Here is a 115,343-nt window from a genome sequence, read left to right on the forward strand (position 1 = left end):
ACGCCCGGTTACATTCCGAACCCGGAAGCTAAGCCTCACAGCGCCGATGGTACTGCAGGGGGGACCCTGTGGGAGAGTAGGACGCCGCCGAACTCATCTTATGAAGAGCTGGTCCCTGAACTTCGGTTCAGGGACCAGCTCTTTTTTGTTTTGTGTCACTTGCTGTTCACGTTGCGCAGCCAACATCCGCAGACATGGGGACAGTTGGAATGTTGCGCGCCGCGGATGTCGGTACCGGTGACGAGGTCGTCGTGCCGGCCTTCGGGAGCACCGAGGTCGCCGAGGCAGTGGTCCTCGCCGGAGCGGTGCCCGTCTTCGCCGACATCGATCCGGCGACGTACTGCCTCGATCCCGAGGCCGTCGCCGCCGTCATGACACCTCGAACGGCCGCCGTCGTCGCCGTACACCGCTTCGGCCACCAGGCCGACGTGCGTCGGCTGCGGGAGCTGGGGACCCGGCACGGGCTTCTCGTCCTGGAACAGGGCGAGTCGGCGGCTCCGTACGAAGGTCTGGAGCGCCGGCGGGCGCATGCCGCGTATCTCACCGGTCGGCTCACCGGCGTCGTCACGCCCGAGGGCGGCGAGGGGCACACCTACCAGCAGTACGTCGTGCGGGTGCCGGGGAACGGGCGGCCCGACCGGGACGCGTTCGCACGTGCCGTACGCGCCAAGGGAGTTGACTGCCGGGTGCCCGTGAAGACTCCCGTGCATCGCGTGCCGGACTTCTGGCGGGACGTGCACCTGCCGGAGACCGAGCGGGCCGCGGACGAGACGCTGGCGCTGCCCGCGGGCGCGTCGATGTCGCGGCGCGACCTGCAGCGCGTCGTCTCCGCCTGCAACGCGCTCGGCGGTCTCCTTCAGCCTGCTTTCTAGGACGCTTCTAACCCTCGTCGCCGGTCTGCCGGCTGTGGGACGCGAAGAAGTCCCATATGAGGTCTGTCGCGTTGACGCCGGCGGTCGGGTCGGACATGCCGCCGCCGGCGCCGTTCGGCCAGGAGTGGCCCATGTCGGGCAGCCGGTAGACGACGACGTCCGAGCCGTCACGGCACGTGGCCCGCGTCCTCTTGATCTCGTTCTTCAGGGTGCTGGGCTTGCCCTGCTTGCAGGACAGGCGCTTCTGCCAGGACGTGATGCCCGCGTTCATCCCGGCGTAGTGATCGTCGAGTCCGCCGAGGAAGGTGATCACTGAGACCGGGGTCTTCGGTACGTACGAGGTCTTTTCCGCATCGGTGCCGAGATAGCCGCCGCTGACCGGGGCGATGGCCGCGAAGGTGTCGGGGAGTTCGACGGCGAGCCTGTACGACATGTCGCCGCCGTTGGAGATGCCCGTCGCGTAGACGCGGTCGGGATCGGCGTTCCAGGTGCCGGTCAGCCGTTTCGTGATCGTACGAATGAAGCCGACGTCGTCCTCGGTGCCGCAGCAGATCAGGGCGTTGAATCCGCGGTTGAGGCCGTCGGGGTAGGCGACGAGGAAGTTCTCCTCGTCCGCCTTGGCGCTGAGGCCGCTGATGGCTGCCGCGGCCCGGCCGTCGGCCGGATAGGGGTGCAGGGCGATGACGAGCGGGAGCTTCTTGGTGCGGGTGTAACCGGGTGGGGCGTGGACGGTGTAGACGCGCTGGTCGCCCTTCCAGGAGAGCGTGACCTTCTGGTCGCCGGGGCGTGGGGTTTCCGTCGGCTTCTTCGTGGGCTTCGTGTTCGAGGCGTCCCCGTCGTCGCCGGATCCGCAGGCCGTGAGCGGCAGAAGGAGTGCGATGAGTGCCGCGGGCAGGGCCTTTCGCAGGGGCGTGCCACGTCGCGTGGTCATGGGCGCAGCGTGGCAGCGGCGGTGCGGGCGGTCCAGAGGAAGGGGCGGTTCGAGGCCGCTTCGATTTCAGGTATGATCTATTTCGTTGCCGCGGGGAAAACCGCGAAGACAAAGCAGGCCCCTATAGCTCAGTCGGTAGAGCGTCTCCATGGTAAGGAGAAGGTCAGCGGTTCGATTCCGCTTGGGGGCTCAAGTGACAAAGGCCTCCGCCCAGTTGGGCGGGGGCCTTTGTGCTGTGTGGGGCGCTTGTGGAGTGACTCCGGCGGGGGTGTCTCAGGGGCGGACTTCGGCGGGGGCATCTCTGGGGAGATGCCCCCGGGGTGGTCATTCCTTGTGCAGGCCGGGGACGCGCATCGCGAGGATCGCCATGTCGTCGGACGGGGCGTCCGTGGCGAAGCGCTCCACGGCGCGCATGATCCGGGCCGCGACCGCGCCGGCCGTCAGGCCCGTACAGGTCGTGAGGACGTCCGCGAGGCCGTCGTCGCCCAGCATGCGGGTGCCCTCGCGGCGCTCGGTGACGCCGTCCGTCACGCAGAGCAGGACGTCGCCGGGGTCGAGCGTCATCGTCTGCTCGTACAGCTCCAGGTCGTCCATGACGCCGAGCAGCGGCTGCGGTTCGGCGTAGGGCTCGACCGTGCCGTCCTGGCGCAGGCGGAGCGGGAGCGGGTGGCCGGCACACACGATCTTCAGGACGGCCGAGCCGTCCTCCTGGGGCCACAGCTCGCCGTAGAGAAGGGTGAGGAAGCGGCTGCGGGCGCCCTCGTCCAGGATCGCGGCGTTCAGGCGCTCCAGGACGGCGGGGCCGCCGAAGCCCTCGCGGGCAAGCAGGCGCAGCGCGTGGCGGGCGAGGCCGGTGACGGCCGCGGCCTCCGGGCCCGTGCCGCAGACGTCGCCGATCGCGAAGCCGTAGGCGCCGTCGCGGATGGGGAAGAGGTCGTAGAAGTCGCCGCCGACTTCGTTGCCCTCGCCGGCCGCGCGGTAGATGACCTCGACCTCGACGCCCGGGATCTGGGGGAGCTCCGGGGGCAGCAGGCTGCGCTGGAGGGACTGGCTGATGGCCATGCGCTCGGAGTAGAGGCGGGCGTTGTCGAGGGCGAGAGCCGCTCGGCGGGAGAGATCTTCGGCCAATTCCAGGATCTCTTGGCGGAAGTGCTCTTCGGAGGGCTTGCCGAGCGTGAGCATGCCGATGACGCGGTTGCGGGCGACCAGCGGGAGGACGACGGTCTCGCCGCCGACGGCCGAGGCGGTGGAGAGGGTCGTGCCGATGCCGGAGGCCACGCTCATCGGTTCGCCCAGGCCCAGGCTGCGCATGGAGGTGCGCAGGGCCGCCTGGTGGGCGGCTTCGGAGGGGGCGGTCCAGACGCGGGCGCCCGGGGTGGGGACCGGGTCGGGCGGGGCGATCTTGGCGAGGAGGGCCTTGAGGCCGTCGATGCGCTCCTCGTCCTCGTGCAGGACGTACGAGAGGTAGGGCTCGGCCGACTGGTCGGCGATGGTGTAGACGGCGCACCAGGTGGCGAGCGTGGGGACCGTCATCTGGGCCATGAGGGCCAGGGTCTGGTCGCGGTCGAGGGTGCCGGCGAGCAGGTCGGAGGCCTCGACGAGGAAGGAGAGGGAGCCGCGGCGGAGTCTTTCCAGCTCGCCCAGGCGCGCGGATTCCACGGCGAGGGCGATGCGGTCGGCGGCGAACTGCAGGCGCAGGGCCTCTTCGTTCGAGTACCGGCCCGCGGCCTCGGCGGCGACGCCCAGGGAGCCGGTGAGGCGGCCCTCTACCTTCAGCGGGACGGTGACGACGGAGCGCATGCCCGTGCCGGTGAGCAGGGGGACGGCGCCCGGTACGACGGTGAGGTCCTCGTGGACGGCCGGCATGCGGGCGGAGCCGTAGCGTCCGGGGGAGGCCTCGACCTGGACGCGGGCGAAGCGCTGGCGGGCGGAGGGCAGGCCCGTGGAGGCGCGGACCTCCAGTTCGGTCTCGTCGTCGGTGGCCAGGAGCAGGAAGGCCGCGTCGCCGTCGAGCATGTCCCGGGCGCGCTCGACGGTGCGCTGGAGCAGGCCGTCGAGGTCGTCGGGGGCGGGGGAGCCGATGAAGACCTCGAAGGGGTCCGCGGCGTTGGGCTCGCTGAGGGTGGCCTGCTCCGGGGAGCCGCGGCGCAGCGGGGTCTGGAGTACGGCGCGCTCGTCGTCGCGTACGAGGAGGCAGACCGTCGAGGGTTCGCCGTTGGTGTCGCGGACGCGCAGGTGGGAGGCGTAGACGGGGATGACGCGGCCGTGCGCGCCGCGGACGCCGTAGCTGCCCTCCCAGCGGGAGAGCTGGAGCGCCTCGGCGATGCCGGTGCTGGTGCCCGGGGTGTGCGGCCAGGCCGCGAGGTCGTTGAGCGGCTTGCCGATGACCTGCTCGGCGGCGTATCCGAAGAGCTCTTCCGCGTCTTCGTTCCAGGCGGCGATGGCGCCGAGGCGGTCGATCTGGACGACGGCGACGCGGACTCTGCCGTCGGCGATGGGGAGGAGTTCGGCCGGGAGCGAGGGGCCCGCCGCGCGGGTGCCGACGGGGCGGTCGGGCAGGTCGAGCTGGAACCAGACCTGCTTGTGCGTGGAGGTGTACTCGACGCCCCAGCGGTTGGCGAGGGCCGCGCAGAGCTGGAGGCCGCGGCCGCCCTCGCGGTCGGGGCTGCCCATGTTGACGGGGGACTGCTGGAGCGGGATCTCGCGCTCCGGATAGTGGTCGGAGACCTCGATGCGTACGGCGCTCTCGCTGCGCAGGCACTCGACGTCGGCGGCCGTGCCGGCGTGTACGACGGCGTTGGTGACCAGCTCGCTGGTGAGGACGACCGCGTCGTCGACGACGTCCGTGAAGCCCCAGCCCTGGAGGGTGTCGCGCACGAAGGAGCGGGCCGTCGCGACGGAACGCCCGACGGGGTCGAAGGTGGCAGCCGCACGCGCGGTGATCACAGCACTCCTCGTACGAGTATCGGCAGTGTCGACTGTATCGACGCCCAGTTCTCCCCAACCCATGGTGCGGCCGCCCCTCCGATGCCCGTTTGTTCGTGTACCAACGCCCTGGCCGGGCAGGACCGGGGTGGTTGGACAGCCGGATGCAAGGTTACTTACCTTCGCCGTCCATGCTGATGCCGGTCGTCAGTGTTTCCGCCCGGAGGGTGTGCGGACGGTGTGCGAAGCTGCCGAACTGTTATGGCCTGGTTCAGCCATGGTGAAACACTGGGCAAGCTTCTTGGAGAGCCCAGAACAACCCGAGCAGTACCGGTCGACCCTTGCGGGAGGGACACAGTGGAGTCTGGCGCAGCGACGCGGGGCACTAAGACGCGCGCGAAAGACGGACAGTCCCTGAACAAACAGCGCAAACCGCGCAACGGGACGACCGCCTCGGTGGACGCCGCGGCACTGAACCGGCTGCTCGTGGCCCTGGTGGCCATGCGCGACGGCAACTTTCGCAAGCGGCTCACGGTCTCCGGCGACGACGTCATGTCGGAGATCGCGGCGGTCTTCAACGAGGTCGCCGACCGTAATCTGCATCTCACCGGCGAGCTGTCGCGGGTGCGGCGCACGGTCGGACGTGAGGGAAAACTCACGGAACGGCTGGAGACCGGAGCGAGCGAAGGCTCGTGGGCGGCGGCGATCGACGCGTCGAACGCGCTCGTCGATGATCTTGTACGTCCGGTCAGCGAGGTCGGCCGGGTGCTGTCCGCGGTGGCGGACGGAGACCTGGAACAGCGCATGGAGCTGCGCGCGCCGGGAACGGACGGCAGCGGTCACCCGCTGCGCGGCGAGTTCCTGAAGGTCGGGCGGACGGTCAACAACCTCGTCGACCAGCTCTCCACCTTCACCGACGAGGTCACGCGCGTGGCCAGCGAGGTCGGCACCGAGGGCAAGCTCGGCGGGCAGGCCAGGGTGCGCGGGATGTCCGGGTCGTGGAAGGACCTCACGGACTCCGTGAACACCATGGCGTATCGGCTGACCGCGCAGGTGCGCGACATCGCGCTGGTGACGACGGCGGTGGCCAAGGGCGACCTGTCGCGGAAGGTCACCGTCCATGTCGCGGGCGAGATGCTGGAGTTGAAGAACACCGTCAACACGATGGTGGACCAGCTTTCGTCGTTCTCCTCCGAAGTGACGCGGGTGGCGCGCGAGGTCGGCACGGAGGGCGAGCTCGGCGGCCAGGCGCAGGTGCCCGGCGTCGCGGGCGTGTGGAAGGACCTCACCGACTCGGTGAACCTCATGGCCGGCAACCTCACCGCTCAGGTGCGGGGGATCGCTCAGGTCACGACGGCCGTCGCCAACGGCGACCTGTCGCAGAAGGTCACGGTGAGCGCGCGCGGCGAGGTCGCCCAGCTCGCCGAGACGATCAATCAGATGACCGAGACGCTGCGTACGTTCGCGGACGAGGTCACGCGCGTGGCGAACGAGGTCGGCGCCGAGGGCCAGCTGGGCGGTCAGGCCAATGTGCCGGGCGCGGCGGGCACGTGGAAGGACCTGACGGACTCGGTCAACACGGTCTTCCGCAACCTCACCACGCAGGTGCGGGACATCGCCCAGGTGACCACGGCGGTCGCGAGCGGCGACCTGTCGCAGAAGGTCACGGTCGACGTCGCGGGCGAGATGCTCGAACTGAAGAACACCGTGAACACGATGGTCGACCAGCTCTCGGCCTTCGGTTCCGAAGTGACGCGGGTGGCGCGGGAGATCGGCGTCGAGGGTGAGCTGGGCGGCCAGGCGCAGGTGCAGGGCGCGGCCGGTACGTGGAAGGACCTGACGGACTCCGTCAACACCGCCTTCCGCAACCTCACGGGACAGGTCCGCAACATCGCCCAGGTGACGACGGCGGTGGCCAACGGCGACCTCTCCCAGAAGGTCGCCGTCGACGTGTCCGGCGAGATGCTCCAGCTGAAGAACACCGTGAACACGATGGTGGACCAGCTGTCCTCGTTCGCCGACCAGGTCACGCGCATGGCCCGCGACGTGGGCACCGAGGGGCGCCTGGGCGGGCAGGCGCGCGTGGACGGCGTGAGCGGCACGTGGAAGGACCTGACGGACTCCGTCAACTTCATGGCCGGGAACCTGACGTCGCAGGTGCGTCAGATCGCGCAGGTGACCACCGCCGTGGCCCGCGGTGACCTGTCCCAGAAGATCGAGGTCGACGCGCGCGGCGAGATCCTGGAGCTGAAGAACACCATCAACACGATGGTCGACCAGCTCTCCGCCTTCGCCGACCAGGTGACCCGGGTGGCCCGTGAGGTGGGCACCGAGGGGCGCCTGGGCGGGCAGGCGCAGGTGCCGGGTGTGGCCGGTGTGTGGCGCGACCTGACGGACTCCGTGAACGGCATGGCCGGCAACCTCACCGCGCAGGTGCGCAACATCGCGCAGGTCGCCACGGCGGTGGCGCGCGGTGACCTGTCCCAGAAGATCGACGTGGACGCGCGCGGCGAGATCCTGGAGCTGAAGAACACCCTGAACACGATGGTGGACCAGCTGTCCGCCTTCGCCGAGCAGGTCACGCGGGTCTCCCGCGAGGTGGGCACGGACGGCATCCTCGGCGGGCAGGCCGAGGTCCAGGGCGTCTCCGGCACCTGGAAGGACCTCACGCAGTCCGTGAACGGCATGGCGAACAACCTCACCCTGCAGGTGCGGAACATCGCCGAGGTCACCACGGCCGTCGCCATGGGCGACCTGTCCAAGAAGATCACCGTCGACGCGAAGGGCGAGATCCTCGAACTCGTCACGACCGTCAACACCATGGTCGACCAGCTGTCGTCGTTCGCCGAGCAGGTCACGCGCGTGGCCCGTGAGGTGGGTACGGAGGGCCAGCTGGGCGGCCAGGCGCGGGTGCCGGGCGTCACCGGCATCTGGAAGGACCTGAGCGACAACGTCAACCTGATGGCCAACAACCTGACCAGCCAGGTGCGGAACATCTCCCAGGTCTCGGCGGCGGTCGCCAACGGCGACCTCACCAAGAAGGTCACGGTCGAGGCGCGCGGCGAGGTCGCGCAGCTCGCCGACACGGTCAACACGATGGTGACGACGCTGAGTTCGTTCGCCGACGAGGTCACGCGCGTGGCCCGTGAGGTGGGTACGGACGGCATCCTGGGCGGCCAGGCGCGCGTGCCGGGCGTCTCCGGTACGTGGAAGGACCTCACCGAGTCCGTGAACTCGATGGCGTCCAACCTGACCGGTCAGGTCCGCAACATCGCGATGGTGACCACCGCGATCGCCAAGGGTGATCTGACGAAGAAGATCGACATCGACGCCCGGGGCGAGATCCTGGAGCTCAAGACGACGATCAACACGATGGTCGACCAGCTGTCGTCCTTCGCCGAGCAGGTCACCCGCGTCGCCCGCGAGGTGGGCACCGAGGGGCAGTTGGGCGGCCAGGCGCGCGTGCGCGACGTCGACGGCACCTGGCGCGACCTGACCGAGTCCGTGAACGAGATGGCCGGGAACCTCACCCGTCAGGTGCGCGCCATCGCGAAGGTCGCCACGGCGGTGACCCGCGGTGACCTCAACCTGAAGATCGAGGTCGACGCGGCGGGCGAGATCCAGGTCCTCCAGGACAACATCAACACGATGATCGCGAACCTCCGCGACACCACCCTGGCCAACAAGGAACAGGACTGGCTCAAGGGCAACCTCGCGCGGATCTCCGGCCTGATGCAGGGCCGCCGCGACCTTGAGGACGTCGCCTCGCTGATCATGAGCGAGCTGACGCCGGTCGTCTCCGCGCAGCACGGCGCGTTCTTCCTGGCGATGCCCACGGACGACGGCAAGGATCTCGGGGGCGACCACGAGGACGCGTACGAGCTGCGGATGCTGGGCAGTTACGGCTACTCCATGGGGTCCATGCCGACGTCGTTCCGGCCCGGCGAGACCCTCATCGGCACGGCGGCCAAGGAGCGGCGCACGATCCTCGTGGAGAACGCGCCGTCCGGCTATCTGCGCATCGCCTCCGGCCTCGGGGAGGCGCCGCCCGCGCAGGTCATCGTGTTGCCGGTGCTCTTCGAGGGGACCGTTCTCGGGGTGATCGAGCTGGCGGCCTTCCAGCCCTTCACGCAGATCCAGAAGGACTTCCTCAGCCAGATCGCCGAGATGATCGCGACGAGCGTCAACACCATCAGCGTCAACACGAAGACCGAGGTGCTGCTCAAGCAGTCGCAGGAGCTGACCGAGCAACTGCGGGAGCGTTCGGCCGAGTTGGAGAACCGGCAGAAGGCGCTTCAGGACTCGAACGCGGAGCTGGAGGAGAAGGCCGAGCTGCTGGCCCAGCAGAACCGCGACATCGAGGTCAAGAACACCGAGATCGAAGAGGCCAGGCAGGTCCTGGAGGAGCGTGCCGAGCAGCTCGCGGTCTCGATGCGCTACAAGTCCGAGTTCCTGGCGAACATGTCGCACGAGCTGCGTACGCCGCTCAACTCCCTGCTGATCCTGGCCAAGTTGCTCGCCGACAACGCCGACGCGAACCTCACCCCCAAGCAGGTCGAGTTCGCCGAGACGATCCACGGCGCGGGATCGGACCTGTTGCAGCTGATCAACGACATCCTCGACCTGTCGAAGGTCGAGGCGGGCAAGATGGACGTCTCCCCGACGCGCATCGCCCTGGTCCAACTCGTCGACTACGTAGAGGCCACTTTCCGCCCGCTGACCGCGGAGAAGGGACTCGACTTCTCCGTACGAGTCTCCCCGGAGCTGCCCGCGACGCTGCACACGGACGAGCAGCGCCTGTTGCAGGTGCTGCGCAACCTCCTGTCGAACGCGGTGAAGTTCACCGACTCCGGAGCGGTCGAGTTGGTCATCCGGCACGCCAGCAACGACGTGCCCGACGCGATCCGCGAGCAGCTCCTGGAGGCGGGCTCGCTGCGCGACGCGGACGCCGACCTGATCGCCTTCTCGGTGACGGACACCGGCATCGGCATCGCGGCCAGCAAGATGCGGGTCATCTTCGAGGCGTTCAAGCAGGCCGACGGCACGACCAGCAGGAAGTACGGCGGCACGGGCCTCGGTCTCTCCATCAGCCGGGAGATCGCGCGCCTGCTGGGCGGCGAGATCCACGCGCAGAGCGAACCGGGCCGCGGCTCGACCTTCACGCTCTATTTGCCGCTGCACCCGAGCGAACTGCCGCCCCAGGGGTACGCGCAGCTCGCCCCGGCGGCCGCCGCCCCGGAGCTGCCTCCCCTGGAGGAGGGGCCCGCGACCGAGGAGTCGGCCGAGGGCGCCCCGGCGCGCGCGGAGGCGCCGAGCGGGCCCGCCGCGCTGTTCCGGCGCCGGCGCCGGGCCGTGGCGCCCGCCCCGGAGCAGCCGCCCGCGCTGCCGGTGCAGCCGGCCTCCGGGGCCCAGGAGCAGCGGCCGCAGGAGCAGTGGCCGACCCCGTCCCAGGACGCGCCGGCCGCGCGGCGCGGCATCCACTTCGGCGGCGAGAAGGTCCTGATCGTCGACGACGACATTCGCAACGTCTTCGCGCTCACCAGCGTCCTGGAGCAGCACGGCCTGGCGGTGCTGTACGCGGAGAACGGCCGGGAAGGCATCGAGGTGCTCGAACAGCACGACGACGTGACGGTCGTTCTGATGGACATCATGATGCCGGAGATGGACGGGTACGCGACGACGACGGCGATCCGCAGGATGCCGCAGTTCGCCGGGCTCCCGATCATCGCGCTGACCGCGAAGGCGATGAAGGGCGACCGGGAGAAGGCCATCGACTCCGGGGCTTCCGATTACGTGACGAAGCCGGTCGACCCGGATCACCTGTTGTCGGTGATGGAGCAGTGGATGCGCGCACAGTGACCGAGAACCGGCTTCGTCACACGGAGTTGCTGACAGAGTGTGGCGGAGGCCGTGTAGAACGGCGGTATTCGGGGAACCTTCTGGTCTCCCACCGCGTTTCTGCTACGTGCACAGTGACATCGCGGTGACAGGGTGTGGCGACAGGCGGGGTGCGGCTACCATGACCGGCACAAGGACGGGCGGCGCAAGGGAGTCGTCCCCTGGGGCGGCGCCCGGTGTACCGCCGGGGCGAGGAGGGCGGGCCATGGTGCAGAAGGCCAAGATCCTCCTGGTCGATGACCGGCCGGAGAATCTGCTGGCGCTGGAGGCCATCCTCTCTGCGCTCGATCAGACACTGGTGCGGGCATCGTCCGGGGAGGAAGCGCTCAAAGCACTACTCACGGACGACTTCGCGGTCATTCTGCTGGACGTCCAGATGCCGGGAATGGACGGTTTCGAAACCGCCGCGCACATCAAGCGGCGGGAGCGGACCCGGGACATCCCGATCATCTTCCTCACCGCCATCAATCACGGGCCGCATCACACCTTCCGCGGCTACGCGGCGGGCGCGGTGGACTACATCTCGAAGCCGTTCGACCCGTGGGTGCTGCGCGCGAAGGTCTCGGTGTTCGTCGAGCTGTACATGAAGAACTGCCAACTGCGGGAGCAGGCAGCTCTGCTGCGCCTCCAGCTGGAGGGCGGCGGCAAGGCCGCCGCGGGCGACGCGAAGGAGCCCGCGGGGCTGCTCGCCGAGCTCTCGGCGCGGCTCGCGGCCGTCGAGGAGCAGGCCGAGGCGCTCTCCAAGCAGCTCGACGACGAGTCGGCCGATGCCGCCGCGGTCGCCACCGCGGCCCATCTCGAACGCAAACTCACCGGGCTGCGGCGGGCTCTTGACGCCCTGGAGCCGGGCACCGGAAGCGGCGCTCCCTCGGTGCCCTCGCAGAACTGACGAGGTGCCGGCCGTCACCGAGGGCGCGCCGGGGTCCGGCGGTGCGGTGAATTCCCGTCAGTTCACCGTCTCCGCAAGGGCGACACAAACGGGTGAAGCAGTGGGCACACGTGTCCGCAGTGGTCCGCACCGGTAACCTCACACCCATGGCCTCACGTCAGTCCGCAGCCAAGAAGACGCCCGCGAAGAAGGCGGCCGCGCCGACCAAGGCTCCGGCGAAGAAGGCCGCCGCCAAGCCGCCCGCGAAGAAGACCGCGGCAAAGAAGGCGCCCGCGAAGAAGGCTCCGGCCAAGAAGGCCGCGGCGAAGAAGCCCGCGCCCAAACCGGCGCCCAGTCCCACCGGGGGCGTGTACCGCCTCGTGCGCGCCGTCTGGCTCGGCATCGCGCACACCGTCGGCGCGATGTTCCGCGGCATAGGGCGTGGCGCGAAGGGCCTCGACCCGGCGCACCGCAAGGACGGCCTCGCGCTGCTGCTGCTCGGCATCGCGCTGATCGTCGCCGCGGGCACCTGGTCGAATCTGCGCGGACCGGTCGGCGACCTCGTCGAGGTCCTGGTGACGGGCGCGTTCGGCCGGCTCGACCTGCTTGTGCCGCTCCTGCTCGGTGCCATCGGCGTACGCCTCATCCGGCACCCGGAGAAGCCCGAGGCGAACGGCCGCATCGTGATCGGGCTGTCCGCCCTGGTCATCGGCATCCTCGGGCAGGTCCACGTGGCGTGCGGCTCGCCCGCCCGCAGTGACGGCATGCAGGCGATAAGAGACGCCGGCGGCCTCATCGGCTGGGGCGCCTCCACGCCGCTGATCTTCACCATGGGCGAGATCCTCGCGGTGCCGCTCCTGGTGCTGCTCACCGTCTTCGGGCTGCTCGTCGTCACGGCGACACCCGTCAACGCCATCCCGCAGCGGCTGCGGCTGCTCGGCACCAAGCTCGGCGTGGTCCAGGCCGAGCCCGAGGCCGACGCGTACACGGACGACGACGAGCGCTACGACGAGCAGTGGCGCGAGGCGCTGCCCGCGCGGTCCTCGCGCCGGCGCACGGCCGCCCCCACCGAGTACGCCCCCGACCTGGCCGAGGAGGAGGCGCTCTCCAAGCGCCGCAGGCCGCGCAGGGCCTCCGTGCAGCCGGACATGGACCGGCCGATGGACGCCGTGGACGTGGCCGCCGCAGCGGCCGCCGCGCTGGACGGCGCCGTGCTGCACGGCATGCCGCCCTCGCCGCTGGTCGCCGATCTGACGCAGGGCGTCGCGGGGGAGCGGGAGGAGCGCGAACGGCGCGAGGAGCAGGAGCGTGCGGCCCCTGTACCGACCGCGCGCGCCACGGACGCGCCGGTGCCCGGCAAGCTCAAGAAGAAGCCGGAGACGCCCTCTGACGGCCTCGTGCCGGACCTCACCAAGGCCGCGCCCGACGCCACCCGCGATCTGCCGCCGCGCGCCGAGCAGCTCCAGCTCGCCGGGGACATCACGTACGCGCTGCCCTCGCTCGACCTCCTGGAGCGCGGCGGCCCCGGCAAGTCCCGCAGCGCCGCCAACGACGCGGTCGTGGACTCGCTGTCGAACGTGTTTACGGAATTCAAGGTCGACGCCGTCGTCACCGGCTTCACGCGCGGCCCGACGGTCACGCGGTACGAGATCGAGCTCGGCCCCGCCGTGAAGGTCGAGAAGATCACCGCGCTGGCCAAGAACATCGCGTACGCGGTCGCGTCCCCGGACGTGCGGATCATCTCGCCGATCCCCGGCAAGTCCGCGGTCGGCATCGAGATCCCGAACACCGACCGCGAGATGGTCAACGTGGGTGACGTGCTCCGCCTGGCGGACGCGGCCGAGGACGACCACCCCATGCTGGTCGCGCTCGGCAAGGACGTCGAGGGCGGCTACGTCATGGCCAACATGGCCAAGATGCCGCACATCCTGGTCGCCGGAGCCACCGGCTCCGGCAAGTCGTCCTGCATCAACTGCCTGATCACCTCGATCATGATAAGAGCGACGCCCGAGGACGTGCGGATGGTCCTCGTCGACCCCAAGCGCGTCGAGCTCACCGCCTACGAGGGCATCCCGCACCTGATCACGCCGATCATCACCAACCCCAAGAAGGCCGCCGAGGCCCTCCAGTGGGTCGTACGCGAGATGGACCTGCGCTACGACGACCTCGCGGCGTTCGGCTACCGCCACATCGACGACTTCAACCAGGCCGTGCGCGACGGCAAGCTCAAGACGCCCGAGGGCAGCGAGCGCGAGCTGCAGCCCTATCCGTATCTGCTGGTGATCGTCGACGAGCTCGCCGACCTGATGATGGTCGCGCCGCGCGACGTCGAGGACTCGATCGTGCGCATCACGCAGCTCGCGCGCGCCGCCGGCATCCACCTGGTGCTCGCCACGCAGCGGCCCTCCGTCGACGTCGTGACCGGCCTGATCAAGGCGAACGTGCCGTCCCGCCTCGCCTTCGCGACCTCCTCGCTCGCCGACAGCCGCGTCATCCTCGACCAGCCGGGCGCCGAGAAGCTCATCGGAAAGGGTGACGGTCTGTTCCTGCCGATGGGCGCGAACAAGCCCACCCGTATGCAGGGCGCCTTCGTCACCGAGGACGAGATCCACGCGGTGGTCCAGCACTGCAAGGACCAGATGGCCCCCGTCTTCCGCGACGACGTCACCGTCGGCACCAAGCAGAAGAAGGAGATCGACGAGGACATCGGCGACGACCTCGACCTGCTGTGCCAGGCCGCTGAGCTGGTCGTTTCCACCCAGTTCGGGTCGACGTCCATGCTCCAGCGCAAGCTGCGCGTCGGCTTCGCCAAGGCCGGGCGGCTGATGGACCTGATGGAGTCGCGCTCCATCGTCGGGCCCAGCGAAGGCTCAAAGGCTCGTGACGTTCTTGTGAAACCTGACGAGCTGGACGGCGTGCTCGCCGTGATCCGCGGGGAGGCTCACCCCTGAGGGCGGGGCAGGCTCACCCGTAAGGGATCGCCGGGCAACCGTTTCCCTTCGGCGTACGTCAAGTTGAGGGGGACGACAGCGCGATGTCCCACCATCGGGATGTCCGGCCATTCTGATGGCGTACAAAGTCCGTCCGCCCGGTTGCCCCACCCTTTCAGGACCCCCCTAAACTGAACCTCCGGCAGGTGGCTACACGCTCGAAAGGCGCCCCCGTGTCCATCGGCAACTCCCCTGAAGACGACCGACCTTCAGACGACCGCCTCGACCGCCTCGCGGACGACAGCCCGGCAGGCGAACGCCGGGCCGACGACCGCCCCTCGATCGGCCGTGTCCTGCAGCAGGCGCGCATCGACGCCGACCTGACCGTAGACGAAGTCAGCACGTCCACCCGGGTGCGCATCCCCATCGTGCACGCGATCGAACAGGACGACTTCTCGCGGTGCGGCGGCGACGTGTACGCCCGCGGCCACATCAGGACGCTGGCCCGCGCGGTGGGGATCGATCCCGCCCCGCTCCTCGCGCAGTACGACGAGGGCCATGGCGGGCACCCGCCCCAGCCCACGCCGGCGGCGCCCCTCTTCGAGGCCGAACGCATCCGCTCCGAACCGCGCAGGCCGAACTGGACCGCGGCCATGGTCGCCGCGATCGTCGCGGTGATCGGCTTCGTCGGCTTCACCGCGTTCGGCGGCGGGGACGACGACGACAGCTCCAAGTCGGTCGCCGAGGGCTCCACGCCCGCGAGCACCAAGCCCGCCGACAAGCCCAAGCCGCACAAGCCCGCCGATCCCAAGCCCGACCCGTCGGACAGCGCCATCGCCGGGGTTCCGCGCGACAAGGTCACCGTGAAGGTCGACGCCGCGGACGGCCGCAGCTGGATCTCCGCCAAGGACCACAGCGGACGCACCCTCTTCGACGGCGTCCTGGAACAGGGACAGGCCAAGACGTTCCAGGACAAGCAGAAGATCGACCTCGTGCTCGGGGACGCCGGCGCGATCGAGCTGTACGTGAACGGCAAGCAGGTCGAGAACGAATTCGAACCCGGTCAGGTCGAGCGTCTCTCGTACACGAAGGGCGACCCCGAGGTCGGCTGACGGGGCCCCTCGCAGGGCGACGACCTGCGGTGCCGTACCGAGGGCGGTGACGCCCGGGTGACGGGACGGCGGCGGGCGGCCGACCGCCGGGCAACCCTGGCGGCGGGGGCCGAGGCGGGGACAAAGTAGTCTTGAGAGCATGCCCGAACGCCGCACCGTCGCCCTTGTCACTCTTGGCTGCGCCCGTAACGAGGTGGACTCGGAGGAGCTCGCAGGCCGCTTGGAGGCGGACGGCTGGCAGCTCGTCGAGGACGCCGAGGACGCGGACGTCGCCGTCGTCAACACCTGTGGCTTCGTCGAAGCCGCCAAGAAGGACTCCGTCGACGCCCTCCTCGAAGCCAATGACCTGAAGGGTCACGGCAAGACCCAGGCCGTCGTCGCGGTCGGCTGCATGGCCGAGCGGTACGGCAAGGAGCTCGCCGACGCGCTGCCCGAGGCCGACGGCGTGCTCGGGTTCGACGACTACGCGGACATCTCCACCCGCCTGCAGACCATCCTCAGCGGCGGCAGCGTGGAGGCCCACACCCCGCGCGACCGGCGCCAGCTGCTGCCGATCAGCCCGGCCGAGCGCCAGGACGCCGGCTCCGGGATCGCCCTGCCGGGCCACGCCCCCGTGGCCGAGGCCCCCGCGGACCTGCCCGACGGCGTCGCGCCCGCGTCCGGGCCGCGCGCCCCGCTGCGCAGGCGGCTCGGCACCAACCCCGTCGCCTCGGTGAAGCTGGCCTCCGGCTGCGACCGGCGCTGCTCCTTCTGCGCCATCCCCTCCTTCCGCGGCTCGTTCATCTCGCGCCGCCCCTCCGACGTCCTCGGCGAGACCCGCTGGCTCGCCGAGCAGGGCGTCAAGGAGGTCATGCTCGTCTCCGAGAACAACACCTCGTACGGCAAGGACCTCGGCGACATCCGGCTCCTGGAGACGCTGCTGCCCGAGCTGGCCGCCGTCGACGGGATCGAACGGGTGCGCGTCAGCTATCTGCAGCCCGCCGAGATGCGGCCCGGACTCATCGACGTCCTCACGTCGACGGAGAAGGTCGCGCCCTACTTCGACCTGTCCTTCCAGCACTCCGCGCCCGGCGTGCTGCGCGCCATGCGGCGCTTCGGCGACACCGACCGCTTCCTGGAGCTCCTCGAGACCATCCGCTCCAAGGCGCCGCAGGCCGGTGTCCGGTCCAACTTCATCGTGGGCTTCCCCGGCGAGAGCGAGGCGGACCTCGCCGAGCTCGAGCGGTTCCTGACCGGCGCCCGGCTGGATGCCATCGGCGTGTTCGGCTACTCCGACGAGGAGGGCACCGAAGCGGCGACGTACGACCAGAAGCTCGACCAGGACGTCGTCGACGAGCGGCTCGCGCACATCGCGCGCCTGGCCGAGGAGCTCACCTCGCAGCGCGCCGAGGAGCGCGTCGGCGAGACCGTCGAGGTCCTCGTCGAGTCCCTCGACGAGGAGGAGGGGCCGATCGGCAGAGCCGCGCACCAGGCGCCCGAGACGGACGGCCAGATCCGCTTGACGGGTGCCACCGGTGGGGACTTCCTTCAGGTCGGCCGTATCGTCGAGGCGAAGGTGGTCGGCGCGGAGGGCGTGGACCTGGTGGCCGAGTGTCCAGAGGAGGCCGGCAGATGACCGGAGTCCCGGCATCCGCGTCAGGCGGCTCCGGCGCGCACGGCGCTCAGCCGGTGCGCGGCGGAAAGCTGGGTGCTGCGGCCGTCAATCAGGCCAGCCTGTGGAACGTGGCCAACCTGCTGACCATGGTCCGGCTGCTGCTCGTACCCGGTTTCGTGGCGCTGCTGCTGGCCGACGGCGGGTACGACCCGGCCTGGCGCTCGCTGGCCTGGGCGGCCTTCGCGATCGCCATGATCACGGACCTCTTCGACGGTCACCTGGCCCGCACGTACAACCTGGTCACGGACTTCGGCAAGATCGCCGACCCGATCGCCGACAAGGCGATCATGGGGGCCGCGCTGATCTGTCTGTCCTGGCTCGGTGACCTGCCCTGGTGGGTGACCTGCGTGATTCTCGGCCGCGAGCTCGGCATCACGCTGCTGCGGTTCTGGGTGATCCGCTACGGCGTGATTCCGGCCAGCCGCGGCGGCAAGATGAAGACGCTCGCGCAGGGCACGGCCGTCGGGATGTACGTTCTGGCGCTGACGGGGCCGCTCGCGACCCTGCGGTTCTGGGTGATGGCGGTCGCCGTCGTGCTGACCGTGGTGACCGGCCTCGACTACGTGAGACAGGCCGTCGTGCTGCGCAGGCAGGGCATGGCCGAGGAGCGTGCGGCGGCCGAGGAGTCCGCCCGGGAGGCCGCGAAGTGACGTCCGCCGGAGTCTCGGCATCCGCCGTGTCCGCGAGCAGGCTGCTGAGCCTGCTCGCCGCGCGCGGTGAGACGCTGGCCGCCGCGGAGTCGCTGACCGGCGGACTGGTGGCCGCCGAGATCACGGCGGTGTCCGGGGCCTCGAAGGTCTTCCGGGGGTCCGTGACCGCGTACGCCACCGATCTCAAGCGGAGCGTGCTGGGCGTCGACGGCACTCTGCTGGACGAGCGCGGGGCCGTGGATCCCGAGGTCGCCCGGCAGATGGCGGTCGGCGTGCGCAAGGCGCTCGGTGCGGACTGGGGGATCGCGACCACCGGGGTCGCCGGGCCCGATCCGCAGGACGGCCGGGCCGTCGGGACCGTGTACGTGGCGGTCGCGGGGCCGGATGTCGAAAGCATGCACGGTTACGCCGACGGCGGAGCCGACGGGAAAGTGTCCGCCCTGCGGTTGAACGGTGACCGTTCGGAAATCCGTATGGAGAGTGTACGGAGCGTGCTCACGCTGCTGCTCGAGCAGCTCTCCGGAGAACGTGCCGAGAATGGGCGGGCACAGGATACGGAACAGAACGGGGGGAATTGATGTTTGCAGCCCTGAGTGAACACGACATCGCTCCCCGCACGGCCGCCGCGCGAGGCGGTACGGTGGGGCGTGAAGGATGCGGCTACGCGGTCCGAGGAGGGAGCCACCGATGATTCTGCTCCGTCGCCTGCTGGGTGACGTGCTGCGTCGGCAGCGCCAGCGCCAGGGCCGTACTCTGCGCGAAGTCTCCTCGTCCGCCCGAGTCTCGCTCGGCTATCTCTCCGAGGTGGAGCGGGGGCAGAAGGAGGCTTCCTCCGAACTGCTTTCCGCGATCTGCGACGCGCTTGACGTACGGATGTCCGAGCTCATGCGGGAAGTGAGCGACGAGCTGTCGCTCGCCGAGCTGGCTGAGTCTGCAGCGGTCACGGAACCGGTGCGCGCACCGGTTCGCCCGATGCTCAATTCCGTCTCCGTGGCCGGCGTGCCACCGGAACGGGTCACGATCAAGGCACCTGCGGAGGCGGTCGACGTCGTCGCGGCGTGACGCCGTGCCGTGCCCGCTGAGGCGGGCCGTGCGGTACTGAGCTGCGCTCCGCTGGAGCGCTCAGGTGTGTGGAAGCCCCTGCCGGGTACCCGGCAGGGGCTTCCGTTTTGTCCGGGGCGACCGTCGTCCGAGCCGACGGCGATGGCGTCCGGGGTGATCCGGTATCCACGAATCGACCTAATTGGTTCATATGTGCCATGGTTGATGGGGATTTCTCGCATTCGTTCGTGAGTTGGAGGAGACATATGTACGTCGTGAAGAGCCCGCTGTCCGACGCGGATCTGAAGACGGTCTCGGAGGCGCTGCAGGGTGCCCTGGTCGACCTGGTCGACCTGTCCTTGGTGGCCAAGCAGATCCACTGGAACGTGGTCGGTCCGCGCTTCCGCTCCGTACACCTCCAGCTCGACGAGGTCGTGGACACGGCCAGGCAGCACTCCGACACCGTGGCGGAGCGCGCCTCGACGCTCGGTGTCTCGCCCGACGGGCGTGCGGCGACCGTGGCGCAGAGCAGCGGCATCGGGTCGGTCCCCGAGGGCTGGGTCAAGGACGCGGACGCGGTGGGGACGCTCGTGGACGCGCTCGGCGCGGTGATCACGCGGATGCGTGAGCGGGTCGAGGCGACCGGCGAGGCGGACCCGGTCAGCCAGGACATCTTCATCGGCATCACGGCCGACCTGGAGAAGCACCACTGGATGTTCCAGGCGGAGAACAGCTGAGCGGCGGCTGAGCTGTCGCCGAGTCCTTGGGGTGAGCCCCGGGCCCCAGGGCCGGCCGGAAGCGGCCGAGGGGCGTGTGGAGCCGCGTGAGGGCGCTGTCGGCGCGGTGGTGTCACGGCGTGTGCGCCGTGGTGCCTCCGGTGCCGGCGGTGCGCCCTCCCGTGGAGTGAACCCCGGCGTTTAGCGTCGGCCTCGCGTCGGGCGGGAGGTGGCAGCTGGTGGCAGCCGTGAACGGGACAGCCGTGGCGGGGCGGGCCGTGCGCTGGGTGCCCGCCCTCGTCTTCGGCGCGCTGTGGTGGTGGGGCGTGCTGCGGCTCGCCTTCGCGCCCGACGCGGGCGCCTTGGAGGGCGCGGTCGCGGCCGGCGGCTGGGGGCTGAGTGTGCTTCCGGTCCACTGCGTGTCGAAGGCGCGGGCGGCCGGTGTGGCAGGGGCGGCTGAGGCGGACGGTGCCGTGGGTGCGGCCGGTGGCAGGCGTCACGCCCGGCGGCCCGACGGCTCGCTGCGGTGGCCCGGGGAGCGGACCGCGCAGCTGTGGTGGGGGCGGGGGAGGGTGGTCGCGGCCCGGGTGCGCGCACGGGGCCCCGCGGCCGGTGCGCGGATACGGAGTGCCGGGGCGCGGGTCACCACGGCATGGCGACGCCGCCGTTCGGGCGGAGGATCTGGCCCGTCGTGAAGGACGCGGCATCGGACGCCAGGTGCAGCACGGCGTGCGCGATGTCGTCCGGTTCCCCGACACGGCCCAGGGGCGCCATACGCACCATGACCCCCTCGGTGTGGGCCTGCGCCTCTTTGTCGTGGCGGTCCGTCATCGGCGTACGGATCCAGCCCGGTGCCACCGCGTTGACGCGGATGCCGTGCGCGCCGACCTCGGTGGCCAGGGTCTTGGTGAGTTGGACGACGGCGGCCTTGGCCGCGCCGTAGCAGAGCAGACCGGGGCCGCCGGTGTCGACGGCGCCCGAGGCCATCGTGACGATGCTGCCCCCGGACTCCGTGTCGATCATGGTGCGGGCCGCGGCCTGGCAGGCGTACAGGACGCCCTTGAAATTGATGCCGAGCACGCGGTCGAGGTCCTCGTCGCGGGTCTCCAGGACCGGGCTGCTGTGCATGACGCCCGCGATGGCGGCCATGACGTCCAGACGGCCGTCGGATGCCGCGGCCGCCGTGACGGCCTGCTCGACCTGGGTCCTGTCGCTGACGTCCAGGGTGTGGGGGCGGGCGGTGCCGCCGGCGGTCTTGATGAGCGTGGCGGTCTCGTGGAGCCCCTGCTCGTCGCGGTCGGCGCAGTGGACGGCGGCGCCCGCCTCGGCGAGGAGCAGGGCCGTCGCGCGGCCGATCCCGCTGGCGGCGCCCGTGACGAATGCGGTGCGTCCGGTGAGGTCGTACGCCTTGATGGGCATGGCGGGACGGTACGACTGGATCTGACGGGTCGTCAACTAGCGGGTGGGGTTGCGCTTTGGGGTGTGTGCCGGGGCGCGTGGGGGCGAGCCGTGTGCGTGCGCGGCGGCGTCAGGGGGTCGGGCCCTGCTGGCAGGTGGGGCACCAGTAGGTGGGGCGGCTGCGGGAGCCGTCGCCCTGCTCGGCGGTGCGGATCGCGGTGCCGCAGCGCAGGCAGGGGCGGGGAGCGCGGCCGTAGACGTAGAGACGCTGGTCGGGGCGGGCGAGGCCGGTGGTGCTGCGGGCGGGCCGGTCGCGGTTGGCCACCAGGAGCTTGTGCGCGAGGTGAGGGAGGCGGGTGGCCGTCTCCTCGGGGAGCTCGCCGACGGGGAGCCAGGGGGTGGCGCGCAGCACGAAGCAGAGCTCGCTCTTGTAGATGTTGCCGATGCCCGCGAGATTGCGCTGGTCCAGGAGCGCCTCGCCGAGGGGACGCTCCGGGGAGGCCAGGAGATTGCGCAGCGCGGTGTCGGGGTCCCAGCCGGGGCCGAGCAGGTCGGGGCCGAGGTGACCCACCGCTCTGTCCTCGTCGGAGGTGCGCAGCAGTTCGAGTACGGGCAGGCGGTAGCCGACGGCGGTGCGGTCGGCGGTGCCGAGGATCGCCCGGATCTGGTGCCCCGGGCCGCCGCGCCAGCGCTCGCCGGGGGCGTACACCCGCCAGGAGCCGTCCATGCGGAGGTGGGAGTGCAGGGTGAGGCCGCCCTCGATGCGGGTGAGCAGGTGCTTTCCGCGCGGGGTCACGTCGAGCACGGTGCGTCCGGTGAGGTCGGCCGTCGCGAGTTTGGGCACGCGGAGATCCGAGCGCGTGAGGACGCTCCCGGCGAGGGCGGTGTGCAGGCGCCGGGCTGCCTGGTGGACGGTGTCTCCTTCGGGCATGGGATCCAGGGTGGCACGGGGGCGCGGTGCGGAGGTGGACGTCGGCGGGCGCCGGGCTCGGGGGCGGGCGAGGGCGGGGTGTGGGGCGGGGCAGGTGGGTGGGGTGGGAGCGGGGCCCTTGGGTGGGCGGGTGCCGTGAGGACGGGTGCCCGGGCGGGGGCGGGGTGCGGGGCCAGGCGGGGGCGCGGGGCAGGGCGGGCAAGACGAGGTGGGCGGGCGCGAAGGTGGGGCGCTCGTGCGAGGTGCCGTGCTCTCACGGAGGGGCGCCGTGAGCGTGGGGCGCCGTCACGCCCGCAGGCGCAGGCCGCGGGGCGTGGCGTGGAAGCCGGCTCCTTCCAGGAGAGGGGCGAAGGGTGAGGTCAGCGCGGCGGCGCCGTTGATCCGCTCCACCGTGACCGTGCCGAGCGAGCCCGCGCGGGCCGCCCCGGCGAGGGCCTCGGCGGCGGCGCCCAGCCGGGGATCCTCGGTGACCGGGGCGTCCGGCGCGGCGGGCCAGGCCAGGAGGGTCTTGCCGCCGCGCTCCATGTAGAGCGTCAGTTCGCCGTCGACCAGGACGACGAGGGAACCGGCCTTGCGGCCCGGCTTGTGGCTCGCGCCGGCCGGGGGCTCGGGCCACGGCAGCGCGGCCCCGTACGCGTTGGCGGGGTCGGCGGCGGCCAGGACCACGGCGGCCTGGTGATCGGCGGGGCGTGAGCCGCCCGCCCGCTCCTGCGAGTTCGCCGTGGCGCGCAGGCGGTCCACCGCGCCGTCCATCGCGAACTGGGCGGCGCCCAGGCCTTCGACGACATAGCCGCGGCGCGCCTGGCCGCTGTCCTCGAACGCCGACAGGACGCGGTACGTCGCCGAGAAGCCGCCCTCGACGCCCTCGGCCGCCACCGCGCCGCGGGTGACCACGCCGTGCCGGTCGAGGAGGGTGCGGGCCAGGGCGTGCGCGCGCAGGGTCGGGTCGGGCTCGCGGAGGGGGAGCAGTGACCAGCGGCCCGCGACCGTCGGAGGACCGGTGCGGGAGGTGGGGCGGGCGGCAGCGGTCAGGCTGCCGTAGCGCCCGCGCGGGATGCTGCGCTTGGCGCGGTGGGCTGTCGCGCCGGCGGTGCGGCCCGAGCCCAGGAGTGAGCGCATCGGGGCGAGCGTGTCGTTCGTCAGCCTCCCCGACCAGGCCAGCTCCCAGATGGCGTCCGCCAGCTGGGGATCCTGGACCTCCGGGTGCGTGGTGGCGCGGACCTGGTCGGCGATCTGCCGGAAGAACAGGCCGTACCCCCCGGAGAGGGTGTCCAGGACCGACTGGTGCAGGGCGGTGAGCTCCAGGGGGTGCGGTGGCGGCAGGAGCAGCGGGGCTGCGTCGGCGAGGTAGAGGGAGACCCAGCCGTCCTTGCCCGGCAGGGAACCCGCGCCGGCCCAGATCACCTCACCTGCCGAGGTCAGCTCGTCGAGCATGGCCGGGTGGTAGCCCGCGACGCGAGAGGGCAGGACGAGCTTCTCCAGCGCGGACGCGGGGACCGTGGCGCCCTGCAACTGCTCGACGGCGCGCACCAGGCCGTCGATGCCTCGCAGGCCGTGTCCGCTCAAGTGCTGCCACTGGGGCAGGAACTGGGCGAGCGCGGCCGGCGGCACCGGCTCCAGTTCGTGCCGCAGGGCCGCGAGCGAGCGGCGGCGCAGGCGGCGGAGGACCGCGGCGTCGCACCACTCCTGGCCGATGCCCGCCGGGTGGAACTCGCCCTGCACGACTCGGCCGTTCGCCGCGAGGCGCTGCAGCGCGCCCTCGGTGACCGCGACCCCGAGACCGAAGCGGGCGGCGGCCGTGGCCGAGGTGAACGGGCCGTGGGTGCGCGCGAAGCGCGCGAGGAGGTCGCCGAGCGGATCCTTGACCGGTTCGGTGAACGCCTCGGGAACGCCCACAGGAAGAGCCGTGCCGAGGGCGTCGCGCAGGCGGCCCGCGTCCTCGATCGCCGCCCAGTGGTCGGCGCCGGCGATACGGACCCGGATGACGCGGCGGGCGCCCGCGAGTTCCTCGGCCCACCCGGTCTCGGCGCCCCGCTCGGCCAGCTCCGCCCCGGTCAGCGGTCCCAGGAGCCGCAGTAGGTCGGCGACGCCTTCGGCGTCCTTGACGCGGCGGTCCTCCGTGCGCCACTGGAGCTCCCGCTCCAGCTCGGTGAGGACGTCCGTGTCGAGCAGCTCTCGCAACTCCGCCTGGCCGAGCAGCTCCGCGAGCAGCCGCGAGTCCAGGGAGAGCGCCGCCGCGCGCCGTTCGGCGAGGGGGGAGTCGCCCTCGTACAGGAACTGCGCCACGTACCCGAACAGGAGCGAGCGGGCGAAGGGCGAGGGCTCGGGGGTGGTGACCTCCACGAGGCGGACGCGGCGGGACTCGATGTCGCCCATCAGTTCCGTGAGGCCCGGTACGTCGAAGACGTCCTGGAGACACTCCCTGACCGCTTCCAGGACGATCGGGAACGAGCCGAACTCGCTCGCGACCTCCAGCAGTTGCGCCGCGCGCTGGCGCTGCTGCCACAGCGGGGTGCGCTTGCCGGGGCTGCGGCGCGGCAGCAGCAGCGCGCGGGCGGCGCACTCGCGAAAGCGCGAGGCGAACAGCGCCGATCCGCCCACCTGGTCGGTGACGATCTGGTTGACCTCGCCCTTGTCGAAGGCGACATCGGCGGCGCCGACCGGGGCCTTCTCGGAGTCGTACTCCATGGAGGGCGCCGTGGGCTCCTGGTCGAGCAGGTCCAGGCCCATCAGGTCGGCGTCGGGCAGCCGCAGCACGATGCCGTCGTCGGCGTGCATGACCTGCGCGTCCATGCCGTACCGCTCGGTGAGGCGGGCGCCGAGGGCGAGGGCCCACGGCGCGTGCACCTGGGCCCCGAAGGGGGAGTGCACGACGACCCGCCAGTCGCCCAGCTCGTCGCGGAACCGCTCGACCACGATCGTGCGGTCGTCGGGGATGTGGCCGCAGGCCTCGCGCTGCTCGGTGAGGTACGCCAGGACGTTGTCGGCGGCCCAGGGGTCCAGTCCCGCCGCGAGGAGCCGTACGCGCGCGTCCTCCTGCGTCAGCGCGCCGACCTCCCGGAGGAACGCGCCGAGCGCGCGGCCCAGTTCGAGCGGGCGGCCCAGCTGGTCGCCCTTCCAGAAGGGCAGCCGCCCGGGGACGCCCGGGGCGGGGGAGACGAGGACGCGGTCGCGCGTGATGTCCTCGATGCGCCAGGAGCTCGTGCCGAGCGTGAAGACGTCGCCCACGCGCGACTCGTAGACCATCTCCTCGTCGAGCTCACCGACGCGACCGCCGCCCTTCTTGGGGTCGGCGCCCGCGAGGAAGACTCCGAAGAGGCCTCGGTCGGGGATCGTGCCCCCCGAAGTGACCGCCAGGCGCTGTGCCCCGGGCCGCCCGGTGACCGTGCCCGCGACGCGGTCCCAGACCACGCGGGGGCGCAGCTCCGCGAAGGCGTCCGAGGGATAGCGGCCCGCGAGCATGTCCAGGACGGCCGTGAACGCCGACTCCGGGAGCGAGGAGAAGGACGCCGACCTGCGCACCACCGCCAGCAGGTCGTCGACCTGCCAGCTGTCGAGCGCGACCATCGCCACCAGCTGCTGGGCCAGCACGTCCAGGGGGTTGGCCGGGACGCGCAGGGACTCGATGGCGCCGGTCCGCATCCGCTCGGTGACGACGGCGGCCTGGACGAGGTCCCCTCGGTACTTGGGGAAGACGACTCCGGTGGAGACGGCGCCCACTTGGTGGCCCGCCCGGCCCACACGCTGGAGTCCGGAGGCGACGGACGGCGGCGACTCGACCTGCACGACCAGGTCGACCGCCCCCATGTCGATGCCCAGCTCCAGGCTGGACGTGGCGACCACGGCAGGCAGCCTGCCCGCCTTCAGGTCCTCCTCGACCTGTGCGCGCTGCTCCTTGGAGACCGAGCCGTGGTGGGCGCGGGCCAGGACGGGCGGCGCGCCCTTGGCGGCGCCCGACTCGGCCATCAGCTCCGCGGGCGAGTGGTCCTCGGGGAGCGCCTCTCCGGTCGCCCTTTCGTACGCGATCTCGTTCAGGCGGTTGCACAGGCGCTCGGCCAGGCGGCGGGAGTTGGCGAACACGATCGTGGAGCGATGGGACTGGACGAGGTCGGTGATGCGCTCCTCGACGTGCGGCCAGATCGACGGGCGCTCGGCCGCAGGCCCCGCGCCGTCGCCGGAGTCGGTCACCGGGGAGCCGCCCAGCTCCCCGAGGTCCTCCACCGGGACCACTACGGAGAGGTCGAACTCCTTGCCGGACGGCGGCTGGACGATCTCCACCTTGCGCTGCGGTGAGAGGTACCGCGCGACCTCGTCCACCGGGCGCACCGTGGCCGACAGGCCGATGCGGCGCGCGGGCTGCGGCAGCAGTTCGTCGAGCCGCTCCAGGGACAGGGCCAGATGGGCGCCGCGCTTGGTGCCCGCGACCGCGTGCACCTCGTCCAGGATCACCGTCTCGATGCCGGTCAGGGCGTCCCGAGTGGCGGAGGTGAGCATCAGGAACAGCGACTCGGGCGTGGTGATGAGGATGTCCGGCGGGCGCGTCGACAGGGCCCGTCGCTCGGCCGCCGGGGTGTCGCCCGAGCGGATGCCGACCCGCACCTCAGGTTCGGGCAGCCCGAGGCGCACCGACTCCTGGCGGATGCCGGTCAGCGGGCTGCGCAGATTGCGCTCCACGTCGACCGCGAGGGCCTTCAGGGGGGACACGTACAGCACCCGGCAGCGCTTCTTGGCGTCGGCCGGCGGTGGCGTCGACGCCAGCTGGTCGAGCGCGGCGAGGAAGGCGGCCAGGGTCTTGCCCGAGCCGGTGGGCGCGACGACCAGCACGTCGGAGCCCTCGGCGATCGCCTGCCACGCGCCGGCCTGGGCGGAGGTCGGTGCGGAGAAGGCACCGGTGAACCAGCCGCGGGTCGCGGGCGAGAACCCGTCAAGGGCGCGGTGGGCGCGAGGGGCGCTGGACGCGGAGCTGACCATGCCCCCATCCTGCACCTCGCCACTGACAACGGCGTCGACCTGCGGAAAGGGGGTCGCGTGGCGGTCGCGGAGGTGGGGAGGAGGGGCAGCGCAGGTGCGGCGGAGCGGGCGGGGTGGAACGGACGGGGCGGACGGGGTGGAGCGGGCGCGGCACGGGCGGTACGCGGAGCTGCCCGGGGCTCCGGCACCGACCGACCTGCCGTGGGCCCTTGACGGGCTGACGCGGCGGACGCGAGTCCACGTCCGCCGGTCCCGCTGCGCGTGCGGGCCTCGTACGGGTCTCTCCCGGGATCGGGTCTCTCGCAGGCTCGGGTTCCTCCCGGCTCGTGGGCGCCTCCGCTCAGTCGATGGTCCGCCCGTACGCCCGAAGGGTGCGCAGCGCCTCGATGGTGACGATCGGGCGCGCCTCCAGGGCCGTGCCCGGCGCCCACTGCCGCCAGCGGACGGGCCAGCCGCCGTCTTCCTGCTGCTCGCGGGTCAGGAAGTCCAGCGAGCCGCGCATCTCGTCGTCGGTGAACCACGCGCGCGCGAGCGACTCGGGCGTCTTCGCGTAGTCGTGCGGGAAGTGGTGCTCGCCCGCCGCGTAGCCGGGCGCCACCGGGTACGCGTCCAGGTTCTCCGGGTCGAGGGCCGCCAGACGCTGCTCGCGTACCAGGCGGCCCAGGCGGTCGGCGGCGGCCTGCGCGCGCGGGCGGTCGGGTGCGCCGTCGAGGAAGGCGACGGCGGCCTGGACCTCGTACGGATGGGTCTTCTCCAGCGCCTCGACGGCCGCCCAGCAGAAGTCCGTGGCCCGGAAGAGCCAGGCGTGCCACACCTCGTTGCGGTGCAGCAGGCCCACCACGGGGCCGGTGGCCAGCAGCTCGCTGGGCGGGTCGTCGACGATCGGCACGAACGGCGCCGAGGGGTAGCCGCGCTGGCTGGGATGGATCGCGGGAAGGGCGCCCTCGGCCGTCGACACCGAGGTCAGATAGCGGCATACGCGCTCCACCCGCTGTCCGCCGCAGCGCCGGATCGAGTCCAGCACACGCAGTGCGTGCCCGGTGTGCAGCGGCTGGCTGACGGGGCCGCGCAGATCGGGTTCGAGCGCGTAGCCGTACCCGCCGTCCGGGGTGGCGTACGAGGTCAGGGCGGTCTCGACGGCATCGGCTGCCGGGGCGCCACCGGCGCCGTCGAGGAAGTGGTACGCGAACCGTCGCTGCTCGAGGACGCGCGCGGTGAGCCAGACGAAGTGCTCGGCGCGGGCGAGCGGGGAGAGCGCCGCGTCGGGGGAGTGCACTGGGTCGGGGGATGCTCCGGTTTCGGCCATGTTCCGACCGTAGGACGGAAAGCGTTCCCGGCAAGCCCCCTGGGCCGGGCTGCACTCTCAGGGGCGCGATACTGGAGTCATGCGGTTGACGGTCTTCTGGCAGCGGATGGCGGAGCACTTCGGAGCGGGGTACGCCGATTCCTTCGCGCGCGATCACGTGATGACGGAGCTGGGCGGGCGTACGGTCCACGAGGCGCTGGACGCGGGCTGGGAGGCCAAGGACGTCTGGCGCGCGGTGTGCGCGGCGATGGACGTACCGGCCGAAAAGCGCTGACCCGGGACAGCGCTCGTCGCGGCCGGAGTGCGCCACGCGCGCGTGGCCGCCTCACGAGTTCCTCTATGAGACCGTCCCAAGTTCTTCTATAGGACCGTCCCAAGACGCGGGGGCGGCGGCCGATTGTCGGCGGCGTGGGCGACACTTGCCCCGTGGCACCGACAGATGAGACCGCGCAGGTCACCCAGGACACCGCAGCGCCCGGCACGACGCCGCCCGCGCAGCCCCCCGCCGGGGCCGAGGCAGGGCGTGGCGCCCGCATGCCGCGCTGGCTGCCGCGTGCCATGGTGCTCGCCCTCGCGCTCATCGCCTGTTTCCAGCTGGGCAGTTGGGCGTTCCACCAGCTCACCGGGCTGCTGATCAATGTCCTGATCGCCTTCTTCCTGGCGCTCGCCGTCGAGCCCGCGGTGAGCTGGATGGCGGCGCGCGGGCTGCGCAGGGGCTTCGCCACGTTCCTGGTCTTCCTGAGCGTCGTGATCGCGGGCGCGGGCTTCGTCACGCTGATGGGCTCGATGCTCGCGGGCCAGATCGTGGACATGGTCGAGGACTTCCCCGACTACCTCGACAAGGTCATCAGCTGGATCAACCAGACGTTCCACACGGACCTCTCCCGCGTCGAGGTCCAGGACAGCCTGGTCCACTCCGACTGGCTGCAGAAGTACGTGCAGAACAGCGCCAGCGGCGTCCTGGACGTCTCCGCGCAGGTCCTCGGCGGTCTCTTCCAGCTCCTGACCATCCTGCTGTTCTCGTTCTACTTCGCGGCCGACGGGCCGCGGCTGCGGCGGGCGCTGTGCTCGGTGCTGCCGCCGGCCAGGCAGGCCGAGGTGCTGCGCGCCTGGGAGATCGCGGTCGACAAGACCGGCGGCTATCTCTACTCGCGCGGTCTGATGGCGCTGATCTCCGGGATCGCGCACTACATCCTGCTCCAGGCCCTGGACGTGCCCTACGCGCCCGTGCTCGCCGTGTGGGTGGGCCTCGTCTCCCAGTTCATCCCCACCATCGGCACGTACCTGGCGGGCGCCCTGCCGATGCTGATCGCCTTCACGGTCGATCCCTGGTACGCGCTCTGGGTGCTGACGTTCGTCGTCATCTATCAGCAGTTCGAGAACTATGTGCTGCAGCCCAAGCTGACCGCCAAGAGCGTGGACATCCATCCCGCGGTCGCCTTCGGTTCGGTCATCGCGGGCACGGCGCTTCTCGGCGCGGTCGGGGCGCTCATCGCGATCCCCGCCGTCGCGACGCTGCAGGCCTTCCTCGGGGCGTACGTGAAGAGGTACGACGTCACGGACGACCCCCGGGTGCACGGCCACCGGCGCCGGAGCGGGGCCACCCTCCTCGCGCGCGTGCGGGGCGCGCTGCGGGGGCCGAACCATCCGGGAGCGGCGCCGCAGTCCGAGGCGGAGCCGAAGCGGGACGGCGGCCAGTAGGGCGGACAGAGGGAGTCGCCGGGGCCAGTCAGGAGGCGAGGGCGCCCCACACCCCGGCGCCGAGAACAGCCACTCCGTAGAGACCGACCGCCGCCGTCAGCACGCGCCCCCGCGTCCGCTCGCTCCAGGAGGTGCGGGACAGCAGCCAGGCGAGGGTCGGCAGGACGAGGACGGCGTGCAGGCTCACTCCGTGCAGCGGCTTGAGCGGTGCCGTGGAGGCGTACGCGTCTTCCTGGTGACCGGTTCTGGTGAGGTACACGCCACGCGCGATCATCGCCGCCCCCGAGGCCAGCGCGACGAGCAGCACGGCGAAGCCGGACCGCAGCGCGAGCGGCATGCCCGCAGGACCGTCGGGCCGTCTCCTGAAGGAGATGACCGCGAACACCGAGAGCAGGACGACGAGGATCCCGCCGCCGACCGCGAGGGACATGGACACCGCGGAGTCGAAGCCGGTCTCCATGTTGAGATGCGAGGGCACACGGCGCCACGCCTGCAGGGTGATCCCGCCGACCTCCAGCACGCAGTCGGCGGCGAACAGGACGAGCAGCGCGGTCCGCACGCGTCGGCTCATCCTCAGATACGACGTCACCCAGGTGATCGCGATCAGCGTCAGGCCGAAGGACAGCCCGAACGTCACGGGCTTGCGCCAGGAGACGGGACCTTCCCAGGAACCGCCGTCGACCGAGAAGACCACGAGATGCGCCAGGCCCGAGAGGACCAGGACGGCACCGATCACGTGGCAGAGGCGTTCGGCGGGGCGCGGGGACGGCTGGGGCGCGCCGCGCACGGCCTCTCTGCCCTCGGGGCGGGTTTCCATGGGACGGTTTTCCATGAGGACAGCCTGGCGAGGACGCCGCCGAGGGGCGTCCCCCGGCCGAAGACACCGCCCGTACGCCTGGGGGAGTAGCCCCGGAGCGACCCGGTCGTGGAGGTCGTGCGGCCGCGCCGCCCCGCGGGTGCCCAGGGTGTGGCCCGCGGCGTGCCGCGCTTGACACCAAAATCGAACATCCATTCTCATGAGGTGTCCGACGGCGATTTTCCGGGGGTCCGAGAGGGATCCCTGGGACGCTCCGGAGGATTTCGGGGGAGGGATTGCCTCGAGTTATCCACAGGCTGGACGGGCGTCGGGGCGGATTGTCAGTGGCAGGCGTTAGCGTCTTTGACGTGAAGCGATCGACTCAAGCAAACCGGGTGGAACCCATGGCAGGAACCGACCGCGAGAAGGCGCTCGACGCCGCGCTCGCACAGATTGAACGGCAATTCGGCAAGGGCGCAGTGATGCGCATGGGCGAGCGGCCGAACGAGCCCATCGAGGTCATCCCCACCGGGTCGACCGCGCTCGACGTGGCCCTCGGCGTCGGCGGCCTGCCGCGCGGCCGTGTGGTGGAGGTCTACGGCCCGGAGTCCTCCGGTAAGACGACCCTGACCCTGCACGCGGTGGCCAACGCCCAGCGCGCGGGCGGCGCGGTGGCCTTCGTGGACGCCGAGCACGCCCTCGACCCCGAGTACGCGAAGAAGCTCGGCGTCGACATCGACAACCTCATCCTGTCCCAGCCGGACAACGGCGAGCAGGCCCTCGAGATCGTCGACATGCTCGTCCGCTCCGGCGCCCTCGACCTGATCGTCATCGACTCCGTCGCCGCCCTGGTGCCGCGCGCGGAGATCGAGGGCGAGATGGGCGACTCGCACGTGGGTCTGCAGGCCCGCCTGATGAGCCAGGCGCTGCGAAAGATCACCAGTGCGCTCAACCAGTCCAAGACCACCGCGATCTTCATCAACCAGCTGCGCGAGAAGATCGGTGTGATGTTCGGCTCCCCGGAGACCACGACCGGTGGCCGGGCCCTGAAGTTCTACGCCTCGGTGCGCATCGACATCCGCCGCATCGAGACCCTGAAGGACGGCACGGACGCGGTCGGCAACCGCACCCGCTGCAAGGTCGTCAAGAACAAGGTCGCGCCGCCCTTCAAGCAGGCCGAGTTCGACATCCTCTACGGCCAGGGCATCAGCCGCGAGGGCGGCCTGATCGACATGGGCGTCGAGCACGGCTTCGTCCGCAAGGCGGGCGCCTGGTACACGTACGAGGGCGACCAGCTCGGCCAGGGCAAGGAGAACGCCCGCAACTTCCTGAAGGACAACCCCGACCTCGCCAACGAGATCGAGAAGAAGATCAAGGAGAAGCTGGGCGTCGGTGTGAAGCCCGAGACTCCTGCGGAGCCCGGCGCGGACGCGGCGAGCACCACTCCGGCCGACGACGCCAAGACGGTTCCCGCGCCGGCGGCCAAGGCCACCAAGTCCAAGGCCGCGGCGGCCAAGAGCTAGTCCGTGACGCGACGAACCGACTGGGCGGAGTACACCGCCCCCGAAAGCCGCACCGGCCCCGCCGGGCGGGAGTACGGGGACGGTGCTGATCAGGACGGCATCGGCCGGGACGGCGGGCGCGACGGGTTCGGGGACGGCGACGGCACCGACTCCCGGGACGACGGGCCGCGGGGGCGCGGCGGCCGGAGCCCCGGGCGCCGACGGCGGCGCGGCGGCTTCGGCGGCCACCAGGACAGCGGCTCCCCTTCCTCGTCGAGGGCCGAGAAGGGGGAGTCGCCGACGGGGGATCCGGCCGAGCGGGCGCGGGCGATCTGTCTGCGCCTGCTCACCGGCACGCCCCGCACGCGCAAGCAGCTCGCGGACGCGTTGCGCAAGCGGGAGATCCCCGACGACGTGGCGGAGGAGGTGCTCTCCCGCTTCGAAGAGGTCGGCCTGATCAACGACAGCGCCTTCGCGGACGCCTGGGTGGAGTCCCGCCACCACGGCCGGGGCCTGGCCCGGCGCGCCCTCGCGCGGGAGCTGCGCACCAAGGGCGTGGAGTCCACGCTGATCGACGAAGCCGTCGGGCAGCTCGACTCGGAGCAGGAGGAGACGACCGCGCGGGAGCTCGTCGCCCGCAAGCTCCGCTCCACGCGGGGCCTCGATCGCGACAAACGCCTGCGCCGCCTCGCGGGCATGCTCGCCCGCAAGGGCTATCCGGAGGGCATGGCGCTCAGGGTGGTCCGGCAGGCCCTGGAGGAAGAGGGCGAGGACACCGAGGACTTGGGGTACGAGGCGTTCTGAGCGGGCCGCTCCCACGGGGGTGGGGCGGCCACCGGAGCGATCCTCGTGTCCCGAGCCGCGCTCCGCGGGGTGGGATCGCCCCTCCCGCGGGCACTGCGCAAGATCCATCCGCAAGCACGGATGCCGATGCCGGACACCGACGGGCGCCTCTCACCAAGCCGTACCGAAGCCCGGTGAGAGGCGGTCACGCGCGCGTGCTCACCCCTGGCCGGGCCCCGCGACCGGAAGCCCGGCCGCGCGCCACGCCTGGAAACCGCCGACGAGATCGGTCGCGTGCCGCAGCCCCAACTGCCGCAAGGAGGCCGCCGCGAGGCTGGACGCGTACCCCTCGTTGCAGACCACGACGACACGCAGGTCGTGGCCGGTGGCTTCCGGGGCGCGATGACTGCCCTGGGGGTCCAGACGCCACTCCAGTTCGTTGCGCTCCACGACCAGGGCGCCGGGGATCAGCCCGTCGCGCTCCCGCAGTGCCGCGTACCGGATGTCGACCAGCAGGCCGCCGTCCCGCGCGGTGTCGTACGCCTCCTGGGGAGTGACGCGGTCCAGATCGAGCCGGACGCGCTCCAGCAACTCGTCGATGCCGAGCGGGCGTTCGCCTATCGGGTCGTTGTTCTTCTCGCTCACTGCCAGTCCTCCGGGCGCTCCACGGCCTCCAGGCGGAGGACCTCGCCGGTGCGGCTGTAGCGGCGGATCCGCGGCAGCGGCGGGTAGTAGGCGTGCACCGAAACGGCGTGCTCGGTCGGGGACGCGTTCAGCACCTCGTGCACGTGGTTCCGGCCGAAGGCGCGGCCCTCGCCGGCGGTCAACTCCCTTTCGCGGTCGACGTCTTCGGAGAGCTCCAGCGTCTTCCAGCCGTCGGTGGGCAGGCGTACGGCGAGGGAGTTCTCCTTGAGGGTGCCCGTGGCGGTGAGGAAGGCGCCGATCGACTCGGCGTGGTCGTGCCAGCCGGTGCCGGTGCCGGGCGGCCAGCCGATCAGCCAGGCCTCACTGCCGCCGGGGCCCTCCAGGCGCACCCAGGTGCGGCCCTCGGGATCGAGCGGCAGGGAGGCGATGAGCGCGGCGTCGGCCGCGCTGCGGCGGACGAAGTCGAGGAGTTCGGCGGCGGTGGGCGCCGCGGCGCGCCCGGACGAGGGCGCGGCGGAGGAAGGGGCGGAAGCAGACACGGATACCGTCCTGGAGGTTCGCGGAAGCGCACGCGAGACGTCCGGGAAGCCGGGCTCAGCGCGCGAGAGGGAAAGGCGAAATCAACAGGACGGGTGACACACGCAGCCCGCGTACCGGACGAGGTCCATGTGGACCCTCCGCCACAGGCGCACATCGGTGTCGGTCACGATCCGGAGTAGACCACGGAGGCCGAGGCCGGTCAACTCCGGTTCAGCATGCGGTCGGCGAACGGGCCCCTCGCGGGGCCGTCGCGTCGGCTACTTCGTCTTCGCCGGGCTCTCCTGCGCGCCGGACCGCTCCGGCCGCCCCGCACCCTCGCCGCGCTCCGCCCGCGCCGCGCCGCCCAGCGCCGCCTCGGCCGCCGCGTACAGCTCGGCCGGGCGCACCCCGGACAGCGCGGTGACCAGATGGCCGTCGGGGCGTACGAGCAGGACGGAGTGGGCGGCGGCCCCCGGGTAGCTCTCCGCCACGAGCAGTTCGGCATCGTGCGGCAGCGCCGAGACGGCGGCGGCGAGCCGGGGCATGATCCCGGCCGAGACCCAGTGCCGTCGCTCCCACACCACCGTGCCGGGCGCGACGAGGACCACGAGCAACTGCCCGAGCCCGAGTCGGTCCCGCAGCTGGACGAAGGACCCGTCGGGCGCCGTCACCTGCACATCGGCGACCGGCGCCCCCGGCGGCGTGCCCACCGCCACCTCGGACTCGGTCGGCTCGGGCGACAGGGGCGAGTCGGCGTACGACGACGGCGCGCCGAGCGGCCCGCGCCCCACATGGCCGTCCGTGAGGAGCGTGTCGTGCCCGCGCGCCGCCCCCGGCACGTAGGAGCGCAGCCCCTTGCCGCCGCGCAGCGCGGGCAGCGACTGGTCGGCGGCGCGCAGGCGTGCGGCCACACCGGCCCGCCGCTCGGCCTGATAGCTGTCGAGCAGCGAGTCGCGGGCGCCGTGGTGCCAGGCGAGCGCCAGCTTCCAGGAGAGGTTGTCGGCGTCCCGCAGCCCCTCGTCGAGCCCCTGGGTGCCGAGCGCGCCGAGCAGATGCGCGGCGTCCCCGGCGAGGAAGGCGCGGCCGATCCGCCACCGCCGGGCGAGGCGGTGATGGACGGTGTGCACGCCCGTGTCCAGCAGTTCGTACGGCGGAGTGGCGCCCTCGCACCAGCCCGCGAGGGTCTCCCGGATGCGCACGACGAGGGCGTCGGGCGTCACCAGCTCGCCGCGTGGCGGCAGCAGCCAGTCGAGCCGCCACACGCCGTCGGCCATCGGACGGCCCGTCACCTCGGCGCCTCCGCCGCGCCACGGAGGCATCCGGTGCAACAACGCTTCGCCCTGCCAGGGAAGTTCCGTGCGCAGTGCCGCCACGGCGTGTCGCTCGACGGCCGTGCGCCCGGGGAAGCGGATGTCGAGCAGCTTGCGCACCGTGGAGCGCGGGCCGTCGCAGCCCACCAGATAGCTGCCCCGCCACCAGGTGTCCTTCGGACCGCGGGTGTGCGCGGTCAGCCCGGAGGCGTCCTGCTCCAGGGAGTCGAGCTTGCTCTCCACCGCGATCTTGACCAGCCGCTCGTCGGCGATGGCGTCGCGCAGCGCGCCGGTCAGCACGTGCTGGGGCAGATGCAGCGGGGCGGGGGACCCGTCCCCGAAGGAGAGCTCCCGCATCAGCTGTTTGCGCCGCAAGGAGCGCCAGCTGGTCCACCGCGCGCCCGACTCCGCGTCCCCGAACGAGTGACCCACCAGCCGCTCCACGAACGCCGCCGTGTCCTCGCGGAGCACGACGGTCCGCGCGGGGCGCTGCTCTTCCTTGCCCGGTCCTTCGTCGAGGACGACGGTGGGCACCGAGTGGCGGGCGAGGGAGAGGGCGAGCGCGAGTCCGACGGGGCCCGCGCCGACGACGATCACCGGGTCCACGGCGCACACCCTCCGGCCCGCTGGGCCCTGAGGGTCCGGACTGCCCGGAAGCGCTGGACGTACGTACAGGAACTGGCAGTTGGAGCCCGGTGCACGATCACAGAACGTATGCAACCCATTGCCGGTGCTTGCGTCAAGTGACGATGGCAGTGGCGGGCACGAGAGAACGCACGTGGGGGACAGCAACAGGGCTGTCCCCCACGTCAGCGACGGGGATTCGTCAGTTGGATTTTCCAACCCCGTCGTCGGGGTCGTCCTTCGGGCGATCGGTGCCGGCGTCGGGGGCGTCGGCCGCCTCCGGGGCGTCGGTGCCCTCGGGAGAGTCGGCGGGCGTGCCCGGCGCGTCCTCCGCGGTGGCCGTCGGGCCGAGCGGCGCGGCCGTGTCGAGCACGCCCGGGGCCTCCGCGGGCTCGGCGGCGGCCGCCACGGCGATGCCGGTCTTGGCGCGGCGCCCGCGCTTCTCGATCCATGTGGCGAGCGAGGAGAGGGCGAGGCAGAGCGCGATGTAGATGACACCGAAGACGGTGACCGTCTGGACGAACGGGTACGTGCCGTTCACCGGCGTGTTGTTGGCGATGAGCCGCGCCGAGTACAGGAGCTCGGGGTAGAGGATCATGAAGCCGAGCGAGGTGTCCTTGAGGGTCACCACGAGCTGGCTGATGATCGTCGGCAGCATCGACCGCACGGCCTGCGGGAACAGGATGGTGGTCATGACCTGGGTCTTGCTCAGGCCCAGGGCGTAGGCGGCCTCCCGCTGGCCCTTCGGCACCGCGTTGATGCCGGCGCGCAGGACCTCGGCCTGGACGCAGCCGTTGTAGATGGTCAGACCCAGGACCAGCGCCCACAGCGGGGTCATGTCGCCGAGGATGCCCACCCACAGGGCGAAGATCGTGATCAGCAGCGGGATCGACCGGAAGAGGTCGATGAAGGCGACCGCGACCCAGCGGATGGGCCGGTGGTCGGAGAGCCTGCCGACGCACAGCACGACCGCGAAGATCAGTGAGAAGAAACCGGCGAGGACGAAGGCCTTCAGCGTCGACTGGAGCGCGTCGAAGATGTTCTCGCGGATGCCCGCATAGTTGAAGATGTCCCACAGGGCGCTGTCGAACTCGCCCTTCTCGTTGAGCCTCAGTGCGACCCAGACGAGCAGACCGAGCAGCGCGGCCGAGCCGATCACCGAGTAGATGACGTTGCGGACCTTGGCCTTGGGGCCGGGTGCGTCGAAGAGAACGCTGGCACTCATCGGGCGACCTCCATTCGGTGCTCGAGCAGCCGGAAGAGGCCGTTGATGGCGTACGTGATGATCAGGTACGCGACCGTGATCCAGACGAAGATCATCACGATGTCGTAGCCCTCGTTGCTGAGCGTCTTGGTGATGTTGAACAGCTCGACGTTGTCGAAGCCGCCCGCGATCGCCGAGTTCTTGGTCAGCGCGATGAAGATCGAGCCCATCGGGGCGATGACCGCGCGGGTCGCCTGCGGGAGCACCACGATGCGCATGACCTGCGTGAAGCTCATGCCGATGGCGCGGGCCGCCTCGGCCTGCCCCATCGACACGGTGTTGATGCCCGACCGGAGGGCCTCGGCTATGAAGGACGACGTGTAGAAGCCCAGCGCCGTGACGGCGAGCACGAAGGAGTCCATGTCCGGGAACAGGATCTTCGGCAGGATGAAGAAGGCCACCAGGAACAGCAGGGTGAGCGGGGTGTTCCGGAGGATGTTCACCCACAGGGTGCCGAAGATGCGCAGCGGCGGCACCGGGGAGACCCGGAAGGCGGCGATGATCACGCCGAGCACCATGGCGATGATCCCGCTGACCACGGTCAGCTCCACGGTGCCGATGAACCCCTCGCGGAACAGCGACAGGTTGTCGGTCAGTACGTTCATGAATTCTCCGCGAGAGGGCGGTCGGACGGCGATGTGCTCACAAGACGCCCCGCCCCGCACGGACGTTCAGGCCGTACGAAGCGGGGCGCAGGGTGTCACTTGGGGTCGGTGAAGGCCGGCGGCTCCTGGTAGTCCGAGCCGGACTTGCCGATGGTGGCGTCGAACGCCTTCTTGTAGTCGCCGTTCTCCTGGTGCGCCTTGATGGCGTCCGCGACGGCCTTCTGCAGCGCGGCGTCGCCCTTCTTGAGGCCGACACCGTACGGCTCGTCCGAGAAGGGCTTGCCGACGACCTTGAGCTTCTTCGGGTTCTGCGCCGCGTAGCCCATCAGGATGGCGTCGTCGGTGGTGACGGCGTCGACCTGGTTGTTGAGCATCTGGGCCACGCACTCGGAGTACTTGGACAGCTCGGTCACCTTGGCGCCGTACTTCGGCTTCTTGATGTTCTGCAGCGGCGTCGAGCCGACGATGGAACAGACCTTCTTGCCGCGGACGGTCTCCGGGCCCTTGATGTCCTTCTCGTCCTTGCGGACCAGGAGGGAGGCGCCGGCGTGGTAGTACGGGCCGGCGAAGTCGATCTGCTTCTTGCGCTCGTCGTTGATCGTGTACGTGCCGATCATCAGGTCGACGTCGCCCTTGGAGACCGCGGTCTCGCGGGCGCCGGAGTCGACCGTCTTCCACTCGATCTGCTTCGCCGAGAAGCCGAGGTCGGCCGCGATCATCTTGGCGATCTCGATGTCGAAGCCGGAGTACTCCTTGGTCGACTGGTCCTGGAAGCCCAGGTACGGCTGGTCGGCCTTGGCGCCGATGACCAGCTTGCCGCGCTTCTGGGCGGCCTTGAACACGGAGGAGTCGACCGAGACGTCCTTCTTGACCGTGTAGCTGAGGGACTTGCTGTCCTTGGTGTCCGGGCCCTCCGGCTTGTCGCCGGCCGAGCCCTCCTTGCCGCCGCAGGCGGTGGCGGTCAGCGACAGCGCGGCGACGGTCGCCGCGACGGCGACGGACTTGCGGAGCTTCATGGTGAACATCCTTTGTTTCGACTGGTGTTGAGACGGCGTGGGAGCCTCAGTGTTTAAGGATCTTCGACAGGAAGTCCTTGGCCCGGTCGCTGCGCGGGTTGTTGAAGAACTGCTCCGGCGTGGCCTCTTCGACGATCCGGCCGTCCGCCATGAACACGACGCGGTTGGCCGCGGAGCGGGCGAAGCCCATCTCGTGGGTGACCACGACCATCGTCATGCCGTCCCGGGCGAGCTGCTGCATCACCTCGAGGACCTCGTTGATCATCTCCGGGTCGAGCGCCGACGTGGGCTCGTCGAAGAGCATGACCTTGGGGTCCATCGCCAACGCGCGGGCGATCGCGACGCGTTGCTGCTGACCGCCGGAGAGCTGCGCGGGGTACTTGTCGGCCTGCGTGGCGACACCCACGCGGTCCAGGAGCTCGCGTGCCTTGCGCTCCGCCTCGGCCTTGCCGATCTTGCGGACCTTGATCTGCCCCAGCGTCACGTTCTCGAGCACGGTCTTGTGCGCGAAAAGGTTGAACGACTGGAAGACCATGCCCACGTCCGCACGGAGCCGGGCGAGTTCCTTGCCCTCCTGGGGCAGCGGCTTGCCGTCGATCGAGATGTCTCCCGAATCGATCGTCTCCAGGCGGTTGATGGCGCGGCACAGGGTGGACTTGCCGGACCCGGAGGGGCCGATCACGACGACGACCTCACCACGGGCGATGGTCAGGTCGATGTCCTGGAGGACGTGCAGAGCGCCGAAGTGCTTGTTGACGTTCTTCAGCACGACCAGGTCGTCCGCCCCGGGCGGTATGGCGTCCTTGGTCACCGATACTTCGGTCACGGCTTGTTGCTCCATCCTCCTCGGTTGGGAGGACAGTAATAACCCAGTGCGACCAGCGTCATTACATCTGAGAGGAAATTGAGCATAACGATCCGGCCGCAACCGGACACTCCGTGTGAAGAGGGCCCACGGAGTGCGTACCGGCTGGGTAACGGAACGTGCAGGGGACCCGAACCCTCTTGACGCGGTCCTTATCCATCGGCGTGGATGCCTTGTGCGCATGCGCGACTACCGGACACGACGGAACAACGGATGAAGAGGAGGGGGCCCGCATGAGACTGCTGCTCGTCGAGGACGACGATCATGTGGCCGCCGCTCTGTCCGCCGTCCTGGCCCGGCACGGCTTCGATGTCGTGCACGCCCGCAGCGGCGAGGAGGCCCTGCAGGCACTCCTGCCCACGCAAACGCCTCCCTTCGGAGTGGTGCTCCTCGACCTGGGGCTGCCCGACCAGGACGGCTACGAGGTGTGCGGCAAGATCCGCAAGCGCGGCTCGGTGCCGGTGATCATGGTGACGGCCCGCGCGGACGTACGCTCGCGCATCCACGGGCTCAACCTCGGAGCCGATGACTACGTAGTGAAGCCGTACGACACCGGTGAACTGATCGCCCGTATCCACGCGGTCATCCGGCGCCCCACCTCCGGCGGCGACGCGACGCCTGTCGACAAGGAACTGCGGCTCGGCCCGGTCCACATCGAACTCCCCACCCGGCAGGTCAGCGTGGACGGTTCGATTGTCCAACTGACCCGCAAGGAGTTCGACCTGCTCGCGCTCCTCGCCCAGCGCCCCGGAGTGGTCTTCCGCCGGGAGCAGATCATCAGCGAAGTGTGGCGCACCAGTTGGGAAGGCACGGGGCGCACGCTGGAAGTGCACGTGGCGTCCCTGCGCTCCAAGCTCCACATGCCGGCCCTGATCGAGACCGTGCGCGGCGTCGGCTACCGCCTCGTCGCCCCGGCGGCGTAGGCCGGAGCGAGGACAGGTGCGCTCTCGCCTCCTCCCGCTGCTGATCATCCTGATGGCGGGCGTGCTGCTCGCGCTCGGATTCCCGCTCGCCGTCAGCGTCGCGGCGGCACAGCAGCAGAAGGTGGTCGTCGACCGGATCGACGACACGGCACGCTTCGCGTCACTCGCCCAGTTCGTCACCGAACGTCCCACCGGATCGCGGGTGGAAGGCGGCAGCGACGAGCGCCGCGACACCCTCCAGAAGGAACTCGACGACTACTACGACGTCTACGGCATCCGGGCGGGCGTCTTCTACCGCGACGACGGCCCCATGGCCCACGCCCCGAGCAACTGGCTGCTGCCCAAGGAGGGAGACGTACGGGCCGCCTTCGACGAGGCGCTCCGCTCGCGCGGCAGCCACGACCCCGAACAGGTGTGGCCCTGGCAGCGCGGGAGGCTGGCCGTCGCGTCCCCGGTGATCAGGGACGGCGACGTCATCGCCGTCGTCGTCACCGACTCACCGACTGGGCGCATGCGGTCGAAGACCCTGCAGGGCTGGCTGCTCATCGCCGCGGGTGAATCGGCGGCCATGCTCCTGGCGGTCGGCGCGGCGCTGCGGCTCACCGGCTGGGTGCTGCGCCCGGTGCGTGTCCTGGACGCCACGACGCACGACATCGCGACCGGACGCCTCAAGTCCCGTGTCGCCGCCGCGGGCGGGCCGCCGGAACTCCGGCGCCTGGCCCGCTCGTTCAACGAGATGGCCGACAACGTCCAGGACGTCCTGGAGCAGCAGCGCGCCTTCGTCGCCGACGCCTCGCACCAGCTGCGCAACCCGCTCTCCGCCCTGCTCCTGCGCATCGAGCTCCTCGCCCTCGAACTGCCCGAGGGCAACGAGGAGATCGCCTCGGTCCGCACCGAGGGCAAGCGCCTGGCCCAGGTACTCGACGACCTGCTCGACCTGGCGCTCGCCGAGCACGCCGAGGCCGACCTGAGCCTCACCGACATCGGCGAGCTGGCCGCCGAGCGCGTCGCCGCCTGGCGGCCTCTTGCCGACGAGCGGGGCGTGCGGCTGACGGGCGAGTGCCCGGCGACCACCGGCTGGGCCGACCCGGTCGCCCTCTCCAGCGCGCTGGACGCGGTGATCGACAACGCCCTGAAGTTCACGCCCGAGGGCGGGCCGGTCCGGGTGACGGTCGCCTCCAGCGACGCGACGACGACCGTCGTGGTCACCGACGGCGGCCCCGGCCTCACCGAGGACGAGCTGACCCGCGTGGGCGACCGGTTCTGGCGCAGCACCCGCCACCAGAACGTGAAGGGGTCGGGTCTCGGCCTGTCCATCTCGCGGGCGCTGCTCGCGGCCGGCGGCGGCGCCATCACGTACGCCCGTCATGAACCGGAAGGACTGAAGGTGACGGTCAGCGTGCCCCGCAGCGAGCCGGCCGCGACGCCCTGAGGGCACGAACGCCCGGGACGGCATCGCTCGAGACGGCATCGCCCGGGACGGGCCTCGCCCAGGACGTCACCCCTCAGGGCTTGACCGACCGGTAGTAGTCGCGCGCGCCCTCGTGCAGGGGCAGCGGGTCCGTGAACAGGGCGGTGCGCAGATCCACCAGCTGGGCCGCGTGCACCTCGTCGCCGATGTGGTCGCGGCTGTCGATGACGGTGCGCGTCAGCCGCGACGTCAGGTCGGCGCGGGTGCGGTCGGTGGTCACCAGGAGGTTCGCCACCGCCAGCGTCGGCACGGCGGAACCCCGCTGGGCCGCCGGATAGGCGTCCGCCGGCATCGTCGCGGCCCGGTAGTAGCGCGAGGCGCCGCCCTGCTTGTGCAGCGCGTCGACGAGGTAGCCGAGCTTCACGAGGCGGACGTCCATCTTCTCCGAGAGCACCCGCACGGAGGTCGTCGGCAGCCCGCCCGACCAGAAGAAGGCCTGGATGTCACCGCGCTTCAGGAGGTCCGGCATGGTGTCGATGCCGGCCGCCACCGGCTCGATGTCCGTGGCCGGGTCCAGCCCCGCCGCGTCGAGCACACGGTCCGCTATCAGCCGCACGCCCGAGCGATCCTGCCCCACCGCCACGCGCTTGCCCCGCAGGTCCGCTACGGAGTCGATGTCCGAGTTCCGGGGCACCACGAGCTGTACGTAGTCGTCGTAGAGCCGCACGCACCCGCGCAGCCGCTCCCACCCCGGTGCGCCTTCGAGGCGGTACTTCTCGACCGCGTCGGCGGCCGCGATGGTGAAGTCGGACTTCCCGGTGGCCACCCGCTCGACGTTCTGCTGCGAGCCCTCGCTGTTGAGGAGGTTCACGTCGACCTTCGGCATGTCCCGCGAGATCTCCGTCTCCAAGAGCTTGCCGTACCGCTCGTAGACGCCGTTCTGCACACCCGTGCTGAACGTCATCGGGCCCTTCGGAGAGTCCTCGCCCATGGGCAGCAGCCACCACAGCAGCAGCCCGAACACCACGAGCGCCGCGGTCGAGCCCTGCAGGGCGCGGCGCCTGCTGATGCGGGGGAGTGCCTGGAACATGCGCGCGATCCTGCCAGCCCACTCACCGTGCTGACCAGGGGCGCGGTCACACTGTGTGTTCCCGGTGCCCGGCCCTTGGGCGCCCACAGGGAATCCGCGGGCACGCGCGCGTGGCGACCCCGTACCCTGGAGGGCGAGATGAGCGCGAAGACTTACGAGGTGCGCACCTACGGGTGCCAGATGAACGTCCATGACTCCGAGCGGCTCTCCGGGCTGCTGGAGGACGCCGGTTACGTACGTGCGCCCGAAGGGGCGGACGGCGACGCCGACGTCGTCGTCTTCAACACGTGCGCCGTGCGCGAGAACGCCGACAACCGTCTGTACGGCAATCTCGGCCGCCTGGCGCCGATGAAGACCAAGCGTCCGGGGATGCAGATCGCCGTCGGTGGCTGCCTGGCCCAGAAGGACCGCGACACCATCGTCAAGAAGGCGCCCTGGGTCGACGTCGTCTTCGGCACGCACAACATCGGCAAGCTGCCGGTCCTCCTGGAGCGCGCCCGCGTCCAGGAAGAGGCGCAGGTCGAGATCGCCGAGTCCCTCGAGGCCTTCCCGTCGACGCTGCCGACCCGCCGCGAGAGCGCGTACGCGGCCTGGGTCTCCATCTCCGTCGGCTGCAACAACACCTGCACCTTCTGCATCGTCCCCGCGCTGCGCGGCAAGGAGAAGGACCGCAGGACCGGCGACATCCTCGCGGAGATCGAGGCGCTCGTCGGCGAGGGCGTCTCCGAGATCACCCTCCTCGGGCAGAACGTGAACGCGTACGGCTCGGACATCGGCGACCGCGAGGCCTTCAGCAAGCTGCTGCGCGCCTGCGGACAGATCGAGGGCCTGGAGCGCGTGCGCTTCACCTCCCCGCACCCGCGCGACTTCACCGACGACGTGATCGCCGCCATGGCCGAGACGCCGAACGTGATGCCGCAGCTCCACATGCCGCTGCAGTCCGGCTCGGACCCCGTCCTCAAGGCGATGCGCCGCTCGTACCGCCAGGAGCGCTTCCTGGCGATCATCGAGAAGGTCCGCGCCGCGATGCCGGACGCCGCGATCTCCACCGACATCATCGTGGGCTTCCCCGGTGAGACCGAGGAGGACTTCGAGCAGACGATGCACGTGGTCCGCGAGGCCCGCTTCGCCAACGCCTTCACCTTCCAGTACTCCAAGCGCCCCGGGACCCCGGCCGCGACGATGGAGGACCAGATCCCCAAGGAGGTCGTCCAGTCGCGTTACGAACGCCTGGTCGCGCTCCAGGAGGAGATCTCCTGGGAGGAGAACAAGAAGCAGGTCGGCCGGACCCTGGAGCTGATGGTCGCCGAGGGCGAGGGCCGCAAGGACGGCACCACGCACCGCCTCTCCGGCCGCGCTCCCGACAACCGCCTGGTCCACTTCACCAAGCCGGACGCCCCGGTGCGCCCCGGTGACGTCGTGACGGTCGAGATCACCTACGCCGCCCCGCACCACCTGCTCGCCGAGGGCGCCGTGCTGAGCGTGCGTCCCACGCGCGCGGGGGACGCCTGGGAGAAGCGCCAGGCCGAGGCGGCCGCGAAGCCCGCGGGCGTGATGCTGGGCCTGCCGAAGATCGGCGTCCCCGAGCCGCTCCCTGTGGCGACGGGCAGCGGTTGCGGCTGCGACTGACTGTCGCGACGCGCGGCGGCTGCGGCTGCGACTGACCCGGACGGCGCGCCCGCCTGGCCTGACCGTGTGCTGCTGACGCGAGCGGCGAACCGCCGGAGGCCGGGCCGGTGCGCGGCCCCCGGTCCACCGGACCGGGACGTACCCGCCGCCCCGGTCGACGGCGGGCGTTACGCTGCGGATCATGCTTGTCGCCGCCGCCGTCTGCCCCTGTCCGCCGCTGCTCGTCCCCGAGGTCGCCGCAGGCGCCGCTCCTGAACTGGAGGCCGCGCGCGCGGCGTGCACGGACGCCGTCGGAGTCCTCGCCGCCGCCCGGCCCGACCGCCTCGTCGTGGTCGGCCCCGCCGGGCCGAGCGGGCGCGGACGCCATCCGCAGGGCGCGCGCGGGTCCTTCAAGGGCTTCGGCGTGGACCTCGACGTACGCCTGGGAGACGCGTCGGACGAGGCCGCGGAGCGTGAGCTTCCGACGTCGCTCGCCGTGGCCGGCTGGCTGCTGGGCCGCACGCGGTGGTCGACCGCTCCGCTGGAAGGTCTCGGCGTGGGGGAACCGATTGCCGCCGAGCGGTGTATTCAAGTCGGGGAAGAGATCGGGGCGCGGGCCGACCGGGTGGCCCTGCTGGTGATGGGCGACGCCAGCGCGTGCCGCACGCTGAAGGCGCCGGGCTATCTCGACGAGCGGGCGGCCGGCTTCGACGCGGAGGTCGCGCGTGCCCTCGGCGCGGCCGACGTGGCGGCGCTGAAGGCGCTGGACGCCGCTCTCGCGCACGAACTGAAGGCGGCGGGCCGTGCCCCGTGGCAGGTGCTCGCCGGTGCGGCGGAGGGCGCCACGCTGAGCGGCGAGCTGCTCTACGAGGACGCGCCGTACGGCGTGGGCTATCTGGTGGCGGCCTGGTCGTAGCGGGCCGCGGCCGACGGCGTGGCCATAGCGGTCCGCTGGAGGCCCGGCCGCAGCGGCCTGCCTGCGGCGCCGTCGGTCCTGCTCCCGGCGCGCGGCGACGGCCGCGAAGCGTCACGCTTCACGGCCGTCCGCCGATGCTGATCAGGGAGCCGGCGACGACGGAGGCGGCGGGGTGCTGCCGCCCGTGTCCTTGCCCTCGTCCGTCCCGGCGAGGCGGTCCACGGCGTCCTTCGCCTTGCCCGTGCCCGTCTGGATCTTGTCGCTGTACTTGCCCTTGGTCTTTTCGTCGACCACCTTCGCGGCCTTGTCCAGACCCTGGTCGATCTTGTCCCCGTGCTGCTGCGCGAGGTCAGAGACCTTGTCCTTGGCAGGGGCCAGCTTGGCTTTCAATTGGTCCAGGAAGCCCATGGGTTCACCTTCCCTCGCTGGGGGTCACTTGCGGGCGCTCTCACCGGCCTCGTTGTCGGCCGCTTCCTCGGCGGACTGCTGCTTCGGGATCTCCACGCCCTCCGCGGCGGCCGTCTCGGTGGCCTCCGCCGGCTTGTCCTCGGCAGCGCTCTCGGCATCCGTGTCGGCCTCGGCGGCGGGCTTCTCATCGGCCGAGGCCTCGGGGGAGCCCTCGGCCTCTTCCGGCTCTGCCGTCAGTGTGGCGGCGGCCGCCTCGGTCGTTGACGCTTCTTCGCTGTCCTTGCTCTTCCGGCGGAAACGTGCAAAAACGCCCATATCTACTCCATACGTTACTCGTGTGGGCGAAATCCCGCCCCGCCCGGTGCGTCCCATTGCGTCGCCCGGGTCATCGGTCCTGGAAACCGGCGGCCGGAACCTCGCAACAGGCAACGACCCGTGAGCCGTGCCGTCACGTAGCTCGTTCGGGAAGAGCGCGAGGGGTTTGCGAGACTGGGACGGTGAGTAGCGCAGCTCCCGCCCCGCGGGTCATCGCCGTCGTCGGTCCGACCGCGGCAGGAAAGTCCGATCTGGGTGTATTTCTCGCCCAGCGCCTCGGCGGCGAAGTCGTCAACGCCGACTCCATGCAGCTCTACCGAGGGATGGACATCGGCACCGCCAAGCTGACGCCCGAGGAGCGCGGCGGGGTGCCCCACCACCTCCTGGACATCTGGGACGTCACGGAGGCCGCCAGCGTGGCCGAGTACCAGAAGCTGGCCCGCGCGGAGATCGACCGGCTCCTCGCCGAGGGGCGCTGGCCGATCCTGGTCGGCGGCTCCGGCCTGTACGTCAGGGGGGCCGTGGACCACCTGGACTTCCCCGGCACCGACCCCGCCGTGCGGGCCCGCCTGGAGGAGGAGCTCGCTCTCCGCGGCCCCGGAGCGCTGCACGCCCGTCTCGCCGCCGCCGACCCGGACGCGGGCAAGGCCATCCTGCCCAGCAACGGCCGCCGGATCGTCCGTGCCCTTGAGGTCATCGAGATCACCGGCAAGCCCTTCACCGCCAACCTCCCCCGCCACGAGTCCGTCTACGACACCGTCCAGATCGGCGTCGACGTGGCCCGCCCCGAACTCGACGAACGCATCACCACGCGCGTGGACCGTATGTGGGAGGCGGGCCTGGTCGACGAGGTGCGCACGCTGGAGGCACAGGGGCTGCGCGAGGGGCTCACGGCGTCGCGTGCCCTGGGCTATCAGCAGGTGCTCGCGGCGCTCGCGGGGGAGTGCACGGAGGACGAGGCGCGCGCCGAGACCGTGCGCGCCACCAAGCGCTTCGCGCGCCGCCAGGATTCATGGTTCCGCCGCGATCCCCGGGTGCACTGGCTCAGTGGGGCCGTGGCCGATCGCGGGGAACTCCCGGCACGCGCACTGGCGTTGGTCGAACGACCGGTCACAGCCTGATCACGTGATGGCATCGGGACGCTCCGGCGGTCATCCCGGCACCTGACGGCGTGCCATCATCGACCATCGATCGACCAGTGGAGTCCGAAGTGGGAGGGCGCGTGGCGATGGAGGCCGGCCCTCGTGACACCGCGCATGACGACGGTGAGCAACTGAGCCCCGACGGGCCCGACGACGTACCCGGCGGCGTGACGGACGACGGCCCCGGCCCGGACGAGATGGCACCCGAGGCCGAGGTCGAGGTCGAGCTGCGCCCGCAGCGTCGCCTGCGGATCTGGCAGCTCGCGCCGATCGTGGTCCTCGCCGCGCTCGGCTCCCTGATGTTCGCCTTCCCGCTGGCCTTCGAGTTCGGCGGCGGCGGTGGCGGCGGGGCCGGCGACGGCGGCGCCGTGGTCGCCATGCTCGGGCTGCTGATCAGCTGCTGCGCGGCCGGCTGGGGCATGATGGCCGCCCGCCGCGTGGGGCACACCTGGCCCGGACTGCCCGAGCGCGGCTCCGGCCGCCGTCCGGACTGGCGGGTCGTCGCCCTGTACGCCCTGCTGTTCCTCGGCGCCGTCGTCCTCGCCGTGTGGCGGGTGGCCCGGCTGCGTTCCTGACGCGGCCGTACGGAGCCCTGACGGCACCGGCGGACCGCGTGTCGTACCCACCCCGTACGATCGAGGAATGAGCACGCGGATCGCCTTCCTCAAGGGGCACGGGACCGAGAACGACTTCGTGATCATCCCCGACCCCGACAACGCCATCGAGCTGTCCCCGGCCGCCGTGGCCGCCCTGTGCGACCGCCGCGCGGGCATCGGTGGCGACGGCCTCCTCCATGTCGTACGCTCCGCCGCCCACCCCGAGGCGCGTCATCTGGCCGACCGCGCCGAATGGTTCATGGACTACCGCAACGGCGACGGGTCGGTCGCCGAGATGTGCGGCAATGGAGTGCGCGTCTTCGCGCGCTACCTCCAGCGCGCCGGGCACGCGGGCGAGGGCGACCTGGCCGTCGCCACCCGCGGCGGCGTGAAGACCGTGCACATCGCCAAGGAGGAGTCCGGCGGCGAGATCACCGTCGGGATGGGCAAGGCCCTGCTCCCCGAAGGGGACGTCACCGTCTCGGTGGACGACCACCAGTGGCCCGCGCGCAACGTGAACATGGGCAATCCGCACGCGGTCGCCTTCGTGGCCGACCTCTCCGAAGCGGGCAAGCTCTACGACGCCCCGCCCTTCAGCCCCGCCTCCGCCTACCCGTCGGGGGTGAACGTGGAGTTCGTCGTCGACCGCGGCCCCCGCCACGTCGCCATGCGCGTGTACGAGCGCGGCGCGGGCGAGACCCGCTCCTGCGGCACGGGCGCGTGCGCCGTGGCCGTGGCGGCGGCCCGCAGGGACGGCGTGGACCCGGCCGTGACGGGAGCCCCGGCGACGTACACCGTCGACCTGCCCGGCGGACGCCTGGTGATCACCGAGCGGCCCGACGGCGAGATCGAGATGACGGGCCCCGCGGTGATCGTCGCCGAAGGCGAGATCGCGTCCGAATGGCTCGAAACGGCAATCGCGTGAACTGTCGCTCGAATGGGTGATCCGTTTCACGCTCGGCGAGAGGCGGTCAGCACCGCGTGATGGGCTCGGTAGCATCAAGCACCGGCCCGGACGGAGCGCGCCTCCGTCCGCTCACCGCCGGTCGGAGCAGCCGGAGGTGCCCATGAGTGCGGAGGCCACGAACCCTGCCACGTCCGGGCCCGTGACGCCCGGGGCCCCACGCAGGCGCGGCCGCGCCCGGATCGACCTGCGCAGGCTCGGCCGTGCCGCCCTGCTCGGCTCCGGCACGCGCGACCGTCTCCCCGACGCGATCGGCCATGTGGCGGAGGCCCACCGCGGCCATTACCCGGACGCCGACCTGGAGCCGCTGCGCCGTGCCTACGTCCTCGCGGAGTCCTCGCACCGCGGTCAGATGCGCAAGAGCGGCGAGCCGTACATCACGCACCCGCTCGCGGTCACGCTGATCCTCGCCCAGCTCGGCGCGGAGATCACGACGCTGACGGCGTCCCTCCTCCACGACACGGTCGAGGACACGGACGTGACCCTGGACCAGGTGCGGGACGAGTTCGGCGACGACGTCTGCTATTTGGTCGACGGCGTCACCAAGCTCGAAAAGGTCGACTACGGAGCGGCGGCCGAGCCGGAGACGTTCCGCAAGATGCTCGTCGCCACCGGCAACGACGTACGCGTCATGTCGATCAAACTCGCCGACCGTCTGCACAACATGCGCACCCTCGGTGTCATGCGCCCCGAGAAACAGGCCCGCATCGCCAAGGTCACCCGGGACGTGCTCATCCCGCTGGCCGAGCGCCTCGGCGTCCAGGCGCTCAAGACCGAGCTGGAGGACCTCGTCTTCGCGATCCTCCACCCCGAGGAATGCACCCAGGTCAAGGCGCTGATCGCCGCCAACGCCGCGTGCGAGGGGGACCCCCTGGGGGACATCGCGGGCGAGGTGCGCGGGGTGCTGCGCGACGCCGGCATCACGGCCGAAGTCCTCATCAGGCCCCGGCACTTCGTCTCCGTGCACCGGGTGCACCGCAGGCGGGGCGAGCTGCGCGCGTCGGACTACGGCCGCCTCCTCGTGCTCGTGAACGAGGACGCCGACTGCTACGGCGTCCTCGGCGAGCTGCACACCTGCTTCACGCCGGTCGTCTCGGAGTTCAAGGACTTCATCGCCGTACCGAAGTTCAACCTCTACCAATCGCTGCACACGGCCGTGGCCCGCCCCGACGGCGAGGTGGCCGAAGTACTCATCCGTACGCACCAGATGCACCGGGTCGCCGAGGCGGGCGTCGTCTCCCTGCGCAATCCCTACGCTCCTCCTTCGGAGGAGCCGTCCGACAGCGCCGAGGACGAGCGCGTGGACCCGACCAGGCCCGGCTGGCTCTCGCGGCTCCTCGACTGGCAGGAGGCCGCCCCCGACCCGGACACGTTCTGGTCGACGCTGCGCGAGGACCTCGCCCAGGACCGCGAGATCGCCGTCTTCCGGCCCGACGGCGGCACGCTGGGGCTGCCCGCGGGCGCCACCTGCGTCGACGCCGCGTACGCCCAGTACGGCGAGGACGCGCACGCCTGCATCGGCGCCCGCGTCAACGGCCGCCTGGCGACGCTCAGCACGGTCCTGCGCGACGGCGACACGGTGCAGCTCCTCATGGGCCAGGACACCGCGTCGGGGCCCTCACGCGAGTGGCTGGAGCACGCGCGTACGCCCGCCGCGCGGATCGCCATCCGGCGCTGGCTCACCGCGCATCCGGCACCGGCGGCGTCCTCGCCCGCGCCGTCGGGACAGCGCCCGCCCCAGCAGCCGCCGGTGGCCGCGCCCAGGCCGGAGGCCCCCGACACCCTGCGCCCGGCCGTGGCGAACGCCGTCGTGGACCGCGAGGGCGCGACCGTCCGCCTCGCGGGATGCTGTACGCCGGTGCCGCCCGACGACGTCACCGCCTTCGCCGTCCGCGGCGGCGTCGTCACCGTCCATCGCGTCGGCTGTCCCGCCGTCGAGCGCATGAAGGAAGTGGGGCGCGCGGAGATCGGCGTGCGCTGGGGGGACACCGCGGAGTGCAGGGTCACTCTGATCGCCGAATCGTTCGGCCGGGCGCATCTGCTCGCGGACCTCACGGAAGCGATCGCCCTCGAAGGGGTGGCGATCATCTCCGCGACCGTGGAGCCGCCGACCCAGCAGCGCGTGCGCCACACGTACACGCTCCAACTCCCGGACGCGGCCCACCTTCCGGGCCTGATGCGGGCGATGCGCGCGGTGCCCGGCGTGTACGACGTGAGCCGCGCCCAGCACTCGGCGGCAGCCGCCCACTGAGGGCCTCTCGGCCCCGGCCGCGGCCCCGGCGACGACTCGTTCGAGTGGCCCGGCGCGCGCCGTCACCCGACGGAAGGTCCGCGCTGATAGCGGTAGTTCATGCTGCTCACCCCAGGAGGCACGGCCTCACCGCCGAAGTCCCTCCGCACCTCCCGCATCGCCACCGCGCTGATCGTGGCGACCGCTTCAGCCGCTCTCGTCGCGGCGACCGCGCCGTCACCGGCCACCCCGCTCGGCATCGGCGACCCGCTCTTCCCGCACCTGGGCAACCCCGGCTACGACGTGGCGTCGTACGACATCGCGTTCACCTATCACGGTGACAACAAGAAGCCGCTGGACGCCATCACCAAGATCGACGCACGGGCGACCGCGCCCCTGGAGCGGGTGAACCTCGACTTCACGCACGGAACCGTCCGCTCCGTGGAGGTCGACGGCCGGCGCGCACGCTTCGACAGCTCCGGCGAGGACCTCGTCGTCACCCCCGCCGAGCCCGTCCGGTCCGGCGAACGGATGCGGATCACCGTCCGGCACACCAGCGACCCCATGCCGTCCAAGGACGCCGAGGGCGGCTGGGTGCGCACCGGCGACGGGCTCGCCATGGCCAACCAGGCCGACGCCGCCCACCTGGTCTTTCCGTGCAACGACCACCCCGCCGACAAGGCGCGGTTCACGTTCCGGATCACCGCTCCGAAGGGCCTCACCGCCGTCGCCAACGGCCTTCCGATCGCCAAGACCCGGCATGGCGGCACCACCACCTGGGCGTACCGCACCCACCACCCGATGGCGACCGAGCTGGCGCAGGTGTCGATCGGCCGCTCCAGCGTGCTGCACCGCACGGGACCGCACGGCCTGCTCGTGCGCGACGTGGTGCCCACCAAGGACCGCGCGGTCCTGGAGCCCTGGCTGAAGAAGACGCCCGGCCAGATCGAGTGGATGGAAGAGAAGATCGGCCGCTACCCGTTCGAGGCCTACGGGGTCCTGATCGCCGAGGCGCAGACCGGTTTCGAGCTGGAGACACAGACGCTCTCTCTCTTCGAGAGAGAGCTGTTCACGCGTCCCGAGTACCCGGAGTGGTACGTCGACTCGATCATGGTGCACGAGCTGGCACACCAGTGGTTCGGCGACAGCGTGAGCCCGCGCTCCTGGTCGGACCTGTGGCTCAACGAAGGCCACGCCACCTGGTACGAGGCGCTCTACGCCGAGGAGCAGGCGAAGCACTCCCAGGCGAAGCAGTCCCTGAAGGACCGCATGCGGGACGCCTACCGCCAGTCGGACGCCTGGCGCGCGGCCGGCGGACCGCCCGCCCGGCCGCAGCGGCCCGCACCGGGGCAGAAGATCAGCATCTTCCGTCCCGTCGTCTACGACGGCAGCGCCCTGGTCCTGTACGCCCTGCGCCAGGAGATCGGGCAGCAGGCCTTCGAGCGGCTGGAGCGCGTATGGGTCCGCACCCACCGTGACGGCAACGCCGCGACCACCGACTTCGTGCGGCTGGCCTCCTGGATCTCCGGGCGTGACCTGGGCGCCTTCTTCGACGCCTGGCTGTACGGGGAGAAAACGCCGCCCATGCCGGGGCATCCCGACTGGGTTTCCGGGAAATAACCCGGATGACGAGACGTGCCGTGCCGTGCAACCATCTTCAGGTCGACGGCGCGGCCCGTCCGGGACATCCCCTCGGGGACTTCTCAGGGGCGGCTCCGGACGGTTCGGGGAATCTCCGGACCACCTCGGGCGTTGACGACTGTGACGGGTGACGCATCCGTCCGCATTCCCATCGACGAAACGACGTAAGGACCCAATGACCTCCTCTTCTTCCCCTTCCCAGGACGCACAGAGCTTCGCGCAGAACTACCCCGAAGGTCTTCGGGCCGATGCCCTGATGGAAGAGGACGTCGCCTGGAGCCACGAGATCGACGGAGAGCGGGACGGCGATCAGTTCGACCGCTCCGAGCGCGCGGCCCTGCGCCGCGTCGCTGGCCTCTCCACCGAGCTCGAGGACGTCACCGAAGTCGAGTACCGACAGCTCCGTCTGGAGCGCGTCGTACTCGTCGGCGTCTGGACTTCGGGAACGGTCCAGGATGCGGAGAACTCCCTCGCCGAGCTGGCCGCCCTCGCCGAGACGGCGGGTGCGCTCGTCCTCGACGGCGTCGTCCAGCGCCGCGACAAGCCCGACCCGGCCACGTACATCGGTTCCGGCAAGGCCCTGGAACTGCGCGACATCGTGCTCGAGACCGGAGCCGACACCGTCGTCTGCGACGGTGAGCTGAGCCCCGGCCAGCTGATCCACCTCGAAGACGTCGTCAAGGTCAAGGTGGTCGACCGGACCGCCCTGATCCTCGACATCTTCGCCCAGCACGCCAAGTCCCGAGAGGGCAAGGCGCAGGTCGCCCTGGCACAGATGCAGTACATGCTGCCGAGGCTCCGCGGCTGGGGTCAGTCGCTCTCCCGTCAGATGGGTGGCGGCGGCGGTGGTGGCATGGCCACCCGCGGTCCCGGTGAGACCAAGATCGAGACGGACCGGCGACGGATCCGCGAGAAGATGGCGAAGATGCGCCGGGAGATCGCGGAGATGAAGACGGGCCGCGACATCAAGCGCCAGGAGCGCCGACGCAACAAGGTGCCCTCGGTCGCCATCGCCGGGTACACGAACGCCGGCAAGTCCTCCCTGCTCAACCGCCTCACGGGCGCGGGTGTCCTGGTGGAGAACGCACTGTTCGCCACCCTCGACCCCACCGTCCGCCGGGCCGAGACGCCGAGCGGCCGGGTCTACACCCTGGCCGACACCGTCGGGTTCGTGCGCCATCTGCCGCACCACCTCGTCGAGGCGTTCCGCTCCACGATGGAGGAGGTCGGCGACTCCGACCTGATCCTGCACGTGGTCGACGGTTCGCACCCGGTGCCGGAGGAGCAGCTGGCAGCCGTGCGCGAGGTCATCCGCGACGTGGGCGCCACCGATGTGCCCGAGATCGTGGTGATCAACAAGGCGGACGCCGCGGACCCGCTGGTCCTGCAGCGCCTCCTGCGCAACGAGAAGCACGCGATCGCGGTCTCCGCGCGCACCGGCGTCGGCATCGACGAGCTCCTCGGGCTCATCGACACCGAGCTGCCGCGGCCCGAGGTCGAGATCGAGGCCCTCGTTCCGTACACGCACGGCCAGCTCGTCTCGCGTGCGCACGCCGAGGGCGAGGTGCTCTCCGAGGAGCACACCGCCGAGGGCACCCTGCTCAAGGCGCAGGTGCACGAGGAACTCGCCGCGGAGCTCGCTCCGTACGCGATGGCCACGCGCTGATCATGGCGTAGTGCGGCCGGGCCCACGGTCCGGTGACGCACGGACGTAGGCCCGCCCCCTGCATCAGGGGGCGGGCCTACGTCGTGTCATGTGTGGCGTACGGCTACTGCGCGCCGTACCTCTTGCTCATCATGTCGTAGACCTGCTCGGCGCCACGGCCGAGCTGCGGTCCCGCGAGCCAGGTGTTCTCGGCCGGACCGATCGAGGTGTTCGACACGAGCTTCGTCTTGTCGCCCACCACACGGAACCAGCCACCGCCGGACGAACCGCCGGTCATGGTGCAGCCGATGCGGTACATCGTCGGCAGCGACGGCGACAGCGACAGACGCCCCGGCCGGTCGACGCACTTGTGCATGATCAGGCCGTTGTACGGCGGGGCGGCGGGGTAGCCCCAGGCGCCCATCGAGCCCGCGCTCTGCGCGGACGGCGTCGAGAAGTCGACGTCGAGCGCGTTGCCGACGGTCTCCTCCAGGGACTTGGTGCCCTGCTCCGGCTTCACGTGCATGACGGCGTAGTCGTACGTCGCGCCGGCGCCGCCCGTCGGACCGCCCTCGCTGATCCACTCGTTGGAGGTCGAGACCCAGTCCGCCCAGTACTGGCCGTAGGGGGCGATCTCCTGCGGGGCCGCGTTGCGCAGATCGGCCTCGGACTTGCCCAGGTCGTTGTAGGACGGGACGAAGGCGATGTTGCGGTACCAGCCGCCGTTCTTGCCGGCGTGCACGCAGTGGCCCGCGGTCCACACGAGGTTGGACTTGCCCGGGTTGCGCGGGTCCTTCACGACCGTGCCGGAGCAGACCATCGAACCCTCGGGGGAGTCGAAGAAGATCTTCCCGACGGGGGCCGCGTTCTCGTGGTACGGCGTCTTCTCGCGCTTGGCCTGGACCGGGGTCGGCTCGGGGTCGGTCGCGCCCTGATCGGCGGTCGCGTCCTTCGCGGCGATCGTCTTGTTCGGGTCCTTGGCCTTCTTCATCCGCTCGGGCTTCCAGAGCCCCTCGATGACCGGGTTGGCGAAGTCCTTGGCCTCGCGCAGCCAGTCGTCCTTGTCCCAGTTCTTCCAGGCGCCGCCCTTCCAGTCGTCCAGGTCGATGCCGTTCTTCTTGAGCTTGTCGGCGAGGCTGTCGGGAAGCTTGGAACCGGAATCGGATCCGTCGGCTCCCTGCGACGCGGTGGCGTCGGGCTTGTCGCTCGCGTTGTCCTCGCTCGGACCACAGGCCGTGGCGGTGAGCGCCAGGGTCGCTGCGAGCCCGGTGGCGGCGAGTGCGACGCGCCGCGCACGACTGCGCGCGAACGGCACACGAGTGGAACGCATGGTGCTGGTACCCCCGATAGAAACGTGTGTTTGCCATGTACGTGTCACATGCTGGCGTGGATGCTCCGGAGAACCCCGCCTTGACACAACACCCCACTATGCCTGTGAGGTTGGGGACGAACGACGGCGGGGTCGTGAAGGTTTCCGGTTCCCCGCCGCCGTACGGCTCCTGCTGAACCCGCTGGTGGCCGCGTGCGGCCGACGGCGCGCCCGCGACGGCCGACTACTTGTCGGCGAACTTCTCGCTGACCGCGGTGTAGATGCCCTTGGCCTCCTTGCCCAGGCGCGGGCCGGCCAGCCAGCCCGCCGTCACCGGGCCGATGGAGGTGTTCGACACCAGCGCGGGCTTGCCGTCCTGGCCCTCGGCGACCCAGCCACCGCCGGACGAACCACCGGTCATGGTGCAGCCGACGCGGTACATCGTCGGGTCGGGCTTGGTCAGCGAGAGACGGCCCGGCTTGTCGGCGCACTGGAACAGCTTCTGGCCGTCGTACGGGGGCGCGGCCGGGTAGCCGGTCGCCGTCATCTCGGCGATCTTGGGCACTGCCGGAGCGTTGAAGTCCACGGGGAGCGCGGAACCGACCGTCTCCTCCAGCGACTTGCCCTCGCTGCCCTTCTCCGGCTTCACGTGAATGACCGCGAAGTCGTACGGCGCACCCGCGCCGCCCGTCGGGCCGCCCTGCTCGATCCACTGGTCGGAGGTCTGCGCCCAGTCACCCCACCAGACGCCGTACGGGGCGACCTCTTCCTTGGGGGCGTTCTGCAGTTCCGCGGCCGACTTGCCGCTGTTGTTGTACGAGGGGACGAAGACCATGTTGCGGTACCAGCCGCCCTTGGCGCCCGCGTGCACGCAGTGGCCGGCGGTCCACACCATGTTGGACTTGCCCGGGTGGGCCGGGTCCTTGACGACGGTCGCGGAGCAGACCATCGAACCCTCGGGGCTGTCGAAGAAGAGCTTGCCCGACTCGGCGGCCTGGTCGTGGTACGGAGCCTTCACGGCCGCCGCCTGCACGGGCTCGGGAGTCGGGTCGGTGACGCCCTGGTCACCGGAGATGTCGTTGTCGTCGACGCCCCGGTCGGGGTTCTTGTCGGCGTCCCGCATCCGGTCCGGGTCCCACAGGTCCTCGATGATCGGGTTGAAGAAGTCACCGGCCTCGCGCAGCCAGTCGTCCTTGTTCCACTTCTTCCAGGCGCCGTTCTTCCAGTCGTCCAGGTCGACCCCGTTCTCCTTCAGCTTGTCCTTCCAGGCGTCCGGAATCTGGATCTTGTCGTCGCCGTTGCTGCCGCCGGGCTGCGACGCGGACGAGTCGCCGCCGGCGTTGTCCTCGCTGGGGCCACAGGCCGTGGCGGTGAGTACGAGCGCCGCGCCGAGCGCCACCGAGGCCGCCACAGGGGAGGTTCTGGTGCGTCCGCTCTTCCTGCTGCGAACGGTGAAGAGCGGACGTATGGGTCGCATCGTGAGAATCCCCCTGGGCCTCGAAATCGTTCCAAAGTGCTGAACATCGCTGTACATCAAGGTGCGGAACACCCGTTGCCACTGATGCGGCACCCCCATGTGCCCGTTTGCTCGGATTTGCTCAGGGGAGCGGTGTGTTCGTTGCTGATGAACGGCACCCCACACTATGCCGGTGCCGTTGGGGACGGCCGACGGAACGGCAACGGTTCCGTCACGGCAAGGATCTTCCGATGACCCGTGTTCCTCCGGGGCTCTCGTCGTTGGTACGTACGGGGGAGTCGCGGCCTGCGTTCATCCCCTGCCCTTTGGCCCGCGCGCTCGCCCGTATGGAGCTCTCCGGAGCGGCAACCGGCGGACGCGCTCGTTCCGCAGCGGGAGGACCAACAGTCGTGGCCGTGACCGAGCCTGCGTCGGCAGCGGTGTCCGCAACTCATTCCGTGCCGAACTCTGTTTCGAGCCCCGTGCCGAGTCCCGTGTCGAACTCGGAGGGGCACTCCGCGGCGCAGCCCGCGACTCACCCGACAGGGGACACGGCGGCGCAGACCGGTGTGCAGCCGGGAGGGCGACCAGGGGCGCAGACCTTGCGGAACTCCACGGCCCAGGAGGGGATCCTGCGGCGCCAGTCGGCGCGCGAATCGGCGGCGCGCACCTATGCGCGAGCGCTGCCGATCGTGCCGGTCCGGGCGCGCGGCCTGACGATCGAGGGCGCCGACGGACGCCGCTACCTCGACTGCCTCTCGGGCGCCGGCACCCTGGCCCTCGGGCACAACCACCCCGTGGTCCTCGAAGCGATCAGAAAGGTCCTCGACTCGGGGGCACCGCTGCACGTCCTCGACCTGGCAACCCCGGTCAAGGACGCTTTCACCACCGAGCTGTTCCGCACCCTGCCGCGCGGTCTCGCCGACCGCGCGCGGATCCAGTTCTGCGGACCCGCAGGGACGGACGCGGTGGAAGCGGCGCTGAAACTGGTCCGCGCCGCCACCGGCCGCGCCGGCGTGCTCGCCTTCACCGGCGCCTACCACGGGATGACCGCCGGGGCGCTCGAAGCATCCGGCGGCGCACAGGACGTACGCGTCGCACGCCTGCCCTATCCGCAGGACTACCGCTGCCCGTTCGGCCTCGGCGGCGCACACGGCGCCGAACTCTCCGCCCGGTGGGCCGAGAGCCTCCTCGACGACACCAAGTCGGGCGTACCGCAACCCGCCGGCATGATCCTCGAACCCGTCCAGGGCGAGGGCGGAGTCCTCCCGGCCCCCGACGCCTGGCTCCGGCGGATGCGCGAGATCACCGCCGCACGCGGCATCCCACTCATCGCGGACGAGGTGCAGACGGGCGTCGGACGCACCGGAGCCTTCTGGGCCGTCGAGCACAGCGGCGTCGTCCCCGACGTGATGGTGCTCTCCAAGGCGATCGGCGGCAGCCTCCCGCTGGCCGTCGTGATCTACCGCGACGACCTTGACGTCTGGCCGCCCGGCGCCCACGCCGGCACGTTCCGCGGCAACCAACTCGCCATGGCCGCGGGCACGGCGACCCTCGCGTACGTCCGCGAGAACGGCCTCGCCGAGCGCGCCGCCACCCTCGGCGCCCGCATGCTCTCCCAACTCCGCTCCCTGGCCGCGGACCACCCTTGCATCGGAGAGGTTCGGGGCAGGGGACTGATGATCGGGGTGGAACTGGTGGATCCGGGCGGGAGCCGGACGGCTACCCGTGGAGCTGGGATGACGAGCGACGCCGGTGGAGCGACGGCGTGTGGAGGCGAGCCGACGACGAACGGAGGCGCGGGAGCGATGATCCCGTCGCAGACCGCACCCGGCCGGGGAGGCGAGGCCTCGGCCGCACCCCCGGAATCCGCCCGTAGGGGCGCCACGCCCACCGCGTCCACCGCGCTCTCCGCGTCCCCCGCGCTTTCCGAAGCCCCGGACGGCCTCCCCTTCACCGCACAGCCCCACCCGCCGGCACCCGAACTGGCCGCCGCCGTACAGCGCGAGTGCCTGAGCCGAGGCCTCATCGTCGAGTTGGGCGGCCGCCACTCCAGCGTCGTCAGACTGCTACCGCCCCTGACCATCACCGACGAACAGGCCGCCGCGGTCCTCGACCGCCTCGCCGACGCACTGGCCACCGCGGCGCGCGCCCACCACGGACAACCGAACGGATGACCAAGACGGACCCAGGTCGTCCCCGGCGGTCGTCCTCCGCCGAGTACAGCCCGATCCCGTCGCCATACGGAGCTCGAACAACCTCACAAGGAAGCCCTCTTGAACGCCACCCCCGCATCCGAAGGCCGTCCCCACCCTCACGCCTCAGGCGCGTGCGGCACCCAAAGCTCACTGGTGGCGGAGTCCGGTACGGTCCCCCGGCAGAAGGGTGGCGGCCAGGAGGCCGAACGCCTGCGCGGCACGTCCACCGACCTGCTGGAGCACCCCGACCCGCACACCGCCGCGCAGGCAGCGGCCGTCGAGAACCTGCTGCGCTGCTGGGTCAGGGAGAACAACCTCCCCGCCCCGGACCACGGCGCCCTGCGTATCCCGCTCGACGCCAGCGGAACGGCCCTGCTCGTCCCCGTGCACTACTGGTCGGCCACCGGCTGGCACCGCTTCGGCCTGCCCTACCTCGCGGACGGCCCGGCAAGCGCCCCTCCCGTCGACGCCGTCACCGTCGCCGCCCTCCTCGGCCGCGAGTCCGCCCGCCGCCGCACCGCGAATCCCTCCCTCACGGGCCCGGCGGGACCCGCAGAGGCGGCGGGAGTAGCGGGAGAGGGCACGCCCGCAGACGGCTCGGGCACCCGGGATGGGGCACGCGAGTCGAGCGAGTCAGGCAAACCGAGCAAGTCGGGTCCTCAGGGTCGGCCGGGGCAGCCGGTTCGGCCGGGTCGGTCGGGGCAGCCGGGTACGCCGGACGGCGTGGTCGGTGGGGATGACTCAGCGGACGCACCCGGCACGGCCGGGGGCGAGGGCCTGGCCGACTCACCCGACGCGGACGGCGCAACTCACGCCGACAGCCCACCCCACGCCGACAGCCCACCCCACGTACACACCTCCCTCGCTCCCGTCGACGGCGCCGACCTGGTCGGCCGCGTCGCCGACTCCGTCCGTCGCACCGCAGAGTTCATCGCCGACCGCCGCAGCACGCCCGGTGACAGCCCTGACCTCTTCCTCGCCGCTGAACAGTCGTTGCTCCTCGGCCACCCCCTGCATCCGACCCCCAAAAGCCGCGAGGGTCTGTCCGACACCGAATCCCGCCTCTACTCACCCGAGCTGCGAGGTGCTTTCGCCCTGCACTGGCTGGCCGTCGACCGCTCGGTGCTCGCTTCCGACTCGGCCTGGACCGAGCGCGGCCGCACCGTCTCCGCCGAGCAGCTGACCGCCCGCCTCGCCGGCCCCGACCTGTCACTGCCGGACGACCGCGTCGCCCTGCCCGTACACCCCTGGCAGATCCGCGAACTCCGGCACCGCCCCGCTGCCGCCGACCTCCTGGACGCCGGACTCCTCCAAGACCTCGGCCCACACGGCACCCCCTGGCACCCCACCTCCTCCGTACGCACCCTGTACAGCTCCGGCGCGGCCGCCATGCTGAAGCTCTCCCTCGGCCTGCGCATCACCAACTCCCGTCGAGAGAACCTCCGCAAGGAACTCCACCGCGGCGTCGAGGTCCACCGGCTGCTGCGCAGCGGCCTCGCCGAGGAGTGGCAGTCGGTCCACCCAGGCTTCGACGTGGTCCGTGACCCCGCGTGGCTCGCCGTCACCGGATCCGACGGCGCACCCGTACCCGGACTCGACGTCATGATCCGCCACAACCCCTTCGGCCCCGGCGACGACGCCACCTGCATCGCCGGGCTCGTCTCCCCCAGACCGTCGGCGCTCTCCGCAGGGCACGACCGCCGTCCGATGCACTCCAGGCTCTGCGAGACCGTCACCCGGCTCGCCGGACGAACGGGCCGTCCCCGAGGAGCCGTCGCCACCGAGTGGTTCCTGCGCTACCTCGAGACCGTCGTCCGTCCTGTGCTGTGGCTGGACAGCGAGGCGGGCGTCGCCCTGGAGGCGCACCAACAGAACACCATCCTCCTGCTCGACCCCGACGGCTGGCCCGTGGGCGGCCGCTACCGCGACAACCAGGGCTACTACTTCCGCGAGTCCCGGCGCGCCGAACTCGACCGAAGGCTCCCCGGCATCGGCCAGGACAGCGACACCTTCGTCTCCGACGAGGTCACGAACGAGCGGTTCGCCTACTACCTCGGCATCAACAACGTGCTAGGCCTCATCGGAGCCTTCGGCGCGGAACGGCTGGCGGACGAGAAGCTGTTGCTCGCCGCCTTCCGCCGCTTCCTCCGCGACGTCGCCTCGGGACCCGAGAGGCTGCGCACCCCACTGCCCGCGACCCTGCTCGACTCGCCCGTACTGCGGTGCAAGGCCAACCTGCTGACCCGGCTGCACGGCCTCGACGAGCTCGTCGGCCCGGTCGACACCCAGTCCGTCTACGTCACCATCGCCAACCCCCTTCATTCCTGAGGAACATGCCCCACCTCTTCTGACAGGAGCGATGCCGTGCCCCCCACCGACGCGAGCACCGACACCGGGACCGAATCCGCCACCGCCGGCGCCGACGGCACGGACACCCTCGACCTGCGCCTGCCCGACGAGCTCGTCGCCCTGCTGGCCGCCGAGGGTGACGGGCCGGCTGCCGTGGCGGGGAACGATCTCCTGGACGGCGTCGGCGGATGGGGTCCGGTCACCACCGCGGCCGGCGTCTTCCAGCTCGTACCTGTACGTCTCGAACGCGACCTCTCTCTGATCAGCCGATGGATGAACGACCCTGCGGTGGCGGCGTTCTGGGACCTAGCGGGGCCCGAGGCAGTCACGGAGGCCCACCTGCGCCCCCAGCTGGAAGGCGACGGACGCAGCGTCCCCTGTCTGGGCGCACTGGAGGGCACACCGATGAGCTACTGGGAGATCTACCGGGCGGACCTCGACCCGCTCGCCCGTCACTACCCCGCACGTCCGCACGACACCGGAATCCACCTCCTCATCGGGGGTGTCGCCAACCGTGGCCGCGGCCTGGGCACTTCGCTGCTCAGAGCGGTGGCCGACCTCGTCCTCGACCACCGTCCTGCTTGCGCACGCGTCGTAGCAGAACCCGACCTACGTAACACCCCCTCCGTCTCAGCATTTCTGAGCGCTGGCTTCCGCTTCTCGGCAGAAGTGGATCTGCCCGACAAACGAGCGGCACTCATGGTCCGCGACCGGGCCCTGCGCGCCGTCCTCTGACCCGATCACTTTTGATACACCGCTCGACCCGATCCGGTTCCCTCCCTGAGGAGTTCTCGTGCCGAATCCGTCCGCCAGCCAGATTTCCCGCCCCGCCGCGGAGCTCTACGACCCGCCCGAGCTGACCCAGGACAGATGGCAAGGGGCCGGGCGCCGTCTCCTCGCCAAGATGATCGGCGAGTTCGCGTACGAGGAGATCATCCGGCCCATGCCGGCGGCGGAAGGAGGTGAAGGCACCTACCGGCTTCCCCTTGAACCTCCCGAACCGGACGGATCCGCGGGCGCGTCCGAGGACCGCGGAGGCAACTGCCTCACCTTCCGGGCGCGCCGCGGCTCGTACGGCAGTTGGTACGTCGACACGGCAGGGCTGGCCCTAGCCGAGGGCGAGGACCCGGCGCTCCCCTTCGGGGACCCGCTGCGATTCCTCGTCCTGGCCCGTCGGACCCTGGGCCTGGACGGTGCCACGCTCGGCCACCTCATCCGCGAACTCACCGTCACGCTCAGCGCCGACGCCCGCATCGCCCACACGGCCCTCAGCGCCGCCCAGCTCGCCGACCTCGGCTACGCGGACCTCGAAGGACACCAGACCGGCCACCCCTGGCTCGTCCTCAACAAGGGACGCATCGGCTTCTCCGCGAGCGACACCGATCAGTGGGCCCCCGAGGCCCGCCGCGCCACGACGCTCCCATGGATCGCCGTCCACACCGATCTCGCCGTGTACCGGGGAGTCGGGGGACTGGACACCGCGCAGCGGCTCTACGACCGCGAACTTCCCCCCGACATCCAGCAATCCTTCGAGGACTTACTCCGCGCGCGGGGATGCGACCCCCAGGAGTATCTCTACCTTCCGGTGCACCCCTGGCAGTGGGACGAGGTCGTACTTCCGCTCTTCGCCTCGACCGTCGCGTCCGACGCCATCGTCCCGCTCTGCAGCGATGGTGATCTGCGCCTTCCCCAGCAGTCCATCCGCACGTTCCTCAACGTCTCCCGGCCCGACCGGCACACCGTGAAGCTGCCGCTGTCGGTCCTCAACACCCTGGTGTGGCGCGGTCTGCCCACGGAGCGCACGGTCGCGGCGCCCGCCGTCACGGCATGGATGCACGCCCTGCGCGACACCGACCCCTTCCTGCGCGACGAGTGCGGAGTGATCCTTCTGGGCGAAGTGGCATCGGTGGCCGTCAAGCACCCGGAGTACGACGGTCTTGCCGAAGTCCCCTACCAGTACAGGGAACTGCTCGGCGCCATCTGGCGCGAACCGATCACCCGCTACCTCGCCCCGGGAGAGCGTGCCCGCACCCTCGCCTCGCTACTGCACACCGACCCCGACGGCAGGGCCTTCGTCGCCGAGCTCGTCGAACGTTCCGGCCTGGCGCCCGCCGTCTGGCTGCGCCGCCTCTTCGCCGCCCTGATGCCGCCACTGCTGGAGTTCCTCTACCGCTACGGCACGGTGTTCTCCCCTCACGGAGAGAACACCATCGTCGTCTTCGACGACAAGGAGGTGCCTGCCAGGCTCGCGGTGAAGGACTTCGTGGACGACGTCAACGTGAGCGCGGTACCGCTTCCCGAGCACGCCTCGATGCCGGCCGACGTGCGCGACGTACTGCTGACCGAGCCCCCCGGGTTCCTCACGCAGTTCATCCACTCCGGCCTCTTCGTAGGCGTCTTCCGCTACCTCGCGCCGCTGTACGAGCAACAACTGGGCGTCACGGAGGCCGACTTCTGGTCACTCCTACGGACCGAGATCCTCAGGCACCAGGCGCGCGCCCCGGAGCTGAAGGAGCGGTACGAGATGTTCGACCTGCTCACGCCCCGTATCGAGCGGCTGTGCCTCAACCGGAACCGCCTCCACCTCGACGGATACCGAGACCGCCCCCAGCGCCCGCACGCCGCGGTGCACGGCACCGTGCCCAACCCCCTCCATCAGCATTGATCGCCGGATTGTCAGTGGGGCACCGTAGGGTGGTCGGGCTATGACGAAGCCCTCCCTCCCCGAGCTCCTGCACGCCGCCGTCACCGCTGTCGGCGGCACGGAACGCCCTGGCCAGGTGTCCATGGCCGAGGCCGTCGCCGAGGTGATCGACGACGGCTCCCACCTGCTGGTCCAGGCCGGTACCGGCACGGGTAAATCCCTCGGCTATCTGGTCCCGGCGTTGGCGCACGGAGAGCGTGTGGTGGTCGCCACGGCCACCCTCGCCCTCCAGCGCCAGCTCGTGGAGCGGGACCTGCCGCGCACGGTGGACGCACTGCATCCGCTGCTCCGCCGCCGCCCCCAGTTCGCGATGCTCAAGGGCCGCTCGAACTATCTCTGCCTGCATCGCCTCCACGAGGGCGTGCCGCAGGAAGAGGAGGAGGGACTGTTCGACCAGTTCGAGGCGGCCGCTCCCACCAGCAAGCTGGGCCAGGACCTGCTGAGGATGCGGGACTGGGCGGACGAGACCGAGACCGGCGACCGCGACGACCTCACCCCGGGGGTCTCCGACCGCGCCTGGGCGCAGGTGTCGGTCTCCTCCAGGGAGTGCCTCGGCGCCTCGAAGTGTGCCTACGGAGCGGAGTGCTTCGCCGAAGCGGCCCGTGAGCGCGCCAAGCTCTCCGAGGTCGTCGTCACGAACCACGCGCTGCTCGCGATCGACGCCATCGAGGGCGCCCCGGTCCTGCCCCAGCACGAAGTGCTGATCGTGGACGAGGCCCATGAGCTGGTGTCCCGTGTGACCGGCGTGGCCACGGGGGAGCTGACCCCCGGGCAGGTCAACCGTGCCGTGCGCCGCGCGGCCAAGCTCGTCAACGAAAAGGCGGCCGACCAGCTGCAGACCGCATCGGAGGGCTTCGAGCGGGTGATGGAGCTGGCTCTGCCCGGCCGCCTGGAAGAGGTCCCCGAAGACCTCGGGTACGCGCTCATGGCTCTGCGTGACGCCGCCCGCACGGTGATCACTGCGATTGGTTCGACCCGGGACAAGTCGGTCCAGGACGAGGACGCGGTCCGCAAGCAGGCGCTCGCCTCGGTGGAGACGATCCACAGTGTCGCGGAGCGCATCACGAACGGCTCCGAGTACGACGTCGTCTGGTACGAGCGCCACGACCGCTTCGGCGCCTCCCTGCGGGTGGCCCCCATGTCCGTGTCGGGGCTCCTCAGGGAGAAGCTCTTCGCCGACCGTTCGGTGATCCTCACCTCCGCCACCCTCAAGCTCGGCGGTGACTTCAACGGGGTCGGGGCCTCGCTGGGCCTGGCCCCCGAGGGCACCGAGTCCGAGGACGCCCCTGTCTGGAAGGGCCTCGACGTCGGCTCACCGTTCGACTACGGCAAGCAGGGCATCCTGTACGTCGCCAAGCACCTGGCCCGCCCGGGGCGCGAGGGCACTCGCAGCGACATGCTCGATGAGCTGGCCGAGCTGATCGAGGCGGCCGGCGGGCGCACGCTCGGGCTGTTCTCCTCGATGCGTGCGGCCCAGAGCGCCGCCGAGGAGCTGCGGGAGCGCCTGGACATGCCGATCCTCCTGCAGGGCGAGGAGACCCTGGGCGAGCTGATCAAGGGGTTCGCCGCGGACCCGCAGACCTGTCTCTTCGGGACGCTCTCGCTCTGGCAGGGCGTCGATGTGCCGGGTCCCAGCTGCCAACTGGTGATCATGGACAAGATCCCGTTCCCACGCCCCGACGATCCGTTGATGAGCGCGCGCCAGAAGGCGGTCGACGATGCCGGGGGCAACGGCTTCATGGCCGTCGCGGCCACACATGCGGCCCTTCTGATGGCGCAGGGCGCGGGGCGTCTCGTACGTGCGTCGGGGGACCGGGGAGTGGTCGCCGTCCTGGACCCCCGTCTGGCCACCGCGCGCTACGGAAGCTATCTGAAGGCTTCGCTGCCCGATTTCTGGTACACGACGGACCGTAATCAGGCGCGGCGCTCCCTGGCCGCGATCGATGCCGCGGCGAAGGCGGAGGAAGCCTAGGACTCCTCGGGTGCCGCCGCTGTGGCGGCACCTTCGCGGATCCGGAGCCCCGGACGCGGCAGGGGCCCCGGAAGACGCAGCAGGGCCCCGGAACCGGCGCAGTTGGTCCCGGGGCCCGGTCAGGGGCGGAGGCTCACACCCGCCGCAGCACCGCGACCACCTTGCCGAGAATCGTCGCCTCGTCACCGGGGATCGGCTGGTATGCGGAGTTGTGCGGGAGCAGCCAGACGTGCCCGTCCTCGCGCTTGAAGCGCTTGACCGTGGCTTCGCCGTCCAGCATGGCGGCCACGATGTCGCCGTTCTCCGCGACGGGCTGGCGGCGCACCGTGACCCAGTCGCCGTCGCAGATCGCGGCCTCGATCATCGAGTCGCCGACGACCTTGAGCACGAAGAGCTCACCGTCACCCACGAGCTGCCGGGGGAGGGGGAAGACGTCCTCCACCGACTCCTCGGCGAGGATCGGGCCACCGGCTGCGATGCGGCCGACGAGCGGGACGTACGAAGCGGCCGGCTTGCCGGTGGTGTCCGTGGGCTGGCTGCTCGGCTGATCCGAACCACGCACCTCGTACGCGCGCGGGCGGTGCGGGTCGCGGCGCAGGAAGCCCTTGCGCTCCAGAGCCATCAGCTGGTGGGCGACCGAGGAGGTGCTGGACAGTCCGACCGCCTGGCCGATCTCCCGCATCGACGGCGGGTAGCCACGTCGCTGCACGGAGTCCCTGATGACCTCGATCACCCGGCGCTGCCGGTCGGTGAGGCCGGAGCTGTCGGCGCGGATTCCTGGAGGTCGGCCCGGCAGGGAGCGGGTGGGCTTGGGCCCCTCCTGGTTCGTGGCTGCGTCATTCATGGCATGCACCGGCTCGAGTCGGCTCTGGGAGCGGTCCTGGGCAGTGATGGTGGCGCTGTCTGCGGTGGTGGTCACGTCGGTCGGCCCCTCTCGAGATGTTCTCTCCCTAGCTAGCCAACGGTAGTTGCTTTCGAAAGGTTGCGCCAAACACACGTTCGAGTGAAAAATCGCAGATTACCTGACGTGATCATGTGTCCGGGTGTATGGCTTGCGCTCGGGCCGAATGGCAATTCGGTTGATTACGGTACGCTTCACCGCCGGAGCCGTGAGCCCCTCGGTGGCACTCCCATACTGCCACCCGGCACCCCGTCAACCCGGTACCGGCCCCCTGTCCCGAGCGGCGCGAGTGGCGGCTTTACGTGCCTGATGCGGCTCTGGGGCGGTTCTGGCGCGGTCTGGGACGGCGCGACACGCGCAGGGCAAGAAAAGCGGCCAAACCCCAGATCTAGTGGTTGGATTGCTGCAGCGGCCCAGAAGTTGTGGTCCCTGGTCTTTCGAGGCCTCGGGGATCGCCTATGCTTGGGGCTGCTTCGAGGGCCCCGAAGGGTCGTTGAGGTTGACGAGTCGTGCCATGAAGGAGGGTTGGGAGTTCCATGCACTGCCCCTTCTGCAGGCACCCCGACAGCCGCGTAGTCGACAGCCGCACCACCGACGACGGCACGTCGATCCGCAGGCGCCGTCAGTGCCCCGACTGCTCCCGTCGTTTCACGACCGTGGAGACGTGCTCACTGATGGTGGTCAAGCGCAGCGGCGTGACCGAGCCCTTCAGTCGTACGAAGGTCATCAACGGCGTCCGCAAGGCATGCCAGGGGCGGCCGGTGACCGAGGACGCTCTCGCTCTGCTCGGCCAGCGGGTCGAAGAGGCGGTGCGCGCCACCGGAAGCGCCGAACTGACCACTCATGACGTGGGCCTTGCCATACTCGGTCCGCTGCAGGAGCTCGACCTCGTCGCCTACCTGCGCTTCGCGTCGGTGTACCGGGCCTTCGACTCGCTCGAGGACTTCGAGGCTGCCATCGGGGAGCTGAGGGAACAGCGGCTCGACGCGGAGCCGGGCGACGCGGACGGAGAGCGCGTCGTGAACGACTGCGGGCCCGGAGGGACTGTCGAAGTCCCGGTGCCCGCCACTGCCGCCGACTGACCGGCTGACCGACCGGCCGGCGGCGAACCAGACCTGTTGAGGGTGTCCCTTCGGGGTGCCCGCAACACAAGACACACATCCGTGCCACGGGAAGAACGTGGCACTTCAGGGCGTTTTAGCCTGATACAGGGAGGCGGCATGACCGAGACGACGAGCGGCCCGGCACGAGGTTCCCGCGCCAAGGGATCCAAGGCCAGCAAGGGTCTGCGTATCGAGCGCATCCACACCACCCCGGGCGTGCATCCGTACGACGAGGTGGTCTGGGAGCGCCGTGACGTCGTCATGACCAATTGGCGCGACGGCTCGGTCAATTTCGAGCAGCGTGGCGTCGAGTTCCCCGACTTCTGGTCGGTGAACGCGGTCAACATCGTCACCAGCAAGTACTTCCGCGGGGCCGTCGGTACCCCGCAGCGCGAGACCGGCCTCAAGCAGCTGATCGACCGCATCGTGAAGACGTACCGCAAGGCCGGCGAGGACTACAACTACTTCGCCTCGCCCGCCGACGCGGAGATCTTCGAGCACGAGCTGGCGTACGCCCTCCTGCACCAGATCTTCAGCTTCAACTCGCCGGTCTGGTTCAACGTCGGAACGCCCCAGCCGCAGCAGGTGTCCGCCTGCTTCATCCTGGCCGTCGACGACTCCATGGAGTCGATCCTCGACTGGTACAAGGAAGAGGGCATGATCTTCAAGGGCGGCTCCGGCGCCGGCCTGAACCTCTCCCGTATCCGTTCCTCCAAGGAACTGCTCTCCTCCGGAGGCAACGCCTCTGGCCCCGTCTCCTTCATGCGCGGTGCCGACGCCTCCGCCGGAACGATCAAGTCCGGTGGCGCCACGCGCCGCGCGGCCAAGATGGTCATCCTCGACGTCGACCACCCCGACATCGAGGGCTTCATCGAGACCAAGGTCAAGGAAGAGGAGAAGATCCGCGCCCTGCGCGACGCGGGCTTCGACATGGACCTGGGCGGCGACGACATCACGTCCGTCCAGTACCAGAACGCCAACAACTCGGTCCGCGTGAACGACGAGTTCATGAAGGCCGTGGAGACCGGTTCGAAGTTCGGTCTGCGCGCCCGCATGACCGGTGACGTCATCGAAGAGGTCGACGCCAAGTCCCTCTTCCGCAAGATGGCCGAGGCCGCCTGGGCCTGTGCCGACCCCGGCATCCAGTACGACGACACCATCAACGCCTGGCACACCTGCCCGGAGTCCGGCCGGATCAACGGCTCGAACCCGTGCAGCGAGTACATGCACCTGGACAACACGTCCTGCAACCTCGCCTCGCTGAACCTGATGAAGTTCCTGAAGGACGACGGCAAGGGCAACCAGTCCTTCGACGCCGAGCGCTTCTCCAAGGTCGTCGAGCTGGTCATCACCGCGATGGACATCTCGATCTGCTTCGCGGACTTCCCGACCCAGAAGATCGGCGAGAACACCCGCGCCTTCCGTCAGCTGGGCATCGGCTACGCCAACCTCGGCGCCCTCCTCATGGCGACCGGCCACGCGTACGACTCCGACGGCGGCCGCGCCCTCGCCGGCGCCATCACCTCGCTGATGACGGGTACGTCGTACAAGCGTTCCGCCGAGCTGGCCGCGGTCGTCGGTCCCTACGACGGCTACGCCCGCAACGCCACCCCGCACAAGCGCGTCATGAAGCAGCACGCCGACGCCAACGGCGTGGCCGTGCGCATGGACGACCTGGACACGCCGATCTGGGCCGCCGCCACGGAGGCCTGGCAGGACGTGCTCCGTCTCGGCGAGAAGAACGGTTTCCGTAACTCCCAGGCGTCCGTCATCGCCCCGACCGGCACCATCGGTCTCGCGATGTCCTGCGACACCACCGGCCTGGAGCCCGACCTCGCGCTGGTCAAGTTCAAGAAGCTCGTCGGCGGCGGCTCGATGCAGATCGTCAACGGCACCGTGCCGCAGGCGCTGCGTCGCCTGGGCTACCAGGAGGAGCAGATCGAGGCGATCGTCGCCCACATCGCCGACAACGGCAATGTGATCGATGCCCCCGGCCTGAAGACCGAGCACTACGAGGTCTTCGACTGCGCCATGGGTGAGCGCTCCATCTCGGCGATGGGCCACGTCCGCATGATGGCCGCGATCCAGCCGTGGATCTCGGGCGCCCTCTCCAAGACGGTCAACCTCCCGGAGACCGCCACCGTCGAGGACGTCGAAGAGGTCTACTTCGAGGCCTGGAAGATGGGCGTCAAGGCGCTCGCCATCTACCGCGACAACTGCAAGGTCGGTCAGCCGCTCTCCGCGAAGAAGAAGGACGAGAAGGCGGAGATCACCGAGAAGACCGAGGCGGCGATCCGCGAGACCGTCGAGAAGGTCGTCGAGTACCGCCCGGTCCGCAAGCGTCTCCCGAAGGGCCGTCCCGGCATCACCACCTCCTTCACGGTGGGCGGCGCCGAGGGCTACATGACCGCCAACTCCTACCCGGACGACGGTCTGGGCGAGGTCTTCCTGAAGATGTCCAAGCAGGGCTCGACCCTCGCGGGCATGATGGACGCCTTCTCCATCGCCGTCTCCGTCGGTCTGCAGTACGGCGTGCCCCTGGAGACGTACGTTTCCAAGTTCACGAACATGCGCTTCGAGCCGGCCGGTATGACGGACGACCCGGATGTGCGGATGGCGCAGTCGATCGTCGACTACATCTTCCGTCGCCTGGCGCTGGACTTCCTGCCCTTCGAGACCCGCTCCGCGCTCGGCATCCACTCCGCCGAGGAGCGTCAGCGTCACCTGGAGACGGGTTCGTACGAGCCCGCAGAGGACGAGGTCGACGTCGAGGGTCTGGCTCAGTCCGCCCCGCGGCAGACCGAGTCCCTGAAGGCGGTCTCCGCGCCGAAGGCGGACGTCGTCGAGGCGCCCCAGACTGCTCCGCAGCAGGCGCACACCAGCGCCGAGCTCGTCGAGATGCAGCTGGGCATCCAGGCCGACGCGCCGCTGTGCTTCTCCTGCGGTACGAAGATGCAGCGCGCCGGCTCCTGCTACATCTGCGAGGGCTGCGGCTCGACCAGCGGCTGCAGCTGATCCCGGGATCGGCCTCTCGGGGCTGAGCTGACCGGTCAGGGCGGTGGTGCCGATTTCTCGGCGCCACCGCCCTTGGCGTTTGTGCCACTGGGTCCTGCGAGGCCTGGTGAGGAACTCAGGGATGGTCCGCAGCAAGGACGCCCCGCTTCAAGGCGTCCCGTATCGGAGACGGCTCGCGTCAGGGACAGCTCGCCTCAGGTGGCTGGAGGGCCCGCCGGGTCCTGGTCCAAGGAGATGAGCTCGCCTCCCATGCGCGAGGCGAACGACGTCGGGTCGGCGTCGAAGCCGTGGATGACCTCGCGGAACGACCATGCTCCGGACGCGTCCCGGGTGAACTCGGCGATGGTCGAGGCGCTGCATCCGGAGACGCCTGCCAGGTTGTTCAGCGCCAGGTCCGTGTGGCCTTCGCGAATACGGAACGCGGCGTTCGTGATGTCGCCGAACACCTTCTCCTCTTCATGCTGCTGTATGGCGACGCCCACCACGACCCGGGTGAGCGTGGGAGCGAGCCGGTCCAGCTCCAGCGTCATGACCTCGTCGTAACCGAAGCCCTGGCCCGTCCTGCTGTCCCGGTTGAGGCTGATGGTGCCGTCGGGGGAGCGACTGTCGAAGTGCACCAGGTACACAGGACTGCCGTACGGAGCGTCGGCCGTGTACGTCGCGGCGATGATGTCGAGGTCGTTGGCCGGTTCCCCGATCGGGCTCGGATCCCACTTGAGGCCGACCTCGACCTTCTTGATCCCCTTGCTGACGCTGCTCAACGGACTTCCCCCTCCTCGTGACCGGTGGCTGTGGACGCCCCAGGTGTGTCCAACACCAACGCTACGACGCAGGACTGACAACGGCGTAGCGTTTCTGGTCAGGAGAGACAACTGAGCCGGGAGTGAATCGGGTTGGTGACCAGCGCGGTCGCGGTGATCATTGCTTCATGACATGGAACGGGGAAGAACTCGATTTCGACGCCTACTTGGCGAGACTCGGGCACACGGACGCGACGAAGCCGGATCTGCACACTCTGCGCGCGCTCCACCGGGCGCACGTGACGGCGATCCCCTTCGAGAACCTCGAGATGATGCTCGGCCGTCCGGTCCCACTGGAACTGGCGGCACTTGAGGACAAGCTCGTGCGCAAGCGGCGGGGCGGCTACTGCTACGAACAGAACCTGCTCTTCGCCGCGGCACTGGAGCGCATCGGCTTCGACGTCACCGGACTTGGGGCCCGCGTCAGGGCGGGCGCGTCCTCCACGCGCGCGGTGACGCACATGCTCTTGAAGGTCGAGGTGGACGGCGAGGCGTGGCACTGCGACGTCGGGTTCGGCGGCGACGGGTTGCTCGAACCGATCCCGATGCGTGTCGGTGTCGAAGTGCAACAAGGAGAGTGGCGTTTCGATCTCCAGCAGGAGGACGAAGGGGTCCTGGTGCTGCGGACATGGCGCCCCGACGGATGGTTCGAGCTCTACGCCTACACCCAGGAGCGGCGTCTTCCTGTCGACTACGTAGTGATGAACCACTACACGTCGACCCACCCCAGGTCGTCCTTCATCCGCCGTCCGGTGGTGCAGATGGCCGCCCCGGAGCTCCGCCGAAGGCTGGTGGGTGATCAGCTGACGGTGACGCGTCCCGATGGTTCTGCCGAGGAACGAGCCGTTCCTGTGGGCGAATTGACGGATGTTCTCGTACGGGAGTTCGGTGTCGAGCTGGATGCTCCTGATTCGGCTGAGCTGATCCGGGTGCACTACGCCGGAGCGTGACCCTGGCCATGCTCCGCGCCGTACGATGGCGCGGTGCTGGTCAAGTGGATTCGCTGCACCGTGGTCGACCGTCGGGGATTCGAACGAGGGCAGCGAAAGTGGGCGGGGCTGTTGGGGGAGCCGGGGTTCCGGGGGCAAGGCGGGGGGTGGAGTCGGGGGAGGCCGGGCGTCGCCCATGTCTTTGCCTTCTGGGAGAGCCGCGCCTTCTACGACTCCTTCATGGCTCGCTCGCACGACCGTCTCGCGGCCGCGCAGGCGGGCACCTACAAGGACCTGCAGGCCAAGCTCTTCGATCACCGTTTCGATGTGAAGACAGGGTTCGAGCCGCGTTTCACGGACGCGGACGTGGTGCGCGTCGCGCACTGCCGGGTCCGTGAGGCGCGGGTGGAGCACTTCGCCCTGATGCAGGAGAAGGTCTGGAACCCCGCGATGGCCGGCTCGCCGGGAATGCTGCGCGGCCTCTTCGGAGAGGCACCCGGCCATGAATTCCTGGTGCTTTCCATGTGGCAGTCGGCCGCCGAGCACGGCAAGTACCGCGCAGAGCGGGTGGAGCGTCTCTCGCTGCGGGCGCAGACGGAGGCCGATGTCGCCGCGCTGGCGGGTGACATCGTGAATCTGGAGCCGTCGTGGACGGTGTGAGCGTGTCTGTCTGGCCGGTTCCGATCAACACCCCTGTATCGCTGCCGACTTCGGAACCGGCGCACCCGCGCTTCGGGTGAGCCTGCCGTCACCTTCTGGCGAAGGCGCCTTCGCGGGTGGCGGCCAGGGCCGCGGCCGCCGACTGCTCGGCGAGTGCCGTGTCGATCGGCTCGCGTGTGATGAACAGACGGAGCAGCAGCGGGGCGGAAACGGCACGGACGAGTGCGGCGGCGTCGGTGTCCGGGGCCGCCTCGCCGCGTGCCACGGCCCGGGTGACGACCGCCTCGCAGCGGCTGAACCGTTCGACGTAGAAGGCATGCAGGGCTTCGGCTGCCCGTGCCGACTGGAAGGCCGCCGCGATGAAGGCGGTGGGCGCCGCGGCCGCCGCGTCGTCCGAGAAGGAATCGACCACTTCCTGTGCGAGTGCGCGCAGGTCGCCCTCCAGGCTGCCCGTGTCCGGTGGGGTCCACGCGTCCTCGCCCGCCATGTCCAGGGCGTCGGCGACCAGCCCTTCGAGGCCGCCCCAGCGGCGGTACAGCGTGGTCTTGTGCACCCCTGAGTGATCGGCCACGTATTCGACGGTGAGGCCGGGGTAGCCGTGGCTCGCGAGACCGCTCAGTACGGCGTCGCGCACGGCTGCGCGGGTGCGGGCCGTGCGGCCTCCCGGGCGGCGGGTGCCGGGTGCGGGGGGTGCCGCTTCCGTTTCACCGGTGTTCGGTGCGCCGCCGCTCCGGCCGGCCGCGACAGGCTTGTCCGCCATTGATCCGTTCCTTCTCCGTTGCCCAGCCCTGGACGCCCAATTGCAACTGGTGTTGCGTTAGTCCGGTCAGTGTGTCACACTCGCAGTAATGCAACATTGGTTGCGTTTGTCGAGCGGTTCCAACCGGGGGTGCCTTTGCCTACTCAGATCTCTCTGCATGGCGTGACCAAGACGCGGGGCGAGCGGCTGCTGCTCGACGGGGTGTCCCTGGCCGTCCGGCCGGGCGAGCGCATAGGCGTCGTGGGGGAGAACGGCGCGGGGAAGTCCACGCTGCTGCACCTGATGTCCGGCGATGAACAGCCCGACGAGGGCGAGGTCGTCACCGTCGCCGAGCGAGGTGCGGGGCTCCTCGCGCAGACTCCGCAGCTGCCGGCCGACAGGTGCGTCGGCGACGCGATCGACGCCGCACTGGCCGAACTGCGCGCTATGGAAGGGCGGTTGCGTGCACTCGAAGAGGGGCTCGGCTCCGCCGCCGAACAGCAGCTTCATGAGTACGGCGACCTGCTGACGGCCTTCGAGCTGCGCGGCGGCTATGAAGCGGACGCGCGTGTGGACAAGGCGATGCACGGACTGGGACTCGGCCACATCTCCCGGGACAGGGTCCTTGGCAGTCTGTCCGGCGGTGAGCAGGCCCGGCTCGGAATCGCCTGCCTCATAGCGGCGGCACCGGAGGTGATGCTCCTCGACGAGCCGACCAATCACCTGGACGAGAGCGCGCTGGACTGGCTGGAGAGCGCGCTCTCGGCACACCGCGGGACCGTGGTCGCGGTCTCCCACGACCGCACCTTCCTGGAGCGCGTGGCCACCGCGATCCTCGAAGTGGACGCCGACCGGAAGTCGGTGGTGCGGCACGGCGGCGGCTATCAAGGGCTGGTCGCGGAGCGGGCGGCGGCTCGGCTGCGCTGGGAGCAGGAGTACGCGCAGTGGTGCGACGAGACGAGCCGACTCCAGGAGTTCATGGCGACCACCGCCCATGCAGTGGCCGGAGGGCGGGGCATGAAGGACAACAACAAAATGGCGTACGACCGCGCGGGAGGCCGGGTCCAGGCCTCGGTGTCCGGACGCGTACGGAACGCGCAAGAACGACTTCGCAGGCTGCGTGACCAGCCGGTGCCCAAGCCTCCCGAGCCGCTGCGGTTCGCGGCGCGTCCCGTGACGGGCATCGCTGAAGGGGCTCTGGTGACGCTGCGGGACGTGCGTGTGGGCGAGCGGCTCGCCGTGGACGAGCTCACCGTGTCGGCCGGTGAGCGGCTGCTGATCCACGGGGGCAACGGAGCGGGAAAGTCCACGCTGCTGCGCACCATGGCGGGCGTGCTCGAACCCGACCACGGCACGGTCGTCCGCAGAGGCCGCATCGGCTATCTCGCCCAGGAGATACCGGTACGACGTCCCACGGAGCGTGTCCTCGAAGTGTTCGGCAGCGGCTTGGGGCTGCCTGAGGAAGAGCAGAGGGAGCTGCTCCTCTCCTACGGTCTGTTCCGCGCCCGCGACCTCCACGTACCCGTGGGATCCCTGTCCGCGGGGCAGCGCCGGAGGCTGGCCCTCGCGCGGCTGCTGGCCAGGCCCGCCGACCTGCTGCTGCTCGACGAGCCGGCCAACCACCTGGCGCTCGGCCTGGTCGAGGACCTGGAGGCGGCACTCGACCAGTGGACGGGAGCCCTGGTCGTCGTCTCGCACGACAGGCTGCTGCGCCGGCGTTTCACGGGTCGAATACGCCGGATGGAGTCCGGACGGCTACCCGACTGAGCAGCCCTCCAGGAACCCGATCTAGGGTTTCCGCATGGCACGCCCGCGGCGCATCATCCTGGTCCGGCACGGCGAGTCGGCAGGAAACGCCGACGACACCGTGTACGAGCGCGAGCCCGACCATGCGCTCGCGCTGACCGAGACGGGGTGGTCCCAAGCGGCTGACACGGGCAAACACCTGCGGGAGCTGTTCGGTCGCGAGCGGGTGAGCGTGTACGTCTCGCCGTACCGACGCACCCACGAGACCTTCCAGGCGTTCCGGCTCGATCCCGAGCTGGTGCGGGTGCGGGAGGAGCCGAGGCTGCGGGAGCAGGACTGGGGCAACTGGCAGGACCGGGACGACGTACGCCTGCAGAAGGCGTACCGCGACGCGTACGGACACTTCTTCTACCGCTTTGCCCAGGGCGAGTCGGGCGCGGATGTGTACGACAGGGTGGGGGCCTTCCTGGAAAGCCTCTACCGGAGCTTCGAGGCCCCGGATCATCCTCCGAACGTCCTCCTGGTCACGCACGGACTGACCATGCGCTTGTTCTGCATGCGCTGGTTCCACTGGTCGGTGGCCGAGTTCGAGTCGCTGTCCAATCCCGGCAACGGCGAGGTGCGGATGCTCGTGCTGGGCGACGACGGCAAGTACACGCTGGACCGGCCCTTCGAACGCTGGCGCGAGCCCGAGCCGTACGGAGACACGGGATGGAACGGCGTCACCGGATAGAGTGGCAGAGCGATGACCGCTGACTCCTCTCCCGACCGGCGCCTGGTGCGCGCTCTGGCCAGCCTGCGCGGACTGGCGGTGGGGGACGCGCTGGGCTCCCAGTTCTTCGTGCCCGCGCACTACCCACTGCTCAAGAACCGACAGCTGCCGGATGCCCCTTGGCAGTGGACCGACGACACCGAGATGGCCTGCTCCGTGCTGGCCGTCCTCATCAAGCACCGACGGATCGACCAGGACGCGCTCGCCCAGTCGTTCGCCGAGCACCATGACTTCGACCGTGGCTACGGCCCTGCCGTCAACCGCCTGCTCCGCCAGGTTAGGGAAGGCGGGGACTGGCGGGAGCTGGCCTCCGCGCTCTTCAAGGGGCAGGGCTCCTGGGGGAACGGCGCCGCCATGCGGATCGCCCCGCTCGGTGCCTGGTACGCGGACGACCCGGAGCAGGCGACACACCAGGCGGAGATCTCGGCCTATCCCACGCACCAGCACCGCGAGGCAGTTGTCGGGGCCATGGCCGTGGCGGCGGCCGCGGCATTGACGGCAGACCCCGCCGGACCGCCCACGCCGAAGGCGCTTCTCGACGGCGTCATCGCGTTGGTGCCGCGCAGCGCGGTGGGAGCGGGGCTGCGCCGGGCGCGGGACATGCTCGACTATGGCGACGCCGGCACGGTCGCGGCAGTGCTCGGCTGCGGGCGGCGCACGACGGCCCATGACACGGTGCCGTTCGCGCTGTGGTCGGCCGCGCGTGGCCTCGGCGCGTACGAGCGGGCCATCTGGGACACCGCGCAGGTGGGCGGCGACATGGACACGACCTGCGCCATCGTGGGTGGCGTGGTCGCGTCCGGAGAGGGCGGGGCGCCGCCCGCGGAGTGGCTGGAGCGGACCGAAGCGCTGCCCGCTTGGGTTCCTGTCGGCGCGAGCTGATCGGTTCGAGCCGGCTGAGGGGGGCTCGGTGCCGTTGCCTCTTGTCGGGGCTCGGGGCTCGGGGCTCGGGGCTGGCGGCTGGGGCCGGGACCAGGACCGGGACTACGGCCGGGCCCAGGAGCGTCCGTAGCCCGAGGATCTCCGGGAACCCAGGTATCTCCTGCTGTCACAGGCGTCGCTGGCATCACATGAGCCCCACTGTCACGGTCGTGCCACAGGCCCGGTTGAGCCGGGGGCATGGGCGTGGGCTCCCGCTACCCTGAGGCGGGCCGCTAGTTGATCTTGACTCGCGTGCGTTGAACGAGATGCCGGTACCGGCAGCCTTACGGCCACCCGCGCGTGCCGTGTGCTGTGCGGGCACACCGGCCGGGAGGGGGTCCCGTGTCCGACACGCCAGCCAGACGCGACGCAGCAGACGCGTCCGAAGGCACCGCCGCGTCCGAAAGCGGTGAGGCGATTGATGCGCCCGAAGACGCTCACTCGTCCGAGGTGACCGACACCTCTGGGGCGGCTGGCGAGCCTGAGGCGCCTGAGATGTCCGAGACGCCTCAGGCGTCCGGCACGGCTGCACCGCCGGGATCGGCGTCGCCGGACGGCGAAGAGCCACGCGATGCCTTTCAGAAGACGAGGGCTGAAAGGCCCACTGACAGTGCGGGTGAGGACAGTCCCGCAGACGCCGTCCCGGACCCGGTTTCGAGTCCGACCTCACGTCCGACCGTGACGTCGACCGGGGCTCCGGGCCCGAGTCCGACTCCGGCCCAGGTCTCGGCCGCCGTGCCGATTCAGGCTAGGCCTCAAGACCACGTACCGCGCTCCACCTGGGACTATCCCGCGCCGCAACACACACCGCTCCTCGCCGACCTGAGGGCGGGGGCGCCCCGCCCGGTGCGGACAGCGACGCTGTGCGCCGTACTAGCCACCGGCCTGTTGAGCATGCTGCTCGGCGACGGCCTCGCGCTGAATCTGCTCATCGTCGCCGTCCCGGCCACGCTCGCCGCCTACTTCGCCGCTGAGGCGGCGGGCCGCCGACCCCGTCCTTGGTCGCTGACGTGGGCCATCGGTGGTCTCGCGCTGTTGGTCGTGCCCGCACTGCGCGACGCGGGATGGCCGTCGTTCCTGGCGATCGTCTCGTCGCTCGCGCTCGCCTCGTTCGCACTGCACGGCTGCCGCACCTGGCCCGGCGTACTCCTGAGTCCGCTTGGCATCTTCGACGCGATCCTCAGCGGTCTCGGGTGGGGCTGGCGCGGAGTGCGTGAGCGCGCGAGTGGCGCGCGCGGTGCCGCGCCGGTGCTGCGTGCGGTCGCTGTGGCCGCCGTACTGCTGTTGGTCTTCGGAGCGCTGTTCGCGGGCGCCGACGCCGCCTTCGCGGACCTGCTCGGCGATCTCATACCCGACGCCTCGCTCTCCGGAAGCCCCTGGCGCGTCCTGCTGCTGGCCATCGGAGTGATCGGCGCGCTCGCCGCGGCACACACGGCGGCAGCCCCCCTTCGTTGGGACCGGCTCGTGGTGAAGCCCGGCCGGGCACGCGGCCGCCTCGAGTGGGCGCTGCCGCTGATCGTGCTCAATGTGCTGTTCGCTGCCTTCAACGCCGTACAACTGGCGGTTCTCTTCGGCGGATACGACGCCGTCCTCGACAAGACCGGACTCTCCTACTCCGCCTATGCGCGGCAGGGATTCTGGCAACTACTGCTCGCCACTCTCCTCACACTGGTCGTCATCGTGTTCGCGCTGCGCTGGGCGCCTCGCGACAGCACGCAGGACCGCACGCTGGTCCGGGCGGTGCTCGGAACGCTCTGCGTGCTGACGCTCGTCGTGGTGGCGTCCGCGGTGCGGCGCATGGACATGTACGTGGAGGCGTACGGCCTGACCAGGCTGCGGATATCCGTCGTTGCCGTGGAGCTCTGGCTCGGCGTGATCATTTTGTTGATCATGGCGGCGGGTGTCTGGGGCGCGCGGTGGCTGCCGCGCGCCGTCGCGGCCAGCGCGGCGGCCGGGGTGCTGGCCTTCGGCCTGCTGTCGCCCGATGCCCTGATCGCCGAGCGCAATGTGCAGCGCTACGAGCAGACCGGCAAGTTCGACCTCGACTACACGCGTCAGCTGTCCGCCGATGCGGTGCCGGCCCTGGACAAGCTGCCGGAGCCGCAGCGATCTTGCGCACTCAAGGGCATAGCCGACGACCTCGGGTCGGAGGGTGCCCCTTGGTACGCGACGAGCCTGGGCGAGTCCAGGGCCCGGCGGATCATCGATGAGCGGCCGCCCTCGGTGGACCCGGGGGTGTGCGGCCAGCAGAGTGTGGACCCGCCGTCCTACCCGTACAGCCAGTGACCATCAACTGATGTCCACGTGACCGGCCGCGGACCGAGCGGCAGCGGACGCCGGGCCGACCGGGTGACTCCCCGGACGGCTCGACCGGCTCTCCGGTCGAGCCGTCCCAACCTTGTCGGCGGCCCGGCGTCCGCAGCTCATTTGGGTCAGCCGCCCGCCGGCCCCGCGGCACTCGCCGTCCCCGAGAGCGCGTCGAGGTCGCTCTTGCGTACACGAATCACCAGCACGGCGGTGGCCAGGGCTATCAGAGCCATGACGACGGCCGGTATGAAGGCGGTCGAAATGCCTTCGGAGAGCACTTCGTGACTCCAGGGAGCAGGGAGTTCGTGAGTCTTGGCGAACTCGGCCTTCTGCTCCGGTGTCGCGTGGGCCATGAAGTCCGCCACCTGCTCCTCGGCCTCATTCCGGCTCGCCGTGCCGAAGACCGTGGTGAGAATGGAGAGGCCGAGCGAGCCGCCCACCTGCTGTGTGGCGTTGAGCAGCCCGGATGCCGCGCCTGCCTCGTGGAGGGCCACTCCGGAGACGGCGGTCAGCGTCAGTGTCACGAAGTTCAGGCCCATGCCGAAGCCGAACAGCAGCATCGGGCCGAGCACCCCGCCGACGTACGAACTGTCCGGGCTGAGCAGCGCCTGCCAGGCCAGCCCCAGCGCGACGATGGCCGAACCCGTCACCATGAACGGTTTGGGGCCGAGTACGGGAAGGAACTTCTGCGACAGTGCCGCGCCGAGGGCGATCACGACGGTGACCGGCAGGAAGGCGAGGCCCGCCTCGATCGGGGTGTAGTTCAGAACGTTCTGCACGAAGAGCACGATGAAAAAGAACATCCCGAACATCGCGGCAGCGAGGCTGAGCATGATCACGTACGTGCCCGAGCGGTTGCGATCGGCGAACATTCGGAGTGGAGTGATCGGCTCCTTCGCCCGGTTCTCGACGATCACGAAGGCCAGGAGCAGGACCGCCGCCGCCGCGAACGACCCCAGAGTGAGGCTGTCGCGCCACCCTTCCTCCGACGCGCGGATGAACCCGTAGACCAGGGAGGCCATACCGGCCGTCGACGTCAGCGCGCCCAAGAAGTCGAAACGGCCCGGGTGGCGTTCGGATTCGCTGATGTAGAGCGGGGTGAGGACGGCGATCAGGATGCCGATGGGTACGTTCACGAACAGCACCCAGCGCCAGTTGAGCCACTCGGTGAGCATGCCGCCCGCCAGCAGACCTATCGCGCCACCGCCCGCGGAGACCGCGGCGAAGACGCCGAACGCGCGGTTCCGTTCCGGGCCTTCGGGGAAGGTCGTCGTGATGAGCGCCAGCGAGGTCGGCGACGCGATGGCGCCTCCGACGCCCTGCAGGGCGCGCGCGGCAAGGAGCTGCCACGGCTCCTGGGCGAATCCGCCGAGGAGCGAGGCGAGGGTGAAGAGGAGGATGCCGGTCATGAAGACGCGGCGACGCCCCAGAATGTCACCGGCGCGGCCACCGAGCAGCAGCATGCCGCCGAAGGTGAGGGTGTACGCGCTGACGACCCAAGTGAGGTCGGTCGTCGAGAAGTTGAGCGCGCCCTGGATGTGGGGCAGCGCGATGTTCACAATCGTGGCGTCCAGGACCACCATGAGTTGGCAGGCCGCGATGACGGTGAGGGCTATGCCGGGATGTCCTTCCCGGCGGGCAGCCCCAGGCTTTTGATCTTGCGTCATTTGAGAGGTGCTCGTCATGATCCCCCGCAAGTGCCTTAGTGAACGGCATCGTTCACTGTTGGTTACGACGGTAGTGACTCACCTTCAGTGAACGCAAGCGTTCACTGAAGGTTCCTGTCTCGCTGCCTTCCTTCCATGCTTGTTCGACGCTCGCTCAACGGAGAGAAAAAGATGGTTACTTCGCGCTGGACGGCCGCTCGCGCCCAGGAGGCCTCCCCGCGGCGCCGAGGGCCTGTGCTGGAGCGGGCGATCCTCGATGCCGCTCTGGAGCAGCTGAGTACGGTCGGCTGGAGCGGGCTGACCATGGAAGGCGTGGCTGCGGGTGCGCAGACCGGAAAGGCGGCCGTGTACCGCCGCTGGCCGTCCAAGGAGGACCTCGTCGTGCACGCGCTGCGGTTCGGGCTGCCGCAGCTCGAGAGCGCTCCCGACCTCGGAAGTGTCCGGGAGGATCTGCTCGGGCTGTGCGGGCAGATGCGGGAGGCGATGTTCTCCCGCTCCGGATTCGCCCTGCGGTCGGTGCTTCACGAATGCGACACGGCAACGGCCGAGCGCTTCCATGACGTGATCTTCGAGGGTGTCATCGAGCCGAGCGTAAAGCTGATCAAAGAGGTCTTGAGCCGTGGAATCGAGCGCGGCGAGGTCCGTTCCGGGGGGACGGACAGCTACGTGTGTGACGTCATTCCGGCCATGCTGATGTATCGCTCGAAGGTGTGCGGCAGCGAATGGGGGGACGAGGAATTCGAGGCTTTGATCGATCAGGTCATGGTTCCGTTGCTGCGCCGCTGACGGACTGGCTGCCGCGCCGCTGACGGACTGCTGGAGGGGCGGGGAAGGCCTTCTGCCCGTGCGCGCTGCGAGTGCCGTACGTGCGTAGTACGCGTGCGGCCCGCGCGTGGTGCGCGTGCTGCCCGTGTGCTGGCGGTGCGCAGGGGGAGAGCTTTGAGGCGACTCGGCAAGCCTGGGTGTCGCGGGCGGCCCTCGGCGGCGTACGCTGTCAGGCGCCATGCCGTACGAAGCACCCACCCACACCGTCGAGCGCTCCTTGCGCGCCACCACCGGAGCGAAGATCGTCGCCGGTGTCGACGAGGTCGGACGCGGCGCGTGGGCGGGCCCGGTCACCGTCTGCGCGGCGGTCACGGGACTGCGCCGCCCGCCCGAAGGGCTCACCGACTCCAAGCTGATCAGTCCGAAGCGACGCACCGAGCTCGCGGAGGAACTGGAGAGCTGGGTCACGGCACACGCCCTCGGTCACGCCTCGCACGAGGAGATCGACGAACTGGGGATGACGGCCGCACTGCGGCTCGCCGCGGTGCGTGCTCTGGAGGGGCTGCCGGTCCGCCCGGACGCGGTCATCCTCGACGGGAAACACGACTACCTCGGAGCTCCCTGGCGGGTTCGAACGGTGATCAAGGGTGACCGGTCCTGTGTGGCTGTCGCGGCGGCTTCGGTGATCGCCAAGGTCCGGCGAGACAAAATGATGGCCGAACTGGGCATCGAACATGCAGACTTCGGTTTTGCGGCCAATGCTGGCTATCCGTCGCCGGTGCACAAGGCCGCGCTGGAGGAGCGGGGGCCCACCCCGTACCACCGGCTTTCATGGGCGTATCTTGATGCGCTGCCCCAGTGGCGGCACCTCAAGAAGGCCCGCAGCTGGGCGGACGGAAAAGTTCCGGAAATCGAGGGTCAGCTCGGCTTTGAGTTCTGACGTCGTTCCCGGCACTTCCGATCGCACTGATGTGCCACCCGCCGACGCCATGTGCGTCGGCATTTGATAGACAACAACCCATGCCTCTCATTCCCGAGGAGCCTCAGATTCACGAGAGCGCCCAGGGTCCCCGCGCCACGTCCGCCAGCGGCCGTACCGCGCCGACCCCTCGCCCTGTACCCGGCCCGCGTCCCGCGGCTCCGCCGCGCCCCGGCCGTCCGGGTCCCGCTCGGCCGATGCCGCCCGCGCAGCGCACCCCGCGCGACGCGGCCGCGAAGCCCGGACCGTCCGCCCCAGCTGTCGTAGCCTCCGGTCCCGCCACTCCTGGAGTGACCGCGTCCGGAGCGTCCGCCGCTTCGGTTCCGCAGATCCAGCTGATCCCGGCCTCGGCCGAGGGCGCGCTGGACGCGGCCGAGGAGGCCGTCGACCTGCTTCTCGACTCCGGGCGCGCGCCCGGAGACGTCCTGCTCATCACCACCGGCGAACCACACCCGTGGGCCACGCACGAGCTGTCCTTCGGCGAGACCGCCTACTGGGCCCAGCACGACGCGGGCGACGACGTCTTCTACGCAGACGCCGCCGCTCTGACGCGTGCCGCGACCCGACCCGTGGTCGTCGTCGCCGTCAACGGCGGCGCCGAAGAGACCGCGGTCGCGGCCCTGCCGACGGCTCTCACCCGAGCCGGCGCCCTGCTGATCGTGTGCGGTGACCCGCAGCGGATCAACTCGCTGCTGGGCGCGGGCGTCTGACGTCGGCGTCCGGCAGCGGTCGTCCGGCACAGGTCGTGCGGCAGTGCCGCACGGCTTCGGCCGGGTGGCCTCGCCGTGCGGTGCCCGAGCGCTGCGCGACCTGAGCCGTCGGCGGCTTCTCGGGTGGACAGGGCCAGACCGGTCGTGTGCCGGTCTGCGCTCCGGGTACGTGGTGCGTACCGCCGTGGGCACAGCGTGCTGCCCTGCGCAGAGTTGGGCGTTCGGCGGCGACAGCGATGCTGTTGCGCTGCTCGCGGCAGGGTCGGTGAGCGATGGCCAAGTGGCCGTGCGGTGGGGTCGTGGTCGGCGTCAGGTGAGGCTACGGGCAGCAGCGGGGCGGCATCAGCGTGCCGCTGCGCGACGCAGCACCTCCGACGCGGCGCCTCCGGTACGCGGCGTCAGCGGCTCGGCCTCAGGGAAGAGCTCGGGTCGTGATCCGGCGCTCGGCCGACGGCCTCCACGCCCCTCGCCCAGCACCTGCCAACCGTCGCGCGTCAGCGTGATGTACGCGCCGCAACGCAGCCCGTGCAGCGTGCAGGCGTCCCGCAGCCCCCACATCCAGGCTCCGTCCTCCTGGGTCCAACGGGCGTCTCCGTCACGGCAGTAGAGCAGCACGGCGGTACGCACCGGGGTGCGGCGCCGCAGATCGTGCGGGATGACCCGACGCAACTGTGCGAGCAGGGCATTGCGGAACACCCATCCGTCCGTCGCGCTCGAACGGCGGGAGAACGAGGCGCTCGCCCGCAGCCGTTCATCGGCGTCCAGCACAGCCACGACGGCCGTCGTGGGCGTCGGCCGGTGCCGCGAGTGCAGGCCGCTCACGACCTCTCGTGGATTGCGCAGCAGCGGGATTCCCGCAGCTGCCCACTCCGAGGGTTCGAGCATCCGGGTCAGTCGGTGGGCGGAATCGGCGGACATCTGGGCCGACGTCGATGCCGCAGCGGACGGAGCGAATCCGAAGGTCACGGTCCTCCCTTCGGCTACGCGCCCATACGGGGGCGGGGGCGGACTGGGGGAGCGCACCGCGGCACAGCCCTACCGGACCACGGGGAGCCGCGCGGGGAGCGGCTCCAATTCTTCCCGTCGTAGTCGCTTGCGGCAACGCGCAATTGGGACCGCGTTCCGGTATCTGCCGATGCGACGTGTATATCCCTGCCCAGTCGACCGCCCGTCGACGCCTACGTCATCCCTGTACAGCCAGGACCAGCGGCAACACCCCCTTGGCTCCGGCGCGACGGAGCATGCGCGCGGCCACCGCGAGAGTCCAGCCGCTGTCGGTGAGGTCGTCCACCAGGAACACCGGTCCGTCGGCTTCCTGAAGCGCGGCGGCCAGTGCGGGCGGCACCGTCAACGCGCCGTCGAGGGCACGCAGGCGCTGCGCGCTGTTGCTCCGAGGCACTCGCGCCGTATCGGCCCCCGCGGCGTACTCGAGAGAACCCAGGAGCGGAAGCCTGCCGATCTCCGCGATCCGCGCACCCAGCGACTGGATCAACTGAGGTCGCGTATGCGAGGTCATGGTCACCACGCCGACGGGGCGAGGCTGTGCGTCGCCCGCGCCCGAAGCCCAGCCGCCGGGACCCTTCGCCCAGTCCGCGAGCACCTCCACCACGGCCTTCGCCACGTCGTCCGGCACCGGCCCGTCCGGGGCCTGCGGCGCGAGCATGGGGCGGAGCCGATTGCCCCAGCCGATGTCGGAGAGCCGTCCCAAGGCCCGCCCGGGACCGGCCTGCTCGCCCGCGGGGATGCGTCCCTTGAGATCCACGCCGACCGCGGCCAGGCCGGTGGGCCACATCCTCCGGGGCTCCACATCGACGCCTGCGCGCTTGAGCTCGCCCTGTGCCGCGTCCAGCGCCGTGGTGGACACCTCGTCGCCGAACCGCGCGCCCGCACAGTTGTCGCAGCGTCCGCACGGCGCCGCGCCCTCGTCGTCCAGCTGGCGGCGCAGGAACTCCATGCGGCAGCCCGGCGCCGATGCGTACTCGCGCATCGCCTGCTGCTCGGCCTGCCGCTGCTTGGCGACCCATGCGTAGCGCTCGGTGTCGTACGCCCATGCCTGGCCGGTGGAGATCCAGCCGCCCTTGACGCGCCGGACCGCGCCGTCCACGTCGAGGACCTTGAGCATCGTCTCGAGCCGCGAACGGCGGAGCTCGACCAGGGGCTCGAGGGCAGGAAGCGACAGCGGCCTGTCGGCCTGGGCCAGCACGTCGAGCGTGCGCCGCACCTGCTCCTCGGGCGGGAAGGCGAGCGAGGCGAAGTAGTTCCAGATCGCCTCGTCCTCCTTGCCCGGCAGGAGCAGCACCTCGGCGTGGTCGACGCCGCGCCCCGCACGCCCCACCTGCTGGTAGTACGCGATCGGCGAGGACGGGGAACCGAGGTGGACCACGAATCCCAGGTCGGGCTTGTCGAAGCCCATGCCGAGGGCTGAAGTGGCGACGAGGGCCTTCACGCGGTTGGCCAGGAGGTCCTCTTCGGCCTGCTGGCGGTCGGCGTTCTCGGTCTTCCCCGTGTACGAGGCGACGGTGTGACCGCACTGCCGGAGGTAGGCGGTCACTTCCTCCGCGGCGGCCACCGTGAGTGTGTAGATGATGCCGGACCCCGGAAGGTCGTTCAGATGGTCGGCCAGCCAGGCCAAACGGTGTGCGGCGTTCGGCAGTTGGAGCACGCTCAGGCTCAGGCTCTCCCGGTCGAGCGGGCCGCGCAGGACGAGCGCGTCCGAGCCGCCGCCGGTGCCGAGCTGCTCGGCCACGTCGGCCGTCACTCGCGCGTTGGCCGTCGCTGTGGTGGCCAGGACGGGGACGTCGGGCGGGAGATCCGCGAGCATCGTGCGCAGCCGGCGATAGTCGGGCCGGAAGTCGTGGCCCCAGTCGGAGATGCAGTGCGCCTCGTCGACCACGAGCAGCCCGGTGGCCGCGGCGAGCTTGGGCAGGACCTGGTCGCGGAAGTCCGGGTTGTTGAGCCGCTCCGGGCTCACCAGCAGCACGTCCACGTCACCCGCGGCGACCTCTGCCTGGACCGTCTCCCACTCCTCGGTGTTGGAGGAGTTGATCGTGCGGGCGCGGATCCCGGCCCGCGCGGCCGACTCGACCTGATTGCGCATGAGGGCGAGCAGCGGGGAGACGATCACGGTCGGGCCCGCGCCGCGCTCCCGCAGCAGGGCCGTCGCGACGAAGTACACCGCCGACTTTCCCCAGCCGGTGCGCTGCACGACCAGGGCGCGGCGCTTCTCCGCGACCAGCGCTTCGATGGCACGCCACTGGTCCTCGCGCAGCCTGGCGCCGCCCGACGGCGATGCCTCGCCGGACACGGGGGAGGGGCCGCCGACGAGGCGGGCGAGGACGGCGTCGGCCGCCGTGCGCAGGTCTTCGTTGCTCATGCCCCCATGCAACCCGATGGGTCGGACATTAGGCGAACGAGCCCGCGATGCTGTGGATAACTCTTGGCGTGCTCCTGACCGGGGTTATCCACAGGGTCAACCGGAATCTTGCGATCCGCGGGAGAGTCGGCGCATGACGAATCGCAGCGAAGCAGTTGGCCCGATCGATCCCGACGACTCGACCCGTGCGGTTGACCCGATGTGCGCTGAGGGCTCGGCGCGTGCGGTGGACGAGACCCGCGCTGAGGGCTTGGCGCGTGGGGAGGATCCGCCCTGTGCCGAGGGGCCGCCCCGCATCGAGGGTCTGGCTAGTGCCGAGGGTCCGCCCCGTGCTGGGGGCTCGGCACGTGTTGAGGGCGCGCCTAGTGCCGGGGGCCCGTCTCGCGCTGAGGGGGCAGCCGGTGCCGACGGCCCGCCCAGTCGCAACGAGCCGGTCCAGCAGGGGGCTTCCGGCGGCGCGGAAGATCCAAGCGCGAGCGACCTGATCCCAAACGACCCGGGGCCGAGCGGTCCGACCTCGAGCAGTCTGACCTCGGGCAGCCTGATCTCCAGCAGCCAGAGTCCCGGCGCTCGGATCAACCCGAGTGGACGGATCAGCCCGAGCGAACGGATCGGCCTCGGAGACTCAGGCAGCCTCACCGATTCGATCGGTCAGCCCGTGGTCACCCTCCGCACGCCGGCTGAACTGGCGGACGCCTTGCCGTACTTGGTCGGCTTCAAGCCGGAGGAGAGCATCGTGCTCATCGCCATGCACGGCCGGCAAGGGCGCTTCGGCGGCCGTGTGCGCCTCGGTATCCCCGGCCGCGCCGGAGACTGGCCGTGCGTCGCGGAACAGCTGGCTCAATGCCTGGTGGGAGGCTGTGAGAGGAGGGGAGCCCGTCCCGACGGCGTCGTCGCCTTCCTGTGCCAGGAGCCCGTCGGCCCGGAGTCGGGGCGGCAGGTGATGGAGCGGCTGAAGCCGCTGGCTCAGGTGCTCCGCACGGCATGCGGCAGCCTCGACGTCCCGGTGCACGAGGTCGTCTGCATCTCGGACGGGCGTTTTTGGACCTACTGCTGTCCGGACACCCGATGCTGTCCGCCGGAGGGCATCCCCCTGCTCAGCCCAGGCACCTCGGTGCTGGCCGCTGCCGCGACCTACATGGGGATCCGAGCCAGCGCCACGCAGAGCGAGATCCGAGGGCGGCTCGCCCCATGGGAGACCGCCGCGGCGACGGACCAGGAGCGCGCGCTCGACGCCGCCGGTCTCACGCTCATCCCCAAGCTCTTGAGTGACGAAGAGGGCGACGTCGCGGCCGAGACTCTCGACCTGGCCCGCCGGGTCATGGCACGCCTTGAATCCGCGCCCCCTGCTTCCGGTCCCGGGACGCTGTTGGCCGACAACAGGGACGACGAACTGATCGCGCACGACGAGGCCGCTGCCTTGATCCTCGGCCTCCAAGTCCGGACGACACGCGACTGCGCGGCGGAATGGATGGAGGGCGGGGAGGCACTTCCCGCGCTGCGTCTCTGGAGGGCCCTGGCCCGACGCTGCGTCGGCGCATACGGCGAGCACGCGGCGGCGCCACTGACTCTCGCCGGCTGGGTCGCCTGGTCTCTAGGGGACCCCACTGAAGGGCAAGAGGCTCTGGAGATGGCGCTGAATGCCGACTCGGGATACGCCTTCGCCCGGCTCCTGAACCACGCCTGCAACGAGGGCATGGACCCTGAGTCGATCCGCCGCTGCCTTCGCAGGCAGCGCGACGAGCGCATCGAGGAGGCGTCTTATGAGGGTGGGGGAGCGGCCGAGTCGCTGGATGGGGTGACAGAGCCGCTGGACGGAGCGACGGAACCGCTGGGCGGACCGTGGGAACCATCGCAGCACGACGAGGTGTTGGAGCCGGAAGCCCCGGAAGCCCCGGAAGCCCCGGAAGCCCCGGAAGCCCCAGAGGCCTTGAAAGATGTTTCCCGGCGGCACCGTCGCCGCCTGTCGCGCTCTTCCGGACGGGGTCCCCGCAGTGCTGGCGGCGCCAGGTCCTCGGGAGGAGCCAGGGCCTCCAGTGGCGCCCCGGGCCCCGGCCCGCGAGCCTCGGGCGCCTCGGGCACGGGGCCGCAGAACCGCCGCCGTACCCTGCGGCGCAACGCCAGGAACGGCCGATGAATACGCCGCTCGGGTGGTGGGCCAGATGGGTGGCAAAGCTGAGGTCGGGCCCGGCACGACTGGTCAGTTGGCTCCACATGGCCGGCTTCCTGCCGCGGGGGCGTGACTTGGGACGGGGCCGCTCCGTTCACCTGAGTGGCGGTACCCGTGGCCGGGTTGCGCCACCGCACCGCATCCGACCTTCCGTAGCGCAGACAACGCAGAAGAAGCCGCCCCATGTCCCTCCCTGCTCCGTCTTCCGTCTCCGACAGAGAGGGGCCCCGGCGTACCGTGCAGGCCCCCGCGCGCCAGCCCGGTGGACCGGCGCCGACTCCTGCGTCGCGCCCTCCCACAGAGCTTCCGCCCGCGCATGCCGTACTCATGTGCGTCGCCCTGCCAGCCCTCGCGATCTCCACGGACCAAGGGCAGCTGACCGGTCGGGGGCTGGAGGGCTTCTACCGCTCGGGACGACGGATCCTGTCCCGCTGCCAGGTGCGCGTGGCGGGGCGCGAGCCGACCGCCGTGCAGGCCCGGATGCTCTCCGCGGACAGCGCCAGGTTCGTGGCGACGCTCCGACTGTCCACGGACGGCGGTCCCGATCCGGAGGTCGTCGTCGAACGGATCCGATACGCGGACGGCACCGAGCGGATCACCCTGCACAGCGCGGCCGCGCGCCCCCTGCGCCTGCCCGTCGAGGTGTCGCTCGGCACGGACCTGGCCGAGGTGGGCCTGGTCGCGTCCGGCAGGGCCGGGCCCGAACTGCCCGCCAGCGTGCACGACTCCGGCATGCGGTGGTCCTCCGCCACGGCCCACTGCGTGGTCACGGCCGACCCTGCTCCCGAGGACGCTCTGGCATCCGCGGGCCTGCTGCGCTGGGAGATCGACCTGCCTCCGGGAGCCTCGCGCAGTGTGGAGCTGCGGGTGCGTCCCGAAGGAGGTGGGCCGGTCCGCGCTGCGGGGCACAGCGCGCTGCGCTCTGTGGCCACGGCGCGGGCCGTCGGTGACGACCCCAGGGTCCAGCCGCTCCTCGACCGGTCCGTCGAGGACCTACAGGCGTTGCTATTGCGCGACGCCGAGCATCCGACCGACATGTATCCGGCGGCGGGGGCGCCGTGGCGTTGCGGACTGGCGCCGGCCGAGGCGCTGGCCGCCGCCCGCATGGCACTGCCGCTCGGTACGCGCCTCGCGGCCGGGACGCTGCGAACGCTTGCTCGCGGCCAACTCACAGGTCCTGGGCCGAGGTCGGGCATGATCCCGGGGCCGTTGCGGGACGCGGGACCGTACCTGCCGCCGGGATGCACGAGCACGGAGGCGACTCTGCTCTTTCCGGTGCTGCTCGCGGAGGCGTGGCGCTGGGGGCTCCCTGGGCAGGAGGTGGAGGAGCTGTTGCCTGCCGCGGAGCGGTGCCTGCGGTGGCTGCGCGCCGCGGTCGACGACGACGTGTTCCTGGTGGATGCGGCCCATCCGCGTGGTCCCGCGCGCTGTGAGGTCCAGACTCATGCACATCGGGCCGCGCTGCTCGGCGCCGATCTGCTCGATGCCCACGGCCGTGCGGACTCCCTCGGCCTGCGGCAATGGGCGCAGCAGCTGCGGTCCCGCTTCCGGGAGGCCTTCTGGGCGGAGGACCGGGCGGGTGGAAGGCCTGCCGCGGCCCGGCTGGCCGACGGACGGCTTGTTCCGCACCTGGCGGGCGGAGCGGCCCACCTCCTGGACACTGGGCTGCTCGGGTCCGGCACGCTCGCCCCAGGGCTGCTCGACAAGGTGCAGACCGAGCAACTGGCCAGGCTGCTCGGTGGCCCCGCGATGGACACCGGGTGGGGGGTGCGGAGCTTGGGGGCGAAAGAGGCCGCGTACAACCCGTTCGGACATCGCGGAGGCGCGGTCCGGGTGCATGAGACGGCTGTCGCCGTCGCCGGTCTGGCGGCGGCCGGGTACGAGAAGGAGGCGGGCTCGTTGCTGCGCGGCATGCTGTCGGCTGCCGAGTCCTTCGGCCATCGGCTCCCCGAGATGTACGCGGGGGAGCAGCGGACGGAGGGCGGTGCCCCGCTGCCGCACCCGGCCGCCTGCCGTCCTGCGGCCACCGCCGCGGCCGCTGGGGTGCACGTCCTCACGGCGCTCGCCGGGATCCGGCCGGACGCTCCTGCAGGCACGGTGACACTGCGTCCGGTCCGTAGCGCCCCTCTCGGGGAGCTGGGACTGACCGGGCTCAGCGTCGCGGGTGCCTCCTTCTCCGTACGTGTGAGCCGACTGGGCCTTGCCATGGTCGAGGAGGCGGCCGATGGGCTGCAGTTGGGTGCGTGACTCCGCTGTATGGAGACCGGAGGCGCGTCTTGGGTGGATACATGTGTCCGGCGAAACCGGACCGGGAAGCAATGGGCGAAGGAGATGTTTATCGTCAGGCAGACGACTATGATCGCGGCATGTCGCCCTACGACCCGTCGGCTTTCCCGCCCTTCGCTGTCACTGTCGACCTGGTCGTGCTGACCGTACGCCGTCACGCGCTCTGTGCGCTGGCGGTACGGCGCGGTGAGCAGCCGTTCCAGGGGCGTTGGGCGCTGCCGGGGGGATTCGTGCGGCAGGACGAGGACCTGTCGGCAGCGGCGGCGCGTGAGCTGATCGAGGAGACGGGCCTTTGTGCCCATGATCCCGACGGGCCGGCCCAGGCCAATGGGGCTCACCTCGAACAGCTCGCCACGTACGGCGACCCCAAGCGTGACCCGCGCATGCGTGTGGTCAGTGTGGCTCACCTCGCGCTCGCTCCCGACCTGCCAGCTCCCCGGGCCGGCGGCGACGCCCACAGCGCGCGCTGGGCGCCTGTCGAGGCGCTGCTCCAGCAGGGAGGGTACGGCCGTGAGGGCGAGCAGGCGGCACCGCTCGCCTTCGACCACGCGCAGATCCTCGCGGACGGCGTGGAGCGCGCCCGTTCCAAGATCGAGTACTCCTCGTTGGCCACGGCCTTCTGCCCGCCGGAGTTCACCGTCGGGGAACTGCGACGGGTGTACGAAGCGGTCTGGGGTGTCGTCCTCGACCCGCGCAACTTCCATCGCAAGGTGACCGGCACGCCCGGCTTCCTCGTGCCCACAGGTGGAACCACGACCCGGCAGGGCGGACGCCCCGCGCAGCTCTTCCGCGCGGGTGGGGCGACGCTCCTCAACCCGCCGATGCTGCGTCCCGAGGTCTGACACTCGCGTTCGCTGTCACCTGCCGCTCCTGCCGTTCTGTGCTGCTCATCGGACACCAGTGGCTCATGCCCTGCCCGAAAAGCCGGAAATGTCGCGTTATCTTGCTGAAGTACCCACGGGGTTCGTCCGTTCCCGATCCGGTGGACGGGCCCCGGCCGCCGAGCGGTCGCACGTCCTGCGAGAGAAGCGATGATCCAGGCCATCGGACTGACCAGCAATCCCCGTCAGGAGCTCCCGCCCGCCGTCGACGACGTGTCCTTCGAGGCGCGCACCGGCCGTGTCACCGCGCTGCTCGGCGCCGAGGCAGCCGGCAAGACCACGGCGCTGCGGCTGATGCTCGAACTTCAACAGGGCCGTGGAATCACGTACTTCAGAGGCCGTCCTCTGCATCGCATCGCCCACCCGACGCGTGAAGTGGGCGTACTTCTGGGTGATGTCCCAGGCCATCCCGCGCGCTCGGTCCGCGGCCATCTGCGCATGCTGTGTGCGGCCGTCGGAGTACCCGTCCAGCGGGCCGACGACGTCCTGGAGGTCGTCGGTCTCGTCAGCCTCAGGGATCAGCGCCTCGGCACCCTCTCGCGCGGCATGGACCGCCGCCTGGGGCTGGGCTGCGCGCTGGTCGCCGATCCGCACACGCTCGTCCTGGACGGGCCGGCCGAGGGGCTCTCGGCGCGAGAGGGGGCATGGCTGCACTCGATTCTGCGGGCTCACGCGGGCCAGGGGGGCACGGTGCTCTTCACCACGGCCGACCCCAAGGAAGCCGCCCGTACCGCCGACCGCGTCGTGACGCTCGAGGCCGGGCGGCTCGTCGCCGACCAAGAGGTCGCGGACTTCGCGCGCACCAGGCTCCGGCCTCGCGTCGCCGTCCAGAGCCCGCACGCCGTCCGCCTCGGCGCGCTCCTCGCCAAGGAGGCGCGCGCGGGGCAGCGGTCGATCGAAGTGGTCAGGGAGGACGGCAACAGGCTTTCCGTGTACGGCAGTAACTGCGCCGACGTGGGGGAGGCCGCGTACCGGCACGGCATCCTCGTACACCAACTCGCCGATGAGGTCGGCGATGCGGGACCGCCCACGCGGCTGGGTGTGGCAGAGCCCGCTCACCGGAGCGAACGGACGGAATCCCGTCCCGTCGAGGGTCTGGCTGCGAGCTCCGGAGAACCCTCCGCCGATGGCTCGGGGGACGGTTCGGGCGACGTGGCGGCTGAAGGGGGAACGCCGAGCGCGGTGGAAGCTCGTGCGGCCGACACAGGGGAAGGGCAGGACGAAGCCGCCCGGTCCCTGCTGATCCCGCTGGCTCCGCTGGAGGTCGACGACACCATTCCGTTCGAGAGCGATGCCGTGTGCGCCACCGGAGCCGCTCCGGCGCGCTCCGCCCCTCAGGACGCGGTGTCGCCCTTGCCGCCCCCCATCACCGTCCGCCCGAGCCGCAGCCCCCTACGCCCGCTGCGCTACGAACTGCGTCGCCTGATGGGTGTCGGCACCGGTTACCTGACCTTGGCCGCCGTCCTTGCCACCTCCGCCCTGATCTGTGTCTTCCTGGCGCGGGCCGGGCACACGCCGCAGCCGCGGCTCCTCGCCGCCTGGCCCCGAGAACTCCCCCTGCCGCCCGCCGCCCTGGGCGCGGGGTTGCTCGGTGCCCTCGCGTTCGGCGACGAGTTCCGCCACCCCGCTCTCGCCGCGGACCGGGGCACCGTGCCCCGGCGCCTCGGGCTGCTCGGCGCCAAGCTGCTGGTCGCCGCCGCCACGGCGTTGCTGCTCGGTGCCCTCGCGGTCGCCTCCGACACGGTGGTGCTCCACCTTGTATACGGAGACGAGCTGACGAGAGTTCCCGCCGACTGGCTTTCGCTCAGTGCGAGTTGGGGTGCCCTGGTGACGGGCTGCGCCTGGGCGGGCGTCCTGGCCGCGGGAGTCTTCAGGTCCACGACAGCCGGGCTCGCCGCGGTTCTCGCGGTGCCGATCGTCGTCGTACCCCTCGTACAAAAGGCCGTCGAGGGTCCGTCTGTGCGATCGGCCGCCGGGCTTCCGGGGCGGCTGCGGGACCTCGCTCTGGTGCAGTGGCCGTTCGGAGCGGAGCGATATCTGGCGGCGGGGGTCCGCATGATCGCCCAACCCGTGGGTGGTGCGCTGATGTTGTCGCTGACCGCTCTGCTCTGCGCATATCTGCTCATGGCGATGCGTACGAGAGTCCGTTGACGACCGTCCGCCGCCTTCCGGTGCGGGCCTGTGCGCAACTCCCCGGGTAACGCCCATTTCTTTCCGATAAGGCGTCAATTGCGGCAGGGTGAGCGATCACCCTTTCGTGTGCTTTTCACCAAAGACCTCAAGGGAGTTGGGGGCAGCGCCGACAACTGATTCCGTGAGTACCCTTGCGCACACCATGATGACCACCGCCCGCTCCGCCGACTCCGGTCTCGCCGGCCCGGGCGACCTCGACCGATACCCCTACAGCGAGTCCCCCGGTGGCGAGCGCGTCGTCGCTCCCGTGTGGGACGGCGCCGAGCAGGACCTGGGGCGCGTGGGCCGGCGCAGCGCCGGAAGCCGCGGCCGCGGGCTGCACGGCCAACTCGTCCAGCAGCTGGGGCAGATGATCGTCTCCGGCGACCTGGGCGCCGACCGGCCGTTGGTCCCCGAGGAGATCGGCCAGCGGTTCGAGGTCTCCCGCACCGTCGTCCGCGAGTCCCTGCGCGTACTCGAGGCCAAGGGCCTCGTCAGCGCCCGGCCCAACGTCGGCACGCGCGTGCGTCCCGTCAGCGACTGGAACCTCCTCGACCCGGACATCATCGAGTGGCGCGCCTTCGGGCCGCAGCGCGACGACCAGCGGCGCGAGCTCGGTGAGCTGCGCTGGATGATCGAGCCGCTCGCCGCCCGCCTCGCCGCGGGACACGGCCGCGAGGAGGTGCAGCAGCGTCTCGCCGACATGGTCGAGATCATGGGGCACGCGCTCGGGCAGGGCGACTCGATCACCTTCTCCCGCGCCGACGCGGAGTTCCACTCGCTGCTGATCCAGCTCGCGGGCAACCGCATGCTCGAGCACCTGTCCGGCATCGTCTCCGCCGCCCTGCAGGTCTCGGGCGGGCCGATCACCGGCTGTGACCGCCCCAGCGAGGCCTCGCTCGCGCACCACTCCCGCATCGTCGACGCCCTCGCGGCGGGTGACGGGACCGCTGCCGAGGCCGCCATGCGGCAGCTGCTCACCGTCCACCCGGAGGTGGAGCGCGTCGTGCCCGCCCCGCGCGAGCACTGATCGCGCGGCCGCACCGGCGCCGCCGGTGCGCGCGTGGTGTGCGGTACCGCGACGTCGTCGCGTGCGTCGCTCCGTACGCCGTTCGACGGTTCTGCCGTCGTCTCCAGTCACTCCGTGTCGCCGGACCGCGGCGGGCTCCTCGCGAGCTCCGCGTGGTCCGGCGACGCAGGGTGAGGGTTGCTTCGCCGGGTATCGGGGGATCATTCGTGCATGCGTATAGGTCGCTTGTGACCGTATCTGGATGCTTTTGAGTACTTACGGGGTGTGACTCGGGCCACGTAGATTGGGCGTAACGCTCCAAGGAACAGCGCGATGACCTAAGAGGTGATAGCCGAGGAGGGAATACAGCAGTCGTTCGCGGCGCTGTGTAGCTCCCCGGCCCCGCCCGCGCCGTCGGCCCAATCCCCAGCCGCCGGTCGTCGGCTCCGGTCCACAGTGGACGGGGCCGGAAGCCGTTTTCCAACGTTCCGAGAGGTTGTTCGTGTCGGCCAGCACATCCCGTACGCTCCCGCCGGAGATCGCCGAATCCGTCTCTGTCATGGCGCTCATCGAGCGGGGAAAGGCTGATGGGCAGATCGCCGGCGATGACGTGCGTCGTGCCTTCGAAGCTGACCAGATTCCGGCCACTCAGTGGAAGAACGTTCTGCGCAGCCTCAACCAGATCCTCGAGGAAGAGGGTGTGACGCTGATGGTCAGTGCCGCGGAGCCAAAGCGCCCCCGCAAGAGCGTCGCAGCGAAGAGCCCGGCCAAGCGCACCGCGACCAGGACGGTCGCTGCCAAGACCGTCACGGCGAAGCCCACCGCCACCGCCGCCACTGAGGCGCCGACCGCGGACGGCGCCGAGGACGCGCCCGCGAAGAAGGTCGCTGCCAAGAAGACGACGGCCAAGAAGGCCGTCGCCAAGAAGACCGCCGCCAAGAAGACGGCGGCCAAGAAGACCTCCGCCAAGAAGGACGCCGACGAGCTCCTGGACGACGAGGCCACCGAGGAGGCACCCGCCGCCGGCAAGCCCGGCGAGGGCGAGCCCGCCGAGGAGGGCGCCCAGGGCTTCGTGCTCTCCGACGAGGACGAGGACGACGCGCCTGCGCAGCAGGTCGCCGCGGCCGGTGCCACCGCCGACCCGGTCAAGGACTACCTCAAGCAGATCGGCAAGGTCCCGCTGCTCAACGCCGAGCAGGAGGTCGAGCTCGCCAAGCGCATCGAGGCCGGTCTGTTCGCCGAGGACAAGCTGGCCAACGCCGACAAGCTCGCGCCGAAGCTCAAGCGTGAGCTGGAGATCATCGCCGAGGACGGTCGCCGCGCCAAGAACCACCTCCTGGAGGCCAACCTCCGTCTGGTGGTCTCCCTGGCCAAGCGCTACACCGGCCGCGGCATGCTCTTCCTGGACCTCATCCAGGAGGGCAACCTCGGTCTGATCCGCGCGGTCGAGAAGTTCGACTACACCAAGGGCTACAAGTTCTCCACGTACGCCACCTGGTGGATCCGTCAGGCGATCACCCGCGCCATGGCCGACCAGGCCCGCACCATCCGTATCCCGGTGCACATGGTCGAGGTCATCAACAAGCTCGCGCGCGTGCAGCGCCAGATGCTCCAGGACCTGGGCCGTGAGCCCACTCCGGAGGAGCTGGCCAAGGAACTCGACATGACCCCGGAGAAGGTCATCGAGGTCCAGAAGTACGGCCGTGAGCCGATCTCCCTCCACACCCCCCTGGGTGAGGACGGCGACAGCGAGTTCGGTGACCTCATCGAGGACTCCGAGGCGGTCGTGCCGGCCGACGCGGTCAGCTTCACGCTCCTCCAGGAGCAGCTGCACTCCGTCCTGGACACCCTGTCCGAGCGTGAGGCGGGCGTGGTCTCCATGCGCTTCGGTCTCACGGACGGCCAGCCCAAGACCCTCGACGAGATCGGCAAGGTCTACGGAGTGACGCGTGAGCGCATCCGTCAGATCGAGTCGAAGACGATGTCGAAGCTGCGTCACCCGTCGCGTTCGCAGGTCCTGCGCGACTACCTCGACTAGGCGTCAGGCACGCGCCAGACCGTTCACCGGAAGGCCCGAAGTCCGCATCGCGTGACTTCGGGCCTTCTGCGCGCGGGTGCGCCGTGTGCGGCACTGAATCACTGTGGGTATGCCATGGCAACCCAGAGTGAGGAGATCGCATGCGTCGTCCCTTCGCCCGAGCGTGGACGGGGGTACTGGCCGTGGCGGCCACTGCCGCCGCCCTGCCGCTGGCTTCCCCGGTACCCGCGGTGGCCGACAGTGTGGTCATCGGGGGCAGTCCGGTGGAGGTGTCCGACAGTCCATGGACAGTGGCGCTCTCCAGTCGTGACCGGTTCGGGGGTACCCGTGCGGGACAGTTCTGCGGCGGCGTGGTGGTCAGTCGCACGACCGTCCTTACGGCTGCCCACTGCATGAGTGAGGACGTGCTCGGGGTGCCCCTGAGCGAGGTGCCCGACCTGAAGGTGATCGCCGGCCGCGGAGACCTGCGGGCTTCTGACGGCAGGGAGATTCCTGTCCGTGACGCCTGGGTCAACCCGGAGTACGACGGTTACACGAACTCCGGCGACGTGGCGGCGCTGACACTGGCCGAGCCGCTTCCGGAGAAGTACGTGATCCCCATGGCCGGAGCGGGCGATCCCGCGTACGAGGCGGGCACAGGCGCTGCCGTGTACGGCTGGGGGGACACCACGGGGGCGGGCCACTACGCGCGCTCCCTGCGCTCGGCGCGCGTGGAGGTGCTTCCCGACGCCGTGTGTGAGCGGGCGTATCCGGGCAGTGCCGACGGGAAGTACGTGGCCGAGACCATGGTCTGCGCGGGGGAGATGGACGGCCGGCGGGACGCCTGTCAGGGGGACAGCGGTGGGCCGCTGGTCGCGCACGGGCGGCTCATCGGGCTCGTGTCCTGGGGGAGTGGCTGCGGGCGCGCCGGGAGTCCGGGCGTCTACACGCGGGTCTCGGATGTCATCAGAGTGATGCGTGCCTACAGCTGAGGCCGTACTCCGCCTTACGGCTGAGACTGGTGCTGCCCCTCAGGGGGCAGCCGGGCGGGCGGGTGGCTCAGGGCGGCTTCGCCGGAGTGGGCCGGAAGCTCTTGCCGGAGCCGGTCGGCGACCGCCCCGCAGCGGCCCTGAAGGGCCCTGGGTGCCGCTGTGACGAGAGCGGGCGGCCGTCCCTGCTGTTGGCAGGGGCGGCCGCCCGTTCACCGGCCTGGTGTGCCGGGGCTGGCTCGTCGTGAATGCGAGGTGTCAGCGTTCTTCGTCGGAGGCGCTCTCGGGAACGGCGGTCAGTCGCTCCGTCTCGTCCTGTATCTCAGCGGCGATCTTCTTGAGTTCCGGCTCGAACTTGCGGCCGTGGTGGGCGCAGAAGAGCAGTTCACCGCCGCTCAACAGGACGACGCGCAGGTATGCCTGGGCGCCGCAGCGGTCGCAGCGATCAGCGGCCGTCAGGGGGCTCGCGGGGGTCAGAACAGTAGTCACGTCGCCTCTTCTCTAGCTCGACGAGCTGTCGTACCAGGGTCAACATCCAACCAGGCCGAAAACGTTCCCGCTCGTGGCTTTTCCTCGAAATTTCTTCTCGAGGAGGTTGTCCGTTGCCGGTTGGCGGCGAATGTGCCGTATTGCGTCTCTTACGTGTCTTACGGTTTCGCGCTGTCAGTCAGGTCAGGTCCTCCCCGGCTGGCTTGCCGGTTGTTCATGAGGACGTGCCCGGAGCCTAAATGGTTCATGCCTGGAAGGGAACGTGACGTGCGCTTCACTCCAACGAGGGATCGAACATGTATGCGAGCCTGGACTAGTCTGAGTTGAGACGAGGGTGGCGTTACAACGGCTCTACCAGGCCTCGGTACCCTCTGAGCGGCAACCGAAGCCGCGTCCTTACCCCAAAGGACTCCCTTTGAAATTCAGCGAGGAGCGAACCGCGTGACCGCCGAGACGTCCGTGCCGTCCACAGCGTTGCTGACCGGAGCAGACCGGGACGGTTCCAACTACACCGCGCGGCACCTGCTCGTCCTGGAGGGGCTCGAGGCCGTCCGCAAGCGTCCGGGCATGTACATCGGGTCGACGGACAGCCGTGGCCTGATGCACTGCCTCTGGGAGATCATCGACAACTCGGTCGATGAGGCCCTGGGCGGGTACTGCGACCACATCGAGGTCATCCTCCACGACGACGCCTCTGTGGAGGTCCGTGACAACGGCCGTGGCATCCCGGTCGACGTCGAGCCCAAGACCGGCCTCTCCGGAGTCGAGGTCGTCATGACCAAGCTCCACGCGGGCGGCAAGTTCGGCGGTGGCTCCTACGCGGCCTCGGGCGGTCTGCACGGCGTGGGCGCGTCCGTGGTGAACGCGCTCTCCGCGCGCCTCGACGTCGAGGTGGACCGCGCCGGCCACACCCACGCGATCAGCTTCCGGCGCGGTGTCCCCGGCGCCTTCGCCAAGTCGGGGCCCGACGCCCCCTTCGACCCGTCGGCCAAGCTGAGCAAGACCAAGAAGATCCCCAAGGCGCGCAGCGGCACGCGCGTGCGGTACTGGGCGGACCGCCAGATCTTCCTCAAGGACGCCAAGCTCTCGCTGGAGAACCTGCACCAGCGCGCCCGCCAGACGGCGTTCCTGGTCCCGGGCCTGACGATCGTCGTGCGCGACGAGTTCGGCCTCGGCGAGGGCGGCAGCAAGGGTGAGGAATCCTTCCGCTTCGATGGTGGCATCAGCGAGTTCTGCGAGTACCTGGCGCAGGACAAGGCGGTCTGCGACGTGCTCCGGTTCTCGGGGCAGGGGACGTTCAAGGAGACCGTGCCGGTGCTGGACGAGCACGGGCAGATGACGCCGACGGAGGTCACCCGCGAGCTCGGTGTGGACGTCGCGCTGAGGTGGGGCACCGGCTACGACACGACGGTCAGGTCGTTCGTGAACATCATCGCCACCCCCAAGGGCGGCACCCACGTCAGCGGTTTCGAGCGCTCGCTGACCAAGACGATGAACGAGGCGCTGCGGGCCCAGAAGGTGCTCCGGGTGGCCGAGGACGACATCGTCAAGGACGACGCCCTGGAGGGGCTGACGGCGGTCGTCACGGTGCGGTTGGCCGAGCCGCAGTTCGAGGGGCAGACCAAGGAGGTCCTGGGCACCTCGGCGGCCAACCGGATCGTCGCCAACGTGATCGCCAAGGAGCTGAAGGCGTTCCTGACGTCGACCAAGCGGGATGCGAAGGCGCAGGCCCGCGCGGTGATGGACAAGGCGGTGGCCGCTGCGCGGACGCGGATCGCGGCACGTCAGCACAAGGACGCCCAGCGGCGAAAGACGGCTCTTGAGTCCTCCTCGCTGCCGGCGAAGCTGGCCGACTGCCGCAGCGACGACGTGGATCGCAGCGAGCTGTTCATCGTGGAGGGCGACTCGGCGCTCGGCACGGCGAAGCTGGCGCGGAACTCGGAGTTCCAGGCGCTGCTGCCGATCCGCGGCAAGATCCTGAACGTGCAGAAGGCGTCCGTGACGGACATGCTCAAGAACGCCGAGTGCGGGGCGATCATCCAGGTGATAGGAGCCGGCTCGGGCCGCACCTTCGACCTGGACGCGGCCCGGTACGGGAAGATCATCCTGCTCGTCGACGCCGATGTGGACGGCGCGCACATCCGGATTCTGCTGCTGACGCTGTTCCAGCGGTACATGCGGCCGATGGTGGAGGCCGGGCGGGTGTTCGCGGCGGTGCCGCCGCTGCACCGCATCGAGCTGAGCCAGCCCAAGAAGGGCCAGGACAAGTACCTGTACACGTACTCCGACCGGGAGCTGCGCGAGACGCTGCTGGAGCTGCAGCGCAAGAACGTGCGGTACAAGGACTCCATCCAGCGCTACAAGGGTCTGGGCGAGATGGACGCCGACCAGCTGGCCGAGACCACGATGGACCCGCGCTACCGCACCCTGCGACGGATCAACATCTCCGACCTGGACGCGGCCGAGCAGGTCTTCGATCTGCTGATGGGCAACGACGTCGCGCCCCGCAAGGAGTTCATCACCAGCTCCGCCGCCACACTGGACCGCTCGCGCATCGACGCGTGAGGCCTCGCGCGCCCCGCGTCTTGCGCGGCGGGCTCGTCGGACGGCGCATCTGGTTCTGAACTCCGCGCGTCGTCGGAGCACGTAACGCGTCATGGGAGCCGTGCTCTCCACCCCCGGGTGGAGAGCACGGCTCCACCCATGTTCCACCCCTGCTCCGATCTCATCGCCTGGCGATCTCCGTAGCGTCGAAGGCGTCGATCCCCCGCGGATCGGCCTCGTTCCTGCTCGTCGTACGGAGGCTGACATGTCCGGGCTCACCAACGCACTGGTGATCTGCGCCGTCGTGGTGCTCGTGGTCGTCCGCCAGTTCAAGCCACAGCAGATCAGTACGGACCGGAGCTGGTGGGTGGTACCGGCGGTGCTGGTGTTTCTGTCCGTGCGCGAGCCGGGTCTGATCGACTCCCGGCACCAGGCGTCGTCCGTGGTGCTGCTTGCCGCCGAGCTGCTCGTGGGTCTGGCCATGGGCGTCGGCTGGGCGCGCACCTCCCACGTGTGGACAGAGCAGGACGGCACGGCCTGGAGCAAGGGCACCAAGGCCACCGCGGTCGTCTGGGCCGTCGGGATAGGTCTGCGGGCCGCCCTGTTCGGAGTCGGCTCGCTGCTGGACGTGCGTCAGGACAGCGCCGCGCTGATGCTGGCCCTTGCTGCCACCCTGCTGGTCCGCAGCGGTCTGCTCCTGCTCCGGACCAGGACCACGACGGGGAGGGGAATCGCCGGCGTCGCCGGGTACCCGACATACGGTGTGGGCGGCGACGCGGCGTACGAGCCGATGCGGAAGGACCCCGTGTGACGTGGGAACGCTGGACGAGGTGGCCCTCCCGGGAGGCGCTCACCTGGGCGGGGCTGAGTCTGGCCCGGCTGTGGTTCGTCAGAGTCGTGCGTGTGGTGGTCCTCGCCTGCTTGCTGTGGGACGCGTTCCATGGGGATCGAGGCTGGCGTCTGACGGCCGGGGTGTCGATGGTCCTGGCCGTCACGTTCGTGGGATGGGCGTTCTTCCGCGTCTCGTACGACCATCGGCTGTGGCCCTCCTTGGGGCTGATGGCGCTGCTGATGGGAGCCGCGTTCGCCGCCGAGCTCGGCGGCTGGCGGATGCTCGCCATGGTGCTGTGGTGCGGCTCGGCCGTCTCCGCCCTGGAGCGGTTGCCGCTCGCCGCATGTGTGCCCTGCGTCGCCGTCGCGATGGCCGGATACATCGCGTACAACAACGACAGCTGGCTCGTCACGGGGCTCACGGTGGTCGGTCTGATCCTTGCCGGGTACACCCTGCGACTGGATGCCGAGGCGCGGGGCAGCTCCCATCGGCTGCTCGCGCAGGAGCGGGCCGCGCGAGCCGCACAGGCGGAGTCGGCCGCCCTCGCCGAGCGGGCGCGGATCGCCCGTGAGATCCATGACGTGCTCGCGCACAGCCTCTCGGCTCAGCTCGTCCACCTGGAGGCGGCCCGGTTGCTGATCGAGCGGGACGCGACCAAGGAGCAGATCCTGGACCGGGTCGTGGCGGCGCGGTCCATGGCGAGGGACGGCCTCGCCGAGACCAGACAGGCACTGTCCGCGCTGCGCGGGGAGATGACACCGGTCGAGGACTTCCTGCGGGAGCTGGTCACCGCGGACCGCGCGGTGGTCACCGTGACGGGTGAGCGACGGGTGCTGCCGGCCGAGGCGTCCCAGGCGGTACGCAGGGTGGCGCAGGAGGCCCTGACGAACGTGCGCAAGCACGCGCCGGGCGCGAAGGTCCAGGTGTGCCTTCGGTACGGGGTGGGTGAAGTGAGGCTGGACGTAAGGGATTCGGGCGGGAGCTCGCCGGGGGAACTCGCCGCCTCCGGGGGCGGGTACGGTCTGCTCGGCATGCGTGAGCGGGCCGAGTTGTTGGGCGGGTCCCTGGAGGCAGGGCCGGGTGAGGAGGGGTTCGTGGTGACGTTGAGGGTGCCGGGATGACGAGGGACGACGGCACCGCCAGGACTGAGGGTGACGGGGTGAACAGGTTCGTGGGTGACTGGGTGGGCGGGGCCGTGGGGGACAGGCAGGTCGGGCCCGAAGTGGAGAGACGGGACGGCCCGGTGGACAGCGGCTCGGAGAGAGCCGAAGGGGGCAGCGGCCTGCGGAGAGCCGAGCAGGGAGGCGGGGCGGAGAGACCCACCAGGGACGGCGGCCTGGAGACGGCCGGTGGAATGAACGGGCGCGCCGCGGGTGGCGGAGCCGGCAGTCGCCAGGCTGTCGGTGGGAGTGCTCCCAAGGATGCGGTCGGTGGGGGCGGTGGCAAGCCACCCGCACGGGTGGTTGTGGTCGACGACCAGACCGTGGTGCGCGAGGGGATCGTGATGCTGCTGGGGCTGCTGCCCGGGATTGAGGTCGTCGGTTCCGGTGGTGACGGTGAGGAGGCCGTCCGACTGGTCGCCGAACTCTCCCCGGACGTGGTCCTGATGGACCTGCGCATGCCCCGTTGCGACGGTGCGGAGGCGACACGGCGTATCCGCGCCGAGTATCCGGGGACGCAGGTCGTCGTGCTCACCACCTACGCCGACGACGATTCGCTGTTCCCGGCGCTCAAGGCGGGCGCGCGCGGATATCTGACCAAGGACGCGGGCGGGGAGGAGATCGTGAGGGCGGTAGAGGACGTGCTCTCGGGGGACGCGGGGCTCTCTCCGAGGATCCAACGACGGCTCCTGGAGCGGTTGTCGGAGCCCGAGCCGGTTTCCGCCGCGGAGCCGCCCGACGGCCTGACCGGGCGGGAGACCGAGGTGCTCGTCCTGATCGCCGAGGGGATGAGCAACCACGAGATCGCCCGGACGTTGCACGTGTCCACTGCGACGGTGAAGACGCACATCAACAATCTCTTCGCGAAGGCGGGACTCAAGGACCGTGCGCAAGCGGTCCGTTACGCCTACCAGCACGGGATCGCCAAGCCCCCGGGAGGCCGCCGTGCCTGATCAGGCTTCACCTGATGGGGTGAAGAGCACGGGGAGAAGAGTTGGGGATCTTTCCGTTCTGTCCATCCTTGTGCACGCGGCCGAACAGAGCCGCGGGCTAAGGAGAGTTCGGTGGAGAAGCACGACGGCCCCGCTGCGGCGCCGGGCCGGGGCGAGGCCGGCAGGGGGCACCCCGGTGAGCTGAGAGACCCCTGGTACGACGCGTTCGCCGCCGGCTGGGGCGAGCCGGACGGCGTGGGCGCGGCGGCTTCCGTGGTCGCGCCCCGGGACGGCGCACGGCAGCAGGGCGCGAGCGCGGCGGACATCTACCTGGAGGTGCAGCGCAGCGCGGCCTTCCAGGAGGTGCGCCGGCGGTACCGAAGGTTCGTGATGCCGGCGGTCGCCTTCTTCTTCACTTGGTACTTGGCATACGTCGTGACCGCGACGGCGGCGCCGGGGCTGATGGCGCGGCCCGTTGCCGGAGCGGTGAATGTGGCGATGGTGGCGGGGCTCGGACAGTTCCTCACCACGTTCCTGCTGACCTGGGCGTATGCGCGGCATGCGCGGTTGCGACGGGACAGGGCGGCGCTGGATCTGCGCTGGGCGGTGTTCGAACAGGAGAGGGAACGGGAGCAGGAGCAGGCAAAACGGCGTGGGCCGGGTGTGGTGGGGGAGCGGGGGTCGGAGCGATGACGGGGGATCACCAGTCGTTGGCCCTGCTGCTGTTCGGCGTGTTCGTGGCGGTCACGCTCGCGATCACCACGTGGGCGAGTCGGAAGAGGCACGGCTCGGCGGAGGAGTTCTATGCGGGAGGTCGGCTCTTCTCTCCCATGGAGAACGGTTTCGCCATCGCGGGCGACTACATGTCGGCCGCTTCCTTCCTCGGCATCTCGGGGCTGATCGCGCTCTTCGGGTACGACGGGCTGCTCTACTCGGTGGGGTTCCTCGTCGCCTGGCTCGTCGTGCTGTTCCTCGTGGCGGAACTGGTGCGCAACTGCGGGAGGTTCACGCTCGCCGATGTGGTCGCCGCGCGCATGAAGGAGCGGCCTGTACGGATCGCGGCGGGAACCTCTTCGGTGACCGTGTCCGTTCTCTACCTGGTGGCGCAGATGGTGGGGGCGGGCTCGCTGGTGGCGCTGCTGCTCGGGGGGACGAGCGGGGTGGCGCAGACCTGGACGGTCATCGGCGTCGGCGCGCTCATGGTGATCTATGTGTCGATGGGAGGGATGCGGGCCACCACCTGGATCCAGATCGTCAAGGCGGTCCTGTTGATGGGCGGCGCGATCGCGCTGACCGTGCTCGTCCTGGTGCGCTTCCACGGGGACTTCGACCAGTTGCTGCGGACGGCGGCCGATCGCAGCGGTCACGGTGAGAGGTTCCTCGCGCCCGGACTGAAGTACGGCGGTGACTGGACCGCGCGGCTCGACTTCATCAGCCTCGGACTCGCGCTCGTGCTCGGTACCGCCGGGCTGCCGCACATCCTCTCCCGCTTCTATACCGTGCCGACCGCGCGGGCCGCTCGTCGCTCGGTCGTCTGGTCCATCGGGTTGATCGGCAGCTTCTACCTGATGACGATCGTGCTCGGTTTCGGTGCGGCCGCGATCGTGGGGTCCAACGCGGTGCGCGGGTCGAATGCCGCGGGGAACACGGCGGTTCCGCTGCTCGCGCTCGATCTGGGAGGCGGCGCGGACTCCACGGGGGGAACGGTTCTGTTCGCCGTCGTCGCCGCCATCGCCTTCGCGACGATCCTCGCCGTGGTCGCCGGGATCACGCTCGCCTCGTCGGCGTCCGTGGCCCACGACCTGTACGCGTCGTTGCGGCGCAGGGGCGCGAAGCCGCGCAGTGAGGTGGCGGTGGCGCGCATCGCCGCGGCCGGGGTCGGGGTGGTCGCGATCGGCCTCGGGCTGCTCGCGCGCGATCTCAACGTGGCGTTCCTGGTGGGCCTCGCCTTCGCGGTGGCGGCGTCCGCCAATCTGCCGGTGCTGCTCTACTCGCTGTTCTGGCGGAACTTCACCACGCGCGGTGCGGTGTGGTCGGTGTACGGCGGGCTGGTGCCCGCGCTGGCACTGGTGATCCTGTCGCCGGTGGTCTCCGGCGGTCCCAACTCCCTTTTCCCCGGGGTGGACTTCCAGTACTTCCCCCTGGAGAACCCGGGCCTGGTCTCGATCCCGTTGGGCTTCCTCGCGGGGTGGCTCGGGACGGTGACCTCGCGGGAGGAGGCGGACGAGGCCAAGCACGCGGAGACGGAGGTGCGGTCGCTCACCGGTGCCGGCGCGGTGTAACGATTCCCCTGCGAGGCCGATGGTCGGGCATCCGGGCACCCTGGCTGCCGCCTTCGTACCTGTCCGCCTGTCCGCCTGCCCGCCTGCCCGGCGCCTGCGGCGGAGGTCGGTCAGACGCTTGCCGCCCACTCATAGCGGTGCTCGGGGCGGCCCGTGTCGCCGTACTTGAGGCTCAGCCTGACCCGGCCCGTGCGCTCCAGGAGCTTCAGATAGCGCTGTGCCGTCTGCCGGCTCAGCCGCGTGCGATCCGCCAGTTCCTGGGCGGAGAGCGGCGCGTCCGCGGCCATCAGGGCCCGGCGCACCAGTTCCGCCGTGGTGGGGGAGTGGCCCTTGGGCAGCTCCGGTGCCGGAGTCGCCGAGAGGGCGCCGAAGATCCGGTCGACCTCGGCCTGTTCGGCCTCGCCTCCGCCGTCCAGGGTGCGGCGCAGAGTGGCGTACGCATCGAGCTTGGCGCGCAGGCCCGCGTACGAGAACGGCTTGACCAGGTACTGGAGCGCGCCGTGCCGCATCGCCGCCTGCACCGTGGCGACGTCGCGCGCCGCCGTCACCATGATCACGTCGGTCTGATGGCCGCGCTCACGCAACGCACGGACGACCGAGAGGCCCGTCTCGTCCGGCAGATAATGATCCAGCAGTACCAGGTCGACGGGAACGTCCTCGACGAGGCGCAGCGCCTCGGCGGCGCTGTGGGCCTTGGCCGTCACCTGGAAGCCGGGGATCTTCGCCACGTAGGCGGCGTTGACGTCCGCGACCCGGGCGTCGTCGTCCACGACCAGGACATCGATCATCGTGCCTCCTCCGTGGTGGTGCGTTCCGGTTCCGTCAGTGGCTCCGTCAGCGGTGCGGCCAGCGGTTCGGTCAGTGCTTCCGGCAGGACGACGGTGAACTCCGCGCCCCCGTCGGGTGCTTCGCCGACCGCCGCGCTGCCGCCCTGCCGCTCGGCGAGCCGGCGGACCAGGGCGAGGCCGATGCCGCGCTTGCCGTGAGCCGGCGGCTCCTTCGTGGTCCACCCCTCGGTGAAGATCGTCTCGCGCCGCTCGGCCGGTACTCCGGGGCCGGTGTCGCGCACCCGGAGGACCACGGCACGCCCCTCGGTGCGCAAAGCGACCTCCACGCGTGCGTGGCGGGTGCCCGCGGCGGCGTCGAGCGCGTTGTCGACGAGGTTGCCGACGATCGTGACGAGGCCGCCCGGGTCGACGAGCCGGTCGGGCAGGGCCGTGTCGCGCGGCACGGAGAGGGCGACGCCGCGCTCCGCCGCGACCGTGGCCTTCCCGACCAGCAGGGCCGCGAGCAGCGGGTCGCGGATCTTCTCGGTGATCTGTTCGGCGGTCACGCGGTGCGCGCCCGCCACCTCGCCGACGAACTCCGCGGCCTCCTCGTACATCTCCAGTTCGAGCAGTCCGAGCAGCGTGTGCATACGGTTGGCGTGCTCGTGGTCCTGGGCGCGCAGGGCGTCGATGAGGCCACGGGTGGAGTCGAGCTCGCGGCCGAGCTGCTCCAGCTCGGTGCGGTCGCGCAGGGTGGCGACGGCGCCTCCGTCGTCGGTGGGCATGCGGTTGGCGATCAGCACGCGCTGGCCGCGCACGGTCAGCAGGTCGGTGCCGGTGACCCGGCCGGCGAGGACGTCGGTCGTACGTCCCGGGCCGAGCGCCTCGTCGAGCGGCTGCCCGATCACCTCCGTGCCGAGGCCGAGCAGGCGCTGGGCCTCGTCGTTGAGCAGCCGGATCCGGCCGCCGCGGTCCAGCGCGACGACTCCTTCGCGGATGCCGTGCAGCATCGCCTCGCGCTCCGCCAGCAGGGCGGAGATATCGGAGAAGGCCAGGTCACGGGTCTGCCGCTGCACCCTGCGGGAGATCAGGTACGCGGCGAGCGCGCCGACGGCGAGCGCACCGCCCGCGTAGGCGAGCAGTCCCGGGATGGAGTGGATCAGACGGTCCCGCACGCTGTCGTACTCGATGCCTACGGAGACGGCGCCCACGATGTCCCCGCCCGCGTTCCGCAGGGGCACCTTGCCCCGCGCCGAGCGGCCCAGCGTGCCGTCGTCGATCTCCATGACATCGCGGCCCGCCAACGCGTCGCTGGGGTCCGTCGAGACGACCTTGCCGATCTGGTCGCGATCGGTGTGGGACCAGCGCACCCCGTCCTTGTTCATGATCACGATGTACTCGGCGCCGCTGGCCCGCCGGATCCGCTCGGCCGCCGTCTGAACGGGTCCCTCGGCGGTGGGCCGCGAGGCCTCCAGGTCCGCGGCGATCCGCGGCTGGGCGGCCGTCGTCTGGGCGATGGCCAGCGCGCGGCGCATGGCCTGGTCGTCGAGCTGGTCGCTCAGCGGGGCGAGGAAGAGGCCCGTCGCGAGCACGGCGACCCCTGCGGCGATCGCCAGCTGCATCAGCAGCACCTGCGAGAACACGCGCCGTGGCAGGCCGAGGCGCAGGCGTCGCGCGGGGGAGGTCGGGCTCATGTGTACGAACGGTACGGCCGCGAGCGGTCTACTCCGAAGTCACTGTGGCGGGGATCTCCTGCCCGCCACCATCAGGTCCGCCCGCGTCCTGTCCGCCACCGTCGGGTCCGCCCGTGTCCCGTCCGCCATCGCGGGGTCCGTCCGCGTCTTCCCCGTCACCGTCGCGTCCGTCCGCGGCCTCCCCGCTCTCATCGGGAAGGCCGCGCACCGCCACCACGTCCATCCGTGCCGGGGAACCGAGCGCCGCGCCGCAGCTCTCCGGGCGGGGCGGCAGCGAGGCGCCCCGTGCGACGGTGACCTGCCACCGGCGGCCGTCCCTGTGGGTGACGGTCACCTCCCAGGGTGCGTCCGTGCTGTCTGCGCCGTCTGCGCCGTCCGTGCCGTCCGCCCGGACGACGTTCAGGGCCCCGGCGGCGTTCTCGCCCGTCGCCTCGCGCACCGCCAGCTCGGCGGCCTGCCCGGGGCGGTCCCACGCGGAGTTGCCCCGGCAGCCCTCCGTGACGACGCGATCCGCGCGGACGGCGTCGAGGACCTCCTTGACGGCGCGGGCGCCGGTCCGGCCGTACGCGTACCCGTACGGCAGCACGAGCAGCGTGGGCGAGAAGCGGTGGCCACCCAGATGAGTGATTTCCCAGGCGCCCTCTTCGCCGGCGGCGGCGAGCTCGGCGGCGAGAGGCCTGCCGAGCAGGGCGCAACAGCGGTCGCGCTTGCCGTTGGTGCACACGAGCGCGAGCGGCGCGCCCGTGTGAGGGGCCCCGAAGCCGCCGTGGTCGCCCGCGCCGAGAGCCGCGAAGTCGAGGTCCAGCAGTTCGCGCGGGTCGTCGGTCACCGCGCCGCGCAACCAGGTGCTGCCGGGCACGGTGTGACCCACGTACACCTGGTGGCGGGTCGGCGTGTGGCAGTCCGCGTGACGGCCGGGGCGGCGGATGAGCGCGACGCGTACGCCGGTTCCCTCGGCCGCCGCCTCCAGGGCGCGGCCGACCTCCGGGTCGAGATGGCTGGACGTCAGCGCCTTGGCGCCCCAGGGGCCGGACTGTTCCAGCAGAAGCCATGTCCTGGCGGTGGCCGCGGTCCCCGCGAGAGGCTCGTTCAGGTCCCGCGAGGCGGTCGCGCACGTACTCACGCAGGTGAGCCTAACCCGCGCCTCTTCCCGGCCATTTCACGCCTCACGGGCAGCGGCCATTTCATGCCTCACGGCTGTTCTCATGCGTCATGGCTGCTTCATGTGTCGAGAGACGCGAGGGGGTCGAGAGAGGCGCGAGGGTCGAGAGAGGCGTCCGGCGGGGCGGGCAGGGGCTGGGGCGGGCGCAGTCCGACGTACTGGCCGCTGGGGCGCATGCGCAGTGGCCGTTCCTCGTACTCCTCCAGGGCGTGTGCGATCCAGCCCGCCGTGCGGGCCACGGCGAAGATCGTCTCGCCGGCCTCCGCGGGCATCCCGGAGGAGGCGGTGAGGACGGCGAGGGCGAGGTCGACGTTGGCGCGCAGGTCCGTGTGGCGGGCGGTCGTGGCCACCACGTCGCGCGCCGCGGCGAGGGCGGGGCCGGCCTTCGGGATCACTTCCAGAAGGGCGAACAGGGCCTGCGCGCGCGGGTCTTCGCCCGGGTAGAGACGGTGGCCGAGGCCGGGGACGCGGCGGCCCGCGCGGAGTTCGTCGGCCACCACGGGAGTCGCACTGCCCCGGTCGAGCACGTCGAGGAGCATGCGGTGGGCGAGGCCGCTGGCCGCTCCGTGCAGCGGGCCCTCCAGGACGCCCAGGCCCGCCGACACCGCGGCGTAGGGATGGGCGCGCGCGGAGGCGGCGACGCGGACGGCGAGCGTCGACGCCGCGAGGTCGTGGTCGACGAGGAGCGCGAGGGCCGTGTCCAGGGCGTGCAGCGAGGCCTCGTCGGGTGCCCTGCCGGTGAGCCGGGCCCACAGGCGGCGGGCCAGTGGGCCTTCGTCCCGGTGGCCGCGCAGGACCGGCGGGAGCGCGGTGACGAGCGTGGGGATCAGTGTGCGGGCGGTGCCGATGACCGCCTCTTCGGAGAGGTCGAAGCGGAGCGGGTCGGCGGCCGCGGCGGAGATGGCGGCGACGCGCAGCCGGTCGGTCGGACCGCTGTGCTCCGGCAGCGCGCCGACGGCGCGGCGGGCCGCGGCGACGGTCTCCTTGGGGGCGGTGAAGGCGATGCCGGGGCGCAGGACGCCGGTCCACAGCCACTCGGCGACCTCTTCGTAGGAGTGGGCCACGGCGAGCTGTGCGGCGTCGACACCGCGGAAGTAGTAGCGGTCCTTGTCGATGAGCGTGATGCGGGTGCGTACGGAGAGTTCGTTGGCCGAGGTCGACGTGGTGGGCTCCCGCCTGTTCCTGCGGGCCAGCGCCTCCACCTCCTTGGCGTCGAACGTGCTGCCCCGTGACCCCGGGCCGCGGCGGCTGCTGAGCTGGCCGCGGCTCACGTACGCGTACACGGTCTCGGGCTTCACGCCGAGCAGCTCGGCGGCTTCCTTGGTGCTCAGCCGCCGTCGGCCCTCGTGCGTGGTTCCTTGCTCCGTCATGGGCGCCACCGTATCCGCATCCCGATGCCTGGATCTTTATATTGATTCAATCAATATTGACAGGGCTTCAGTCAAGCATGGACAGTCGAATCAGGTCCAGGCAGGAAGTCGAGGAAGAACATGCCGATCAATGGCTCCGCCGCCACCCCCGCGGTCGCCCCCGCCGAGTCCGTCCAGGTCCCACGAGGGCTCGCGGGCGTCGTCGTCACCGAGACCGAACTCGGTGACGTCAGGGGATACGAGGGCTTCTACCACTACCGCCAGTACTCGGCCGTCGAGCTCGCCCAGAGCCGCAGCTTCGAGGACGTGTGGCACCTGATGTTCCACGGCGAGCTGCCGGACGCCGGGCAGGGCGCCGCCTTCGCCGCGCGGACCGCGTCGCTGCGCCGGCTGCCCGACGAGGTGCGCGACGCGCTGCCCGCCATCGCGCGCGCCAGCGCGCTGTCGGGGCCGCTCTCCGGGCTGCGCACGGCCCTCTCGCTCTTCGGGGCGTCCAAGGGCTTTCGGCCGGTGTACGACATCGACGAGGACCGGCGTCGCGAGGATGCCCTGGCCGCTTCCGCCGTGGTGCCGACGCTGCTCACCGCGCTGTACCGGCTCGGTCAGGGGCTCGACCCCGTCGAGCCGCGCGACGACCTGTCGTACGCGGCCAACTACCTGTACATGCTCACCGGTTCGGAACCGGAGGCCGCGCGTGCCCGGGCGATCGAGCAGTACTTGATCTCGACCATTGATCACGGATTCAACGCGTCAACGTTCACCGCGCGGGTCATCACCTCGACCGGCGCGGACGTGGCGGCCTGTCTGGTGGGCGCGGTCGGTGCGCTGTCGGGGCCGCTGCACGGCGGGGCGCCGAGCCGGGCCCTCGACACGCTCGACGCGATCGGCACCCCCGACCGCATCGACGGCTGGATCCGCGAGCGGGTCCTCGCGGGCGACCGCATCATGGGCTTCGGGCACCCCGTCTACCGCACAGAGGACCCGCGTTCGCGCATGCTGCGCGACATCGCCCGGCAGTTCGGCGGCGACATGGTCGAGTTCGCCGTGGAGGTCGAGGGGCGCGTCGAGGCGATCCTGGCGGAGCTGAAGCCGGGGCGTGAGCTGCACACGAACGTGGAGTTCTACGCGGGCGTGGTCATGGAACTCTGCGGCCTGCCGCGCGAGATGTTCACGCCGACGTTCGCGTCCGCGCGGGTGGTCGGCTGGAGCGCCAACATCCTGGAGCAGGCGCGGGACTCGAAGATCATCCGGCCGGCGGCGCGGTATGTGGGGGCGGTACCGCCGGTTCCGGTGCCGGTTCCTCCGGCGCCGACGCCTCAGGGGGCCTGACGCGATGGGGCCCGGCCGCGTTTGAGGCGGCCGGGCCCTGGTGGTCGCGGGCAGGAATCCCCGGGTCGCCCGTGCGAGAGGCGGTGCGCCGGAGGGTGGCTCGGCGGTCAGAGGTCAGGGATATCGATCTTGGCGCGAATGAGCGTCTCTCGGGTGATGACCACGATCCGCTCGTCCTGCGAACGCCCCGCGTCGGACGGGAGTTTGCCGTCGAGAGCCGCTGTCCGGTCGGCGCCGATGACGGCGAAAGAGCCGTCGCTCAACTCGAAGATGTCGGGACACGTGTTGCCGTCGAGGCTGCCGCGCTGACGAGGGGACGCGCCGATGCGGCGGGTGATGTCTGGTGTGGTCACGAGCGGTAGGTTCCCATCTGCCAGCGACGTAATTGCACCAATTTCACCCACCGGGACAAGCGAGAATGAGCCAACCTACGCTCAGATGCTCGTCTGTGACGGCGTGACGGCGTGACGGCGTGACGGCGTGACGGCGTGACGGCGTGACGGCGTGACGGCGTGACCGCGTGACCGCGTGGCGGTGTGGCGCGTGAAGCCACGGCTCTGCCGGGTCGCGCCGTCGACGGTCGCCGAATGTCAGGACGAGCTGGGCGGCGCGGGAGGAGGCGTGACCGGCGGCACGAAGTACGCGGCGGACGGCACGGGCGGCCCCGCGGCCACGGCGGCGGCGTACGCCTCGTCGGCGATCCGCACGAATCGGCAGAGTCGGCGATCGGAACCCGACTCCATGAGCCGGTGCCAGGACGGGCCGCTGTTCGCCCAGTAGGCGCGGCCGACCTCGCCGCCGAAGTAGTCCAGCAGCGTGGACCGGGTGGTGCGCTCGTCGCACAGGTTCAGCTTGAAGTCGGTGCTCCACATGCTGACGATCAGATTGCTCACGAGGAGCTGGCGCCAACGCCGCTCTGTGACAGGCGTGTTGGGGGGTTCCCAGCACACCAGGAACTCCGGGTCGGTCAGGGTCAGAAGGGTGAGCTCGCGGTGCGCGGAGCGGTGGGACTCCTCGTGCTGTATGCGTGTCTGTCGCGCCTGGTGCGCGATGGAGAGGACGACGCCCACCAGGGCGGCCGCGGAGAAGATCGCGGACAGTGCGCCGTAGGTCTGGCTGATGTCGCTGAGGCGGTTCCAGTTCATGCCGCGCGGCGCGAGG

The 115,343-nt window shown here is 70.7% G+C and carries 87 protein-coding genes, 1 tRNA gene, 1 rRNA gene and 1 pseudogene (1 of these 90 running past the window's edge); 57 read left to right on the forward strand and 33 right to left on the reverse strand.

The window, feature by feature from the left end; translation table 11 throughout:
* Both rrf and AB0L89_RS32120 read left to right on the forward strand, forming a co-directional pair.
* A 5S ribosomal RNA gene (rrf, locus tag AB0L89_RS32115) occupies window positions 1–93 on the forward strand; the annotation flags it as partial.
* Between the two features lie 59 nt (window positions 94–152).
* The gene (locus AB0L89_RS32120; protein ID WP_365148848.1) at window positions 153–872 is read left to right on the forward strand and encodes a DegT/DnrJ/EryC1/StrS family aminotransferase; all 720 of its coding nucleotides are present in this window, start codon (window positions 153–155) and stop codon (window positions 870–872) included.
* A gap of 7 nt (window positions 873–879) precedes the next feature.
* Here AB0L89_RS32120 and AB0L89_RS32125 read toward each other — a convergent pair whose 3' ends face one another.
* The gene (locus AB0L89_RS32125) at window positions 880–1,803 is read right to left on the reverse strand and encodes a PHB depolymerase family esterase (protein ID WP_365148851.1); all 924 of its coding nucleotides are present in this window, start codon (window positions 1,801–1,803) and stop codon (window positions 880–882) included.
* 117 nt (window positions 1,804–1,920) lie between these two features.
* Between AB0L89_RS32125 and AB0L89_RS32130 the strand changes: the two genes are divergently transcribed.
* A tRNA-Thr gene (locus tag AB0L89_RS32130) sits at window positions 1,921–1,993 on the forward strand.
* 134 nt (window positions 1,994–2,127) lie between these two features.
* Here the strand turns inward: AB0L89_RS32130 and AB0L89_RS32135 are convergent.
* The gene (locus tag AB0L89_RS32135) at window positions 2,128–4,812 is read right to left on the reverse strand and encodes a SpoIIE family protein phosphatase (protein ID WP_365148854.1); all 2,685 of its coding nucleotides are present in this window, start codon (window positions 4,810–4,812) and stop codon (window positions 2,128–2,130) included.
* A 273-nt stretch (window positions 4,813–5,085) separates the two neighbouring features.
* Between AB0L89_RS32135 and AB0L89_RS32140 the strand changes: the two genes are divergently transcribed.
* From AB0L89_RS32140 to AB0L89_RS32185, 10 genes and pseudogenes are all read left to right on the forward strand, one after another.
* Entirely contained in the window at window positions 5,086–10,587 is a 5,502-nt protein-coding gene (locus AB0L89_RS32140) for a HAMP domain-containing protein (protein ID WP_365148857.1), read from the forward strand.
* 244 nt (window positions 10,588–10,831) lie between these two features.
* Entirely contained in the window at window positions 10,832–11,515 is a 684-nt protein-coding gene (locus tag AB0L89_RS32145) for a response regulator (RefSeq protein ID WP_069886868.1), read from the forward strand.
* Between the two features lie 146 nt (window positions 11,516–11,661).
* A complete protein-coding gene (locus AB0L89_RS32150; protein WP_365148861.1) occupies window positions 11,662–14,445 on the forward strand; it encodes a DNA translocase FtsK in 2,784 nt (927 codons plus the stop codon).
* 212 nt (window positions 14,446–14,657) lie between these two features.
* A complete protein-coding gene (locus tag AB0L89_RS32155; RefSeq protein WP_365148864.1) occupies window positions 14,658–15,536 on the forward strand; it encodes a helix-turn-helix domain-containing protein in 879 nt (292 codons plus the stop codon).
* Between the two features lie 139 nt (window positions 15,537–15,675).
* On the forward strand, window positions 15,676–17,151 hold the full coding sequence (gene rimO, locus AB0L89_RS32160; RefSeq protein ID WP_365148867.1) for a 30S ribosomal protein S12 methylthiotransferase RimO: 1,476 nt from the start codon (window positions 15,676–15,678) through the stop codon (window positions 17,149–17,151).
* The gene (gene pgsA / locus AB0L89_RS32165; RefSeq protein ID WP_365148870.1) at window positions 17,148–17,840 is read left to right on the forward strand and encodes a CDP-diacylglycerol--glycerol-3-phosphate 3-phosphatidyltransferase; all 693 of its coding nucleotides are present in this window, start codon (window positions 17,148–17,150) and stop codon (window positions 17,838–17,840) included. Before rimO ends, pgsA begins: the two co-directional genes overlap by 4 nt.
* Window positions 17,837–18,418 carry a CinA family protein gene (locus AB0L89_RS32170; RefSeq protein ID WP_365148873.1) on the forward strand — a complete coding sequence of 194 codons (582 nt, stop codon included), beginning with the start codon at window positions 17,837–17,839 and terminating at the stop codon, window positions 18,416–18,418. The genes pgsA and AB0L89_RS32170 overlap by 4 nt, the downstream gene beginning before the upstream one ends.
* A 109-nt stretch (window positions 18,419–18,527) precedes the next feature.
* Window positions 18,528–18,902, forward strand: coding sequence for a helix-turn-helix transcriptional regulator (locus AB0L89_RS32175; protein WP_055529762.1), 375 nt, complete (start codon window positions 18,528–18,530; stop codon window positions 18,900–18,902).
* A 245-nt stretch (window positions 18,903–19,147) separates the two neighbouring features.
* Window positions 19,148–19,618 carry a DNA starvation/stationary phase protection protein gene (locus AB0L89_RS32180; protein WP_365148877.1) on the forward strand — a complete coding sequence of 157 codons (471 nt, stop codon included), beginning with the start codon at window positions 19,148–19,150 and terminating at the stop codon, window positions 19,616–19,618.
* 242 nt (window positions 19,619–19,860) lie between these two features.
* Window positions 19,861–20,040, forward strand: a pseudogene (locus AB0L89_RS32185) (hypothetical protein); the annotation flags it as partial.
* Between the two features lie 199 nt (window positions 20,041–20,239).
* Here the strand turns inward: AB0L89_RS32185 and AB0L89_RS32190 are convergent.
* The 4 genes from AB0L89_RS32190 to AB0L89_RS32205 form a co-directional block, all read right to left on the reverse strand.
* Complete coding sequence (locus AB0L89_RS32190; RefSeq protein WP_365148880.1) at window positions 20,240–21,016, reverse strand: SDR family NAD(P)-dependent oxidoreductase; 777 nt, start codon at window positions 21,014–21,016, stop codon at window positions 20,240–20,242.
* A gap of 109 nt (window positions 21,017–21,125) precedes the next feature.
* Complete coding sequence (locus AB0L89_RS32195) at window positions 21,126–21,926, reverse strand: DNA-formamidopyrimidine glycosylase family protein (protein WP_365148883.1); 801 nt, start codon at window positions 21,924–21,926, stop codon at window positions 21,126–21,128.
* A gap of 285 nt (window positions 21,927–22,211) precedes the next feature.
* Entirely contained in the window at window positions 22,212–26,897 is a 4,686-nt protein-coding gene (locus AB0L89_RS32200; protein ID WP_365148886.1) for an ATP-dependent helicase, read from the reverse strand.
* A 340-nt stretch (window positions 26,898–27,237) separates the two neighbouring features.
* The gene (locus AB0L89_RS32205) at window positions 27,238–28,203 is read right to left on the reverse strand and encodes a hypothetical protein (RefSeq protein ID WP_365148889.1); all 966 of its coding nucleotides are present in this window, start codon (window positions 28,201–28,203) and stop codon (window positions 27,238–27,240) included.
* Between the two features lie 79 nt (window positions 28,204–28,282).
* On the opposite strand from AB0L89_RS32205, the gene AB0L89_RS32210 reads away from it, so the two are divergent.
* On the forward strand, window positions 28,283–28,477 hold the full coding sequence (locus AB0L89_RS32210; RefSeq protein WP_365148892.1) for a DUF3046 domain-containing protein: 195 nt from the start codon (window positions 28,283–28,285) through the stop codon (window positions 28,475–28,477).
* A 152-nt stretch (window positions 28,478–28,629) separates the two neighbouring features.
* Window positions 28,630–29,904, forward strand: a complete 1,275-nt coding sequence (locus AB0L89_RS32215; RefSeq protein WP_365148895.1) for an AI-2E family transporter — start codon at window positions 28,630–28,632, stop codon at window positions 29,902–29,904.
* 28 nt (window positions 29,905–29,932) lie between these two features.
* Here the strand turns inward: AB0L89_RS32215 and AB0L89_RS32220 are convergent, their stop codons facing one another.
* Window positions 29,933–30,721 (reverse strand): hypothetical protein, encoded by a 789-nt coding sequence (locus tag AB0L89_RS32220; protein WP_365148898.1) that lies wholly within the window; start codon window positions 30,719–30,721, stop codon window positions 29,933–29,935.
* Window positions 30,722–31,104: 383 nt separating this feature from the next.
* Here AB0L89_RS32220 and recA point away from each other — a divergent pair, with 383 nt between their 5' ends.
* Both recA and recX read left to right on the forward strand, forming a co-directional pair.
* Complete coding sequence (gene recA, locus AB0L89_RS32225) at window positions 31,105–32,223, forward strand: recombinase RecA (RefSeq protein ID WP_365148901.1); 1,119 nt, start codon at window positions 31,105–31,107, stop codon at window positions 32,221–32,223.
* Between the two features lie 3 nt (window positions 32,224–32,226).
* Complete coding sequence (recX, locus tag AB0L89_RS32230; protein WP_365148904.1) at window positions 32,227–33,006, forward strand: recombination regulator RecX; 780 nt, start codon at window positions 32,227–32,229, stop codon at window positions 33,004–33,006.
* Window positions 33,007–33,204: 198 nt separating this feature from the next.
* Here recX and AB0L89_RS32235 read toward each other — a convergent pair whose 3' ends face one another.
* From AB0L89_RS32235 to AB0L89_RS32270, 8 genes are all read right to left on the reverse strand, one after another.
* Window positions 33,205–33,630 (reverse strand): rhodanese-like domain-containing protein, encoded by a 426-nt coding sequence (locus tag AB0L89_RS32235; RefSeq protein WP_365148907.1) that lies wholly within the window; start codon window positions 33,628–33,630, stop codon window positions 33,205–33,207.
* The gene (locus AB0L89_RS32240; protein ID WP_365148910.1) at window positions 33,627–34,169 is read right to left on the reverse strand and encodes a cysteine dioxygenase; all 543 of its coding nucleotides are present in this window, start codon (window positions 34,167–34,169) and stop codon (window positions 33,627–33,629) included. Before AB0L89_RS32240 ends, AB0L89_RS32235 begins: the two co-directional genes overlap by 4 nt.
* Before the next feature lie 81 nt (window positions 34,170–34,250).
* Entirely contained in the window at window positions 34,251–34,337 is an 87-nt protein-coding gene (locus AB0L89_RS32245) for a putative leader peptide (RefSeq protein ID WP_336621184.1), read from the reverse strand.
* A 90-nt stretch (window positions 34,338–34,427) separates the two neighbouring features.
* Window positions 34,428–36,065 carry an FAD-dependent monooxygenase gene (locus tag AB0L89_RS32250; protein WP_365148913.1) on the reverse strand — a complete coding sequence of 546 codons (1,638 nt, stop codon included), beginning with the start codon at window positions 36,063–36,065 and terminating at the stop codon, window positions 34,428–34,430.
* Window positions 36,066–36,285: 220 nt separating this feature from the next.
* A complete protein-coding gene (locus AB0L89_RS32255; RefSeq protein WP_365148916.1) occupies window positions 36,286–37,308 on the reverse strand; it encodes an amino acid ABC transporter permease in 1,023 nt (340 codons plus the stop codon).
* Window positions 37,305–37,952, reverse strand: a complete 648-nt coding sequence (locus AB0L89_RS32260) for an amino acid ABC transporter permease (RefSeq protein ID WP_365148919.1) — start codon at window positions 37,950–37,952, stop codon at window positions 37,305–37,307. The genes AB0L89_RS32255 and AB0L89_RS32260 overlap by 4 nt, the downstream gene beginning before the upstream one ends.
* Window positions 37,953–38,047: 95 nt before the next feature.
* Window positions 38,048–38,968, reverse strand: coding sequence for a glutamate ABC transporter substrate-binding protein (locus AB0L89_RS32265; protein ID WP_365148922.1), 921 nt, complete (start codon window positions 38,966–38,968; stop codon window positions 38,048–38,050).
* 46 nt (window positions 38,969–39,014) lie between these two features.
* Entirely contained in the window at window positions 39,015–39,794 is a 780-nt protein-coding gene (locus AB0L89_RS32270; RefSeq protein ID WP_365148925.1) for an amino acid ABC transporter ATP-binding protein, read from the reverse strand.
* Between the two features lie 272 nt (window positions 39,795–40,066).
* Here AB0L89_RS32270 and AB0L89_RS32275 point away from each other — a divergent pair, with 272 nt between their 5' ends.
* Both AB0L89_RS32275 and AB0L89_RS32280 read left to right on the forward strand, forming a co-directional pair.
* Window positions 40,067–40,756 (forward strand): response regulator transcription factor, encoded by a 690-nt coding sequence (locus AB0L89_RS32275; protein WP_365148927.1) that lies wholly within the window; start codon window positions 40,067–40,069, stop codon window positions 40,754–40,756.
* A gap of 16 nt (window positions 40,757–40,772) precedes the next feature.
* Window positions 40,773–42,188 (forward strand): HAMP domain-containing sensor histidine kinase, encoded by a 1,416-nt coding sequence (locus AB0L89_RS32280; protein ID WP_365148930.1) that lies wholly within the window; start codon window positions 40,773–40,775, stop codon window positions 42,186–42,188.
* A gap of 73 nt (window positions 42,189–42,261) precedes the next feature.
* On the opposite strand, the gene AB0L89_RS32285 is transcribed toward AB0L89_RS32280, so the two are convergent.
* Window positions 42,262–43,257, reverse strand: a complete 996-nt coding sequence (locus tag AB0L89_RS32285; RefSeq protein ID WP_365148933.1) for a TAXI family TRAP transporter solute-binding subunit — start codon at window positions 43,255–43,257, stop codon at window positions 42,262–42,264.
* A gap of 138 nt (window positions 43,258–43,395) precedes the next feature.
* Between AB0L89_RS32285 and miaB the strand changes: the two genes are divergently transcribed.
* Window positions 43,396–44,886, forward strand: coding sequence for a tRNA (N6-isopentenyl adenosine(37)-C2)-methylthiotransferase MiaB (gene miaB, locus AB0L89_RS32290; protein WP_365148936.1), 1,491 nt, complete (start codon window positions 43,396–43,398; stop codon window positions 44,884–44,886).
* A gap of 181 nt (window positions 44,887–45,067) precedes the next feature.
* The gene (locus AB0L89_RS32295; RefSeq protein ID WP_365148939.1) at window positions 45,068–45,781 is read left to right on the forward strand and encodes a class III extradiol dioxygenase subunit B-like domain-containing protein; all 714 of its coding nucleotides are present in this window, start codon (window positions 45,068–45,070) and stop codon (window positions 45,779–45,781) included.
* A gap of 141 nt (window positions 45,782–45,922) precedes the next feature.
* On the opposite strand, the gene AB0L89_RS32300 is transcribed toward AB0L89_RS32295, so the two are convergent.
* Both AB0L89_RS32300 and AB0L89_RS32305 read right to left on the reverse strand, forming a co-directional pair.
* Window positions 45,923–46,189: an antitoxin gene (locus tag AB0L89_RS32300; RefSeq protein WP_365148942.1), complete on the reverse strand. Its 267-nt coding sequence runs from the start codon at window positions 46,187–46,189 to the stop codon at window positions 45,923–45,925.
* Between the two features lie 24 nt (window positions 46,190–46,213).
* Window positions 46,214–46,504 carry a hypothetical protein gene (locus AB0L89_RS32305; protein WP_365148944.1) on the reverse strand — a complete coding sequence of 97 codons (291 nt, stop codon included), beginning with the start codon at window positions 46,502–46,504 and terminating at the stop codon, window positions 46,214–46,216.
* Window positions 46,505–46,686: 182 nt separating this feature from the next.
* Between AB0L89_RS32305 and miaA the strand changes: the two genes are divergently transcribed.
* The 6 genes from miaA to hflX all read left to right on the forward strand — a co-directional run bounded on the left by miaA (window position 46,687) and on the right by hflX (window position 54,743).
* Window positions 46,687–47,625, forward strand: coding sequence for a tRNA (adenosine(37)-N6)-dimethylallyltransferase MiaA (gene miaA, locus AB0L89_RS32310; RefSeq protein ID WP_365148947.1), 939 nt, complete (start codon window positions 46,687–46,689; stop codon window positions 47,623–47,625).
* A gap of 107 nt (window positions 47,626–47,732) precedes the next feature.
* Window positions 47,733–48,221 carry a hypothetical protein gene (locus AB0L89_RS32315; protein ID WP_365149216.1) on the forward strand — a complete coding sequence of 163 codons (489 nt, stop codon included), beginning with the start codon at window positions 47,733–47,735 and terminating at the stop codon, window positions 48,219–48,221.
* Window positions 48,222–48,288: 67 nt separating this feature from the next.
* Entirely contained in the window at window positions 48,289–49,167 is an 879-nt protein-coding gene (gene dapF, locus AB0L89_RS32320; protein WP_365148950.1) for a diaminopimelate epimerase, read from the forward strand.
* A 142-nt stretch (window positions 49,168–49,309) separates the two neighbouring features.
* On the forward strand, window positions 49,310–51,457 hold the full coding sequence (locus AB0L89_RS32325) for an HD domain-containing protein (protein ID WP_365148953.1): 2,148 nt from the start codon (window positions 49,310–49,312) through the stop codon (window positions 51,455–51,457).
* A gap of 99 nt (window positions 51,458–51,556) precedes the next feature.
* Window positions 51,557–53,056: a M1 family metallopeptidase gene (locus AB0L89_RS32330; RefSeq protein ID WP_365148956.1), complete on the forward strand. Its 1,500-nt coding sequence runs from the start codon at window positions 51,557–51,559 to the stop codon at window positions 53,054–53,056.
* Between the two features lie 196 nt (window positions 53,057–53,252).
* Window positions 53,253–54,743 carry a GTPase HflX gene (gene hflX / locus AB0L89_RS32335; RefSeq protein ID WP_365148959.1) on the forward strand — a complete coding sequence of 497 codons (1,491 nt, stop codon included), beginning with the start codon at window positions 53,253–53,255 and terminating at the stop codon, window positions 54,741–54,743.
* A 103-nt stretch (window positions 54,744–54,846) separates the two neighbouring features.
* Here hflX and AB0L89_RS32340 read toward each other — a convergent pair whose 3' ends face one another.
* Together AB0L89_RS32340 and AB0L89_RS32345 are read right to left on the reverse strand one after the other, a co-directional pair.
* Window positions 54,847–56,052, reverse strand: coding sequence for a hypothetical protein (locus AB0L89_RS32340; RefSeq protein ID WP_365148962.1), 1,206 nt, complete (start codon window positions 56,050–56,052; stop codon window positions 54,847–54,849).
* Between the two features lie 223 nt (window positions 56,053–56,275).
* Window positions 56,276–57,508: a hypothetical protein gene (locus tag AB0L89_RS32345; RefSeq protein WP_365148965.1), complete on the reverse strand. Its 1,233-nt coding sequence runs from the start codon at window positions 57,506–57,508 to the stop codon at window positions 56,276–56,278.
* Window positions 57,509–58,089: 581 nt separating this feature from the next.
* On the opposite strand from AB0L89_RS32345, the gene AB0L89_RS32350 reads away from it, so the two are divergent.
* The 5 genes from AB0L89_RS32350 (at window position 58,090) to AB0L89_RS32370 (ending at window position 66,710) form a co-directional block, all read left to right on the forward strand.
* On the forward strand, window positions 58,090–59,664 hold the full coding sequence (locus tag AB0L89_RS32350; RefSeq protein ID WP_365148968.1) for a diaminobutyrate--2-oxoglutarate transaminase family protein: 1,575 nt from the start codon (window positions 58,090–58,092) through the stop codon (window positions 59,662–59,664).
* Between the two features lie 174 nt (window positions 59,665–59,838).
* The gene (locus AB0L89_RS32355) at window positions 59,839–62,013 is read left to right on the forward strand and encodes an IucA/IucC family protein (protein ID WP_365148971.1); all 2,175 of its coding nucleotides are present in this window, start codon (window positions 59,839–59,841) and stop codon (window positions 62,011–62,013) included.
* A 36-nt stretch (window positions 62,014–62,049) separates the two neighbouring features.
* Window positions 62,050–62,769: a GNAT family N-acetyltransferase gene (locus AB0L89_RS32360; protein ID WP_365148974.1), complete on the forward strand. Its 720-nt coding sequence runs from the start codon at window positions 62,050–62,052 to the stop codon at window positions 62,767–62,769.
* A 58-nt stretch (window positions 62,770–62,827) separates the two neighbouring features.
* Window positions 62,828–64,699 (forward strand): IucA/IucC family siderophore biosynthesis protein, encoded by a 1,872-nt coding sequence (locus AB0L89_RS32365; protein ID WP_365148977.1) that lies wholly within the window; start codon window positions 62,828–62,830, stop codon window positions 64,697–64,699.
* Between the two features lie 40 nt (window positions 64,700–64,739).
* Window positions 64,740–66,710: an ATP-dependent DNA helicase gene (locus AB0L89_RS32370; protein WP_365148980.1), complete on the forward strand. Its 1,971-nt coding sequence runs from the start codon at window positions 64,740–64,742 to the stop codon at window positions 66,708–66,710.
* A gap of 133 nt (window positions 66,711–66,843) precedes the next feature.
* Here AB0L89_RS32370 and lexA read toward each other — a convergent pair whose 3' ends face one another.
* Window positions 66,844–67,629: a transcriptional repressor LexA gene (lexA, locus tag AB0L89_RS32375; protein ID WP_030778599.1), complete on the reverse strand. Its 786-nt coding sequence runs from the start codon at window positions 67,627–67,629 to the stop codon at window positions 66,844–66,846.
* Between the two features lie 518 nt (window positions 67,630–68,147).
* Between lexA and nrdR the strand changes: the two genes are divergently transcribed.
* Together nrdR and AB0L89_RS32385 are read left to right on the forward strand one after the other, a co-directional pair.
* Complete coding sequence (gene nrdR, locus AB0L89_RS32380; RefSeq protein WP_306334840.1) at window positions 68,148–68,693, forward strand: transcriptional regulator NrdR; 546 nt, start codon at window positions 68,148–68,150, stop codon at window positions 68,691–68,693.
* 138 nt (window positions 68,694–68,831) lie between these two features.
* Window positions 68,832–71,729, forward strand: a complete 2,898-nt coding sequence (locus AB0L89_RS32385) for a vitamin B12-dependent ribonucleotide reductase (RefSeq protein WP_365148984.1) — start codon at window positions 68,832–68,834, stop codon at window positions 71,727–71,729.
* A 194-nt stretch (window positions 71,730–71,923) separates the two neighbouring features.
* On the opposite strand, the gene AB0L89_RS32390 is transcribed toward AB0L89_RS32385, so the two are convergent.
* Window positions 71,924–72,601, reverse strand: a complete 678-nt coding sequence (locus tag AB0L89_RS32390; protein WP_365148987.1) for a TerD family protein — start codon at window positions 72,599–72,601, stop codon at window positions 71,924–71,926.
* 56 nt (window positions 72,602–72,657) lie between these two features.
* Between AB0L89_RS32390 and AB0L89_RS32395 the strand changes: the two genes are divergently transcribed.
* Both AB0L89_RS32395 and AB0L89_RS32400 read left to right on the forward strand, forming a co-directional pair.
* Window positions 72,658–73,479, forward strand: a complete 822-nt coding sequence (locus tag AB0L89_RS32395) for an arylamine N-acetyltransferase (RefSeq protein WP_365148990.1) — start codon at window positions 72,658–72,660, stop codon at window positions 73,477–73,479.
* Window positions 73,480–73,512: 33 nt separating this feature from the next.
* Entirely contained in the window at window positions 73,513–74,118 is a 606-nt protein-coding gene (locus tag AB0L89_RS32400) for a YdbC family protein (protein ID WP_365148993.1), read from the forward strand.
* 88 nt (window positions 74,119–74,206) lie between these two features.
* On the opposite strand, the gene AB0L89_RS32405 is transcribed toward AB0L89_RS32400, so the two are convergent.
* On the reverse strand, window positions 74,207–74,878 hold the full coding sequence (locus AB0L89_RS32405) for a TetR/AcrR family transcriptional regulator C-terminal ligand-binding domain-containing protein (protein WP_365148996.1): 672 nt from the start codon (window positions 74,876–74,878) through the stop codon (window positions 74,207–74,209).
* Window positions 74,879–75,013: 135 nt separating this feature from the next.
* On the opposite strand from AB0L89_RS32405, the gene AB0L89_RS32410 reads away from it, so the two are divergent.
* From AB0L89_RS32410 to AB0L89_RS32425, 4 genes are all read left to right on the forward strand, one after another.
* Complete coding sequence (locus AB0L89_RS32410) at window positions 75,014–76,624, forward strand: ABC-F family ATP-binding cassette domain-containing protein (RefSeq protein WP_365148999.1); 1,611 nt, start codon at window positions 75,014–75,016, stop codon at window positions 76,622–76,624.
* 34 nt (window positions 76,625–76,658) lie between these two features.
* A complete protein-coding gene (locus tag AB0L89_RS32415) occupies window positions 76,659–77,336 on the forward strand; it encodes a histidine phosphatase family protein (RefSeq protein WP_365149002.1) in 678 nt (225 codons plus the stop codon).
* Between the two features lie 12 nt (window positions 77,337–77,348).
* The gene (locus AB0L89_RS32420) at window positions 77,349–78,257 is read left to right on the forward strand and encodes an ADP-ribosylglycohydrolase family protein (protein ID WP_365149005.1); all 909 of its coding nucleotides are present in this window, start codon (window positions 77,349–77,351) and stop codon (window positions 78,255–78,257) included.
* A gap of 534 nt (window positions 78,258–78,791) precedes the next feature.
* Window positions 78,792–80,582 (forward strand): DUF4153 domain-containing protein, encoded by a 1,791-nt coding sequence (locus AB0L89_RS32425; RefSeq protein ID WP_365149219.1) that lies wholly within the window; start codon window positions 78,792–78,794, stop codon window positions 80,580–80,582.
* A gap of 146 nt (window positions 80,583–80,728) precedes the next feature.
* On the opposite strand, the gene AB0L89_RS32430 is transcribed toward AB0L89_RS32425, so the two are convergent.
* Entirely contained in the window at window positions 80,729–82,270 is a 1,542-nt protein-coding gene (locus tag AB0L89_RS32430; RefSeq protein ID WP_365149008.1) for an MFS transporter, read from the reverse strand.
* A 171-nt stretch (window positions 82,271–82,441) separates the two neighbouring features.
* On the opposite strand from AB0L89_RS32430, the gene AB0L89_RS32435 reads away from it, so the two are divergent.
* From AB0L89_RS32435 to AB0L89_RS32445, 3 genes are all read left to right on the forward strand, one after another.
* The gene (locus AB0L89_RS32435; RefSeq protein ID WP_365149011.1) at window positions 82,442–83,056 is read left to right on the forward strand and encodes a TetR/AcrR family transcriptional regulator; all 615 of its coding nucleotides are present in this window, start codon (window positions 82,442–82,444) and stop codon (window positions 83,054–83,056) included.
* A 217-nt stretch (window positions 83,057–83,273) separates the two neighbouring features.
* Window positions 83,274–83,975 (forward strand): ribonuclease HII, encoded by a 702-nt coding sequence (locus AB0L89_RS32440; RefSeq protein WP_365149014.1) that lies wholly within the window; start codon window positions 83,274–83,276, stop codon window positions 83,973–83,975.
* A gap of 80 nt (window positions 83,976–84,055) precedes the next feature.
* Complete coding sequence (locus AB0L89_RS32445; RefSeq protein WP_365149017.1) at window positions 84,056–84,724, forward strand: hypothetical protein; 669 nt, start codon at window positions 84,056–84,058, stop codon at window positions 84,722–84,724.
* A gap of 342 nt (window positions 84,725–85,066) precedes the next feature.
* Here AB0L89_RS32445 and AB0L89_RS32450 read toward each other — a convergent pair whose 3' ends face one another.
* Window positions 85,067–85,690: a hypothetical protein gene (locus AB0L89_RS32450; RefSeq protein ID WP_365149020.1), complete on the reverse strand. Its 624-nt coding sequence runs from the start codon at window positions 85,688–85,690 to the stop codon at window positions 85,067–85,069.
* A gap of 217 nt (window positions 85,691–85,907) precedes the next feature.
* The gene (locus AB0L89_RS32455; protein WP_365149023.1) at window positions 85,908–88,097 is read right to left on the reverse strand and encodes a RecQ family ATP-dependent DNA helicase; all 2,190 of its coding nucleotides are present in this window, start codon (window positions 88,095–88,097) and stop codon (window positions 85,908–85,910) included.
* 610 nt (window positions 88,098–88,707) lie between these two features.
* Here AB0L89_RS32455 and AB0L89_RS32460 point away from each other — a divergent pair.
* The 7 genes from AB0L89_RS32460 to AB0L89_RS32490 all read left to right on the forward strand — a co-directional run bounded on the left by AB0L89_RS32460 (window position 88,708) and on the right by AB0L89_RS32490 (window position 99,624).
* Window positions 88,708–90,234: a DUF4192 domain-containing protein gene (locus tag AB0L89_RS32460; RefSeq protein ID WP_365149222.1), complete on the forward strand. Its 1,527-nt coding sequence runs from the start codon at window positions 88,708–88,710 to the stop codon at window positions 90,232–90,234.
* A 360-nt stretch (window positions 90,235–90,594) separates the two neighbouring features.
* Window positions 90,595–92,514, forward strand: a complete 1,920-nt coding sequence (locus tag AB0L89_RS32465; RefSeq protein WP_365149026.1) for a glycogen debranching N-terminal domain-containing protein — start codon at window positions 90,595–90,597, stop codon at window positions 92,512–92,514.
* Between the two features lie 119 nt (window positions 92,515–92,633).
* Complete coding sequence (locus AB0L89_RS32470) at window positions 92,634–93,395, forward strand: NUDIX hydrolase (RefSeq protein ID WP_365149029.1); 762 nt, start codon at window positions 92,634–92,636, stop codon at window positions 93,393–93,395.
* A gap of 189 nt (window positions 93,396–93,584) precedes the next feature.
* Window positions 93,585–95,585, forward strand: a complete 2,001-nt coding sequence (locus AB0L89_RS32475; RefSeq protein ID WP_365149032.1) for an ABC transporter ATP-binding protein — start codon at window positions 93,585–93,587, stop codon at window positions 95,583–95,585.
* 163 nt (window positions 95,586–95,748) lie between these two features.
* Window positions 95,749–96,636, forward strand: a complete 888-nt coding sequence (locus AB0L89_RS32480) for a FadR/GntR family transcriptional regulator (protein ID WP_365149034.1) — start codon at window positions 95,749–95,751, stop codon at window positions 96,634–96,636.
* 475 nt (window positions 96,637–97,111) lie between these two features.
* Window positions 97,112–98,653 carry an RNA polymerase sigma factor gene (locus AB0L89_RS32485; protein ID WP_365149037.1) on the forward strand — a complete coding sequence of 514 codons (1,542 nt, stop codon included), beginning with the start codon at window positions 97,112–97,114 and terminating at the stop codon, window positions 98,651–98,653.
* Between the two features lie 140 nt (window positions 98,654–98,793).
* Entirely contained in the window at window positions 98,794–99,624 is an 831-nt protein-coding gene (locus AB0L89_RS32490; RefSeq protein WP_365149040.1) for a serine protease, read from the forward strand.
* Window positions 99,625–99,879: 255 nt separating this feature from the next.
* On the opposite strand, the gene AB0L89_RS32495 is transcribed toward AB0L89_RS32490, so the two are convergent.
* Window positions 99,880–100,110, reverse strand: a complete 231-nt coding sequence (locus tag AB0L89_RS32495; RefSeq protein WP_055697095.1) for a hypothetical protein — start codon at window positions 100,108–100,110, stop codon at window positions 99,880–99,882.
* Window positions 100,111–100,551: 441 nt separating this feature from the next.
* Between AB0L89_RS32495 and AB0L89_RS32500 the strand changes: the two genes are divergently transcribed.
* The 6 genes from AB0L89_RS32500 to AB0L89_RS32525 all read left to right on the forward strand — a co-directional run bounded on the left by AB0L89_RS32500 (window position 100,552) and on the right by AB0L89_RS32525 (window position 107,860).
* Window positions 100,552–102,675, forward strand: coding sequence for a DNA topoisomerase IV subunit B (locus AB0L89_RS32500; protein WP_365149043.1), 2,124 nt, complete (start codon window positions 100,552–100,554; stop codon window positions 102,673–102,675).
* Window positions 102,676–102,919: 244 nt separating this feature from the next.
* Entirely contained in the window at window positions 102,920–103,465 is a 546-nt protein-coding gene (locus AB0L89_RS32505; protein WP_365149046.1) for a DUF1453 domain-containing protein, read from the forward strand.
* Window positions 103,462–104,607 carry a histidine kinase gene (locus tag AB0L89_RS32510; RefSeq protein ID WP_365149049.1) on the forward strand — a complete coding sequence of 382 codons (1,146 nt, stop codon included), beginning with the start codon at window positions 103,462–103,464 and terminating at the stop codon, window positions 104,605–104,607. Before AB0L89_RS32505 ends, AB0L89_RS32510 begins: the two co-directional genes overlap by 4 nt.
* A 233-nt stretch (window positions 104,608–104,840) precedes the next feature.
* Window positions 104,841–105,599, forward strand: a complete 759-nt coding sequence (locus tag AB0L89_RS32515) for a response regulator transcription factor (protein WP_365149052.1) — start codon at window positions 104,841–104,843, stop codon at window positions 105,597–105,599.
* A gap of 180 nt (window positions 105,600–105,779) precedes the next feature.
* A complete protein-coding gene (locus tag AB0L89_RS32520; RefSeq protein ID WP_365149225.1) occupies window positions 105,780–106,271 on the forward strand; it encodes a DUF485 domain-containing protein in 492 nt (163 codons plus the stop codon).
* Window positions 106,268–107,860, forward strand: a complete 1,593-nt coding sequence (locus tag AB0L89_RS32525) for a cation acetate symporter (RefSeq protein ID WP_365149055.1) — start codon at window positions 106,268–106,270, stop codon at window positions 107,858–107,860. Before AB0L89_RS32520 ends, AB0L89_RS32525 begins: the two co-directional genes overlap by 4 nt.
* Window positions 107,861–107,970: 110 nt before the next feature.
* Here the strand turns inward: AB0L89_RS32525 and AB0L89_RS32530 are convergent, their stop codons facing one another.
* The 4 genes from AB0L89_RS32530 to AB0L89_RS32545 form a co-directional block, all read right to left on the reverse strand.
* Entirely contained in the window at window positions 107,971–108,648 is a 678-nt protein-coding gene (locus AB0L89_RS32530) for a response regulator (RefSeq protein ID WP_365149058.1), read from the reverse strand.
* Window positions 108,645–110,321 (reverse strand): sensor histidine kinase, encoded by a 1,677-nt coding sequence (locus tag AB0L89_RS32535; RefSeq protein ID WP_365149061.1) that lies wholly within the window; start codon window positions 110,319–110,321, stop codon window positions 108,645–108,647. The genes AB0L89_RS32530 and AB0L89_RS32535 overlap by 4 nt, the downstream gene beginning before the upstream one ends.
* Before the next feature lie 28 nt (window positions 110,322–110,349).
* Window positions 110,350–111,444, reverse strand: coding sequence for a sucrase ferredoxin (locus tag AB0L89_RS32540; RefSeq protein ID WP_365149064.1), 1,095 nt, complete (start codon window positions 111,442–111,444; stop codon window positions 110,350–110,352).
* 98 nt (window positions 111,445–111,542) lie between these two features.
* A complete protein-coding gene (locus tag AB0L89_RS32545; protein ID WP_365149067.1) occupies window positions 111,543–112,853 on the reverse strand; it encodes a citrate synthase family protein in 1,311 nt (436 codons plus the stop codon).
* Between the two features lie 120 nt (window positions 112,854–112,973).
* On the opposite strand from AB0L89_RS32545, the gene AB0L89_RS32550 reads away from it, so the two are divergent.
* Entirely contained in the window at window positions 112,974–114,182 is a 1,209-nt protein-coding gene (locus AB0L89_RS32550) for a citrate synthase/methylcitrate synthase (RefSeq protein ID WP_365149070.1), read from the forward strand.
* 107 nt (window positions 114,183–114,289) lie between these two features.
* Here the strand turns inward: AB0L89_RS32550 and AB0L89_RS32555 are convergent, their stop codons facing one another.
* Both AB0L89_RS32555 and AB0L89_RS32560 read right to left on the reverse strand, forming a co-directional pair.
* Complete coding sequence (locus AB0L89_RS32555; RefSeq protein ID WP_365149073.1) at window positions 114,290–114,535, reverse strand: hypothetical protein; 246 nt, start codon at window positions 114,533–114,535, stop codon at window positions 114,290–114,292.
* Window positions 114,536–114,772: 237 nt separating this feature from the next.
* On the reverse strand, window positions 114,773–115,343 hold the 3' portion of the coding sequence (locus tag AB0L89_RS32560) for a DUF6082 family protein (RefSeq protein ID WP_365149075.1). The gene runs 101 nt beyond the window's last position; the window shows 571 of its 672 coding nt (coding positions 102–672); its start codon lies off the right edge, out of view — the gene reads right to left on this strand; its stop codon occupies window positions 114,773–114,775.

Origin of the sequence: Streptomyces sp. NPDC052114, from assembly GCF_040680155.1 — a bacterium.
Taxonomy (GTDB): Bacteria; Actinomycetota; Actinomycetes; order Streptomycetales; family Streptomycetaceae; genus Streptomyces.

Coding starts and splice junctions, on each gene's coding strand:
- AB0L89_RS32275 (WP_365148927.1), top strand. CDS start 40,067: ATGAGACTGCTGCTCGTCGAGGACGACGATCATGTGGCCGCCGCTCTG.
- AB0L89_RS32425 (WP_365149219.1), top strand. CDS start 78,792: ATGTCCGAGACGCCTCAGGCGTCCGGCACGGCTGCACCGCCGGGATCG.
- AB0L89_RS32550 (WP_365149070.1), top strand. CDS start 112,974: ATGCCGATCAATGGCTCCGCCGCCACCCCCGCGGTCGCCCCCGCCGAG.
- AB0L89_RS32515 (WP_365149052.1), top strand. CDS start 104,841: ATGAACGGGCGCGCCGCGGGTGGCGGAGCCGGCAGTCGCCAGGCTGTC.
- AB0L89_RS32430 (WP_365149008.1), bottom strand. CDS start 82,270: ATGACGCAAGATCAAAAGCCTGGGGCTGCCCGCCGGGAAGGACATCCC.
- AB0L89_RS32125 (WP_365148851.1), bottom strand. CDS start 1,803: ATGACCACGCGACGTGGCACGCCCCTGCGAAAGGCCCTGCCCGCGGCA.
- AB0L89_RS32200 (WP_365148886.1), bottom strand. CDS start 26,897: ATGGTCAGCTCCGCGTCCAGCGCCCCTCGCGCCCACCGCGCCCTTGAC.
- AB0L89_RS32210 (WP_365148892.1), top strand. CDS start 28,283: ATGCGGTTGACGGTCTTCTGGCAGCGGATGGCGGAGCACTTCGGAGCG.
- AB0L89_RS32195 (WP_365148883.1), bottom strand. CDS start 21,926: ATGCCCGAAGGAGACACCGTCCACCAGGCAGCCCGGCGCCTGCACACC.
- AB0L89_RS32285 (WP_365148933.1), bottom strand. CDS start 43,257: ATGTTCCAGGCACTCCCCCGCATCAGCAGGCGCCGCGCCCTGCAGGGC.
- AB0L89_RS32330 (WP_365148956.1), top strand. CDS start 51,557: ATGCTGCTCACCCCAGGAGGCACGGCCTCACCGCCGAAGTCCCTCCGC.
- pgsA (WP_365148870.1), top strand. CDS start 17,148: ATGACCGGAGTCCCGGCATCCGCGTCAGGCGGCTCCGGCGCGCACGGC.
- AB0L89_RS32340 (WP_365148962.1), bottom strand. CDS start 56,052: ATGCGTTCCACTCGTGTGCCGTTCGCGCGCAGTCGTGCGCGGCGCGTC.
- AB0L89_RS32260 (WP_365148919.1), bottom strand. CDS start 37,952: ATGAACGTACTGACCGACAACCTGTCGCTGTTCCGCGAGGGGTTCATC.
- AB0L89_RS32530 (WP_365149058.1), bottom strand. CDS start 108,648: ATGATCGATGTCCTGGTCGTGGACGACGACGCCCGGGTCGCGGACGTC.
- AB0L89_RS32420 (WP_365149005.1), top strand. CDS start 77,349: ATGACCGCTGACTCCTCTCCCGACCGGCGCCTGGTGCGCGCTCTGGCC.
- nrdR (WP_306334840.1), top strand. CDS start 68,148: ATGCACTGCCCCTTCTGCAGGCACCCCGACAGCCGCGTAGTCGACAGC.
- AB0L89_RS32145 (WP_069886868.1), top strand. CDS start 10,832: ATGGTGCAGAAGGCCAAGATCCTCCTGGTCGATGACCGGCCGGAGAAT.
- AB0L89_RS32435 (WP_365149011.1), top strand. CDS start 82,442: ATGGTTACTTCGCGCTGGACGGCCGCTCGCGCCCAGGAGGCCTCCCCG.
- AB0L89_RS32220 (WP_365148898.1), bottom strand. CDS start 30,721: ATGGAAACCCGCCCCGAGGGCAGAGAGGCCGTGCGCGGCGCGCCCCAG.
- AB0L89_RS32205 (WP_365148889.1), bottom strand. CDS start 28,203: ATGGCCGAAACCGGAGCATCCCCCGACCCAGTGCACTCCCCCGACGCG.
- AB0L89_RS32415 (WP_365149002.1), top strand. CDS start 76,659: ATGGCACGCCCGCGGCGCATCATCCTGGTCCGGCACGGCGAGTCGGCA.
- AB0L89_RS32325 (WP_365148953.1), top strand. CDS start 49,310: ATGAGTGCGGAGGCCACGAACCCTGCCACGTCCGGGCCCGTGACGCCC.
- AB0L89_RS32175 (WP_055529762.1), top strand. CDS start 18,528: ATGATTCTGCTCCGTCGCCTGCTGGGTGACGTGCTGCGTCGGCAGCGC.
- AB0L89_RS32465 (WP_365149026.1), top strand. CDS start 90,595: ATGTGCGTCGCCCTGCCAGCCCTCGCGATCTCCACGGACCAAGGGCAG.
- rimO (WP_365148867.1), top strand. CDS start 15,676: ATGCCCGAACGCCGCACCGTCGCCCTTGTCACTCTTGGCTGCGCCCGT.
- AB0L89_RS32470 (WP_365149029.1), top strand. CDS start 92,634: ATGTCGCCCTACGACCCGTCGGCTTTCCCGCCCTTCGCTGTCACTGTC.
- hflX (WP_365148959.1), top strand. CDS start 53,253: ATGACCTCCTCTTCTTCCCCTTCCCAGGACGCACAGAGCTTCGCGCAG.
- AB0L89_RS32345 (WP_365148965.1), bottom strand. CDS start 57,508: ATGCGACCCATACGTCCGCTCTTCACCGTTCGCAGCAGGAAGAGCGGA.
- dapF (WP_365148950.1), top strand. CDS start 48,289: ATGAGCACGCGGATCGCCTTCCTCAAGGGGCACGGGACCGAGAACGAC.
- AB0L89_RS32490 (WP_365149040.1), top strand. CDS start 98,794: ATGCGTCGTCCCTTCGCCCGAGCGTGGACGGGGGTACTGGCCGTGGCG.
- miaB (WP_365148936.1), top strand. CDS start 43,396: ATGAGCGCGAAGACTTACGAGGTGCGCACCTACGGGTGCCAGATGAAC.
- AB0L89_RS32190 (WP_365148880.1), bottom strand. CDS start 21,016: ATGCCCATCAAGGCGTACGACCTCACCGGACGCACCGCATTCGTCACG.
- AB0L89_RS32525 (WP_365149055.1), top strand. CDS start 106,268: ATGACGGGGGATCACCAGTCGTTGGCCCTGCTGCTGTTCGGCGTGTTC.
- AB0L89_RS32535 (WP_365149061.1), bottom strand. CDS start 110,321: ATGAGCCCGACCTCCCCCGCGCGACGCCTGCGCCTCGGCCTGCCACGG.
- AB0L89_RS32405 (WP_365148996.1), bottom strand. CDS start 74,878: ATGGCGGACAAGCCTGTCGCGGCCGGCCGGAGCGGCGGCGCACCGAAC.
- AB0L89_RS32455 (WP_365149023.1), bottom strand. CDS start 88,097: ATGAGCAACGAAGACCTGCGCACGGCGGCCGACGCCGTCCTCGCCCGC.
- AB0L89_RS32135 (WP_365148854.1), bottom strand. CDS start 4,812: ATGGGTTGGGGAGAACTGGGCGTCGATACAGTCGACACTGCCGATACT.
- AB0L89_RS32150 (WP_365148861.1), top strand. CDS start 11,662: ATGGCCTCACGTCAGTCCGCAGCCAAGAAGACGCCCGCGAAGAAGGCG.
- AB0L89_RS32300 (WP_365148942.1), bottom strand. CDS start 46,189: ATGGGCTTCCTGGACCAATTGAAAGCCAAGCTGGCCCCTGCCAAGGAC.
- AB0L89_RS32370 (WP_365148980.1), top strand. CDS start 64,740: ATGACGAAGCCCTCCCTCCCCGAGCTCCTGCACGCCGCCGTCACCGCT.
- AB0L89_RS32395 (WP_365148990.1), top strand. CDS start 72,658: ATGACATGGAACGGGGAAGAACTCGATTTCGACGCCTACTTGGCGAGA.
- AB0L89_RS32255 (WP_365148916.1), bottom strand. CDS start 37,308: ATGAGTGCCAGCGTTCTCTTCGACGCACCCGGCCCCAAGGCCAAGGTC.
- AB0L89_RS32440 (WP_365149014.1), top strand. CDS start 83,274: ATGCCGTACGAAGCACCCACCCACACCGTCGAGCGCTCCTTGCGCGCC.
- AB0L89_RS32505 (WP_365149046.1), top strand. CDS start 102,920: ATGTCCGGGCTCACCAACGCACTGGTGATCTGCGCCGTCGTGGTGCTC.
- AB0L89_RS32445 (WP_365149017.1), top strand. CDS start 84,056: ATGCCTCTCATTCCCGAGGAGCCTCAGATTCACGAGAGCGCCCAGGGT.
- AB0L89_RS32545 (WP_365149067.1), bottom strand. CDS start 112,853: ATGACGGAGCAAGGAACCACGCACGAGGGCCGACGGCGGCTGAGCACC.
- AB0L89_RS32315 (WP_365149216.1), top strand. CDS start 47,733: ATGGAGGCCGGCCCTCGTGACACCGCGCATGACGACGGTGAGCAACTG.
- AB0L89_RS32475 (WP_365149032.1), top strand. CDS start 93,585: ATGATCCAGGCCATCGGACTGACCAGCAATCCCCGTCAGGAGCTCCCG.
- AB0L89_RS32265 (WP_365148922.1), bottom strand. CDS start 38,968: ATGAAGCTCCGCAAGTCCGTCGCCGTCGCGGCGACCGTCGCCGCGCTG.
- AB0L89_RS32305 (WP_365148944.1), bottom strand. CDS start 46,504: ATGGGCGTTTTTGCACGTTTCCGCCGGAAGAGCAAGGACAGCGAAGAA.
- AB0L89_RS32385 (WP_365148984.1), top strand. CDS start 68,832: ATGACCGAGACGACGAGCGGCCCGGCACGAGGTTCCCGCGCCAAGGGA.
- recA (WP_365148901.1), top strand. CDS start 31,105: ATGGCAGGAACCGACCGCGAGAAGGCGCTCGACGCCGCGCTCGCACAG.
- AB0L89_RS32295 (WP_365148939.1), top strand. CDS start 45,068: ATGCTTGTCGCCGCCGCCGTCTGCCCCTGTCCGCCGCTGCTCGTCCCC.
- AB0L89_RS32180 (WP_365148877.1), top strand. CDS start 19,148: ATGTACGTCGTGAAGAGCCCGCTGTCCGACGCGGATCTGAAGACGGTC.